This window comes from Streptomyces sp. NPDC018964, assembly GCF_044390325.1.
Taxonomy (GTDB): Bacteria; Actinomycetota; Actinomycetes; order Streptomycetales; family Streptomycetaceae; genus Streptomyces.
In genome coordinates this window covers 1-115,343 of record NZ_JBIRYZ010000002.1, presented here as the reverse complement: position 1 = coordinate 115,343, position 115,343 = coordinate 1, and the positions used below count along the sequence as shown (strand labels likewise).

General features: G+C 73.1%; 89 protein-coding genes, 1 tRNA gene, 1 rRNA gene and 1 other RNA gene (1 of these 92 running past the window's edge). 39 read left to right on the top strand and 53 right to left on the bottom strand.

The genetic code is table 11. The features are described 5' to 3' along the window. Nucleotides 1–380: the start of a 4-hydroxyphenylpyruvate dioxygenase gene (gene hppD, locus ACH5AO_RS03230; protein WP_398921244.1), read on the bottom strand. The gene continues 766 nt to the left of window position 1, outside the view; 380 of the gene's 1,146 nt are visible here — the first part of the coding sequence; its start codon is at nt 378–380; its stop codon lies off the left edge, out of view. A 122-nt stretch (nt 381–502) separates the two neighbouring features. On the opposite strand from hppD, the gene ACH5AO_RS03225 reads away from it, so the two are divergent. Genes ACH5AO_RS03225 through ACH5AO_RS03205 form a run of 5 tightly spaced genes read left to right on the top strand, consistent with a single transcriptional unit; the run spans nt 503 to nt 4,866 of the window. Continuing rightward, complete coding sequence (locus ACH5AO_RS03225; protein ID WP_217130758.1) at nt 503–973, top strand: Lrp/AsnC family transcriptional regulator; 471 nt, start codon at nt 503–505, stop codon at nt 971–973. A 30-nt stretch (nt 974–1,003) separates the two neighbouring features. Continuing rightward, nucleotides 1,004–1,651, top strand: a complete 648-nt coding sequence (locus ACH5AO_RS03220; protein WP_398921242.1) for an ABC transporter permease — start codon at nt 1,004–1,006, stop codon at nt 1,649–1,651. 28 nt (nt 1,652–1,679) lie between these two features. Then, nucleotides 1,680–2,957: a betaine/proline/choline family ABC transporter ATP-binding protein gene (locus ACH5AO_RS03215; RefSeq protein ID WP_398921973.1), complete on the top strand. Its 1,278-nt coding sequence runs from the start codon at nt 1,680–1,682 to the stop codon at nt 2,955–2,957. Beyond that, nucleotides 2,954–3,901 carry an ABC transporter permease gene (locus tag ACH5AO_RS03210; RefSeq protein WP_398921240.1) on the top strand — a complete coding sequence of 316 codons (948 nt, stop codon included), beginning with the start codon at nt 2,954–2,956 and terminating at the stop codon, nt 3,899–3,901. The genes ACH5AO_RS03215 and ACH5AO_RS03210 overlap by 4 nt, the downstream gene beginning before the upstream one ends. Then, nucleotides 3,898–4,866, top strand: coding sequence for a glycine betaine ABC transporter substrate-binding protein (locus ACH5AO_RS03205; RefSeq protein WP_398921238.1), 969 nt, complete (start codon nt 3,898–3,900; stop codon nt 4,864–4,866). The genes ACH5AO_RS03210 and ACH5AO_RS03205 overlap by 4 nt, the downstream gene beginning before the upstream one ends. A gap of 19 nt (nt 4,867–4,885) precedes the next feature. On the opposite strand, the gene ACH5AO_RS03200 is transcribed toward ACH5AO_RS03205, so the two are convergent. The 6 genes from ACH5AO_RS03200 to ACH5AO_RS03175 form a co-directional block, all read right to left on the bottom strand. Then, the gene (locus ACH5AO_RS03200; RefSeq protein ID WP_398921236.1) at nt 4,886–5,677 is read right to left on the bottom strand and encodes a S16 family serine protease; all 792 of its coding nucleotides are present in this window, start codon (nt 5,675–5,677) and stop codon (nt 4,886–4,888) included. A 200-nt stretch (nt 5,678–5,877) separates the two neighbouring features. Continuing rightward, the gene (locus ACH5AO_RS03195; RefSeq protein WP_398921234.1) at nt 5,878–6,519 is read right to left on the bottom strand and encodes an IclR family transcriptional regulator; all 642 of its coding nucleotides are present in this window, start codon (nt 6,517–6,519) and stop codon (nt 5,878–5,880) included. A gap of 276 nt (nt 6,520–6,795) precedes the next feature. Beyond that, on the bottom strand, nt 6,796–8,589 hold the full coding sequence (locus ACH5AO_RS03190; RefSeq protein ID WP_398921231.1) for a DEAD/DEAH box helicase: 1,794 nt from the start codon (nt 8,587–8,589) through the stop codon (nt 6,796–6,798). Between the two features lie 118 nt (nt 8,590–8,707). After that, the gene (locus ACH5AO_RS03185) at nt 8,708–9,082 is read right to left on the bottom strand and encodes a type II toxin-antitoxin system death-on-curing family toxin (protein ID WP_398921229.1); all 375 of its coding nucleotides are present in this window, start codon (nt 9,080–9,082) and stop codon (nt 8,708–8,710) included. Next, a complete protein-coding gene (locus tag ACH5AO_RS03180; protein WP_398921227.1) occupies nt 9,079–9,279 on the bottom strand; it encodes a hypothetical protein in 201 nt (66 codons plus the stop codon). The genes ACH5AO_RS03185 and ACH5AO_RS03180 overlap by 4 nt, the downstream gene beginning before the upstream one ends. A 48-nt stretch (nt 9,280–9,327) precedes the next feature. Further along, nucleotides 9,328–10,779: an MFS transporter gene (locus tag ACH5AO_RS03175; RefSeq protein ID WP_398921225.1), complete on the bottom strand. Its 1,452-nt coding sequence runs from the start codon at nt 10,777–10,779 to the stop codon at nt 9,328–9,330. Between the two features lie 220 nt (nt 10,780–10,999). Between ACH5AO_RS03175 and ACH5AO_RS03170 the strand changes: the two genes are divergently transcribed. Beyond that, a tRNA-Cys gene (locus ACH5AO_RS03170) sits at nt 11,000–11,071 on the top strand. A gap of 170 nt (nt 11,072–11,241) precedes the next feature. Here ACH5AO_RS03170 and ACH5AO_RS03165 read toward each other — a convergent pair. The 8 genes from ACH5AO_RS03165 to ACH5AO_RS03130 form a co-directional block, all read right to left on the bottom strand. Then, entirely contained in the window at nt 11,242–12,417 is a 1,176-nt protein-coding gene (locus ACH5AO_RS03165) for an SUKH-4 family immunity protein (protein ID WP_398921223.1), read from the bottom strand. Nucleotides 12,418–12,645: 228 nt separating this feature from the next. Beyond that, nucleotides 12,646–14,961 (bottom strand): xanthine dehydrogenase family protein molybdopterin-binding subunit, encoded by a 2,316-nt coding sequence (locus ACH5AO_RS03160; RefSeq protein WP_398921222.1) that lies wholly within the window; start codon nt 14,959–14,961, stop codon nt 12,646–12,648. Then, nucleotides 14,958–17,096 carry a 2Fe-2S iron-sulfur cluster-binding protein gene (locus ACH5AO_RS03155; RefSeq protein ID WP_398921220.1) on the bottom strand — a complete coding sequence of 713 codons (2,139 nt, stop codon included), beginning with the start codon at nt 17,094–17,096 and terminating at the stop codon, nt 14,958–14,960. The genes ACH5AO_RS03160 and ACH5AO_RS03155 overlap by 4 nt, the downstream gene beginning before the upstream one ends. Further along, nucleotides 17,093–17,986, bottom strand: coding sequence for an FAD binding domain-containing protein (locus ACH5AO_RS03150; protein WP_398921218.1), 894 nt, complete (start codon nt 17,984–17,986; stop codon nt 17,093–17,095). Before ACH5AO_RS03150 ends, ACH5AO_RS03155 begins: the two co-directional genes overlap by 4 nt. A gap of 324 nt (nt 17,987–18,310) precedes the next feature. Further along, nucleotides 18,311–19,954, bottom strand: a complete 1,644-nt coding sequence (locus tag ACH5AO_RS03145) for a beta-N-acetylhexosaminidase (RefSeq protein ID WP_398921216.1) — start codon at nt 19,952–19,954, stop codon at nt 18,311–18,313. Between the two features lies 1 nt (nt 19,955). After that, nucleotides 19,956–20,561, bottom strand: coding sequence for a carbohydrate ABC transporter permease (locus ACH5AO_RS03140; RefSeq protein ID WP_398921214.1), 606 nt, complete (start codon nt 20,559–20,561; stop codon nt 19,956–19,958). 681 nt (nt 20,562–21,242) lie between these two features. Then, on the bottom strand, nt 21,243–21,524 hold the full coding sequence (locus tag ACH5AO_RS03135; RefSeq protein ID WP_073931595.1) for a DUF3039 domain-containing protein: 282 nt from the start codon (nt 21,522–21,524) through the stop codon (nt 21,243–21,245). Nucleotides 21,525–21,554: 30 nt separating this feature from the next. Next, nucleotides 21,555–22,127 carry a YqgE/AlgH family protein gene (locus ACH5AO_RS03130; protein WP_398921212.1) on the bottom strand — a complete coding sequence of 191 codons (573 nt, stop codon included), beginning with the start codon at nt 22,125–22,127 and terminating at the stop codon, nt 21,555–21,557. Between the two features lie 254 nt (nt 22,128–22,381). Between ACH5AO_RS03130 and murA the strand changes: the two genes are divergently transcribed. Next, entirely contained in the window at nt 22,382–23,728 is a 1,347-nt protein-coding gene (gene murA / locus ACH5AO_RS03125) for a UDP-N-acetylglucosamine 1-carboxyvinyltransferase (protein ID WP_217130775.1), read from the top strand. A 188-nt stretch (nt 23,729–23,916) separates the two neighbouring features. Here murA and ACH5AO_RS03120 read toward each other — a convergent pair whose 3' ends face one another. The 8 genes from ACH5AO_RS03120 to ACH5AO_RS03085 all read right to left on the bottom strand — a co-directional run bounded on the left by ACH5AO_RS03120 (nt 23,917) and on the right by ACH5AO_RS03085 (nt 33,987). After that, complete coding sequence (locus tag ACH5AO_RS03120; protein WP_004987462.1) at nt 23,917–24,198, bottom strand: HU family DNA-binding protein; 282 nt, start codon at nt 24,196–24,198, stop codon at nt 23,917–23,919. Between the two features lie 336 nt (nt 24,199–24,534). Further along, entirely contained in the window at nt 24,535–25,953 is a 1,419-nt protein-coding gene (locus ACH5AO_RS03115; RefSeq protein ID WP_398921210.1) for an NAD-dependent malic enzyme, read from the bottom strand. A 400-nt stretch (nt 25,954–26,353) separates the two neighbouring features. Next, entirely contained in the window at nt 26,354–28,651 is a 2,298-nt protein-coding gene (locus ACH5AO_RS03110; protein WP_398921209.1) for a HelD family protein, read from the bottom strand. A 300-nt stretch (nt 28,652–28,951) separates the two neighbouring features. Further along, on the bottom strand, nt 28,952–29,713 hold the full coding sequence (locus tag ACH5AO_RS03105) for an anti-sigma factor family protein (protein WP_398921207.1): 762 nt from the start codon (nt 29,711–29,713) through the stop codon (nt 28,952–28,954). Nucleotides 29,714–29,778: 65 nt separating this feature from the next. Next, nucleotides 29,779–30,363: a sigma-70 family RNA polymerase sigma factor gene (locus ACH5AO_RS03100; protein ID WP_004930798.1), complete on the bottom strand. Its 585-nt coding sequence runs from the start codon at nt 30,361–30,363 to the stop codon at nt 29,779–29,781. Nucleotides 30,364–30,618: 255 nt separating this feature from the next. Continuing rightward, entirely contained in the window at nt 30,619–31,212 is a 594-nt protein-coding gene (locus ACH5AO_RS03095) for a CGNR zinc finger domain-containing protein (RefSeq protein ID WP_398921205.1), read from the bottom strand. 115 nt (nt 31,213–31,327) lie between these two features. Beyond that, entirely contained in the window at nt 31,328–32,482 is a 1,155-nt protein-coding gene (locus ACH5AO_RS03090; RefSeq protein ID WP_398921204.1) for a uroporphyrinogen-III synthase, read from the bottom strand. Between the two features lie 146 nt (nt 32,483–32,628). Beyond that, nucleotides 32,629–33,987: a nitrate/nitrite transporter gene (locus ACH5AO_RS03085; protein WP_398921202.1), complete on the bottom strand. Its 1,359-nt coding sequence runs from the start codon at nt 33,985–33,987 to the stop codon at nt 32,629–32,631. A gap of 439 nt (nt 33,988–34,426) precedes the next feature. On the opposite strand from ACH5AO_RS03085, the gene ACH5AO_RS03080 reads away from it, so the two are divergent. Together ACH5AO_RS03080 and ACH5AO_RS03075 are read left to right on the top strand one after the other, a co-directional pair. Then, a complete protein-coding gene (locus ACH5AO_RS03080; protein ID WP_398921200.1) occupies nt 34,427–34,618 on the top strand; it encodes a Scr1 family TA system antitoxin-like transcriptional regulator in 192 nt (63 codons plus the stop codon). Between the two features lie 20 nt (nt 34,619–34,638). Next, nucleotides 34,639–34,812, top strand: a complete 174-nt coding sequence (locus ACH5AO_RS03075) for a DUF397 domain-containing protein (protein ID WP_398921198.1) — start codon at nt 34,639–34,641, stop codon at nt 34,810–34,812. 8 nt (nt 34,813–34,820) lie between these two features. Here the strand turns inward: ACH5AO_RS03075 and ACH5AO_RS03070 are convergent, their stop codons facing one another. The 4 genes from ACH5AO_RS03070 to ACH5AO_RS03055 all read right to left on the bottom strand — a co-directional run bounded on the left by ACH5AO_RS03070 (nt 34,821) and on the right by ACH5AO_RS03055 (nt 41,003). Further along, nucleotides 34,821–36,143: an acyltransferase gene (locus ACH5AO_RS03070; protein WP_398921196.1), complete on the bottom strand. Its 1,323-nt coding sequence runs from the start codon at nt 36,141–36,143 to the stop codon at nt 34,821–34,823. After that, nucleotides 36,140–38,341, bottom strand: coding sequence for a polysaccharide deacetylase family protein (locus ACH5AO_RS03065; protein WP_398921194.1), 2,202 nt, complete (start codon nt 38,339–38,341; stop codon nt 36,140–36,142). Before ACH5AO_RS03065 ends, ACH5AO_RS03070 begins: the two co-directional genes overlap by 4 nt. Further along, the gene (locus ACH5AO_RS03060; protein ID WP_398921191.1) at nt 38,341–39,855 is read right to left on the bottom strand and encodes a hypothetical protein; all 1,515 of its coding nucleotides are present in this window, start codon (nt 39,853–39,855) and stop codon (nt 38,341–38,343) included. Before ACH5AO_RS03060 ends, ACH5AO_RS03065 begins: the two co-directional genes overlap by 1 nt. 179 nt (nt 39,856–40,034) lie before the next feature. Then, nucleotides 40,035–41,003, bottom strand: a complete 969-nt coding sequence (locus tag ACH5AO_RS03055) for a LysR family transcriptional regulator (RefSeq protein WP_398921189.1) — start codon at nt 41,001–41,003, stop codon at nt 40,035–40,037. Between the two features lie 83 nt (nt 41,004–41,086). On the opposite strand from ACH5AO_RS03055, the gene ACH5AO_RS03050 reads away from it, so the two are divergent. Together ACH5AO_RS03050 and ACH5AO_RS03045 are read left to right on the top strand one after the other, a co-directional pair. Next, entirely contained in the window at nt 41,087–42,430 is a 1,344-nt protein-coding gene (locus ACH5AO_RS03050; protein ID WP_398921187.1) for an MFS transporter, read from the top strand. Nucleotides 42,431–42,520: 90 nt separating this feature from the next. Further along, entirely contained in the window at nt 42,521–43,528 is a 1,008-nt protein-coding gene (locus tag ACH5AO_RS03045) for a LacI family DNA-binding transcriptional regulator (RefSeq protein ID WP_398921185.1), read from the top strand. Nucleotides 43,529–43,611: 83 nt separating this feature from the next. Here the strand turns inward: ACH5AO_RS03045 and ssrA are convergent. From ssrA to ftsE, 5 genes are all read right to left on the bottom strand, one after another. After that, nucleotides 43,612–44,015: a transfer-messenger RNA gene (gene ssrA, locus ACH5AO_RS03040) on the bottom strand. 155 nt (nt 44,016–44,170) lie between these two features. Further along, nucleotides 44,171–44,650 (bottom strand): SsrA-binding protein SmpB, encoded by a 480-nt coding sequence (gene smpB, locus ACH5AO_RS03035; protein ID WP_398921183.1) that lies wholly within the window; start codon nt 44,648–44,650, stop codon nt 44,171–44,173. A 60-nt stretch (nt 44,651–44,710) separates the two neighbouring features. Beyond that, nucleotides 44,711–45,871, bottom strand: coding sequence for a S41 family peptidase (locus tag ACH5AO_RS03030; RefSeq protein ID WP_398921181.1), 1,161 nt, complete (start codon nt 45,869–45,871; stop codon nt 44,711–44,713). Nucleotides 45,872–45,938: 67 nt separating this feature from the next. Further along, entirely contained in the window at nt 45,939–46,856 is a 918-nt protein-coding gene (gene ftsX / locus ACH5AO_RS03025) for a permease-like cell division protein FtsX (RefSeq protein ID WP_398921179.1), read from the bottom strand. 29 nt (nt 46,857–46,885) lie between these two features. Then, nucleotides 46,886–47,575, bottom strand: a complete 690-nt coding sequence (ftsE, locus tag ACH5AO_RS03020; protein WP_030834344.1) for a cell division ATP-binding protein FtsE — start codon at nt 47,573–47,575, stop codon at nt 46,886–46,888. Nucleotides 47,576–47,905: 330 nt separating this feature from the next. Here ftsE and ACH5AO_RS03015 point away from each other — a divergent pair, with 330 nt between their 5' ends. Then, the gene (locus ACH5AO_RS03015) at nt 47,906–48,097 is read left to right on the top strand and encodes a hypothetical protein (RefSeq protein WP_311575138.1); all 192 of its coding nucleotides are present in this window, start codon (nt 47,906–47,908) and stop codon (nt 48,095–48,097) included. A 99-nt stretch (nt 48,098–48,196) separates the two neighbouring features. Here ACH5AO_RS03015 and ACH5AO_RS03010 read toward each other — a convergent pair whose 3' ends face one another. The 4 genes from ACH5AO_RS03010 to ACH5AO_RS02995 form a co-directional block, all read right to left on the bottom strand. Next, a complete protein-coding gene (locus ACH5AO_RS03010; protein ID WP_398921177.1) occupies nt 48,197–48,865 on the bottom strand; it encodes an LPXTG cell wall anchor domain-containing protein in 669 nt (222 codons plus the stop codon). 307 nt (nt 48,866–49,172) lie between these two features. After that, entirely contained in the window at nt 49,173–50,279 is a 1,107-nt protein-coding gene (gene prfB / locus ACH5AO_RS03005; RefSeq protein ID WP_398921176.1) for a peptide chain release factor 2, read from the bottom strand. Between the two features lie 221 nt (nt 50,280–50,500). Continuing rightward, on the bottom strand, nt 50,501–51,745 hold the full coding sequence (locus tag ACH5AO_RS03000; protein WP_398921173.1) for a serine/threonine-protein kinase: 1,245 nt from the start codon (nt 51,743–51,745) through the stop codon (nt 50,501–50,503). Between the two features lie 109 nt (nt 51,746–51,854). Further along, nucleotides 51,855–53,573: a serine/threonine-protein kinase gene (locus ACH5AO_RS02995; RefSeq protein WP_398921171.1), complete on the bottom strand. Its 1,719-nt coding sequence runs from the start codon at nt 53,571–53,573 to the stop codon at nt 51,855–51,857. Between the two features lie 462 nt (nt 53,574–54,035). Here ACH5AO_RS02995 and ACH5AO_RS02990 point away from each other — a divergent pair, with 462 nt between their 5' ends. From ACH5AO_RS02990 to ACH5AO_RS02950, 9 genes are all read left to right on the top strand, one after another. Next, on the top strand, nt 54,036–57,599 hold the full coding sequence (locus ACH5AO_RS02990; RefSeq protein WP_398921971.1) for an FHA domain-containing protein: 3,564 nt from the start codon (nt 54,036–54,038) through the stop codon (nt 57,597–57,599). Between the two features lie 292 nt (nt 57,600–57,891). Beyond that, nucleotides 57,892–59,298, top strand: coding sequence for an ABC transporter substrate-binding protein (locus ACH5AO_RS02985; RefSeq protein WP_398921169.1), 1,407 nt, complete (start codon nt 57,892–57,894; stop codon nt 59,296–59,298). Nucleotides 59,299–59,305: 7 nt separating this feature from the next. Then, nucleotides 59,306–60,655, top strand: a complete 1,350-nt coding sequence (locus ACH5AO_RS02980) for a carbohydrate ABC transporter permease (protein ID WP_398921166.1) — start codon at nt 59,306–59,308, stop codon at nt 60,653–60,655. Continuing rightward, nucleotides 60,652–61,542: a carbohydrate ABC transporter permease gene (locus tag ACH5AO_RS02975; RefSeq protein WP_398921164.1), complete on the top strand. Its 891-nt coding sequence runs from the start codon at nt 60,652–60,654 to the stop codon at nt 61,540–61,542. The genes ACH5AO_RS02980 and ACH5AO_RS02975 overlap by 4 nt, the downstream gene beginning before the upstream one ends. A gap of 148 nt (nt 61,543–61,690) precedes the next feature. Next, the gene (locus ACH5AO_RS02970; RefSeq protein ID WP_398921161.1) at nt 61,691–63,970 is read left to right on the top strand and encodes a CDP-glycerol glycerophosphotransferase family protein; all 2,280 of its coding nucleotides are present in this window, start codon (nt 61,691–61,693) and stop codon (nt 63,968–63,970) included. Nucleotides 63,971–64,124: 154 nt separating this feature from the next. Beyond that, complete coding sequence (locus tag ACH5AO_RS02965; protein ID WP_398921159.1) at nt 64,125–66,326, top strand: CDP-glycerol glycerophosphotransferase family protein; 2,202 nt, start codon at nt 64,125–64,127, stop codon at nt 66,324–66,326. A gap of 7 nt (nt 66,327–66,333) precedes the next feature. After that, the gene (locus ACH5AO_RS02960; protein ID WP_398921158.1) at nt 66,334–68,553 is read left to right on the top strand and encodes a CDP-glycerol glycerophosphotransferase family protein; all 2,220 of its coding nucleotides are present in this window, start codon (nt 66,334–66,336) and stop codon (nt 68,551–68,553) included. Next, nucleotides 68,550–69,815, top strand: coding sequence for a hypothetical protein (locus ACH5AO_RS02955; protein ID WP_398921156.1), 1,266 nt, complete (start codon nt 68,550–68,552; stop codon nt 69,813–69,815). Before ACH5AO_RS02960 ends, ACH5AO_RS02955 begins: the two co-directional genes overlap by 4 nt. 98 nt (nt 69,816–69,913) lie before the next feature. Further along, on the top strand, nt 69,914–71,467 hold the full coding sequence (locus ACH5AO_RS02950) for a hypothetical protein (protein WP_398921153.1): 1,554 nt from the start codon (nt 69,914–69,916) through the stop codon (nt 71,465–71,467). Here ACH5AO_RS02950 and ACH5AO_RS02945 read toward each other — a convergent pair. Beyond that, nucleotides 71,457–71,870 carry an organic hydroperoxide resistance protein gene (locus ACH5AO_RS02945; protein ID WP_030868470.1) on the bottom strand — a complete coding sequence of 138 codons (414 nt, stop codon included), beginning with the start codon at nt 71,868–71,870 and terminating at the stop codon, nt 71,457–71,459. The two genes, ACH5AO_RS02950 and ACH5AO_RS02945, sit on opposite strands and share 11 nt — an antisense overlap. A 135-nt stretch (nt 71,871–72,005) precedes the next feature. On the opposite strand from ACH5AO_RS02945, the gene ACH5AO_RS02940 reads away from it, so the two are divergent. The 5 genes from ACH5AO_RS02940 to ACH5AO_RS02920 all read left to right on the top strand — a co-directional run bounded on the left by ACH5AO_RS02940 (nt 72,006) and on the right by ACH5AO_RS02920 (nt 76,548). Continuing rightward, nucleotides 72,006–72,503 carry a MarR family winged helix-turn-helix transcriptional regulator gene (locus ACH5AO_RS02940; protein WP_398921151.1) on the top strand — a complete coding sequence of 166 codons (498 nt, stop codon included), beginning with the start codon at nt 72,006–72,008 and terminating at the stop codon, nt 72,501–72,503. A 144-nt stretch (nt 72,504–72,647) separates the two neighbouring features. Then, nucleotides 72,648–72,887 carry a hypothetical protein gene (locus ACH5AO_RS02935; protein ID WP_398921148.1) on the top strand — a complete coding sequence of 80 codons (240 nt, stop codon included), beginning with the start codon at nt 72,648–72,650 and terminating at the stop codon, nt 72,885–72,887. Nucleotides 72,888–72,969: 82 nt separating this feature from the next. Then, nucleotides 72,970–74,577 (top strand): glycosyltransferase family 2 protein, encoded by a 1,608-nt coding sequence (locus tag ACH5AO_RS02930; RefSeq protein ID WP_398921146.1) that lies wholly within the window; start codon nt 72,970–72,972, stop codon nt 74,575–74,577. A 55-nt stretch (nt 74,578–74,632) separates the two neighbouring features. Beyond that, nucleotides 74,633–75,616, top strand: a complete 984-nt coding sequence (gene galE, locus ACH5AO_RS02925; protein WP_398921143.1) for a UDP-glucose 4-epimerase GalE — start codon at nt 74,633–74,635, stop codon at nt 75,614–75,616. After that, nucleotides 75,616–76,548, top strand: a complete 933-nt coding sequence (locus ACH5AO_RS02920) for an ADP-ribosylglycohydrolase family protein (RefSeq protein ID WP_398921141.1) — start codon at nt 75,616–75,618, stop codon at nt 76,546–76,548. Before galE ends, ACH5AO_RS02920 begins: the two co-directional genes overlap by 1 nt. A 295-nt stretch (nt 76,549–76,843) precedes the next feature. Here the strand turns inward: ACH5AO_RS02920 and ACH5AO_RS02915 are convergent, their stop codons facing one another. Both ACH5AO_RS02915 and ACH5AO_RS02910 read right to left on the bottom strand, forming a co-directional pair. Then, entirely contained in the window at nt 76,844–77,488 is a 645-nt protein-coding gene (locus ACH5AO_RS02915) for a dihydrofolate reductase family protein (RefSeq protein WP_398921139.1), read from the bottom strand. A gap of 122 nt (nt 77,489–77,610) precedes the next feature. Further along, nucleotides 77,611–78,357 carry an SDR family NAD(P)-dependent oxidoreductase gene (locus ACH5AO_RS02910; RefSeq protein WP_398921138.1) on the bottom strand — a complete coding sequence of 249 codons (747 nt, stop codon included), beginning with the start codon at nt 78,355–78,357 and terminating at the stop codon, nt 77,611–77,613. 81 nt (nt 78,358–78,438) lie between these two features. Between ACH5AO_RS02910 and ACH5AO_RS02905 the strand changes: the two genes are divergently transcribed. Further along, entirely contained in the window at nt 78,439–79,056 is a 618-nt protein-coding gene (locus ACH5AO_RS02905; RefSeq protein ID WP_398921137.1) for a TetR/AcrR family transcriptional regulator, read from the top strand. Nucleotides 79,057–79,140: 84 nt separating this feature from the next. Here ACH5AO_RS02905 and ACH5AO_RS02900 read toward each other — a convergent pair whose 3' ends face one another. Continuing rightward, nucleotides 79,141–79,767 carry a TetR/AcrR family transcriptional regulator gene (locus ACH5AO_RS02900; RefSeq protein WP_398921135.1) on the bottom strand — a complete coding sequence of 209 codons (627 nt, stop codon included), beginning with the start codon at nt 79,765–79,767 and terminating at the stop codon, nt 79,141–79,143. 142 nt (nt 79,768–79,909) lie between these two features. On the opposite strand from ACH5AO_RS02900, the gene ACH5AO_RS02895 reads away from it, so the two are divergent. The 4 genes from ACH5AO_RS02895 (at nt 79,910) to ACH5AO_RS02880 (ending at nt 85,576) form a co-directional block, all read left to right on the top strand. After that, on the top strand, nt 79,910–80,839 hold the full coding sequence (locus tag ACH5AO_RS02895) for an ABC transporter permease (RefSeq protein ID WP_398921133.1): 930 nt from the start codon (nt 79,910–79,912) through the stop codon (nt 80,837–80,839). Continuing rightward, nucleotides 80,832–81,665, top strand: coding sequence for an ABC transporter ATP-binding protein (locus ACH5AO_RS02890; RefSeq protein WP_398921131.1), 834 nt, complete (start codon nt 80,832–80,834; stop codon nt 81,663–81,665). Before ACH5AO_RS02895 ends, ACH5AO_RS02890 begins: the two co-directional genes overlap by 8 nt. A gap of 90 nt (nt 81,666–81,755) precedes the next feature. Next, nucleotides 81,756–83,948 carry a CDP-glycerol glycerophosphotransferase family protein gene (locus tag ACH5AO_RS02885; RefSeq protein ID WP_398921129.1) on the top strand — a complete coding sequence of 731 codons (2,193 nt, stop codon included), beginning with the start codon at nt 81,756–81,758 and terminating at the stop codon, nt 83,946–83,948. Further along, on the top strand, nt 83,945–85,576 hold the full coding sequence (locus ACH5AO_RS02880; protein ID WP_398921127.1) for a glycosyltransferase family 2 protein: 1,632 nt from the start codon (nt 83,945–83,947) through the stop codon (nt 85,574–85,576). The genes ACH5AO_RS02885 and ACH5AO_RS02880 overlap by 4 nt, the downstream gene beginning before the upstream one ends. A gap of 157 nt (nt 85,577–85,733) precedes the next feature. On the opposite strand, the gene ACH5AO_RS02875 is transcribed toward ACH5AO_RS02880, so the two are convergent. The 4 genes from ACH5AO_RS02875 to ACH5AO_RS02860 all read right to left on the bottom strand — a co-directional run bounded on the left by ACH5AO_RS02875 (nt 85,734) and on the right by ACH5AO_RS02860 (nt 94,013). Then, nucleotides 85,734–87,284: a hypothetical protein gene (locus ACH5AO_RS02875; protein WP_398921125.1), complete on the bottom strand. Its 1,551-nt coding sequence runs from the start codon at nt 87,282–87,284 to the stop codon at nt 85,734–85,736. A 123-nt stretch (nt 87,285–87,407) separates the two neighbouring features. Then, nucleotides 87,408–92,354, bottom strand: coding sequence for an NAD-glutamate dehydrogenase (locus ACH5AO_RS02870; protein ID WP_398921124.1), 4,947 nt, complete (start codon nt 92,352–92,354; stop codon nt 87,408–87,410). Between the two features lie 437 nt (nt 92,355–92,791). After that, the gene (locus ACH5AO_RS02865; RefSeq protein ID WP_398921122.1) at nt 92,792–93,460 is read right to left on the bottom strand and encodes an HAD family hydrolase; all 669 of its coding nucleotides are present in this window, start codon (nt 93,458–93,460) and stop codon (nt 92,792–92,794) included. 46 nt (nt 93,461–93,506) lie between these two features. Further along, nucleotides 93,507–94,013 (bottom strand): DUF6912 family protein, encoded by a 507-nt coding sequence (locus ACH5AO_RS02860; protein ID WP_398921121.1) that lies wholly within the window; start codon nt 94,011–94,013, stop codon nt 93,507–93,509. A gap of 309 nt (nt 94,014–94,322) precedes the next feature. On the opposite strand from ACH5AO_RS02860, the gene ACH5AO_RS02855 reads away from it, so the two are divergent. Continuing rightward, nucleotides 94,323–95,429, top strand: coding sequence for an Rv3235 family protein (locus ACH5AO_RS02855; RefSeq protein WP_398921119.1), 1,107 nt, complete (start codon nt 94,323–94,325; stop codon nt 95,427–95,429). Nucleotides 95,430–95,517: 88 nt separating this feature from the next. Here ACH5AO_RS02855 and secA read toward each other — a convergent pair whose 3' ends face one another. Beyond that, nucleotides 95,518–98,364 carry a preprotein translocase subunit SecA gene (secA, locus tag ACH5AO_RS02850; RefSeq protein ID WP_398921117.1) on the bottom strand — a complete coding sequence of 949 codons (2,847 nt, stop codon included), beginning with the start codon at nt 98,362–98,364 and terminating at the stop codon, nt 95,518–95,520. Nucleotides 98,365–98,643: 279 nt separating this feature from the next. Between secA and ACH5AO_RS02845 the strand changes: the two genes are divergently transcribed. Together ACH5AO_RS02845 and ACH5AO_RS02840 are read left to right on the top strand one after the other, a co-directional pair. Next, on the top strand, nt 98,644–99,213 hold the full coding sequence (locus ACH5AO_RS02845; RefSeq protein ID WP_398921115.1) for a GNAT family N-acetyltransferase: 570 nt from the start codon (nt 98,644–98,646) through the stop codon (nt 99,211–99,213). A 49-nt stretch (nt 99,214–99,262) separates the two neighbouring features. Continuing rightward, entirely contained in the window at nt 99,263–100,450 is a 1,188-nt protein-coding gene (locus ACH5AO_RS02840) for a winged helix-turn-helix domain-containing protein (RefSeq protein ID WP_398921113.1), read from the top strand. 12 nt (nt 100,451–100,462) lie between these two features. On the opposite strand, the gene ACH5AO_RS02835 is transcribed toward ACH5AO_RS02840, so the two are convergent. From ACH5AO_RS02835 to mtnA, 7 genes are all read right to left on the bottom strand, one after another. Continuing rightward, entirely contained in the window at nt 100,463–101,209 is a 747-nt protein-coding gene (locus tag ACH5AO_RS02835; RefSeq protein WP_398921111.1) for a response regulator, read from the bottom strand. 202 nt (nt 101,210–101,411) lie between these two features. Continuing rightward, nucleotides 101,412–102,104, bottom strand: a complete 693-nt coding sequence (gene hpf, locus ACH5AO_RS02830; protein ID WP_398781603.1) for a ribosome hibernation-promoting factor, HPF/YfiA family — start codon at nt 102,102–102,104, stop codon at nt 101,412–101,414. 311 nt (nt 102,105–102,415) lie between these two features. Next, on the bottom strand, nt 102,416–103,309 hold the full coding sequence (locus tag ACH5AO_RS02825) for a ComF family protein (RefSeq protein ID WP_398921109.1): 894 nt from the start codon (nt 103,307–103,309) through the stop codon (nt 102,416–102,418). Nucleotides 103,310–103,385: 76 nt separating this feature from the next. Beyond that, nucleotides 103,386–105,224, bottom strand: a complete 1,839-nt coding sequence (locus ACH5AO_RS02820; protein ID WP_398921107.1) for an LpqB family beta-propeller domain-containing protein — start codon at nt 105,222–105,224, stop codon at nt 103,386–103,388. Continuing rightward, nucleotides 105,184–107,529, bottom strand: a complete 2,346-nt coding sequence (gene mtrB, locus ACH5AO_RS02815) for an MtrAB system histidine kinase MtrB (RefSeq protein WP_398921105.1) — start codon at nt 107,527–107,529, stop codon at nt 105,184–105,186. Before mtrB ends, ACH5AO_RS02820 begins: the two co-directional genes overlap by 41 nt. Nucleotide 107,530: 1 nt before the next feature. Beyond that, nucleotides 107,531–108,220 (bottom strand): two-component system response regulator MtrA, encoded by a 690-nt coding sequence (gene mtrA, locus ACH5AO_RS02810; RefSeq protein WP_199822190.1) that lies wholly within the window; start codon nt 108,218–108,220, stop codon nt 107,531–107,533. Between the two features lie 4 nt (nt 108,221–108,224). Continuing rightward, nucleotides 108,225–109,373 carry an S-methyl-5-thioribose-1-phosphate isomerase gene (gene mtnA, locus ACH5AO_RS02805; protein ID WP_398921103.1) on the bottom strand — a complete coding sequence of 383 codons (1,149 nt, stop codon included), beginning with the start codon at nt 109,371–109,373 and terminating at the stop codon, nt 108,225–108,227. A 137-nt stretch (nt 109,374–109,510) separates the two neighbouring features. Here mtnA and ACH5AO_RS02800 point away from each other — a divergent pair, with 137 nt between their 5' ends. From ACH5AO_RS02800 to ACH5AO_RS02780, 5 genes are read left to right on the top strand one after another with little or no spacing between them, the layout of a single operon-like run. Next, the gene (locus ACH5AO_RS02800) at nt 109,511–110,872 is read left to right on the top strand and encodes a glycerophosphoryl diester phosphodiesterase membrane domain-containing protein (RefSeq protein WP_398921101.1); all 1,362 of its coding nucleotides are present in this window, start codon (nt 109,511–109,513) and stop codon (nt 110,870–110,872) included. A 4-nt stretch (nt 110,873–110,876) separates the two neighbouring features. Further along, nucleotides 110,877–111,635, top strand: a complete 759-nt coding sequence (locus ACH5AO_RS02795) for a DUF4129 domain-containing protein (RefSeq protein WP_398921100.1) — start codon at nt 110,877–110,879, stop codon at nt 111,633–111,635. Continuing rightward, nucleotides 111,632–112,834, top strand: a complete 1,203-nt coding sequence (locus ACH5AO_RS02790) for a DUF4350 domain-containing protein (protein WP_398921098.1) — start codon at nt 111,632–111,634, stop codon at nt 112,832–112,834. The genes ACH5AO_RS02795 and ACH5AO_RS02790 overlap by 4 nt, the downstream gene beginning before the upstream one ends. After that, nucleotides 112,834–113,823 (top strand): AAA family ATPase, encoded by a 990-nt coding sequence (locus tag ACH5AO_RS02785; protein WP_398921096.1) that lies wholly within the window; start codon nt 112,834–112,836, stop codon nt 113,821–113,823. Before ACH5AO_RS02790 ends, ACH5AO_RS02785 begins: the two co-directional genes overlap by 1 nt. Further along, nucleotides 113,823–115,133 carry a DUF58 domain-containing protein gene (locus ACH5AO_RS02780; RefSeq protein WP_398921094.1) on the top strand — a complete coding sequence of 437 codons (1,311 nt, stop codon included), beginning with the start codon at nt 113,823–113,825 and terminating at the stop codon, nt 115,131–115,133. The genes ACH5AO_RS02785 and ACH5AO_RS02780 overlap by 1 nt, the downstream gene beginning before the upstream one ends. Nucleotides 115,134–115,248: 115 nt before the next feature. On the opposite strand, the gene rrf is transcribed toward ACH5AO_RS02780, so the two are convergent. After that, nucleotides 115,249–115,343, bottom strand: a 5S ribosomal RNA gene (rrf, locus tag ACH5AO_RS02775); the annotation flags it as partial.

Below are 115,343 nucleotides of genomic sequence, written 5' to 3'. Positions count from 1 at the left end.
TCGGTGACGGAGCGGGCGCCGTGCTCGACGGCGTAGGCGTGCGCGGCGCGCGCGTCCGGGACCTCGATGGCGAGGTCGACGACGCCGTCGCCGTGCGCGGCCACGTGGTCGGCGAGGAAGGCGCCCCACTCGGTGGACTGCTTGATCACCGAGGTGAACACGAAGCGGGCGGAGCCGCTCTCCAGGACGTAGGCGGCGGTCTCGCGGCTGCCGTTCTCCGGTCCGGAGTAGGCGACCAGCTTCATGCCGAAGGCGGTGGAGTAGTAGTGCGCCGCCTGCTTGGCGTTGCCCACGGCGAAGACGACCGCGTCCATTCCCTTGACCGGGAAGGGGTCGGCCTGCCGGGCGGTGTCGGGAGTGTGGTGTGTGGTCTGCGTCATAGGGGCAGGGTGGTGCAGCCCTGCAAGGTGCGCAATAGTTCGCCCGTTCACTGGGCAATGTGTTCATCCGTACGCCCGCGCCGTCGGGCTTTCTGTACAGGATGACCATCGGGGAGGCCGGTATGGCGATCGATCATCTGGACGGGCGGATCATCCTGCTGCTGGCGCGGGAGCCGCGGATCGGGGTGCTGGAGATGTCGCGGCGGCTCGGGGTGGCGCGCGGGACCGCACAGGCCCGCCTGGACCGGCTTCAGTCGAACGGAGTCATCCGCGGATTCGGCCCCCAGGTGGATCCGGCGGCCCTCGGCTACCCGGTCACGGCGTTCGCCACGCTGCAGATCCGGCAGGGTCAAGGAGCCGACGTACGGGCCCACTTGGCGACCGTCCCGGAGGTGCTGGAGCTGCACACCACGACCGGCACCGGGGACATGCTGTGCCGCCTCGTGGCGCGCTCCAACGCCGATCTCCAGCGGGTGATCGACCGCGTCGTCGGTTTTGATGGCATCGTCCGGGCCTCCACGGCGATCGTCATGGAGAACCCCGTTCCGCTGCGGATCATCCCGCTGGTGGAGCAGGCCGCGCTCGGCGAGTGAACCGACCTGGCCGAGCTGGGGTGAGCAGAGGTGAACTTCTGGGAGTACCTGGGGAGCCGGCACCAGCAGCTGCTCACCGACGCCTACCAGCACGCCAGCGTGGTCTTCCAGTGCATGGTGGTGGCGACCCTGCTCGGCGTGCTGATCGGGGTGGCCACCTACCGCAGCGACTGGGCGGGCGGCCTGGCCACGACCGCCACCGCCACCCTGCTGACCATTCCGGCGCTGGCCATGATCGGTCTGCTGATCCCGGTGGTGGGGCTCGGGGTGCCGCCGACGGTGATCGCGCTGACGCTGTACGGACTGCTGCCGATCGTGCGGAACGCGATCGTGGGACTGCGCGGGGTCGACCCGTCGCTGGTGGACGCGGCCAAGGGCATCGGCATGTCGCGCGCGGCGCGGCTGGCGCGGGTGGAGCTGCCGCTGGCCTGGCCGCCGATCCTGACCGGGATCCGGGTCTCCACGCAGATGCTGATGGGCATCGCCGCCATCGCCGCGTACGCCTCCGGCCCCGGCCTCGGCAACCTGATCTTCCGCGGGATCGCCTCGCTGGGCAGCAGGAACGCGCTGAACCAGGTGCTCGCGGGCACCCTCGGGATCATCGTCCTGGCCCTGCTGTTCGACGCCGCGTACGTCCTGATCGGGCGGCTGACCATTCCCAGGGGGATCCGTGCCTGATCTGCCTGATCTGCCTGATCCGTCCGGCCTGCCTGGTCCGCCCGGCCCCGAGAGGTCCGGGACGGGGTCCGGGTCGGTCGGGGCGGCCATCGAGCTGGAGGGCCTGACCAAGCGGTACCCGGGCAGTGCGCTGCCGGCCGTCGACAACGTCACCATGGACATCAGGGCGGGCGAGACGGTGATCTTCGTCGGCCCATCGGGCTGCGGGAAGTCCACCACCCTGAAGATGATCAACCGGCTGATCGAGCCGACGGGCGGCCGGATCCGCATCGGCGGCGAGGACGTCACCGACATGGACCCGGTGCGGCTGCGCCGCACGATCGGGTACGCGATCCAGGCGAGCGGGCTGTTCCCGCACATGACGGTGGCGCAGAACATCGCGCTGGTGCCGAGGATGCTGCGCTGGCCGGCGGCCCGGGTGCGGGCCCGGGTGGAGGAGATGCTGGACCTGGTCGGTCTGGACCCCGGCGAGTTCCACGGCCGCTATCCGCGCCAGCTCTCCGGCGGCCAGCAGCAGCGGGTGGGCGTGGCGCGGGCGCTGGCGGCGGACCCGCCGGTGCTGCTGATGGACGAGCCGTTCGGCGCGGTCGACCCGATCACCCGGGACCACCTCCAGGACGAGCTGATCCGGCTCCAGCGGGAGCTGCACAAGACGATCGTCTTCGTCACCCACGACTTCGACGAGGCGATCAAGATCGGCGACCGGATCGCGGTGCTGCGCGAACGCTCCCACATCGCCCAGTTCGACACCCCGGAGGCGATCCTCACCAACCCCGCCGACGACTTCGTGTCGGGCTTCGTCGGCGCCGGGGCCGCGTTGAAGCGGCTCAACCTCACCCGGGTGCGGGACGTGGGGATCACCGACTATCCGACGGTGAGCGTCGACGACCCGCTCCAGCACATCTTCAACCGGCTCCGCTCCAGCGGCTTCAACGAGATCCTGCTGCTCGACCGGCAGGGCCGCCCCTACAAGTGGCTCAGGCGCGGCGACCTGACGCTCGCCAAGGGGTCGCTGGCCCGCGCGGGCACGCTGGTGCACGACACGGTGACCCGGGACGCGACGCTACGGGACGCGCTGGAGGCGGTACTCACCGACAACACGGGGCGGGTCGCGGTCACCGGGCGGCGCGGCGCGTACGAGGGTGTCGTGGACGTGGAGACGCTGATGAACTCCGTGCACGAACTGCTGGAGGCGGACCGCCTGGAGGCGATGGACGCCCAGCACGAGCTCGAGGAGCAGCGGGCCGCGCAGACGCACGCCGAGCAGGAGGGCTTCGGCGGCTTCGGCGGGGAGGCGAAGGCGTGAGTGCCTCCGCTTCCGACTCCTCCGGCTCTTCGGGCTCCTTCGGCTCCTCCGGTCCTTCCGGGTCCTCCGGTTCCTCCGGATCGTCCGGTTCTTTCGGGTGGCGGCCCGAGGGTGAGCACGAGGTGCGGGGGCTCGCGTTCCGGGACGCGGGCGGCGGACCGCCGGACGAGGAGGAGGCCGCTCCCCCGCCCCCGGCCGCGCGACCGCCCCGGATGACCTGGCGGAAGCTGACGCTCCTGCCGGCGGTGCTGATCGCCGTGCTGCTCGCGACCTGGCTGTGGTTCGAGCAGGCGGACCTCGACGCGCTCACCCGCAACGCGCTGTCGAACGGGAAGGTGTCCAAGGCGCTGTGGCAGCACATCGAACTCACCGTGATCTCGACGTTCTTCGTGCTGGTCATCGCGATCCCGCTGGGCGTCCTGCTGACCCGCCGCAGGTTCCGCGGGGCCACCCCGGCGGCGATGGCGCTGGCCAACACGGGCCAGGCCACCCCGGCGATCGGCCTGCTGGCGCTGCTGGTGATCTGGCTGGGCATCGGCCGCAGGGCCGCCCTCATCGGCATCATCGCCTACGCCGTGCTGCCGGTGCTGTCCAACACCATCGCCGGTCTGAAGGCCAACGACCCGACGCTGCTGGAGGCGGCGCGCGGCATCGGCATGTCCCCGCTGGGCGTGCTCACGCGGGTGGAGCTGCCGCTGGCCGTCCCCCTCATCCTCGCCGGTGTGCGGACGGCGCTCGTCCTGAACGTCGGCACGGCGACGCTGGCGACCTTCGGCGGGGGTGGAGGACTGGGCGTGCTGATCACCACCGGGATCACCAGCCAGCGGATGCCGGTGCTGGTGGTGGGCTCGGTCCTCACCGTCGTCCTCGCGCTGCTGGTGGACTGGCTGGCCTCCCTGGCGGAGCTGCTGCTGCGGCCGCGGGGTCTGGAGGCGGGCCCATGAGACGGCGTACGTGTCTGCTCCTGGCCGGGGCGCTGCTGGCGGCGGCCTCGGGCTGCGGGCTGACCAGCGGCTCCCCCATGGTCGACGACGTGGAACCGGGCTCCATCGGCAGGGGGAAGCCCTTGGAGGGCGCCCACCTCACCGTCACCTCGAAGGAGTTCACCGAGCAGCTGATCCTCGGCGCGATCATGGGCATCGCCTTCCAGGCGGCGGGCGCGGAGGTCGTCGACCGGACCGGGATCCAGGGCTCGGTCGGCTCCCGGGAGGCGGTCGTCAAGGGCGAGGCGGACGCCGGGTTCGAGTACACGGGCACGGCCTGGATCACGTACCAGGGCAACAGCAGGCCGATCCCGGACCCGCGCGAGCAGTGGGAGGCGGTGCGGGACGCGGACGTCAGGAACGGGGTGACCTGGCTGGAACCCTCGGAGCTGAACAACACCTACGCCCTCGCCATGAGCCAGGCGAACTACGAGAGGTACCGCACCCGGACCCTGTCCGAGGTCGCGGAGCTGGCGAAGTCCGACCCGGGTGCGGTGACGCTGTGCGTGGAGGGCGAGTTCGCCAACCGCGCGGACGGACTGCCGGGCATGGAGAAGGCGTACGGCATGGACGTCCCGGCGCGCGACGTCACGCAGATGGACACCGGGATCATCTACACCCAGACCGCCGAGGGCGCCTGCGCGTACGGCGAGGTCTTCACCACCGACGGGCGCATCAAGTCCATGAACCTGGTGGTGCTGGAGGACGACAGGAAGTTCTTCCCCAACTACAACGCGGCACCGACGGTCAACACCGAGACGTTCGAGAAGTGGCCGGCCATCGCGGAGGTGCTCGCCCCGGTGACGGCGAGGCTCGACAACACCGTGGCGCAGGACCTCAACGCGAAGGTGGACGTCGACGGGGAGGACCCGCACCAGGTGGCGCTGGACTGGATGGTGGAGGAAGGGTTCGTCAAGGAGGGGTAGGTGCTCTGCCCGGGGAGGGCTAGCAGGCGGGGACCTTCCCGGTGCCCTTCTCCAGGGCGACCAGCGCGTCGACGGCGCCCTCGAGGGTGGTGACCGGGATGAGGCGCAGGCCCTCGGGGAGTTCCGCCCGGGCCTCGGCGCACTCGGCCTTCGGCACCAGGAAGACGGTGGCGCCGTCCCGCCTGGCCGCCTGCGTCTTCAGGGGTACGCCGCCGACCGCGCCGACGGTGCCGTCCGCGTCGATCGTGCCCGTGCCGGCGACGACCCGGCCGCCGGTGAGGTCGCCGCCGCTGCCGTCGCCGTTCAGCTTGTCGACGATGCCGAGGGAGAACAGCAGGCCGGCGCTGGGGCCGCCGACGTCGGCGAGCTTCAGGGAGACCTCGATGTCGTCGTCCTCGCGGTCCAGGTGGTTCAGGGCGGCCTGGGTGGCCTCGTCCTGGGACTCCTTCATCTGCTCGCGGTTGTACCGCTCGATCTCCTTGGTGCTGTCGCCGCTGGGGTAGACGGAGTCGCGGGGCATGACCGCCTGTTCGGTGCTGAACCAGCTGTCGATGACGTCCGGGAGGCCGACGCGGGTGTCCGGGGAGGTCGCCTCGATGGTGGTCATCCGCAGCTGTCCGCTGGTTTCGCGGACGGGTGCGCCGGTGATCGTGATGACCGGGGTGCCCTTGTTCTCGCCGAGCACGTCCGCGGTCATGCCGGGCTGCGCGACGGAGAAGGGGAGCGGCGCGAACGCGGCGGTGGCCAGCAGGGCCACGACGGGGGCGGCCAGGACGGCGAGGGCTTGGGGACGCGTGAGGCGGGAGAGCACGGAGCCAATCTAACGCGCCCCCACCACGAACATCCGTGCCACCATCACCTCCGCGACTACGGGCAACTCCGCAGCCGCGGGCAGTCGTACCGCCAGAGCGTCCGCAGCTGCGGGCAGTCGTGCCTCCCCCAGTGCCTCAAGGGCCTGGGAGGTACCCCCAGGGCGGCACGACTGCCCGCGGCCAGGCGGAGGCGCGAAACTCAGCGCAAGGCCTCCGCGACCTCGCGGGCCGCGTCCATCACCCTCGCACCGACCCGCTCCGGTACGGCCTCCGCCAGCATGACCACGCCCACACTGCCCTCGACCCCGGTCACCCCGAGCAGCGGCGCGGCCGCCCCGCACGCGCCCGCCTCCAGCTCCCCGTGCGTCAGCGTGTACCCGGGATCGTCCACCCGCTGCTGCCGTGCCGACAGGATCGCCTTCCCCGCGGCACCCCGCTCCAGCGGATGCCGGAACCCCGCCCGGTACGCCACGTGGTAGTCCGTCCACGACGGCTCCACCACGGCCACCGCCAGCGCCTCCGCCCCGTCCACCAGCGTCAGGTGCGCGGTCGCCCCGATGTCCTCCGCCAGCGACCGCAGCGCCGGCATCGCCGCCTCCCGCACCAGCGGGTGCACCTGCCGGCCCAGCCTCAGCACACCCAGCCCGACCCGGGCCCGTCCGCCCAGGTCACGGCGTACGAGAGCGTGCTGTTCCAGCGTGGCGAGCAACCGGTAGACAACAGTCCGGTTCACGCCCAGCTTGTGGGATAGCTCGGTGACGGTCAGTCCGTGGTCCGTATCGGCCAGCAGTTTGAGGACACGCAGTCCCCTGTCGAGCGTCTGAGAGGTCTCCGCGGTCACGACGCCCACTCCTTAGTGGTGAGGTCGGCGGCCCCCTCGCGGCAGATGCGTCACCGAGTCCCGTCGGTCACGCGCTTCAGAGGCCGCCGATCGGCCGGCGGCCCGGGCGTGATCCGGGCACAGTCGCTTCACGGCTGCGCTCCGCGGCGGCGCTGCCACGGGGCGTGTGCGTAGCGGGACAGTAGCGAGCCGGTTCGGTCAGCGGAAGGCTCCGTCCAGAATCCGGGCACTCTCACAGGGAAGTCGTTCCTTTTGTCCCCATACGCACACGCGGCGTCACCGCATGCGCGTGGCCCACTCCTGCACCTTCTCGATCCGCTGGCGCAGCTGTCCCGCCGTGGCCTCGGCCGAGGGCGGGCCGCCGCAGACCCGGCGCAGCTCGGTGTGGATCACGCCGTGCGGCTTGCCGCTCTGGTGGACGTACGCGCCGACGAGGTTGTTGAGCCGCTTGCGCAGCTCCATCATCTCCTTGTGGGAGACCACGGGCCGCCGCTCGGCGGGCAGTTCGAGCAGGTCGGCCTCCTCGGCCGGCTTCCTCTTGCTGTGCGCGATCTGCCGGGCCTGCCGCTTCTGCAGCAACAGCTGCACCTGGTCGGGTTCGAGGAGTCCGGGGATGCCGAGGTAGTCCTGCTCCTCCTCGCTGCCGGGGTGGGCCTGCATGCCGAACTCGGCGCCGTTGTACATCACCCGGTCGAAGACGGCGTCGGACTCCAGCGCCTCGAAGGGCAGCATGTCCTGCTCGCCGGTGTCCTCGTCCTGCTCCCGGTTCGCCTCCTCCATCTCCTTCTCGGACTCGGCGTACGGGTCCTCCTCGCCCTCCTTCTTGGGCTTGTCGAGGACGTGGTCGCGCTCGCGCTCCATCTCGTTGGCGAAGCCGAGCAGGTCCGGGATGGTCGGCAGGAACACGGACGCGGTCTCGCCGCGCCGCCGGGACCGTACGAAACGGCCGACGGCCTGGGCGAAGAACAGCGGGGTGGAGATGGTGGTGGCGTACACGCCGACCGCGAGGCGGGGGACGTCGACGCCCTCGGACACCATGCGGACGGCGACCATCCAGCGGTCGGTGCCACTGCTGAACGTGTCGATGTTCTTCGACGCGCCGGCGTCGTCGGACAGCACGAGCGTGGCCTTGCTGCCGGTGATCTCGCGGATCAGCTTGGCGTAGGCCCGCGCGGAGTCCTGGTCGGCGGCGATGACGAGGGCGCCGGCGTCCGGGATGGCCTTGCGGACCTCGGTGAGGCGCTGGTCGGCGGCGCGCAGCACGGCCGGCATCCACTCGCCGCGCGGGTCCAGCGCGGTGCGCCAGGCCTGGCTGACGGCGTCCTTGGTCATGGGCTCGCCGAGGCGCGCCTCGATCTCGTCGCCGGCCTTGGTGCGCCAGCGCATGTTGCCGCTGTACGACATGAAGATGACGGGGCGGACGACGCCGTCGGCGAGGGCGGAGCCGTAGCCGTAGGTGTAGTCGGCGGAGGACCGCCGGATGCCGTCGTCGCCCTCCTCGTACACCACGAAGGGGATGGGGTTGGTGTCGGAGCGGAACGGCGTACCGGTGAGCGCGAGCCGCCGCGTGGCCGGCTCGAACGCCTCCAGGCAGGCCTCGCCCCAGGACTTGGAGTCACCGGCGTGGTGGATCTCGTCGAGGATGACGAGGGTCTTGCGCTGCTCGACCCGGTTGCGGTGCAGCATGGGGCGCACGCCGACACCGGCGTACGTGACGGCGACGCCGTCGTACTCCTTGCCGAGCGGGCCCGCGCTGTACTCGGGGTCGAGCTTGATGCCGATCCGCGCGGCGGCCTCGGCCCACTGCTTCTTCAGGTGCTCGGTGGGCGCGACGACGGTCACCTGCTGCACCACGTGGTGGTGCAGCAGCCAGGACGCCAGCGTCAGCGCGAAGGTCGTCTTGCCGGCGCCGGGCGTGGCGACCGCCAGGAAGTCCCGGGGCTGCGTCTGGATGTACTTCTCCATCGCCCCCTGCTGCCAGGCGCGCAGCTTGCCGGCGGTGCCCCAGGGGGCACGTCCGGGAAAGGCCGGGGACAGGTGGTGCGAGGCGGTGCCGGCGGTGGTAGTCACGATCTCCGAGGGGGTGGTTCGGGCGGCGCATCTGCGCGGGACGACCGGGCCACCCTACCGATGGCCCGGAGGCGTCGACGCCGGTACGGGGCCGCGCCACCCGAGGGTGGGACCCACATCACAACCGCCTCAGCCGCTCCGCGATCCCCCTCACCTCGCTCGCCGCCCCGGAGGCCACGTCGACGACCAGCGTGTACGCCGCGTCCTGGTTCACGCCGGAGAGGTCGACGCCGTTCACCGCGAGGAAGGTGGCGGTGGACAGCCAGGCGGTGCGCTTGTTGCCGTCGACGAACGGGTGGTTCGTCGCGAGGGCGTGGAGGAGCGCCGCGGCCTGCTCGTGCGGGTCCTCGTACGCCGCTGTGCCGAACATGCGGGCGCGCGGGCGGTGCACGGCCGAGGCGAGCAGCCCCGGCGCCCGCGTCTCGGGCGGCCGCCCGCCGAAGGCGACCTCGGCGATGGCGGTGACCTCGTCGACGGTGAGGTGCCGGGTCATTCGCCGAGCCTCCTCAGCAGCTCGGCGTGCTCCCGCGCGAGGCGCTCGGCGACGGCACGCACCTGTCGTCCCTCCTCGCGCAGGTGGCGGCGCAGCGCCTCCCGTACGACCTCCTCCGGGGCGCGGCCCTGCGCGTCCGCGAGGTCGTGGAGGGCTCGGTGCGCGTCGGGGTCGAGGCGGAGAACCAGTTCGGACATGACGGGAGACTACGGTCGGCGGTCACACGATGACGACCGGTTTACGGATCAACGCTCGCGCACCCGCGCGGCCACCCAAGCCCCCGCCAGCGCCACCGCCGCCATCGGCAGGAACACCGCGGCGAAGGCGGCCGGGTGGGAGCCGGTGGCCTCCGTGGCCGCGTGGCCGGCCGTGCCGCCGCCCAGGGCGGCGAAGGCCGCTCCCCCGGCGGCCAGCAGGACGACGTTGGACAGGCCGTCGGAGATCTGCAGCGCGGCGGAGTTGGTGCCGGCCTCCTCGGGGGCGGAGAGCTGGAGCAGCAGCACGCTGGTGGAGGAGATCACCAGGCCCATGCCGAAGCAGCCGAACGCCCAGGCGACCGCGACCGTCCAGGCCGGTACGGACTCGATCAGCACGCTGGGGGCCGCCGCGATCGCCGCCGCCACCAGCACCATGCCGAGGACCATCAGACGCTCCCGGTACGGCTCCAGGCGGGGCCGGGACTGGAACCAGGAGCCCAGGGCCCAGGTGCCGCCGCCGGCCGCGAGGGAGAAGCCGGCGAGGGTCGGGCTGAGGCCGCGCTGGGTGACCAGCATCAGCGGGACGAAGGACTCCGCCGCGATGAAGGAGCCGGCGGCGACCCCGCGCAGCAGGACGACCGAGGGCAGTCCCCGCGCCGCACGGTAGGTGCCGCGCGGGAGCAGGCCGAGCACGGCCGGGACGAGCAGGGCCACGCCCAGCGCGCCCGGCAGCAGGGACGTCCAGCGCAGGTCCTGGGCGGCGTACTGGAGCAGGCCCGCGCCCAGCGAGATCGCCAGGGCCAGGCGGATGCGGCGGCCGTCGAAGGAGGCGGGCCCGTCCGCGTCCCCGTTCACCGGGCCGGACGCCAGGCGTCGTATCTGCGGCAGCGCGAGCGCCAGCGGGAACACCACGAGCACCGGGATGCCGAGGAACACCCAGCGCCAGCCGATGTGCTCGGTCACCGCGCCGGAGGCCAGCGGGCCGACGATCGACGGCACCACCCAGCTCGCCGCGAACGCCGCCATGATCGCCGGCCGCAGCCGCTCCGGGTAGGCCCGTCCGACGATCACGTACAGCGCGACGATCACCAGTCCGCCGCCGAGTCCCTGCACGGCCCGGCCCAGGATGAACAGCCACATCGCCCCGGCCGTCCCGGCGAGCAGCAACCCGGCCGCGAAGGAGGCGATGCCCCAGGTCAGCGGCGCGAGCGGGCCCCGCCGGTCGGACCACTGGCCGGACAGCACCATGCCGAAGAGGCTGGTCGTGAAGTACCCCGAGAACGCGAACGCGTACAGCGGCACCCCGTCCAGCTCGCGCGCCGCCACCGGCATCGCCGTACCGACCGCGGTCGCCTCGAAGGCGATCAGCAGCACCACGGAGACGATGCCGATGCTCAGCGCCCGGTAGGGGCCGCTCAGCACGGTCTCGTCGGGGGCGGTGGCCGGAGAGGGGGCGGCGGGCTCGGTGACATCGGTGTCACGCGGGTTCGGGGCGGTCATGACCGCCAGCGTAAGGGCCACGGCACGGTTTGACCCCTGTCGGGGGTCGGGGTCCGCACCGGGACCTTGGTCGTAGGACCGGGCCCGCCCGTTCGTGAACGGCGTGTGGCAGTCGCATTGCGGCCCCCGGCATGTCCTTGAGTGCCGTCTCCGGCCCGCCGTACGGTCGTCCCACCGGTTCGGAACGGCGGGGCACCGCACGGTGCTTCGCCCCCGGCACGGCCGTGTGCCCGAGTGGCCCAGGGACTCGCCTGCAAAGCGAGTTACGCGGGTTCGATTCCCGCCACGGCCTCCCCACGGGGCGGGGTGCTCTCCGGAGCACCCCGCCCGCTTCGTCATCGCCCCGGATCGCCCCGAGGGGCGCGGGGCCGTGGCGACATGCGGCTCCGCCGCGCGGGCGTGACCCGCCACAACGGTGCCGCCGCCGACCGGCGAGCCCGACGGCCGCCCCGAAGCGGAGCGCTACAGCACCCCGCCCGCCTCGTCCTGGAACAGCTCCGTCCAGTAGTGCCAGTCCGCGTCGGTGGTGGTGCCCGTCGGGTCGATGGAGGACAGGACCTGGATCATCGTCAGCGCCAGCTGGTCGTAGGTGTCGCTGGTCAGCGCGTGGCCCGACGCCTCGTCGATGGCGTGCTCGCGGTGGAGCAGCCAGAGGGTGAAGGCGAGCGTGGAGATGTCCGTGTTCAGCGGGTAGAGGACGCCCTCCCGTTCGCTCCAGTTGAGCACCGCGCCCGTGGTGCCGTCGACGACCAGGCTGTTGTCCTCGATCAGGTACCCCAGGCGTATCAGGTGCTCGGCGCGGGCGGGGAGGCGGGCGTCGGGGAGCTCGCGTTCGTCGGCGTAGTACTCCGCGAGGGTGCGCAGCGGAAGGTCGGTGTCCAGCTGGAAGAGGAAGCCGTCCTCCGGCAGGCCCGTCTCGCGCAGGAAGCGGCGGGTCGGCTCGTGGGCGAGCGTGGCGGGGAAGTCGACCTCCTCGAAGCGGACCACTCCGCCCCGGCCGAACTCCTCGTCCAGCAGGCGCGGGGGGAGGTCCAGGGCCAGCCCCGAGGCCGCGCCGGGCCCCGCGACCAGGGCCAGCGGCCTGATCAGCGCGGCCATCCGCCAGAACGGCGCCGGCTCGCCGTCCGCGCCCTCCTCGAAGACCGCCAGCAGCTGCCGGGAGGCCTCCGCGACCGCCTTGGTGCCGTACCGACCCGCGTAGGCGGCGAACTGGCCGCGCAGGCCCGCCAGTTCGTCCGTCGCCGCGGCGAACCGCACCAGCGTCGGCAGGGACGGGGCGAGCGGGCGGCGGTCCATCAGGTCGGGGCGGTCGTGGAGGAAGAACGTCGTGGACACCTCGCCGGTCGCCCCGTCGAGCAGCACCGACTCCGTCTCCAGACCGGCCGGGCCCAGCAGTCCGCCGATGACCAGCTGGTCGCGCAGCTCCGCGGGGAGCCGGTCGCCGGGACCGTCCGTCGAGTCGCCCACCGTGCGCGGGCCGCCGGGTCTGGTCAGCTCCGCGAAGCCGACCAGGCCGTTGTCGGCGGGCAGTCCGGGGCCGGTCAGCCAGCCGCGCGTGGACGCGTGCGTGACGAAGGGATCGAGGTCGGCGTCGGTCAGCGTGATCGTCGCCGCGGCAACGGTGTCGGTCGTGCTCATGGTTCCCCCGCGATACGTGTGCTCGGTCCCGGGCCCGCGATCGTCCCGACCCGGGCAGGACGGTCCGGACCCTTCCGGACCCGTCAGCCGTCCCCCACTTCTCGGAACACTACGCGGCACCACTGACAACGCCCCGGGCCGAAGGCGGGGCGTGCGACGCCCCCGTCACAGAAGACGCCCGAGCGGCCGTTCGCGTTGCCTCGCCGCGGGAATCGCCCGGAACGACGCTCAGCCCCCGGTCACCACCGCGGCCTGCGGACGGATCGGCAGACGGTTCACCGGGCGGCCCGTGGCGGCCCGTACGGCGGAGGCGATCGCCGCCGGCGAGGTCACCACCGGCACCGCGCTGACCGCCTTCGCGCCGAACGGCGCGACTACGTCCCGCTCCTCGACCAGCTTCACGATGTGGATGTCCGGGGTGTCCAGCGCCGTCGGGAGGGCGTACCCGGTCAGGTCGGGGTGGCGGACCAGCCCGCGCGGCGTGCGCAGGTTCTCGGTGAGCGCCGCGCCCAGGCCCTGGGTCACGCCCGCCTCGATCCGGGCGGTCAGCTGCGCCGGGTTCAGCACCCGGCCCACGTCCTGGGCGACCGCCAGCTCCACGACCCGTACGGAGCCGAGTTCGATGTCGACGTCGACCACCGCGCGGATCGCGCAGAAGGCCATGCCGACGAAGGCGTCGCCCTGCCCGGCCCCGTCCAGTGGCTCCGTCGGGTGCGGACGGCACTGGGCGGTGGCCCACAGCTCCTTGCCGTGCAGTTCCTCGGCCACGGTCGTGGACAGCACACCGTCGTACGAGGTGATCTTGCCGTCGGTGATCTGGAGCAGCTCGGTGGACATGCCGAACTTGTGCGCGAGGGGCTGGAGGAGCTGGGTGCGGACCATCTTCGCCGCGCGTTCCACCGCGCCGCCCGACACCCACGTGTGCCGGCCCCGGCAGCCCGGTCCCGCCGGGGGCTGGTCGGTGTCGACGGGCACCACGTGCACCTCGTCGACGCCGAGGGTCTCCTGGACGATCTGCCGGGCCAGGGTGGAGAAGCCCTGGCCGCTCTCCACGGCCGCGCACAGCACCGTCGCCACCCCGTCCTGGACCCGCACGGTGGCCGTGGACACCTCGTCCGCGCCCTCCGCGCCGAGCATGTGCACCATGCCGAGGCCGTAGCCCACGCCCCGGCGCACCGCGCCCGGTTCGCCCGCGCCCTCGGGGCCGCCGGGCAGCAGCCACTCGTCCTCGGGGGTGTCCTTGGGCAGCGGCGGCAGCGGGAAGTCCCGGACCGCCTCGAGGAGTTCCGCGACCGGGGCCGGGCAGGTCACCGTCTGGCCGGTGGGCAGGACGTCGCCGGTGGCCATCACGTTGCGCATCCGCACGTCGGCCGGGTCGACGCCGAGCTTCTTGGCCAGCTTGTCCATCTGCGCCTCGTAGGCGGCGCACACCTGCATCGCGCCCTCGCCGCGCACGTGGCCGGAGGGCGGGTTGTTGGTGCGCACGGCCCAGCCCTCGATGAAGGCGTTGGGGACGACGTACGGGCCGCAGGCGAAGGCGACGGCGGCGGCCAGGGCGTCGGAGGAGGTGTCGGCGTAGGCGCCCGCGTCGAGCAGGATCTGCGCCTCGACCTTGACCAGCCTGCCCTCGGCGTCGGCGTGGTGGCGGTAGCGCAGCAGCGTGGGGTGGCGGTGGGTGTGGCCGAGGAAGGACTCCTCGCGCGTGGCGGCGAGTTTCACCGGGCAGCCGGTCCTCAGCGCCAGCAGGCCGAGCGGGAGCTGGAAGCTCCGGTCCTCGCGGTCGGCGGTGGCGCCGGGCACCCCGGTGACGACGACCTTCACCCGATCGGATGGCAGGCCGAACGCGGCGGCGGCGGTGTCCCGGTCGCCGTGCGGGTCGGTGGAGGCCAGGTACAGCTCGACGCCGCCGTCCGGGCGGGGCACGGCGAGACCGGCCTCGGCGCCGATGGGGGCGGGGTCCTGGCGGCCGATGCGGTACAGGCCCTCGACGACGACCTCGCCGGCCGCGTCGGGGTCGCCGTGGCGCAGCGGGATGTGCCGGATCAGGTTGCCGTCGGGGTGCAGCGGTTCGGCCTCGAAGGCCTGTTCGGGGTCGGTCACCGGGGCGAGCACCTCGTACTCGACGATGACGGCGGCGGCAGCCATCCGCGCGGTGTCGGGGTGGTCGGCGGCGACGGCCGCGATGGGCTCGCCGTGGTGGCGCACGACCTCGGAGGCGAAGACCGGGCGGTCGGCCGTGCCGCGGCCGTGCAGCGGGTCGCCGGGGACGTCCTCGTGCGTGACCACCGCGCGGACGCCGGGCATCTCCCGCGCGTGGGTGGTGTCGATGGACACGATGCGCGCGTGCGGGTGCGGGGAGCGCAGCACGGCCGCCCACAGCAGGCCCTCGGCCCACAGGTCGGCGGCGTACGGGAAGGTGCCCTCGGTCTTGGCGCGGGTGTCGGCGGCCGGGAGGGAGACGCCGAGTCCGTGCGGGAGCGGTTCCGGCTCGGGGGCGGCCTCCGCGGCCCGTACGGCCTGCGCGGTGGCTGCTTCGTCGGTCACGCCTGGCCTCCGTCCTGGCCGTAGGACTGGTCATGGGGCTGCTCGTCGGGTCCGGGGGTGCCGAGTGCGGCGGGGTTGACGCCGCCGGCGCCGGGGCCCGCCTGGTGCGGGATGCGGGGCGGGTCCGGCTCGCCGTCGGAGTCGTCCTCGGCGGCCGCGGCGTGCGCCTCGCGCTCGGCGACGACCTCCTTGACGGCGTTCACCACGCCCCGGTAGCCGGAGCAGCGGCAGAGGTTGCCGCACAGGGCCTGGCGGGTCTCCAGTTCGGTGGGTGCCGGGTTGCCCTCCAGCAGGTCGTGCACGGTCATCGCCATGCCCGGCACGCAGAAGCCGCACTGCACGGCGCCGCACCGCGCGAGCGCCCGCTGCACGTCCGAGGGCCGGCCGTCCTGCGCCAGTCCCTCGACGGTACGGACCTCGCTGCCGGCCGCGGTGACGGACGGGACCAGGCAGGACGCCACGAGCCGGCCGTCGACCTGCACGTTGCAGGCGCCGCACTCGCCCTGCGAGCAGCCGTCCTTGGCACCGGCGAGACCGAGCCGTTCGCGCAGCACGTAGAGCAGCGACTCGCCGATCCAGGCGTCGGTGACGGGCCGGTCGGTGCCGTTGACGCGGAGCACGTAGGAGGCGAGGGGGTGGTCGTCGTGCGGCGGCGGCGCGTCGTCCGCCGCGTGCGGCGCACCCGGCTCGCCCTGACCGTCCGGGGTGTCCGGGGTGTCCTGGGTGTCCGGAGCGTCGGGTGCCGTGTCGGCGTCCGGGGACCCTGCGTCGGCGGGTCCCGTCGTCGGGTCCGCGTCCGGGGCGGGTCCGGCGGGGGCCGTGGAGGGCTCCGACGGGCCCTCGGCGGCCTCGGGGGCCCCGTGGGCGGCCGGGGAGTCCTCTGGTGCCTCACCGGCCCCGGAAGCGGGCTCCGGGGCGTCCTGGTCGCCGGGATGCGGGTGCTCACGGTGTCCGGCCGGCGCGTCCTCGGCGGTCTCCGCCCCGGACCGCCACTGCGGCTCCGCGTACCCCTCGGCGGCGTACGGCTGGGGAACACCGGCCTCGCCGGACGGCTGCCGGGGCGCGCCGCCGTCGCCCGGGCCGGGCTCGCCGTGGGGTTCCGGGGCGGGCGCGGACGCGCCGGGGGCCTCCGGCGGGACGCCACCGTCCGGCCGCCCCTGCCCGTGCTCACCGGCCGACGGTACGGGCGTGCCCTCGGCCGGCGTCCCGCCGTACACCTCCTGAGCGTGCGGCAGACCCGCTCCGGACTGCCCCGGCACGGAACCGGCATCCGGCCGCCCGTGCCCATCGGCCGACGGTACGGGCGTGCCCTGAGCCGGCGTCCCGCCGTACACCTCCTGAGCGGGCGGCAGGCCCGCGTCCCGGCCGCCGGGCTCGGCGTACGGCAGGGGTGCGGCGGGGGGCAGGGGCTGCCCGCCGTACGTGTCCGCGGCGGGCGGCTGCCGGTGCGCGGGGACGTCGGTGTGAGGCCGGGGGGCGGGCTCCTGCCGGTCCCGCGCGGGGTCGTGTTCGCCGCCCCGCGGTCCCTGGTCCCCGTCCTGCGGGACCCCGGGCACGCCGGGCCCCCACGGGCTGCCGATGGCCTCCGTGGGCGCCCAGGGGGCGGGGGCGCCGCCCGGCAGGGTGGCCGGCGGGGTGCCGCCCCACTGCTCGACCAGGGAGGACGTGGTGAACTCGCCCGACTCGTCCGGCAGATCGCCGTCGGCCACGGGGATCGACCACTGGCCGGTGACGTCGTGACCCGGCGCCGGGTTCTCCGCGGCCGGCTCCTCGTAGGCCCATTGCCCGGTCGCGCCGGGGTGGTACGTGAACCGGTCCCCCGGCGCCGCGCCCGCCCCGGGGGCCTGCGGGTCGTGCCACTGGGCGCCGTCGACGGGCGCGCCGGGCACTCCCCAGGAGCCGGCGGCCGCCGGGCCGGTGCCCGCGCCGGCCGTCGGGTCGACCGTGATCTGCGGCGGCACGTAGCCGTGGCCGGGTGCGGCGAGCGGGCTCTCCATGGCGTCCAGCAGGGCGTCTATGCCTCCCTCGGGGAGGTTCACGAAGGCCGTGGCGCCGTCGTCGTAGTCGCCCTGGGGCAGCGGGTCCCAGCGGCTGCCGCCCGGGGGCGTGCCCTGTCCGTGCTGGTCGTCGGTCACGACAGCGCCCTCCCCAGTGCTCGTCGGGCCAGTGCGGCGACGGTGCGCCGCAGGTGCAGTACCGCGGGCGGAAGCGGTGGGACGGTGCCGTCCTCGCCGGGTGCGGCGTCGGGGATGCAGGCCGCGGCGACGTACTCCCCGAACGCGTTCAGTGCCTCGGGCACGATCGCGCGGTTGTTGTCCCAGTCGATGAGCTGCGCGACCCACTGCTCGGCGTCCAGGGGCCTGAGCGGCATCGGCGCTATGGCGCCCACCGCGCAGCGCACCCCGCGCCGCGCGGGGTCGAGCACGAGGGCGACGGAGGCGACCGCGCGGCCGGGGCCGGTGCGGCCGGTCGCCTTCAGGAAGACCTGGGGGGCGTGCAGCAGCGGCACGCGCACGTAGCCGATGAGTTCGCCGGGGCGCAGCAGGTCCATCCCGGCCAGCAGGTGCGACACCGGGAGTTCGCGGCGGGCGCCGCCCGGGCCCGCGATGATCAGCGTCGCCTCCAGCGCGGCCAGCACGGGCAGCGCGTCCCCGGTGGGGGCGGCGGAGGCGATGTTGCCGCCCAGGGTGCCCGCGTTGCGGATGTGCGGCGGTCCGGCGGCCCGCGCGGAGGCGGCGAGCGCGGGGATGAGGGCGGCGAAGTCGGGGCGGCCCATGCGGGCGTGGGTGAGACCGGCGCCGAGCAGCGCGTGCCCGTCCAGGTACTGCCAGCCGCGGATCTCGCTGATCTTGCCGAGGCCGACCAGCGCGGCGGGCCGGAGCTGCCCGGAGTTGACGGCGGCCATCAGGTCGGTGCCGCCCGCGACGGGCACGGCGGCGGGCATCTCCGTGAGGGCCGCCACGGCCTCGTCGAGCGTCGTGGGCAGCGTCACGGCCTGCGCCGCCTGCGGTGCGTGCGTGCTCAAGTCCGGCTGCCCCTTCCCGCTGCCCCACCTGGTCCCACCTGTGCTGCCGTACCGTACGGCCTGACAGGGCGGACGTGGCAACTCTGGCACATCTTGGCAGGTGCCGAGGACAGGGGTCCGTCAGGAGGCGTTCGCCCACCTCACCCCGGGCGCGGGCGGTTTCCCCCCGCACCACCGATACGCTTCCGATTGTCACTTTTCGGTGACCTTTGAGCCCGTTTCGCATGACTCGTTCGACGCGGCGCGAACGGGTGTGCGCATCCCGTTCGGATTCCCGGCGCGCGGGGGCGTCCGCCCGCGTGCGCCGGGAGCCCGGGCAAGCGGCTACCGGCCCGGCGGCGGGCCGTCGATCGGGCGCCCCAGGACGCCCGGGCGCCGCTGCCAGGGCAGCGGTCCGGTGGGTGGCCGGTAGGCGACCCCGAGGGCGTCCAGGCGCCGGTAGTGGGTGCTCATCCGCCGTTCGAAGCCGGCGAAGTCCCGGTCGGCGGGGGCGGGCAGATCGCTCCAGGCGACCTCGCAGAGCGCGGCGAGCCGGGGGAACACCTGGTAGTCGACGCGCCCCTGGTCCTCCATCACCTCGGTCCACACGTTGGCCTGGGTGCCCAGCACCCGCGCGGCCTCCTCGCCCGTCAGCTCCGGCGGCACGGGCTCGAACCGGTAGACGTCCTCCAGGGTGCGCACGTACCCGATCGGCACCGGCTCGTCGGGGCCCGCGTCCTGGCGGTAGTCCAGGTACACGTACTGCTGGGGGCACATGACCACGTCGTGCCCCGCGCGGGCGGCGGCGACCCCGCCGGTGTAGCCGCGCCAGGAGGACACCGCGGCGCCCGGTGCCAGGCCGCCCTCCAGGATCTCGTCCCAGCCGATCAGCCGCCGTCCCCGCGCGGTGAGCCACTTGTCGAAGTGCCCGATGAACCAGGACTGGAGCGCGTCCTCGTCGGCCAGTCCGAGGTTGCCGATCTGTTTCTGCGCGGCGTCCGACGCGCGCCACTGGTCCTTGAGGCATTCGTCGCCGCCGATGTGCACGAACGGCGAGAACGGGCCGGCGTCCGCGGGGAAGAGTTCCAGGACTTCCTCGAGCACCCCTTCGTAGAAGCGCAGGGTGTTGTCAGTGGGGGCGAGTACGTTCGGATTGATCCCCCAGGTGTCCCAGACGTTCAGGGAGGCGGTGTCGATGACATCGGAGTTGCCGAGTTCCGGATACGCGGCGATGGCGGCCTGCGAGTGGCCGGGTACGTCGATTTCCGGGACGACGCTGATATGCCGCTCGGCGGCGTAGGCGACGATCTCGCGGATGTCCTCCCGGGTGTAGTGACCGCCGTGCGGCCTGTCGTCCCACAGCGGTGAGGCGCGGTGGCCGATTTTCGTCCGGGCGCGCCAGGATCCGGTCCCGGTGAGCTTCGGATACCGCTGGATCTCGATGCGCCATCCCTGATCGTCCGTCAGGTGGAAGTGGAGGACGTTGAGTTTGTGCGCCGCCATCAGATCGAGATAGCGCAGCACGCCTTCCTTGGGCATGAAGTGCCGGGCCACGTCGAGCATCAGTCCGCGCCAGCGGAAGCGGGGGGAATCCTCGATTCTGACGTGCGGCACGGTCCACACCCGGTCGCGGCCCAGCGGGGCCCTGCGGAACGCGTCGGGGCCGAGGAGCTGCCGCAGCGTCTGGGCGCCCCGGAAGACACCGGCCGCGTCGCCGCCCGTGATCAGGACGCCGCTCCAGTCGCTGACGAGGTGGTACTCCTCCGGCCCCAGAGCGGGGTCGAGCACGAGCCCGATGCCGTCCCCGTCCGTGTCGTCGAGCTCCCGCCCTTCGCGCAGCGGCAGCCCGGTGGTCTGCCAGAGGACGGTGCGCAGCCAGTGGCCGACGCCCTCCGTCCCGTGATCGGCGTAGAGCCGGGAGTGCGCCGTCAGCCGCACCTCGCCGGAACCGGCGACGACACTGCGGGGCGCTGGAATCAGATCGCTCACATCAGTCCTTCACCGCGCCGCCCGGTGCGGGGACCGGACGCCGCTGTACGAGTACGAAGAAGACCGGCGGCGCCATCGGCGGGGCCGGCTGCGAGATGCCACTGACGACGGAGGAGTGGGCGAACAGGAAGTCGTTCCGGGCGGGGAGGGAGAAAAACGCGCCGGTGGTCGCGGAGACCGGCGCGCCGGGCGGGAAAGGATCCGCCGCGGAAAAGCGCGTGCGGCTCGTCCCGTCGATGTACGCGGCTTCCTCCGGCACCTCCGGAACGGTCTTCGCGAACTCCCGGAGCGGCCGGATCGTGAACGGCCGGGAGAACGCGACGCGCGACGGGACCGGCGACCGCGGCGTGTTCGGCCGGCCGAAGTCCCGCAGGGCGGAGAAGAATGGGACGGACAGTGCCTCCGGGGGCGCCGTCCGGGCCATCGGAAACGTGATCGGCAAGGTGGTCCGCGGCCGGAAGCGGAATCGCGTCACGGCGGTGGTGGCGGAAAAGGCGATCCGCGCGGAGGCGATCACCACGACCACCGCGACGGCGACGCCGTTGGGAAAGTACCGGCCGAATTCCCGCTGCCCGGACACCCACCGGAAGGAGTCCGGCGCGGGCACGGGGACACGGGCGCCCGGGGAGGTGGTCCGGTCGCCCCGGTCCCCCGGTCGGTCCGGAGGCACCCGGCACCATCCGGTGCGACGGGAAGGCCACCACCGGGGCGGCCGACGGTGCCGACGGCCGTCCAGGGCGCACAGGATTCACCCGGGATTTCCCGTCCCGGCTCACAAGTGTTGCGGACAGCTTCACGGACCCCCCGAGCGCGTTGCAGCATGCGCAATGACGATTCTGCTCTGCACAACACGTCCGAGGCTAGCGCCGCGACCGTCCGGGGTCACCGGGGCGCCGCCCGATTCAGGCCATGCGGCGCGTTCCGCCGGTCGACCCCTTCCGGGATCGGCGCGGCCGCGTGGCGCACGGCGCCGGCCCCCCTGACGCCGGATCAGCGGCGGCTGTTCGTCGACACACCGCTCGCCCACGAAGCCGCGGTCGGCAGCGGGAGACAGGGCCGAGCCGGACCCACGGGCGCCGGACGTCCGACGCGGGACCGACCGCGCGTCCACACGTCCACCGGACCGCCACACGGCCCCGGTCAGGAGGCCTCCTCCCCGGCGGACGCCCGTCCCGCCGCGGACACGGGAGCGTTCGCGGCACCGGGCGGACGGCACAAAGGCCCCCGGGGCGCACGAAGCGCACCCGGAGGCCTGGAGAGGACCGGACCGGTGGAGGAAGAGGAGGTACTACTTGTCGCCCTTGCCCTTGTCGTCCCCGCCGGCGCCCATGGACTCGTAGATCTCCTTGCACATGGGGCACACCGGGTACTTCTTCGGGTCGCGGCCGGGCACCCACACCTTGCCGCACAGCGCCACGACGGGGGTGCCGTCGAGGGCGCTCGCCATGATCTTGTCCTTCTGGACGTAGTGGGCGAAGCGCTCGTGGTCACCGTCGCCGTGGGAGGTCTGCGGCGTCGGCTCGACGAGGGTCCCCGTACCAGTCCCGCGCTCGGGCTCAAGAGTGCTCATAACAGCCAAGGGTACTGAAGCTCACACGCATCAGTTGAGCGAAGGGTCGTCCGGATACGTGGCCACCATCGCCAGCTCGTTGCGCTGCCGGCGCAGCACCTCGCGCCAGAGCCGCTCCGGGGACGGGGAGGAGACGTCGCCGGGCTCCGACTCCACGACGTACCAGGCGCCGTCCATCAGCTCGTCCTCCAGCTGTCCGGGGCCCCAGCCGGCGTATCCGGCGAAGATGCGCAGCGAGCCGAGGACGGAGGCGAGCAGCTCCGGCGGGGCCTCCAGGTCGACCAGCCCGATCGCGCCGTGCACCCGGCGCCAGCCCAGCGGCGCGGCCTCCCCGCCCGTCCCGCCGGGGACGACGGCGACACCCAGGGCCGAGTCCAGCGACACCGGACCGCCCTGGAAGACGACACCCGGCTCGCCGGCCAGGTCCGCCCAGCCCTCCAGGATGTCGCCCACGTCCACCGGCGTCGGGCGATTGAGGACGACGCCGAGGGAGCCCTCCTCGTCGTGGTCGAGGAGGAGCACCACCGCGCGGTCGAAGTTCGGGTCCGCCAGGGCGGGAGTGGCCACGAGCAGCCGCCCTGTGAGCGAGGACACCTCGGTCATGCCAGACATGATCCCGCATCTCGCTCCCACGTGGGGAGGCAACGGGGGTACGGGAGTGAACGCAGCTCAGGGCGGACTGGAGCACGCCCGGCGCACGACGGGAGTGGTGACCCCGCGTGCCCGGCGGAAAACCCTCCGTGTTGTGACAGACCCATGACGTTCCGGGGCCCTCCTCGGGCTTACGGAAGGGGGGTCGGGGGCGACTACCCTTTCCCTTCTGGCCCCTGCCCCACTCCCCACGGAACGCGAGATTCATGACCGTCAACGACGTCGATGACGTACTGCTTGTCCACGGCGGGACCCCGCTGGAGGGCGAGATCCGTGTCCGCGGTGCGAAGAACCTCGTACCGAAGGCCATGGTCGCCGCGCTGCTGGGCAGCGCACCGAGCCGTCTGGGCAACGTCCCGGACATCCGTGACGTCCGGGTCGTACGGGGTCTGCTGCAGCTGCACGGCGTGACGGTCCGTCCGGGCGAGGAGCCCGGCGAACTGGTGCTCGACCCCACGCGCGTGGAGAGCGCCAACGTCGCCGACATCGATGCCCACGCCGGGTCCTCGCGGATCCCGATCCTGTTCTGCGGCCCGCTGCTGCACCGGCTCGGGCACGCGTTCATCCCGGGGCTCGGCGGCTGCGACATCGGCGGCCGGCCCATCGACTTCCACTTCGACGTGCTGCGGCAGTTCGGCGCGACCATCGAGAAGCGGGCGGACGGCCAGTACCTGGAGGCCCCGCAGCGGCTGCGCGGCACCAAGATCCGGCTGCCGTACCCCTCGGTCGGCGCGACCGAGCAGGTGCTGCTGACGGCGGTCCTCGCGGAGGGCGTCACCGTGCTGTCCAACGCGGCGGTGGAGCCGGAGATCGAGGACCTGATCTGCGTCCTGCAGAAGATGGGCGCGATCATCGCGATGGACACCGACCGGACCATCCGCGTCACCGGTGTGGACAAGCTCGGCGGCTACACGCACCGCGCCCTGCCCGACCGCCTGGAGGCCGCCTCCTGGGCCTCCGCCGCGCTGGCGACCGAGGGCAACATCTACGTCCGCGGCGCCCAGCAGCGCTCGATGATGACGTTCCTGAACACCTTCCGGAAGGTCGGCGGCGCCTTCGAGATCGACGACGAGGGCATCCGCTTCTGGCACCCCGGCGGCCAGCTGAAGTCCATCGCGCTGGAGACGGACGTGCACCCGGGCTTCCAGACGGACTGGCAGCAGCCGCTGGTGGTCGCCCTGACCCAGGCGACGGGCCTGTCCATCGTCCACGAGACGGTCTACGAGTCCCGGCTGGGCTTCACCTCCGCGCTCAACCAGATGGGCGCCCACATCCAGCTGTACCGCGAGTGCCTGGGCGGCTCCGACTGCCGCTTCGGCCAGCGCAACTTCCTCCACTCGGCGGTCGTCTCGGGCCCGACGAAGCTCCAGGGCGCGGATCTGGTCATCCCCGACCTGCGCGGCGGTTTCTCCTACCTCATCGCCGCCCTCGCCGCCCAGGGCACCTCCCGCGTCCACGGCATCGGCCTGATCAACCGCGGCTACGAGAACTTCATGGAGAAGCTCGTGGAGCTGGGCGCGAAGGTGGAGCTCCCCGGCAAGGCCCTGGGCTGACACAAGCCGCCACACGAACGCCGATGGGGCGGTCACCCAGTGTGGGTGACCGCCCCATCGGCGTATGTGCAAGCGCCCTGAAGGGGCGCGGGGCCGCGGACATCTGCGGCTCCGCCGCGTGGGCGCGATCAGCCACAGACTGCCGGCAGTCGCCCACGGCGCCAGGCCTGAACGGCGCTTACGCGCCCTTACTTGCCCTTGGCGGCTTCCTTGAGCTTCGAGCCCGCCGAAACCTTCACGCTGTAGCCCGCCGGAATCTGGATCGGCTCTCCGGTCTGCGGGTTGCGCGCGGTGCGCGCGGCCCGGTGGGTGCGCTCGAAGGTCAGGAAACCGGGGACGGTGACCTTCTCGTCGCCCTTGGAGACGATGTCGCCGACGACCTCGGCGAACGCGGCCAGCACGGCGTCGGCGTCCTTGCGGGTCACCTCGGCGCGGTCGGCCAGCGCGGCCACCAGCTCACTGCGGTTCATGTTGTTACTCCCGTGTTCTTCTTGCCGTTGAGGCGTGCCACGCGGCGGAGCCGCATGTCGGGCACGGCCAAGCCGATGCTGCCAGGTTCCTCGGTGGGTCCCCTGACCCGGGTCCCTCGTCGGACCCTCGCGCCCAGGGACGCATCCTGCCTCTACCTGCGGCGGTAATGCCAATCCGGCACCCGCAGGAGTCGTGAGAACACCCCGGGGAGTCACACGAAGAGCGCCACGGCCCGGCCGCCACCCTAGAGGGCGGCCAGGATCTCCGGGTGCCCCGACGCGCCGTTTCCAACCCGCCGTGGCGATCCTCACAGCCCGCTCGGTGTCCAGGCCCCCCTAGGAGACCGACGCCCCCGCCGCCTTCGCCGCGTCGCGCACCGCGCCGGCGACGGCGCCCGCGACCTTGTCGTTGAAGACGCTGGGGATGATGTAGTTCGGGTTGAGCTCGTCCTCGGTGACCACGTCGGCGAGGGCCTTGGCGGCGGCCAGCATCATCTCGGTGTTGACGGTGCGGGACTGGGCGTCGAGCAGGCCGCGGAAGACGCCCGGGAAGACCAGCACGTTGTTGATCTGGTTGGGGAAGTCGGAGCGGCCGGTGGCCACGACGGCCGCCGTCTGGCGGGCGATCGCGGGGTCCACCTCGGGGTCGGGGTTCGCGAGCGCGAACACGATCGCGTCGTCGGCCATGGCGGCCACGTCGTCGCCGTCGAGGACGTTCGGGGCGGAGACGCCGATGAAGACGTCCGCGCCGCGTACGGCCTCCTTCAGGGTGCCGGTGAGGTTCTCGGGGTTGGTGTTGTCGGCGATCCAGCGCAGCGCGGAGCCGGGCGCGGCGTCGACCAGGTCGGCGCGGCCGGCGTGCACGACGCCGTGGATGTCGGCCACCACGGCGTTCTTCACCCCGGCGGCGAGCAGCAGCTTCAGGATGGCCGTCCCGGCGGCGCCGGCGCCGGACATCACGACGCGGATGTTCTCGATCGCCCTGCCGGTGACCCGCAGGGCGTTGGTCAGGGCGGCGAGGACGACGATCGCGGTGCCGTGCTGGTCGTCGTGGAAGACGGGGATGTCCAGGGCCTCGCGCAGCCGGGCCTCGATCTCGAAGCAGCGGGGGGCGGAGATGTCCTCCAGGTTGATGCCGGCGAAGCCCGGGGCGATGGCCTTGACGATCTCGACGATCGCGTCGGTGTCCTGGGTGTCCAGGCAGATCGGCCAGGCGTCGATGCCGGCGAACCGCTTGAACAGGGCCGCCTTGCCCTCCATCACCGGCAGCGCGGCCTTCGGGCCGATGTTGCCCAGGCCCAGCACCGCGGAGCCGTCCGTCACGACCGCAACGGAGTTGCGCTTGATGGTCAGGCGGCGGGCGTCCTCGGGATTCTCCGCGATCGCCATGCACACGCGGGCCACTCCGGGCGTGTAGACCATGGACAGGTCGTCACGGTTGCGGATGGGGTGCTTCGACGCCATCTCGATCTTGCCGCCGAGGTGCATCAGGAACGTACGGTCGGAGACCTTGCCCAGGGTGACGCCCTCGATGCCGCGCAGCTGCTCGACGATCTCGTCGGCGTGGGCGGTGGAGGAGGCCGCGATGGTGACGTCGATGCGGAGCTTCTCGTGGCCCGACGCGGTGACGTCGAGGCCGGTCACCGAGCCTCCGGAGGACTCCACGGCGGTGGTGAGCTGCGATACGGCGGTTCCGCTCGCGGGCACCTCCAGCCGGATCGTCATCGAGTAGGAGACGCTGGGCGCCGTTGCCATGGCCGACTTCCTCTGCTTTTACCGTGCCGCTGAGTGTGCCGTCCGATCGTCGCACCTACCCCTGGGTACGCGGTAGCCGCCCCGGATTGCGGACGTTTTGTTCACCGGCGCGTACCGGATCGCGGAAGGAAACGTCCATCACGCGGAAACGTCCGGGCAAGGAAAGAGGCCCACATCACAGTCCTGTGATGTGGGCCTCCCACTCGGTCTGAGTGACACCGACCCGCCATGCTCGCCTCGCGGCAAGTGGTCGCTCGAAGCGACTAAGGTTGGGCCCGGGGGCTTGGATCGGGCCGGTGCCACATCAAGGCTAACAAACGGATCCCGTAGGACCATTCCCGTGGCGCAACCGGTTTTTCCGGACGGCCCTCAGTCCCTCGTTCCCCCAGCCCCCAGCCCTTCAGTCCCTCAGCAGATCCGGCACCCCGGCCGCGTCCGGCTCGTCGCGGTCCGCCGAGACCACCGTCAGCTGCTGCGTGGCCCTCGTCAGGGCGACGTACAGCACCCGCAGGCCGGCCGGGGACTCGTCGGCGATCTCCGCCGGGGAGACGACGATCGTCGCGTCGTACTCCAGGCCCTTGGCCTCCAGGCTGCCGAGCGCCACCACGCGGTCGCCGAGCCCGTCGAGCCAGCGCCGGGCCTCCTCGCGGCGCTGCATGGCGACGACCACGCCGACGGTGCCGTCCACCCTCTCCAGCAGCCGGGCCGCCTCCGCGCGCACGGTCTCGCCCAGTACGCCCTCCGTGACGGCGAAGCGCGGCTCGACGCCGGTGGAGCGCACCGCCCTCGGCGCCTGCGACCCCGGCATGGCGAGGGCGAGCACCTTCGACGCCAGTTCGGCGATCTCGGCGGGGTTGCGGTAGTTCACGGTCAGCTCGAAGCGGCGGCGCGGGCGGGTGCCGAGGGCCTCGTCGCGGGCCTGGGCGGCCTCGTCGGGGTCGGACCAGGAGGACTGGGCCGGGTCGCCGACGACCGTCCAGGTGGCGTGCCGGCCGCGGCGGCCGACCATGCGCCACTGCATCGGGGTGAGGTCCTGGGCCTCGTCGACGATGACGTGCGCGTACTCGACGCGCTCCTGCGCGAGCCGCTCGGCCCGCTCCCGCTGTGTCTCCTCGCGCACCGGCATCAGCTCCTCCAGGCCGGTGAGCTGGTCCAGCGGGTCGAGTTCGCGCTTCCTGCGGGGGCGGGCCGGGGCGCCGAGGATCGCCTGGAGTTCGTCGAGCATCGCGATGTCGTGCACGGAGCGCCCGTCGCGCTTCAGCGCGCGGGCGACCTTGCGGACCTCGCCCGGGTTGAGGATCCGCCGGGCCCAGCGGCCCAGGCGCCGCTCGTCGGCCATGGCGTCCAGGACGGCGGCCGGGGTCAGCTCGGGCCACCAGGCGTCGAGGAAGGCGATGAAGTCGTCCTCGGTGGTGACGTCCTCGTCGAAGGAGGAGCGCAGCTCGGCGGCGAGCTGCGGGTCGGTGTGCCGGTTCCCGGCGCCGGAGCGCTCCCACAGGGCGTCCAGGAGCAGCTTGCGGGCGCGGGGGCGCAGCAGGTTGACCGGGGCGGTGCCGCCGAGGGCGGCGCGGCGGATGTCCGCCAGTTCCTCCGCCTCCAGTTCCAGGCGCCGTCCGAAGGCGACGACCCGCAGCCGCTGCGGTGCGTCGTGCCGCTCCAGCGCTCCGCGCGCGGCCTTCCGCAGCACCTTCAGCATGCGGTACGAGCCCTTGGCGCGGGCCACCGACGGGGAGTCGTACAGCGTGGCCTCGGCGCCGTCGACCAGCGAGCCGATGGCACGGATGGCGACCTGGCCCTCCTCGCCCAGCGAGGGCAGCACGCCCTCGGTGTAGGCGACGAGGAGCGGGGTGGGCGAGACGATGAGGATGCCGCCCGCGTACCGGCGCCGGTCCTGGTAGAGGAGGTAGGCCGCGCGGTGCAGGGCGACGGCGGTCTTGCCGGTGCCGGGGCCGCCCTCGACGTACGTGACGGAGGCGGCGGGGGCGCGGATCACCAGGTCCTGCTCGGCCTGGATGGACGCGACGATGTCCCGCATGGTGTGCGTACGGGCCTGGCCGAGCGCGGCCATCAGGGCGCCGTCGCCGATCACGGGCAGTTCGTGGCCGTCGAGGGACGCCGTCAGTTCGGGGCGCATCAGGTCGTCCTCGACGCTCTGGACCCGGCGGCCCTTGGAGCGGATGACGCGGCGGCGTACGACCCGGCCGGGGTCGACCGGGGTGGAGCGGTAGAAGGGGGCGGCGGCCGGTGCCCGCCAGTCGATGACCAGCGGGGTGTAGTCCTCGTCCAGGACGCCGATGCGGCCGATGTGCAGGGTCTCGGCGATGTCGGCGGTGTTGTCCGGGCGTACGGCGCCCTCGGCGGGCTCGACGGCGGTGTACGCGCCGTCGGGGCCCTTCTTGCCGTCCTTGCCGAGCAGCAGGTCGATCCGGCCGAAGAGGAAGTCCTCGTACTCGTTGTTCAGCCGGTTGAGGTGGATGCCGGCGCGGTAGACCTGGGCGTCCCGCTCGGCGAGGGCGCCGGGCGTGCCGACCTGGCCGCGCAGGGCGGCGTCGCGCATGAGGAACTCGGCCTCGTGGATCTTCTCCTCGAGGCGCCGGTACACCCGGTCGAGGTGTTCCTGTTCGAGTCGGATCTCCCGGTCGCGAACGGAGTCGTGAACCGGGTCGACCACGGTTTCCTGTTGAGCCTGAGCGGCCACCGGGCCCCCTTCTGACGTGCTGGGCAGCCGTCAACCGTACGCGAAGGGGACCCCGGTCGGCTACGGGCCCACCCGGTGGACCCCGCCGGAGACGCGGGGCCCGGCACGCACTCCCCGGAACACGCGCGCCCCCGGAAGGGGCCCGGCCGCGTCGTCACCGGTCGCCGACGCCCCCACGCCCGGCCGCGCGGGGGCGGTACCAGCGCGGCGGCCGGCGGCTGGTGGCACGGAAACGCGCTCGCGCGGGGGCGATCCCGTCGCCCCCGCTCACCGGTGCCGGCCCGATCGGCCGGGCAGGTCCTACGCGTCGACCTCGACGAGCAGCTTGCCGTCGAAGGTCATGACCTGGAAGTGGTCGATCTCGTTCGGCGCGAAGGCGGCGCCGCCCTGGACGTACAGCGGCTGCCTGGCCTTGTCCGTCTTGGCGTCCGGGATTCCGTAGCCCTCGCCGGGCACGGACCAGGAGTTGACCGTCTCGCGCTCGCCGTTCTTGCCGACGGCGACCAGCGAGCACTTCTGCTCGCCCTTGACGTTCTTCAGCTCCGTGACGATCTCGGTGCCCCAGAGCTTCTTCTCCAGGGCCACGGTCGCGGTCACCTGGGTGGTGGGATCGGTCGCCATGATCTTGTCGGAGCTCTTGTCGAAGGCCTCCTTGGCGGGGTTGGCCGCGAGCGTCCGCCCGGTGCCGCCCCCGTTCCCGCCCCCGTCGTCCCCGCCGCTGGCGGCCACGGCCACGAACGGCCCGCTGACGATCAGCGCGCCGGCGGCGGCGACCATGTAGAAGTTGCGGCGGCGCTTCCTCGCACGGCGCTCGGCCACCTCGTCGACCAGCTTCTCCACCACGCGCGGGGAGGGTTTGGCGGACAGCGACTCGCCCAGCGCGGGCGTCCCGGTGCCGGGCAGGTCCGCGAGCGCGGCCAGCATCGGTTCCATGCCGGCGAGCTCGTCGAGCTGCTGGGCGCACCACTCGCAGGTCGCGAGGTGCGCCTCGAAAGCGGTCGCCTCGGCGTCGTCGAGGATGCCGAGGGCGTAGGCGCCGACGGTCTCGTGCTCGTTCGGCACCGGTGATCCCTGCATGGGACCAGACATACCCGTACCGCCCTCTCCGTATCCCCCGTAAACCCTCGTCACGCCGTCACCCCCCGCTCCTCCAGAGCCAGCTTCATCGACCGCAGGGCGTAGAACACCCGGGAGCGGACCGTTCCGCTGGGTATGCCGAGTGTCTGGGCCGCCTCATTGACGGTACGCCCCTTGAAGTACGTCTCGACGAGTACCTCCCGGTGAGCCGGGGTCAGGTCGTCGAGCGCGTCCGACAGCGTCATCAGCCACAGCGCCTTGTCGATCTCGTCCTCCGCGGGGATGACCTCCAGCGGCGACGGATCGACCTCCTGCGGCCGGGCCTGCCGGCTGCGGTGGCCGTCGATGACGATGCGCCGGGCGACCGTCACCAGCCAGGGGCGTACCGAACCGGTCGCCCGATTGAGCTGACCGGCGTTCTTCCAGGCACGGATGAGCGTTTCCTGAACGACGTCCTCGGCGCGCTGCCGGTCTCCGGCGACCAGCCGCAGGACGTAGGCCAGCAGAGGACCGGCGTGCTCGCGGTACAGCGCACGCATCAGCTCCTCATCGGGTTCCGAGGGCTGTGAGGACATGCGATGTCGGGCCCTCGCTCCACGTTCATTGGCCACGGCCGCATCCTTGCGCACGCCCACCTCCGGTGTCCGGGGGATCCCCCCGTCGGTCGCTCGACAACCGGTACGGACGTCAGGGGGCGCGTGTTCAAAGCGAGATGACGGTTTTCCGCGAGGTCAGGTGACGACCGGGACATGAACCCACATTCCCCCCGCCTCTTCTTTACATTTCCGACACAACGGCAAGGGTGTGATGCCGATCACAGTGCGGGAGTGGTGAACTGCGTTGTGGTAGACGTCACTTCAGCATTCCTCCGCGGACCGCGTGGACGTCGCTCAGGCCCGCGCGAGTGCCGCGCGCCGGCGGTGGCGGGCGACGCGCTCCCGGTTGCCGCAGATCTCGCTGGAGCACCAGCGCCGCCTGCGCCCCCGGGAGGTGTCGACGTACACGATCGGGCAGTTGTCGCCCTCGCACTGCCGCAGGCCGCCGCGTGCGACGGGGTCGGTGAGCAGGTCCACCGCGTCCCGCGCGACGGCCGCGAGCAGTGCCGCGCGGCCGGGCGGGCCGTCGAGGCGGCGCACCAGCGCGCCGTCCTCACCGGGCACCGCGCGGGGCACCGGCGGCGCGGCACGGGCCAGTTCGTTGATCCGGGCGAGCGCGAGGTCGTACGAGCGGACACCGGGCACCGGCCGTCCGCGCACCAACGGGGCGAGCCACCCGCGCAGTTCGCGGAAGGCCGCCGGCCAGGACGCGTCGGCGTGGGCGAGCGCGGTGCCCGCGGGCACGAGCCCGGACCCGGTGATCCAGGCGCGCAACACCTCCACGGAGCCGAGCCGTTCCACGGGATGGGTGGTCGCGAGCAGGTCCAGGCAGACCCGCCCGGTGTCGAACCGCAGCTCGTGGGGCGCCGTGACCGTACCCAGTGCCATGTTCCTGCCACCGCCTAGGGTGGCCCCGCGCGAGGGGGCCGGTGAGCGATCCGGGAAGCCGTTCCCCTCCCACAGTGCCTGCCCGCCCCGGCCGCCGGAACCCCTCGCGCCGCGCTCAGCCCTCCCCGTACTTCGTCTCCGCCACCGGGTCCAGGGCGAGGCGGTAGCCGCGTTTGACGACCGTCTGGATCAGCTTCGGGGTGCCCAGCGCGGAGCGCAGGCGGGCCATGGCGGTCTCCACCGCGTGTTCGTCGCGGCCCGCGCCCGGAAGGGCGCGCAGCAGTTCCGCGCGGGAGACGACCCAGCCGGGCCGCCGGGACAGCGCCCGCAGCAGCGACATCCCGGCCGGCGGTACGGGCCGGAGCGCGCCGTCCACCAGGACCGCGTGCCCCCGGATCTCCACCCGGTGCCCGGCGACGGGCAACGCGCGTGCCCGCGCGGGCAGTTCCCGGCAGAGGAGCTGGACCAGCGGGCCGAGCCGGAAGCGTTCGGGCTGCACCGTGTCGATGCCGCGGGCCTGCAACGGCAGCGCGGTGACCGGGCCGACGCAGGCGGACAGCACATCGTGGCCGAGCGCGGCGAGCAGGTCGTCGAGCAGTCCGCGTTCCTCCGCGCGGGACAGCAGGGACACGGCGGCGGGCGCGCTGGTGAAGGTGACCGCGTCCAGGGTGCGGGCGACGCACCCGTCGATGAGGCGGTCGACGGGACCGAGGTCCTCCGGCGGCAGCCACCGGTAGACCGGTACCCCCACCACCTCCGCTCCCCCGGCCCGCAGCGACTCCACGAACCCGGGCAGCGGCTCACCGTGGAGCTGTACGGCGATCCGCAGTCCGTCGACGCCCTCCTCCAGGAGCCGGTCGAGCACCTCCGCCAGGGACTCCGACGCCGGCGACCACTCCTCGGTCAGCCCGGCGGCCCGGATCGCGCCCTTCACCTTGGGCCCGCGCGCCAGGATCCGCACCCCGCGCAGCCGCGCCAGCAGGTCCTCGCCCAGCCCCCAGCCGTCGGCGGCCTCCACCCAGCCCCGGAACCCGATGGCGGTGGTGGCGACCGCGATGTCCGGGGCCTGCCCGATGATGTCCTTGGTGGCGGCCAGCAGTTCGCTGTCGTCGGCGAGCGGCACGATCCGCAGGGCGGGGGCGTGCAGTACGGCGGCTCCGCGCCGCTCAAGGAGTGCGCCCAGCTCGTCGGCCCGTCGCGCCGCGGTCACCCCCACGGTGAACCCCGCGAGGGGTCCGTGTTCCGGTGGCTGCTCTTGTTCGTCGTACATGGCTCTCGTCCCGGCTCGAGTCGGTGTACCGCACGAAGGTGCGTACTGCGTGGAGGCGCGGCTCCGCCTGCACGCCGATCGAGCCTGTCAACGATCCATGACAGGCTCGGTTCGGCTTCATGTCACCAGTGTTACGTCACTTCGCGTCACACGTCGGCGTAGCTGAGCTGCGGCTTCTCCTGCGGAGCGGCGTCCGTGTCCGTCGGCCGGGCCGCCGGGCGGCGCAGGTATACGGCCCAGGTGGCCACGAAGCAGACCACGTAGCAGGCGAGGAAGGCGACGAACGCGCCGGTGCCGGAGCCGTAGGAGAGGAAGGACTGGCGGAAGGCCAGGTTGATGCCGACCCCGCCGAGCGCGCCCACCGCGCCGATCAGCCCCATGGACGCCCCGGACAGCCGCCGCCCGTACGCGGCCGCCTCCTCACCCACGAGCCCCCTGGCCAGGGCCTTCGCCTGGAAGATGCCGGGGATCATCTTGTACGTCGACCCGTTGCCGAGGCCGGTCAGCACGAACAGCACCACGAAGGCGACGGTGAACAGCGCCAGCGACTCCCGCATGGAGGCGACGATCAGCACCACCGTCGCCGTGCCCATGGCGACGAAGTTCCACAGCGTGATCCGCGCGCCGCCGTACCGGTCGGCGAGCGAGCCGCCCACCGGGCGGATCAGGGAGCCGAGCAGCGGGCCGATGAAGGTGACGTACGCGGCCTCGAGCGGGGTGCGGTCGAACTGGCTCTGCAGCACCTGCCCGAAGGCGAAGCTGTAGCCGATGAACGAGCCGAAGGTGCCGATGTAGAGGAAGGACATGATCCAGGTGTGCGCTTCCCCGGCGGCGTCCTTGGCGGCGCCGGTGTCGTTCTTCACCGAGGCGAGGTTGTCCATGTACCGCGCGGCGAGCACGGCGGCGACGACGATCAGCGGGATGTAGATGCCGAGCAGCACGCGCGGCCCGCCGCTCGCGCCGATGATCGCGAGGGCGGCGAGCTGGATCACCGGGACGCCGATGTTGCCGCCGCCGGCGTTCAGTCCGAGCGCCCAGCCCTTCTTCCTGAGCGGGAAGAAGGCGTTGATGTTGGTCATGGAGGAGGCGAAGTTGCCGCCGCCGATCCCGGCCAGCAGGCCGACCAGCAGGAACGTGGAGAAGGACGTTCCCGGCTCCATCACGGCGAACGCGGCGACGGAGGGCACGAGCAGCAGCCCCGCGCTGATCACCGTCCAGTTCCGTCCGCCGAAGACGGCGACGGCGAAGGTGTACGGCACCCGGACCACGGCGCCGACCAGCGTGACCATCGACGTCAGCAGGAACTTGTCGGCGGGCGTCAGCCCGTACTCCGGGCCCATGAAGAGCACCAGCACGGACCACATCGTCCAGACCGAGAACCCGATGTGCTCGGACAGCACGGAGAAGAGGAGATTACGGCGGGCGATCCTCTCTCCGCCGCGGTTCCAGAAGGTCTCGTCCTCCGGGTCCCACTCCTGAATCCAGCGGCCGCTGCGGGCTGTCATGAGGCCTCCACTGCTCTCCGGGGGCGCGGGCGGTGCCGCGAGGGGGTGGTCCCGACGGTAGGGAGAGGGCGTTTCGTCGCTGTGGCAGGCGGTGACCGGCAGGGAACGTTGCGCTCACCCGGGACGGGGACCAGGTGAGAGGTACGGCGGCTTCAGCGCCGCGGGGGTGGTGCGGCAGGCCCGCCCACCTCGAACCGGAGCAGCTTCCCGACCCCCCGCCCCAGCACGCCGTCACCGAGGGCCCACCCTCCCCAGGAGTCGGCGTACTCCTGCACGAGACGCAGTCCACGCCCGGACCCGGCGTCGCGCGGGGCGAGCGGTACGAAGTCCTCACCGGACCCGCCGAACGGGGCGGGGACGTGCGGGTCGCTGTCCCACACCCCGACCCGCAGCCGGCCGTCGCTCAGCCCCGTGAGCCGCAGGGAGGCGGGCCCTTGGTGTGCAGGCAGGCGTTGGTGACCAGCTCCGACGTCAGCAACTCCACCTGGACACCCATCACGGGGGCCGCGGTTTCCTGGACGCGGAGGCACAGTTGGTCAAGTACCGAGCCGTACTGGACCACATGACATCCTGCGCACTCGGGCCCGCCGAGTCCCGCGACTTCATCCACCACCTCGTCCGAGAAGCCTGAGAAGCCTGAGAAGGAACACCGTGCCCACCATCCGCTGGCGCAAGTCGTCCCACAGCGGCGACAGTTCGAACTGCGTGGAGATAGCCACCACCCCCGCCGTCGTCCTCGTACGCGACTCGAAGGACACGTCCGGCCCCCGGCTCGGCCTCTCCCCCGCCACATGGGTCGCCTTCCTCACCCACATCATCAAGTGACCGTGACGTCAGCCCCGGTGCGCCCCGGTGCTCGGCTGGGGGCGCTTGCGCCTGCTGCCGTTCGGCCACAGGCGCGGCTTCCGCTTCGCGCCGAGGTCCTCGATCCAGCCGACCGTGAGGATCATCAGGCCGATGAGCGGCCAGACCAGGGCGAACGTCCAGAACGTGTACGAGCTGTCGAGGGCGGCCGTGGCCCGCTCGCCCTGCATGAACGGGAGCCGGTACAGCAGGTCGATGATCGGGAACGTCAGCATGATCATCATGTTGTGCCACAGGTAGATGGTGACGGCCCGGTTGTTGGACAGGGTCACCAGCTTGTCCCAGTTCGCCAGGCGTCCGGGGAGTTCGCGCCAGGACGGCGAGTACTGGAGCAGGATCACCACGAAACCGAACGACCAGGTGGCGTCGGCCAGCGGAATGTCGTTGAGGTCCCAGCCCGAGGGACCGAGGTGGCCCGAGGCCCACCACAGGCCGAAGGCCATGACCAGGGACGCGCAGGAGACGGAGACGTACCTCGGGATCCGCTTCAGCATGCCGTCGTGATGGGCGAAACCGAGGACCCAGCAGCCGCCGTAGACCGCGAAATCGATGACCGCGTTGCCCAGTTCGCCGGGGATGGTCACCAGACCGGTGCCGACGATCGCCGTCAGACCGAGCGGCGCGAGCAGCGTCGGCCAGGGTGCCTTGCGGAAGAGCCACAACAGCAGCGGCGACGCGATGACGAACCACAGGTACGCGCGCAGGTACCACAGCGGCCCCACCGTCTCGTCCGCCCACGTGCTCTCCAGCGGGCCCACGACTCCGGCCTCCACCGGGTAGGGCGGGGCGCCGACCGGGACGACGTAGTTGACCAGGTTGACCAGACCCCACACCCCGTCCTGGTCGGGGTCCTTCGAAGGGCTCCAGTCGACCAGGAACAGCAGTACCAGCACGACCGCCCCGAACGCCCACATCGGCGGCAGCAGTCGGCGGACCCGCCCGCGGATCACGCTCCACGCCGGACGCTTCAGCGAACGCGCCATCAGCGAGCCGGCCAGCGCGAACATCACGCCCATCGACGGGAACAGCACCGACAGCCAGGCCCAGCCGAAGAGGTGGTACACCACGACGCGGACCAGGGCGATGGAACGCAGCAGGTCCAGGTAGCGGTCGCGGCCCGGCTTCTCGGGCTCCGGGGCGGAGGCCGTCTCGGGCGCCGGCTCGGCCGCGCGCTGCCGCGGGAGCGTGTACGGCGTCCCCGGGGCCGCGCCGGTGTTCCCCGCGTACGGCGTTCCGTACGGGCCCGCCGGTTCCGGGTTCGTACCCGTGCCGGTCGTGTATCCGTGAGTCATGCCACGGGCCTCCGATCATCGCTGTGCGGGGCGCGCTGGCTCGGCACCGCTCCGCCGACGGGCGCCTCGACGACGCCGGTGCGCCGCAGCTTCTGCCAGCGCAGGCGGCCGCCGGTGAGTGCGGTGATCCAGGACTGGAGCAGCACGACGTACATGAGCTGGCGGTAGAGGATCTGCTGCAGCGGCAGCGAGATCAGGTGGGTCATGCGTTCACGGTCGAGGCGGAAGGCGAAGGCCGCGCAGACCGCCTGGATGGCCAGGACGCCCAGCCACGCCGCGATCGTCTTCTCGGTGGGGCCGAAGACGACGCCGTAGAGCAGGAAGACGTCGATCAGCGGGGCCAGCAGCGGGGCCACGATCATGAACAGGGAGACGAAGGGCAGGCCGACGCGGCCGAAGCGGCCGGAGGGGCCCTTGTCGATCACCGCGCGGCGGTGCTTCCAGATGGCCTGCATGGTGCCGTACGACCAGCGGTAGCGCTGGGACCACAGCTGCTGGACGGACTCCGGGGCCTCCGTCCAGGCGCGGGCGTTCTCGGCGTACACCACGCGCCAGCCGGCGCGGTGCAGCGCCATGGTGACGTCGGTGTCCTCGGCGAGGGTGTCGTCGCTCATGCCGCCGATGGGCTCCAGGGCGGAACGGCGGAAGGCGCCGACCGCGCCGGGGATGGTCGGCATGCAGCGGAGGATGTCGTACATCCGGCGGTCCAGGTTGAAGCCCATCACGTACTCGATGTGCTGCCAGGCGCCGATGAGGCTGTCCTTGTTGCCGACCTTGGCGTTGCCGGCCACCGCGCCGACCCTGGGGTCACCGAAGGGCTGGACGAGTTCGCGGACGGTGGACGGTTCGAAGACGGTGTCGCCGTCCATCATCACGACGATGTCGTAACGGGCGTTGGCCAGGCCCCGGTTGAGGGCGGCCGGTTTGCCCGCGTTGAGCTGGCGGATCACCCGTACGTTGGGCAGGCCCATCGCCTCGACGATGCGGGCGGTGCCGTCGGTGGAGCCGTCGTCGATGACGAGGACCTCGATCGGGTGCTCGCTCGCCATCAGGGAGTTGACGGTGTTCTCGATGCACTTGGCCTCGTTGTACGCCGGGACCAGGACCGTCACCGGTTCGTGGACCGGCGGGCCCCAGCGGAAGTTCTTCCGGCGGACGCGGCGGGCGTGGGCACCGGAGAGGAGGAGCATCAGGACGAAGCGGGCGATGACCAGGGTGCCGATGATCGCGAGGCCGACCACCAGGACGTCGGTGACGTGCTCGGAGGCCTGGACCAGGAAGATCCACGCCTTGCCCTTCCAGAGTTCGGCGCCGGTGACCGGGCTGTGCGCGCTGGGCGCGTCCAGGGCCTCGGTGAGGTTGTCGAACTCGTAGCCCTTGTCCTTCAGGTCGGGCAGGAACCTGTCGAGTGCCTCGACGGTCTGGCTGCGGTCGCCGCCGGAGTCGTGCATCAGGACGATGGCGCCCTTGCCGCCGTGCGGCGTGGCGCGGCGGATGATCTCGTCGACGCCGGGCCGCTTCCAGTCCTCGCTGTCGGTGTTGTTGACGACGGTGAGGTAACCGCGGCTGCCAATGTACTCGGTGACCGGCCAGGACTCGTTGTCCATGGCCTCGGCGTAGGAGGAGTACGGCGGGCGGAAGAGGGAGGTGCGGATGCCGGCCGCGCCGGTGATCGCCAGTTGGTTCTGCGACAGCTCCCAGTCGATGCGCTTCGTGGACTGGAGGGCGAGGTCGGGGTGGTTGAAGGTGTGCAGGCCGACCTCGTGGCCCTCGTCGACCATGCGCTGGACGAGGTCCGGGTAGCGGGAGGCCATGGTGCCGGTGACGAAGAAGACCGCGTGCGCGTCGTGCTTCTTCAGCACATCGAGCACCTTCGGGGTCCAGGTCGGGTCCGGGCCGTCGTCGAAGGTGAGGACGAGGCGGCGGTCGGGCACGCTCAGGCTCTGGAGCTTGCCCGCGCGGGCGTCGATGACCGGGCCGCCCTCCAGTATCTCCTCCGGCACCTGGGTGGTGGGGGCGGGTTTCTGGACGCGGTGGTCGGCGAGGATCTCGCTGTGCACGTATCCGCGCAGCATGAGCATGGCCGCCAGGGCGACGAGGACGAGCACCGGGAGCAGCAGGCGCAAGGGCACGCGGCGGCGCGAGGCGCCGTCACGGGCCTGGCGGGCGGCCCGGTGACGGGGGGAACGGGATGCCATCAGACGACGTTCTCCGGGGACGGTGCGGTGGGAGCGGTGGACGGCTCCGTCCGTGCGGCGGAGCCGTGGGCGACGACCGGCAGGCCGGCGGGGACACCGGCGGCGTTGTCGGTGCCCCCGGCCTCTCCGTCGCCGGTGGGGGCGGTCGACGCGGGATCGGGGATCTTCGACCCCGGCGGGTCGGCGGGCGTCGTACCCGCGGTGTCGTCCGAGGGCGTGGTGGTGTCGCCGCCACTGCCGGTGGCCGAGCCGGTGGTGTTCTGCCGGGTCGACGGGGGTGCCGGGTCGGTGGCGTCCGGCTGGTCCGCGGTGCCGGCCCCGCCGCCCGTCGCGGGGGCGGTGGTGCCGTCCGAGGGGGTGCCGGAGCCGGGCGTGGCACCCGTCTCCTCGGGTCGTGGTGTCGTCTCGACCTGACCGGTGGGTTCGCTCTCCTGGCCGGGGACGGGCATCCAGGGGGCGTCGGAGCTGCCGGACAGCAGTGTGGCGACCATGACGACGGCGTAGCCGACGCAGGCGAGTCCGACGGCCAGGCCGATACGGCGGTAGAGGCGGATGCGGCGGCCGGACTCGTCGACGAACACGGGTCCGCCGGCGGCCTCCTGCCCGCCGCCCGCCCGGCTCGCCGCCCGGCGCAGTTCGAGGCCTTCCCCGATCTGCACGGAGTCGAGCTGGACCGTCACCTCGTGCGGGTCGTGGGTGGCCGCGGCGGAGTCGCCGGGGTCCGGGGCGGGGTCCGGGAACTCGGTCGGCGCACCCGAGTCCGAAGCGGGGTGCAGGAACTCCGTCGGCGCACCCGAGTCCGAGACGGGATGCAGGAACGCGGTCGGCGCACCGGCTGTCCCGGGGTCGGACAGCGGGTGTCCGGACACCGGAGGGAAGACGGCTGTTCCGGGGTCCGACGGCGGGTGTCGGAAGGCCGACGGGGAACCGGCCGCTCCGAAGTCGCCCGAAGGGCGTGCTCCGGCCTGCCGGGACGAAGGGCCCGCCGTCGTGGCACCGGAGGCCCCGCCCGGCCGGCGGGGTATGCGCAGGGCGGCGGTGCGCTCGGTGTCCCAGGGGGCGTCCACCGGGCTCTCGGACGGCGTCGACCGGTGCGGTGCCGTGGTGCCCCCGGCGCCCCAAGGAGCGTCCACCGGGCTCTCGGACGGCGTCGACCGGTGCGGTGCCATGGTGCCCCCGGCGTTCCAGGGAGCGTCCGGCCGACCCTCGGACGGTGCCGCGGGGCCACGGGGGTCACCGGCCCCCGGGCCGGTCCACGGCTCGGGCCGGACGGAGGGGTTCGCGCGGTGAGCGGCGTCGGGCAGGACCTGGGTCCGGTCGCCGCCGGGGAAGGCTCCGGGACGGGCCCAGTGGTCGTCGAGGGAGCCGGGGCCGGCCCCGCGCACGTCCGCGCCGGCGGGCCCCTCGTTCAGGGGGAAGACCCTCGTCTCACGCAGGTCCTCGTGCTCGGCGTTCCCGAACGCCGGTATGCCCTCAGGTCGTTCCAGTTGGGTTTCTTCTCGCCATTTTTCCACGCGCACGCACTTCCCCCCACAGGGCACTTACGGTGCGCGTACGACTCGAGCACCCGCCGGCGGACCGGGCCCGCACCCGCTCCGAGCGCCCCGTTTATCACACCGTGCTCGAGGACCGAATGTAGCGCACGTGGAAGTCCTGTGTTCCCGGTGCGGTCATTCGTGTCAGTAGTGAGACATCACCGGGCGGCCATCACGGCGACGTCCCGGTCGGGCAGCCATCCCTCCTCCGGACGCCGCAGCCAGCCCTCCTCGGCGGCGACGACGGCCGCCGCCCGCCGGAGAACACCCAGAGCGGGATGAACAAGCCCTTTACGCCACACAAGGGACACCGGTGACAGGGGAATCGGGTCCACGAGAGGGCGCAGCACCGTCGAGGGAAGTGGCGGAAAATCGACCACGGCGAGGATCGGGTGACGGGTCCTGGCCATGATCCGCTGGAACTCCTCCTCCCCGACGGCCAGCGGCGCGGGCGGCGCGAGCGCGATCCCCCGCCCTTCGAACAGCGACCGCGCGAGGTCCGTCCACTCCGGCGTACGGGGGTTGCCGGCCCCGGCGTAGACCGTCTCGCCGGCCAGCGCGGCGAGCGGCACCTCGGCCAGTGCGGCCAGCGGGTGGTCCTCGGGCAGGACGACCGCCATCGGCTCGTGGCGCACGGGCTGCTGGTCGAGCCCGGCCCGCAGCGCGGGGGCGAGGCCCGCGAACCGTCCGAACGACGCGTCGAGCCGCCCCGCGAGCAACTCCCCCGCGGCCCCGGTCAGCCCGCTCTCGTAGCGGGCCATCAGTTCGTGGGCGGGGGCGAGTTCGCGGGCCCGGTGGAGTACCCGGCGCGGGGTGGCGAGGCCCGGCGAGTTGAGGTCCACCAGCAGGGGCCGGGCCTGCCCGGCGGCGGCGAGCAGGTCGTCCTGCGCCTGGAGCACCGCGCGGGCGTACGGCAGCAGGCGTTCGCCGTCGGCGGTGAGCGTCACCTGGCGGGTGGTCCGTACGAACAGCTCGTTGCCCAGTTCCCGTTCCAGCCGCCGTACGTCCCTGCTGAGCGCCTGCTGGGCGACGTGGAGGCGGGTGGCGGCCCGGGTGAAGTGCAGCTCCTCGGCGACGGTCACGAAAGCGCGCAGCAGGCGGGGGTCGAGGTGGGCGGGGGCCGACATTCCGCGAACTTACAACACGGGTGCGTCAATCGGTGCCGGAAAGGTGTTGGACCGGCCGCACGGCCACGGGCGACGGTGGTGTCATGCCCCAGCCGACCTCCCGTTCCCGGGACACCCCCCTGCTCACGGTCACCGCCGACACCCTGGTCGCCGTCGACTTCGGCCCGCGCGGGCGGCGCGAGCCCCGCGCGAAGGGCCCGTACCGCCGCCCCGGGGGCCCGTACCGCCGTCTCTTCGCGCTGCCCGGCGCCCGCGCGTTCACCGCGGGGAACCTGATCGCGCGGCTGCCGATGGGCATGTTCAGCGTGAGCGCGGTCGTGATGATCGCCGGGACGCGGGGCTCGTACGCCCTGGCCGGCGCCGTCACCGCGACGGGCCTGGCGGCGACGGCGGTGGTCGCGCCGTGGACCGCGCGCCTGGTCGACCGGTACGGGCAGGCCCGTATCGCCCTGCCGGCCACGGTGTTCGCCGTGCTCGGCTCCCTCGCGCTGCTGCTCTGCGTGCGGCACGGCGCCCCGGCCTGGACCCTGTTCGCCTCCTACGCCGCCACCGCCACCACCCCCAACACCGGCGGGATGTCGCGGGCGCGCTGGGCGCACCTGCTGAAGGGGGACGCCGAGGCCCTGCACACCGCGAACTCCTTCGAACAGGCCGCGGACGAACTGTGCTTCATGCTCGGTCCGGTGCTCGCGGCCTTCCTGTGCGGGACGTTCTTCCCGGAGGCGGGCACGCTCGTGGGTGCCGTGCTGCTGCTGACGGGCATCCTGCTGTTCACCGCCCAGCGGTCGACCGAGCCGCCGGTCGAGCGGCGTTCCTCCGGGCGGGCGCCGCTGCGGGCGCCCGGCATGCGGCCGCTGCTGGCGGTCTGTCTCGCGACGGGCGCGGTGTTCGGCTCGCTGGAGGTCGTCACCCTCGCGTTCGCGGACGAGCGGGGGCACCGCGCGGCGGCCGGTGCGGTGCTCGCGCTCCAGGCGGCCGGCTCCTGTGCGGCGGGGCTGCTGTACGGTGCGGTGCGCCCGGCGGGGTCCGTGCGGTCCCGGCTGCCGTGGTGCCTGGCCGCGATGACCGCGCTGATGGTCCTGCCGCCGCTCGCGGCCGGGCTCACCGGCTCGCTGGTGCTGCTGGCGGGGACGCTGCTGGTCGCCGGGATGGCGACCGCGCCGACGATGATCACCACCATGACCCTGGTGCAGCGGTGCACGCCCGGGGGCCGGCTGAACGAGGGCATGACGCTCGCGGTGACCGGCCTGCTCGGCGGGATCGCCTGCGGCAGCGCGGCGGGCGGCTGGACGGTGGAGCACCTCTCGGCGACGGCCGGGTACGGCGTGCCGGTGGCGGCGGCCGCGACCGCGCTCCTCGTGGCCCTCTGCGCCCTCGTCCCGTTCGGACCGTCGAACCGCTCCACCGATTCCCTCCCGACCCATTGACGGCCACGGGCCCCGCACATACCTTCACCCGTCGAAGCGCTTCGAAACCGCTTTCTGCATCCCCGCGGACCGTGCAGATGAGGACGCCCGATGGTGAAGATCACGGATGTGGCCCGGCGCGCCGGGGTCTCCCCCAGCACGGTCTCGTACGCGCTCAGCGGAAAGCGCCCGATCTCCGACGCGACCCGGCTCCGGGTGCAGGCGGCCGTCCGCGAGCTGGGCTACCGCGCGGGCGGCGGCGGGCGGGGTCCGGCCGCCCGCAGGTCGAAGGTGCTGGCCCTGGCGGCCCCGGTGCGCTCCGGCGTCCACGTGCCGGTGGTCACACAGTTCGCGGTGTCGGTGGTCACCGCCGCCCGCGCCCACGACCACGACGTGCTGCTGCTCACCCAGGACGAGGGCGAGGAGGACCTCGGGCGCGTCGCGGACACCCGGCTGGCGGACGGGGCGATCGTGATGGACGTACAGCTCCAGGACCCCCGGCTGCCGCTGCTGCGCTCGGGGGCCCTGCCGTCCGTGCTGATCGGCGTGCCCGCCGAGCCGGACGGGCTGACCTGTGTCGATCTGGATTTCCGGGCGGCCGGTGAGCTGTGCGTGGAGCACCTGGCGCGGCTCGGGCACCGGGTGGTGGCGCTGGTCGGCTCGCCGCCGGAGGTGTACGTGCGGCGGACCGCGTTCGCGCGACGGCTGGTGGAGGGCTTCACGGCGGCCGCCGACCGGCACCGGCTCACCTCGGCCGTACGTCCGTGCGGGACCGGCCGGGACGCCGCCCGCGCGATCGCCGAGCGGCTGGTGCGCGAACTGCCGTCGCTGACGGGGGTGGTCGTGCACAACGAACCGCTCCTCGACCCGCTGATCGACGCCTTCGAGGAGATGGGGCTGAGCGTCCCCGGCGACCTGTCCCTGACCGCCGTCTGCCCGTCCCCCGTCGCCGCGTCGGCCCGCACCCCGGTCACCTCGGTCGCGGTGCCGTCGGCGGAACTGGGCACCCGCGCGGTGCACCTGCTGGTGCGGAAGCTGTCCGGGGTGTCCGTACCGGGGGTCACCCTGCTGCCGCCCCGGCTGACGGAGCGGGCGAGCACGGCACCGCGCGAGGCGTGACGGCCGGGGCGTCCGACGCCCGTCACCGCGCATGACAAAGGCCCCGCCGCTCAGAGCGACGGGGCCTGTGCCCACATGGGGTGGAGTGGAGATGGCGGGAATCGAACCCGCGTCCAACGGTGCGGAACCAGGGCTTCTCCGTGTGCAGTCGGCTGTGCTTTTCTCGGCCCCGGAGATCACGCCGACAAGTCTCCGACGGGCCCAGTCACTGTGTGGTTTCCCTTTTCACCCCGTGACCGGGTTCAAGGTTTAGTCCCCTAGATGATGCCAGGATCCGGGTCGGGAACACCCCCGGGCTGACACTCCCTTAAGTAGGGGAGCCGCTGCTCGCTACCTGAAGATCAGGCAGCGAGGGCGAGCTCGCCCTGGGAGATGGATCGCTTGGAATTGGCGATTATTTTTTTCGGCCTGTGGTTTACGAGATCATGGCCGCTTCCTCGACACGCTTCCCCTGCTTCGACAGCCGCTGTCGAAACCGATCATCCCCATGTTGATTTTTCAACCCCCCGGAGGGGGCACGCACCCGCTATGAGGTGCTTGCGCCATCGTACGTGACCGACGCCCGACGATGCCACCGTATTCCCGGCGGTCGTCCCGCCTTCGTACGGGGTTCAACGCCGGCCGGGTCCGGGGTGTTCCCGATCAGGCCCGCTGCTTCCTGCGGACCGCCGAGATCGCCCGTTCGGTCTCGCGCCGGTCCTGCTTCTCCCGGAGCGTCTGCCGCTTGTCGTACTCCTTCTTGCCCTTGGCCAGCGCGATCTCGACCTTCGCCCGGCCGTCCTTGAAGTACAGGGAGAGCGGCACGATGGTGTGGCCCGTCTCCTGGGACTTGGACTCCAGCTTGTCGATCTCCTCGCGGTGCAGCAGCAGCTTGCGCTTGCGCCGCGCGCTGTGGTTGGTCCAGGTGCCCTGGCTGTACTCCGGCACGTGCACGTTGTGCAGCCACGCCTCGTTGCCGTCCAGCTGGACGAAGCCGTCCACCAGCGACGCCCTGCCCTGGCGCAGGGACTTCACCTCGGTGCCGGTGAGGACCAGGCCGGCCTCGTAGGTGTCGATGACGAGATAGTCGTGCCGCGCCTTCTTGTTCTGCGCGATCAGCTTGCGCCCTTTTTCCTTAGCCATAGTGCCGCCCATTTTCGCACTACGGAGGGGGTCCGCGGGAAACCGATTACCGGCCGCGGGCTAACGGCCGAGCCCGCTGAGGACCGTCTCGGCGCGCTGGAGCGCCTGCCCGTCGGCCTCCAGGTCGGGGGCGAGGCCGCGCCCGTCGACGCTCCGGCCGGAGGGGGTGCGGTAGTGGCCGACGGTCAGCTCGGCGACGGAGCCGTCGGGCAGCTCGGTCGGCATCTGGACCGAGCCCTTGCCGAAGGTGCGGGAGCCCACGACGACCGCCCGTCCGCGGTCCTGCAGGGCCCCGGTGAGGAGCTCGGCCGCGCTCATCGTCCCGCCGTCGACGAGCGCGACCAGGGGTCTGGTGGTGTCGCCGCCGGGCTCGGCGTGCAGGGCGCGCTGCTCGCCCTCGACGTCGTACGTGGCGACCAGGCCGCCGTCGAGGAAGGCGGAGGCGGCGGTGACCGCCTCGGCGACCAGCCCCCCGGAGTTGCCCCGCAGGTCGAGGACGATGCCGGCGCCGGCGGGGGCCTGCCGTACGGCGGTGCGGACCTCGTCGCCGGAGCCCTTGGTGAAGGCGCCGACCGTGATGACGGTCACCCGGGAGGCGAGCTCGCGGACGGTGACGGTGTCCCGGGACAGCCGGGCGCGGCGCACGGTCTCGTGCCACGCGCGCCTGCCGCGTTCCAGACCGAGCCGGACGGTGGTGCCGGCGGACTCGCCGGTGGCCTCGCCGCGCAGTAAGGAGACGACCTCCGTGACGGGCCGGCCGTCGACCTTCTCGCCGTCGACGCTGCGCAGCCGGTCGCCCGCGCGGATCCCGGCGTCGGCGGCGGGCGTGTCGTCGCCCACCCTCGTCACCTCGATCCGGCCCGCCCGCTCGCGGGCCCACAGGCCGACGCCGGTGTACCGGCCGTCCAGGGCGTCCTCGAACTCCTCGTACTCGTCCGGGGAGTAGACGGCGGCCCAGCGGTCCCCGCTGCGGCTGACGGCGCGCCGGGCGGCCTCCAGGGGGGAGGCGCCCTCGGCGGCGGCCTCCTCGGCCGCCCTGGTGACGTCGGCCTGGTGGCCGACGGGAGCGGCCGGAGGGGCTCCCTCCGCCGTGGTCCCGCCGTCGGCCCCGGGAAGGTTGCCCGTGGCCGCGCCGGCGACGAGCACGCTCGCGAACACCAAGGTCAGGGCGGCCCCACGGCGGAGGCGGCGGGGCTGACAGAACAGGGCACGACCTGACATGCCGGTGAGTCTAGGACAACGCGAAGGGGCGCACGGCGGGTTGGCCGTGCGCCCCTCGTGACAAGAGTCAAACCTTCAGGTACTTGCGCAGTGCGAAGAACGCGGCCAGCGCCGGCATCAGCAGACTGGTCGCGAGGATCAGCGGAAGCTTCGTCAGGACGGCGTCCCAGCCGATGAAGTTGATCAGGTTCAGCTTCTCCGACAGGGCCAGCCCGTGGTCGATGATGAAGTACCGGCCGAGCACCAGGAACCCGCACGCGAGGACACCGCCGATGAGTCCGGCGACGGCGGCCTCCATGATGAACGGCGTCTGGATGTAGAAGCCGGAGGCGCCGACCAGCCGCATGATGCCGGTCTCCCGGCGGCGGCTGAACGCCGAGACGCGCACCGTGTTCACGATCAGCATCAGGGCGACGACCAGCATGAGCGCCATCATCGCGAGGGCGGCGATGTTCATGCCCTCCAGCAGCCCGAAGAGGTTGTCCAGGATGCCCTTCTGGTCCTGCACCGACTGCACGCCGTCCCGCCCGTCGAAGGCGGTCGCGATGACCTGGTACTTCTCCGGGTCCTTCAGCTTGATGCGGTACGACTCCTGCATCTGGTCCGGCGTCAGGGAGCTGGCCAGCGGGGAGTCGCCGAACTGCTCCTTGTAGTGCTTGTACGCCTCGTCCTGCGACTCGTACGTCACCGAGTCGACGACCGACATCTTCTCCAGGTCGGTCTTGATCTGGCCCTTCTGGTCGTCGGTCACCGCGCCCCTGGCGCAGTTGGGGTCGGACTCGGCGTCAGCCTTGTTGCACAGGAAGATGGAGACGTTGACCTTGTCGTACCAGTAGCCCTTCATGGTGTTCACCTGGTCGTTCATCAGGAGCGACCCACCGAACAGGGCGAGCGACAGGGCAACGGAGACGACGACGGCGAAGGTCATCGTCAGGTTGCGGCGGAGACCGACGCCGATCTCCGACAGGACGAACTGGGCGCGCATGGCGTCTGATCAAGCCTTTCCGTGGAGCGTCAGTGCTGGTAGCCGTAGACGCCGCGTGCCTGGTCGCGGACGAGACGGCCCTTCTCCAGCTCGATGACGCGCTTGCGCATCTGGTCCACGATGTTCTGGTCGTGCGTCGCCATCACCACGGTGGTGCCCGTCCGGTTGATCCGGTCGAGCAGCTTCATGATGCCGACGGAGGTCTGGGGGTCGAGGTTGCCGGTGGGCTCGTCGCAGATGAGCAGCTTGGGCCGGTTGACGAAGGCCCGCGCGATGGCGACGCGCTGCTGCTCACCGCCGGAGAGCTCGCCGGGCATCCTCTCCTCCTTGCCGCCGAGCCCGACGAGGTCGAGCACCTGCGGCACGGACTTGCGGATCTCGCCGCGCGACTTGCCGATGACCTCCTGCGCGAAGGCGACGTTCTCGGCGACCGTCTTGTTCGGCAGCAGACGGAAGTCCTGGAACACGGTCCCCAGCTGGCGCCGGATCTGCGGCACCTTCCAGTTGGAGACACGGGCGAGGTCCTTGCCCAGGACGTGCACCTGTCCGTGGCTGGCCCGCTCCTCGCGGAGGATCAGCCGCAGGAAGGTGGACTTTCCGGAGCCGGAGGACCCCACGAGGAACACGAACTCGCCCTTCTCCACTTCCAGGGTGACGTCCCTGAGCGCGGGGCGGTTCTGCTTGGGGTAGGCCTTGGACACGTTGTCGAATCGGATCACGGATGCACCACGGTTAGCCGGGGGTAGATGAGCGTGACCATACGCGACCCGGGAGGCGTGCGCAGGCACCGAAGCCGTTGTGCAGAGCTTGCGCCCATTTGTTCCGGTGCCGGGTGGGCACGACGCCTTGGGGCGCGGGGCTGTGACATGTGCGGCTCCGCCGCGTGGTCGCGACCGGCCCCACGGCGCCACGGCCGCGGAACCTTCCGAAACCGCCCCCTCCCGGAGCGACCTCACGCGGCTTCCGCGGGAACCTGGCACAGTGGAAGGGGAACGTTCGCGAGAGGGTGGGCGTTGTTCATCTGGAACCGGTGCGAGGAGGGCGAGCGCATGACGTACGACCGGCTGGTGTGCGCGAACTGCGCCGCGCCCGTGAGCGAGGGCCGGTGCCCGGTGTGCCGCGCGAACCGCGAGCGGCTGCAGCAAGGGAACTTCTTCGCGGGGCTGAACCCCATGACGTTGATCGCGCTGTTGGCGGTGCTGATCGCGGCGGTGGCGCTGCTCGCCCACCAGACCGTCTGACGCCGTTCACGCGGGCATGGGCGAAGGGCCCGGAGCGCGGTCGCGCTCCGGGCCCTTCGCCCTACGTCATGCGTACGGTGCGTACGCGTGCGGCCACCGTCAGGCGGCGGCGCCGCGGCCGGACATCATGCGCGGCAGCACCCGGAAGCCGATACCGCCGGCGATCATCGTGGCGGCACCGATCAGCAGGAAGGTGGTCTCGGCGGCACCGGTCTCGGCGAGCTCCTTGCCGTCGCCGCCCTGGGCCGAGGTGGCCGGGACGTCGTCGCCGGTGTCGGTGAGGGCCGAGGAGCCCTCGTCCTGCGGCGAGGCGCCGCCGTTGGGGTCGGCGGCGTTGCCGCCACCGTTACCGCCGTTGCCGTTGCCCGGGGTGGTCGGGTCCTCCGAGGGCTCCTCGACCGGCTCCTCGGGCTCGGTGGGCTCCTCCGGCTCCGTCGGCTCCTCGGGCTCGGTGGGCTCCTCCGGCTCCGTCGGCTCCTCCGGATCGGTGGGCTCCTCCGGGTCGGTGGGCTCCTCCGGGTCGGTCGGGATCTCCGGGTCGGTCGGGTCCTCCGGGTCCTCCGGGTCCGTCGGGATCTCCGGGTCGGTCGGGTCCTCCGGGTCGTCGAGGTCCGCGCTGACACCGAGGCCGAGGCCCTCACCGCTCGCCGAGGCGGTTCCGGTGAGGTCGAGTGCGGAGGCCGCGCCGGCCGCCGTCAGCGAGGCACCGGCCGCGATCACGGCGCCGGCCGCGATCCGAGCGACACGGATCCGCGTCTTCTTCGTCATATGGTTGCTACCCCCAGTAGCTCATCGTCAATGAGGCGGCGCCCAGGGCGGTGATCAACGGGGGTGACTGAGATGAAACGCCCCCCGGTTCACATGCGCCCCAGAGATACGCATGCCACGCTTCACCTTTCCCATTTTCCAAAAGAACGTCAAGGCCGTTGCGTACGCGATGTCCGCCTACGCGCGCTTTGCGAGAAAACGAAACTGTGAGTGTGATGTAAATCCCGGATGCCACCGGACGAAAAAGGCAACCGCCGCCCAAGTGGCGGCAGTTGCCTTGTCGACAAATCAGCGTTCGCGCCGGAGGTTACTTCTCCTGCTGCTTGCGCCAGCGAATTCCGGCCTCCAGGAAGCCGTCGATCTCGCCGTTGAACACGGACTCGGGGTTGCCGACCTCGTACTCGGTGCGCAGGTCCTTGACCATCTGGTACGGGTGCAGCACGTACGAACGCATCTGGTTGCCCCAGGAGTTGCCGCCGTCGCCCTTGAGGGCGTCCATCTTGGCCTGCTCCTCCTGGCGGCGCCGCTCCAGGAGCTTGGCCTGGAGGACGTTCATCGCGGTGGCCTTGTTCTGGATCTGGGAGCGCTCGTTCTGGCAGGAGACCACGATGCCGGTGGGGAGGTGGGTGAGCCGCACCGCGGAGTCGGTGGTGTTCACGCCCTGACCGCCGGGGCCGGACGAGCGGTACACGTCCACCCGCAGCTCGGACTCGTCGATCTCGATGTGGTCGGTCTGCTCGACCACGGGGAGGATCTCGACGCCCGCGAAGGAGGTCTGGCGGCGGCCCTGGTTGTCGAAGGGCGAGATGCGCACCAGGCGGTGGGTGCCCTGCTCGACGGAGAGGGTGCCGTAGGCGTAGGGCGCCTGGACGGAGAAGGTGGTCGACTTGATGCCGGCCTCCTCCGCGTACGACGTCTCGATCAGCTCGGTCTTGTAGCCGCGCTGCTCGGCCCAGCGCAGGTACATGCGCTGGAGCTTCTCGGCGAAGTCGGCGGCGTCGACGCCGCCGGCCTCCGCGCGGATGTTGACGAGCGCCTCACGGGAGTCGTACTCGCCGCTGAGCAGCGTCCGGACCTCCATCTCGTCCAGCGCCTTGCGGACCGCGGCGAGCTCGGCCTCGGCCTCCGCGCGGGTGTCCGGGTCGTCCTCCTCCTCCGCCATCTCGAAGAGCACGGAGAGATCGTCGATCCGGCCCCGGAGCGCCTCGGCCTTCCGCACCTCGGCCTGGAGGTGGGAGAGCTTGCTGGTGATCTTCTGCGCGTCGTCCGGGTTGTCCCACAGGGACGGCGCGGCCGCCTGCTCCTCGAGCACGGCGATGTCTGCCCTCAGCTTGTCGAGGTCCAGGACGGCCTCGATCGACTCCATGGTCGAGGAGAGGGACTTGAGCTCTTCGGATACATCGACGACTGCCACGCCCTCCAGCGTAACGGCTCCGCGCGGCGGCCCACGCAGTACGGCGGAGCCGGGGCGGGGCATTACCCGGCTGGGCCCGTGGGGGCGGGGCGGCTTCCGGTCGTGGGGCGGTCGTTTGTTTCGCCCCCGCCGCCCCTTCCCTCCCCCATCGTCCCCGGGGGCTCCGCCCCCGGAACCCCTTGCGCAGTTCCCCGCGCCCCTTACAGTGCGCCCCTAGGGGGTCAGGGGTTCGCGGGTGCCGAGTTCCGTGTGTCCTGGGGTGGGGTCGCCTCGTCCTCCGTCATGGCCAGCCACGTGCCCACGCCCGCCGCCACGAGCACCGCCGCCGCCACCGCCAGGGTGAGCCGGCGGCGGCGGGTGACCGCGCGGTTGCGGGCGGAGCCCGGTCGGCGGGCGCCCGCCGCGCGGGGCGCGCGGGCCGTGCCGCGGGCACCGCCGGCCAGCTCGTCGGGGGCCGGCACCCTCATCGACGTGTGCGTGTCACGGTTGGAGTCGGCCGGTTTCGCGCCCGGCACCAGCGGGACCGCGCCGCGGCGCCGCACCGGCGCCCCGGCGGCCGGGGCCGGCCCGGAGGGCTGGAGCTCCTCCCCCGCCTCCTCCGCGGGCTCGGTGTCCGGCTCGTCCACGTCCAGCGGCGGCATCCCCGCCAGCATCGGCAGCAGCTCCCGCAGCCGCGCGCCCAGCTCGGAGGCGCGCAGCCGGGACGCCGGGGCCTTCGCCAGGCACTGCACCAGCAGCTGCCACAGCTCGTCCGGGATGCCCGGGAGGGGGACGACCGTCTCGGTGACGTGGCGGCGCAGCACCGCGCCCGGGTGTCCGCCGCCGAACGGCGTGAAGCCGGCGAGCAGCTCGTACAGGACCGTGGCCAGCGCGTAGATGTCGACCGAGGCGCGCGGGGGCAGGCCCTCGACGATCTCCGGCGCCAGGTAGTCGGGCGTTCCGATGATCTTCGTGGCGCGGGTGCGGCGCGGGGTGTCGATGAGTTTCGCCACACCGAAGTCGGTGAGCAGGGCGCGGTGCGAGCCGCCGGGGCCGAGCGGGCCCTCCATGTCGAGCAGCACGTTCTCCGGCTTCACGTCCCGGTGCACGACCCCGGCCGCGTGGGCCGCCGCCAGGCCGTCGGCGACGTCGGCGACGATCGCCACGGCGGCCTCCGGGGCCAGCCTGCGCTCCCGGTCGAGGCGGGTGCGCAGGTCCGTGCCCCGGACGAGGTCCATGACCAGGGCGAGGTCGTTGCCGTCGACCACCAGGTCGCGCACGGAGACGACGTGCGGATGCTCCAGACCGAGCAGCACCGTCCGCTCCCGCACGAAGCGGCCGACGAGCTCCTGGTCCGAGGAGAGATCCTCACGCAGCAGCTTGATGGCGACGGGCCCGTCGGGGCCCTCGCCCAGCCACACCGTGCCGGCGCTGCCCCGCCCGAGGATCTGGTGGGCGGTGTACCGGCTGCCGATTCTCCGTGCCAAGACTGCTCCTACCGACGCGTGTTGCCGCTAAAGCTACGCGTCCGGAGTGCCGGCCTTCACAGCGGATCCGGAAATCACCCCTCGGATGTCGACAAATCAGTAAACAAGCTCAGTTCGTCCCGGAGGGCACCGAGGGCTCGTCGGAGCCGCCCAGGTCCTCGATCCAGCCCGTCACCGAGCCGAACCAGTCGCTGAGCTGGTCCCAGTAGCCCTTGCCGGTGCCGATCCAGTCCTGGAGCGGGCTCAGCTCCCAGATCAGCCAGCTCGCGACGAACAGGATGACGATCGTGAACAGGCAGCCCTTCAGGCAGCCCAGGCCGGGGACGCGCATCGGGTTGGCGCCGCGCTGCCGGGGCTGCCGCGGCTCCCGGGCCGGGCGCTGCGGCTCCGGCGGCGGGGGCGGCGGCGCGTACCGCTGCGGCTGGGGCTGCTGCCGGCGCTGCGGCTCCGGCGGCGGGGCGTACTGCTGCGGCGGGGGCTGCTGCGGGTAGCCGTACCCCGGACCGGGCTGCTGCCGGGGCTGCGGGCGTCGCTGCTGCGGTTGCTGCGGCTGTGGTGGCGGCTGCTGCTGCGGGGAGCGGGAGACCTGCCGCTGGGGGCGGCGGCGCAGCGGGTCCTCGCTCGGGTCGAGGTACTGGACCTGGGTCTGCTCGTTGCGGTCGCGGGCGGCGCGGAGCTGGCTCTGCCAGGGGTGCGGGTCCTCCGGACCGGCACCGGGGCCGCCGGGCTGTCCGGGCGGTACGGGGGGCATGACGGCCGTGGGGTCGGCGGCGCCCGCCGGGCCGCCGGTCTGCGGCAGGACGCTGGTCGCGCCGTCGGGGTCGTAGCCGCCCGCGCCGCCCTGCGGCAGCACCTGCGTCGGGTCGGCGTCACCGGACGCTCCGGGCGCACCGGGCGTGCCGGGTACGGGCGCGGGCGCCGGGTCGGGGGCGAGGAGCGCGCCGACGTTCTCGGCGGCGGCGATCTGCGCGGAGTTCGCGTGCACGCCGATGCCGTCGGCGACGACGCGCAGGCCGCGCGCGAGGTTCTCGGCGCTGGGCCGTTCGTCGGGGTTCTTGCGCAGGCAGCGCTCGATGACCGTCCACAGCGGGTCGGGGACCGTGGAGGGGCGGCGCGGTTCGGCGCTCAGGTGCTGGTGCAGCACCTCGAGGGCGGAGCCGCCGGAGAACGGCGGACGGCCGGTGACCAGCTCGTACAGCAGGATGCCGGCGCCGTAGATGTCGACGGCGGAGGTCTGCGGGCGACCCTCGGCGGACTCGGGCGCGATGTAGGCGGGCGTGCCGACGAACTCGTGGGTACGGGTCAGGCCCGGGGAGTCGGCGAGGCGGGCGATGCCGAAGTCGGTCAGCATCGGGTGCAGCTCGCCGCCCTGCTGCTTGAGCAGGACGTTGGCGGGCTTCAGGTCGCGGTGCACCACGCCGTCGGCGTGGCTGGCGCCGAGCGCGTCGGCGATCTGCGCGGTCAGCAGGGCGGCGGCGACGGGGGTGAAGGGGCCGTTCTCGCGGAGGTGGCGGTGCAGGTCGGGGCCCTCGACGAGGTCCATGACCAGCGCCAGCAGGTCCCCCTCGACGACCAGGTCGCGGACCCGGACGATGTTGGGGTGGGTGAGCCGGAGCAGGACGGACCGCTCGCGGAGGAAGCGCATCACGACGTCGGCGTCGCCCGCGAGCTCCTCCTTGAGGACCTTGATCGCGACGGTCTCGCCGGGCTGTCCCGGAACGGCCGCCTCGGCGCCCGCGGTCTCCCGCTGGCGGGCTCGCCAGACGGTGCCCGTGGCGCCGCGTCCGAGCGGCTCCTCGAGCAGGTACTTGCTGCCGACTGGCCGCACGTCACGCACTCCCTGCTGCTTGCTTGGCGTACACCCTGGTCCACCGTGTCTCGGAACGTTCCGACCCAACTGTAGTGCCGCCGCGTGGGATACCGGCCGGTCGTCCTCGACGTGATCTCCCTGTGGGGCTTACGTACCGTTTTCCCTTCCGTGTGCGGAGGTTCGCAGGAAAGACGCCCGACTCGGTCCGTTGGTTGCCGCATGCCGGACGTGACCGATCTCAAATGAAGCCGGAACGATCATTCGCTCCTCCCCGGTCAGGCACTTTTGCGGGCAGAGCCGACCAATCAAGATCATTTGCTGCCGGAGGGCGGGCGCGTTGTCGGTGGCAGGTGCGAGGATGCGTGCAGTACTGGCCGTACGTGCGCGTGTGGCGGTGGGGGAAGTCCACGGTCGGGGGGCCGCGGAGCGGTGGCGTCCCCCGCGTCGCGGGCGCCCGCGCAGAAGGGACCGCTGACGGCGATGCAGATCCGGCTGACCGTCGTAGACCCGCTGGGCCCCTCCTTCCCCGCGCGGGAGCGGGCCGCGAGCCGCGACGTGCTGGTCACGGCACCCGCGGGCACGGCCCTGGCCGCGGTCGCCCCCGCGCTGGCCTCGGCGGTCTCCGGCGGCGACGGCCCGTCCGGCTCCTCGGGCACACCGGTGCTGTACGCCGGTGACCAGCGGCTGGACGCCCAGCGCTGCACACTGGGCGAGCCCCCGCTGATCGACGGCGCGGTGCTGGCCGTGGGCGCCCCGGGCGAGCCCGAACCGCATCCCGAGCTGGACGAGGCCCCGACCCGGCTGCACGTCGTCGCCGGTCCCGACGCGGGCGGGGTGCACCTGCTGCACGGCGGCGAGATCCGCATAGGCCGTTCCGCCGACGCCGACGTACCGCTCGACGACCCGGACGTCTCCCGGCTGCACTGCGCGGTGACGGTCGCCCCGGACGGCGGCGTCTCGGTCGCCGACCTCGGCTCCACCAACGGCACGACCCTGGACGGCCGGCGCGTGGGCCCCCGCCCGGTCCGCCTCACCCCGGGCGCGCTCCTGCGCATCGGCGAGTCGGCCCTGCGCCTGACCCCGGCGGCGGGTCCCCCCGCGCGCACGGCCACGACACCGGACGGCGAGGGGTACGTACGGGTGCCGCCCCCGGCCGGGCAGGCCGGCGGCGGGGACGCCCCCGCGCGCGGGACGGCACCGGCGGACCCCACCCACCACGCCCACGGCTCGGCCGGCTGGGCCACGACGGCACCGGACGCACCGGGCGCGCACGGCGTACGGGACACGCAGGACGTACAGCACGTACGGGATGCACGGGAGGCACCGGACACGGCGCGGTGGGACGGTGAGGGCCGGCCGCCGCGGGTGCCGGAGCAGGGCCGCGCCCCCGGGATCGAGCGCACCGGCACCGCCCCCGGGGGGCGCGCGGTGCGCACGGTCGCCCGGGGAGACGTGCCCCGCCTTCCCCAGGGCCGCCGCGTGTCACGGCCGCCGTCCGCCGACGGGGACACCCACGCGGGACGCTCCGGCGTGGGCGCGCCCGGTACGGGCCCCGGCGCCGCCGGCCGTTCCGCCGGGACGGCTCCCGAGGAGGGCCGGGGCGAGAAGGGCGCGGGCGAGGAGGTCCGGAGCGGAGCGGCCCCCCCGGCGCCCGGCCGGACACCCGGCGGCGCACCCGGCCGTCTCACCGGCCCGACCACCGGGCCCGCCACCGGCCACATGCCCACCGGCATCTCCTCCGCCCCGCGCGAGGAGTTCTCCGGCACCCGTGAGGGCACCCCCGTGCGCGGCACCGGCCTCCCCCGGCCGACGGGCGGGCGCAGGCGCGGTGGACTCACCGCCTGGGCCCGGCGGCTGACCGGCGGGCGGCAGGAGCCGGAGGCCGCGTGGGCCGCCCACGGCGAGGAGGACTCCGGTGTCGTGCCCGCCCCGGGCGCGACCGCCACCGCCGTGCCCGAGACCTGGCCGGACCCCGCCGCGCTGCTGCTGACCGCGCTCGGCCCCGGCCCCCGGCTGTGGGAGCGCGGACCGGATCACCCGGAGGCGCTCGCGGTGCGGCTCGGCACCGCGGACCGTCCGGCACCGGACGGCTCCGGCCTGCTGCCCGCCGTACCGGTGACCTCGGGGCTGCGCGAGGCCGGCGCGCTGGGACTGGCCGGCCCGCGCGAGCGGCTCGCCGGGCTGGCCCGCACGGTGCTCGCCCAGCTCGCCGCGCTGCACTCCCCCGACGTCCTGGAGATCGTCCTGATCGCCGCGGACCCCTCCCGCCCGGCGGCGGAGCGCACCGCCGAATGGTCCTGGCTGGGCTGGCTGCCGCACGTGCGCCCGGGGCACGGCCAGGACTGCCGCCTGCTCCTCGCGCACGACCCCGACCAGGCCGCGGCCCGCGCCGAGGAACTGCTGCGCCGGCTGGAGGACCACGGCCACACGGCGGCCCCCCGCACCTCCGGCGAGGGACCGCACGCACCGTACGAAGGGCCGTACACCGTGGTCGTCGTGGACGGCGACCCCGGCGGCCCCGACGTGCGCGAGGCGGTGGCGCGGCTGGCCCTGGAGGGGCCCCGGGCCGGGATCCACGTGGTGTGCCTCGCCGAGACGGCCGCGGCCTCCCCCGCGTCCCCGGTGACGGAGACGTACGAGGCGGCCTGCGCGGCGGCGCCGGCGTTCCGGCAGTGCGGGGCCGTCGCCCTGCTCAGCGGGGACGTGGCGACCGCCCTGCGCCTGCTGCGGGTCGCCGGTACCGGCTCCGGCCGTCCCTCCGGCCCCGTCGGCCACGGCACCCTCGCCACGGTCGACGCGGTCTCCCCCGCCTGGGCCGAGCGGTTCGCGCGGGCGCTCGCACCGTTGCGCACGGACGGCGCCGGCGGGGAGCCGCACGCGCGCGTGTCGGCGCCGCTGCCCCGGTCGGCGCGGCTCCTGGACGAGCTGGGCCTGGCCCGGGCCACCCCGGCCTCGCTGATGGCCCGCTGGGCGGACGCGGCCGACGACACCCGGGCGCTCGGCGGGCGCGTCACCGCCGTACTGGGCGCCGGACCGCGCGGTCCGGTCACCGCCGACCTCGCCGCCGACGGACCGCACCTGCTGGTCGAGGGGCCGCCCGGCAGCGGCCGTACGGAACTGCTGCGGGCGGTCGTCGCCTCGCTGGCCGCCGCGGAGCGTCCCGACCGGCTGGCCGTCGTGCTGGTCGACGGCCGGGGCGTCCCCTCGCCGGGCGACGCGCCCGGCGAGGACCTGCGGGTGTGCACGGACGTACCGCACGTCACCACGCACCTGTCCGCCAACGACCCGGTGCGGATGCGGGAGTTCGCGCAGTCCCTGAGCGCCGAGCTGAAGCGGCGCACGGAGCTGCTGGGCCGGTCGGACTTCACGGAGTGGCACACCGGGCGGACGCTGTCGGACCGCATGGTCGCCCAGCGCACGGCGTCCGCGTCCCGCGCGGAGCGGAACGGGGACCTCGACACCCCGCCCAGTTCGACGCTGCGGCTGCGGCCGGGCGCCGACCGGCGCAAGACGGAGGCCGCGCCGCCGCTGCCCCGGCTGGTGGTGGTCGTGGACGACCTGGACGCGCTGGTGTCCCCCGCGCTCGGTTCGCCGGGGCGGCCCGCCGCCGGATCGGTGATGCGGGCGCTGGAGGCGGTGGCGCGGGACGGTGAGCGGCTGGGCGTGCACCTGGTGATGGCCACCGGACCCTGCGCCCGTACGGCGCAGAGCGAGCCGGTGCGGCAGGCGTCGCTGCGGGTCGCGCTCGACGCGGTGGTGCCGGGGGGCGGGCCGGAGGCGCCGGCGCCGGGGCGGGGGCGGGTGGTCCGGCCGGACGGGCGGGAGACGGCGTTCCAGGGGGGCCGGGTGACCGGCCGTATCCCGCGGACGGCGACGCTGCGGCCGACGGTCGTGCCCCTGGAGTGGCACCGCATGGGGGATCCGCCGGCCCGCCGTCAGGTGCGCGAGCTCGGCAACGGTCCCACCGATCTGGCGCTGCTCGCCAGCGCGTTGGAGCGGGCGGCCCGTCAGGTCGCGGCGGCGGAGGTGCCGTCGCTGCTCTGACGCCCGGGGCGGAGGCCGGTCAGTGGCCTCCCCGGTTCTCGGCACAGGGTTCCGCTCCGGGCCGGGGCTCGGCGTAGGCGCCGTGCGCCTCGGAGCATGTCCACAGCGTTCCGCCCGGGGTCTCCCCCGTCATGAGTGGGGGTACTCACCGACAGGTGACCCTTGGTCACGACGCGGTCACGATCCCCGACTTGACACGGGACGCGGTCTTGCCACCCCCACCCCCCGGGCGTAGACCAGAGCGCACGGGACAGCGCTGGGCGTTCGACGGAGTACGAAGAACGGGGCAGTGATGCGCAGGACGAGCAGGATCATCCGGACACGCAGGTCGCCTGGGAACCACCTGGCGGCCCCCCGCACCCGCAGGGCCGCCGCGGTGCTCGCCGCGGGGGTGCTCGCGGTCTCGCTCACCGCGTGCGGCGGTGGCGACGACGACAAGGGCGACGACGAGGACAAGGGCGGCGGGACCGGCGGGACCGGGACCACCGTCACCTTGCCCAAGCTGGACGGCGAGAGCCTCGAGGTGGCCGCCGTGTGGACCGGCGCCGAGCAGGCCAACTTCAAGAAGGTCCTCGCGGAGTTCGAGAAGCGCACCGGCGCCAAGGTGACCTTCGTCCCCGCCCAGGACCCGATCATCAACTTCCTCGGTTCGAAGGTCGCGGGCGGCGCCCCGCCGGACGTGGCGATGCTGCCGCAGCCGGGCGCCATCAAGCAGGCCGTCGACAAGGGCTGGGCCAAGCCGCTCGGCGCCGAGGCGGCCAAGGAGCTCGGCGAGAACTACTCGCAGGGCTGGCAGGACATCGGCACGGTCGACGGCAAGCAGTACGGCGTCTACTACAAGGCCGCCAACAAGTCGCTGATCTGGTACAACGCCCAGGTCTTCGAGAACGCGGGGGCCGCCGAGCCCAAGACGTGGGACGAACTGCTCACCACCGCGCAGACGGTGTACGACTCCGGTGTCACCCCGTTCTCGGTCGGCGGCGCCGAGGGCTGGACGCTGACCGACTGGTTCGAGAACGTCTACCTCTCCCAGGCGGGACCGGAGAAGTACGACCAGCTCGCGAAGCACGAGATCAAGTGGACGGACCCCTCCGTCAAGGAGGCGCTGACCACGCTCGCCGAGATCTGGGGCAAGAAGGACTACGTCGCCTCCGGCGCGCTGGGGACCGACTTCCCGACGTCCGTGACGCAGACCTTCACCGGCGGCGACCAGCCCAAGGCCGGCATGGTCTACGAGGGTGACTTCGCGCAGGTCAACATCGGCGAGACCGAGGCGGAGGTGGGCACGGACGCCAAGGTGTTCCCGTTCCCGGCGGTCGGCGACACCGCGCCGGTGGTCTCCGGCGGTGACGCGGCCGTGATCCTGGAGGACTCGAAGGCGGCGCAGGCGCTGGCCACCTTCCTGGCCTCCCCCGACGCGGCGGCGATCCACGCGAAGCTGGGCGGCTTCCTCTCCCCGAACAAGAACGTCGACCCGTCGGCGTATCCGAACGACGTGCAGAGGAAGATCGCCGAGGCGCTGGTCGCGGCCGGCGACGACTTCCGCTTCGACATGTCCGACCAGGCCCCGCAGGCCTTCGGCGGCACACCCGGCAAGGGCGAGTGGAAGATCCTCCAGGACTTCCTGAAGAACCCGGGGGACGTCGCCGGGACGCAGGCGAAGCTGGAGGCCGACGCGGCCGCGGCGTACGGGAACTGATCCGGCGATGGCGTCGGACACGGCGGCAGGGGCACCGAAGGCGGCCCCTGCCGCTCCCAAGTCGCGCAAGAGCGTCACCGGCACCCGCACCACCGTGGCGGCGCTGTTCCTGCTGCCCGCGCTCGTGCTGCTCGGTGCGCTCGTGGTCTACCCGATCGGGTACTCCGTCGTCCGCAGCTTCTACGACCAGTCCGGTGACGGCTTCGCCGGAATCGACAACTACCGGGCCCTGTTCACCGACGACGGCATCCGCACCGCCCTGAAGAACAACGTCGTCTGGGTGGTGTTCGCGCCGACGATCGCGACCGCGCTCGGCCTGGTCTTCGCGGTGCTGACCGAACGGGTGCGCTGGGGAACGGCGTTCAAGCTGGTCGTCTTCATGCCGATGGCGATCTCGATGCTGGCCGCCGGCATCATCTTCCGCCTGGTGTACGACCAGGACCCCGACAAGGGCGTGGCGAACGCGGTGTGGGTGGGGGTGCACGACACCTTCGCCCAGTCGTCGGCGTTCCCGAAGGCGCACCCGGGCCGCGAGTCGCCGCTGGAGCCCGCCGGCGGGGGCGCGTTCATCACCAAGGGGACGGTGAGCACCGGTGACACGGTGACGCTGCCGCTGGTCGGGGTCGCCCCCGACCTGATGCCGGACGAGGCGGAGCGGGCGGCGGCGCCGAAGCCGGAGGACGACCGGATCACCGGCACCACCTGGCAGGACTTCACCCGCGGCAAGGGCGTCGGCACGCTGAACGGCGTCGACGCGGCCGAGCTGGGCTATCCGGGGATGCGGATCGAGGCCGTCAAGGACGGCGAGGTGGTGGAGACGGCCACCGCGGGCGACGACGGCGCGTTCTCCTTCTCCTCGAAGGCCGACGGGGCCCGGCTGCGGCTCCCGGCGGGCAACTTCGCCGAGCCGTACAACGGCCTGGACTGGCTCGGCCCGTCGCTGGTCACGCCGGCGATCATCGGCTCGTACATCTGGATGTGGGCGGGCTTCGCGATGGTGCTGATCGGGGCCGGGCTCGCGGGGATGCCCCGGGAGCTGCTGGAGGCCGCGCGGGTGGACGGCGCGAACGAGTGGCAGGTGTTCCGACGGGTCACGGTGCCGCTGCTGGCGCCGGTCCTCGCGGTCGTCACCGTCACCCTGATGATCAACGTGCTGAAGGTGTTCGACCTGGTCTTCATCATCGCGCCGGGCTCGTCCCAGGACGACGCGAACGTCCTCGCGCTGGAGCTGTACCGCAAGGGCTTCGCGTCGGACCAGCCGGGCATCGCCAGCGCGATCGCGGTGTTCCTGCTGCTGCTCGTCATCCCGGTGATGTGGTTCAACGTGCGACGGCTGCGGCGGGAGGTGCGGCGATGAGCGACGTCGTCAAGGCGGTCCCCACCGTCAGGGCCGAGCGGTCGCTCGGGTCCCGGCTGAGCGAGTGGGTCAGCGGCGGACTGGTCCGCGTCTTCCTGATCGTGGTGGGCCTGTTCTGGCTGGTCCCGACGGTCGGGCTGCTGCTGGCCAGCCTGCGCACCCCGCAGGACATGGCCGCCGACGGCTGGTGGAAGGTGTTCACCGAGCCCTCGCAGCTCACCTTCGGCGCCTACGAGACGCTGCTGGAGAACGACGACATCACCGGCTCGCTGCTGAACACGGTGTACATCACCGTCCCGGCGACCGTGCTGGTGGTGGTGATCGGCTCCCTCGCCGGGTACGCCTTCGCCTGGATGGAGTTCCCGGGCCGGGACTGGTGGTTCCTGGCGGTGGTGGGGCTGCTGGTGGTGCCGGTGCAGGTGGCGCTGATCCCGATCGCCGAACTCTTCGGCAACATCGGCCTCTTCGGCTCCGTGACCGGCGTGGTCCTCTTCCACGTCGGTTTCGGCCTGCCGTTCGCGGTGTTCCTGCTGCGGAACTTCTTCGCGGAGATCCCGAGGGAGCTGCTGGAGGCGGCCCGGCTGGACGGCGCGGGCGAACTGCGGCTGTTCGTACGGGTCGTGATGCCACTGGCCGGTCCGGCCATCGCCGCGCTCGGCATCTTCCAGTTCCTGTGGGTGTGGAACGACATGCTGGTCGCGCTGATCTTCACCGACTCGGGAAGCCAGCCGATCACGGTCGCCCTGCAGACCCAGGTACGGCAGTTCGGCAACAACGTCGACGTCCTGGCGCCCGGCGCGTTCATCTCGATGGTGGTCCCGCTGGTCGTGTTCTTCGCGTTCCAGCGGCAGTTCGTCTCCGGTGTGATGGCGGGCGCGGTGAAGTAGCGGGAACACGGACGGGCTCGAAGGGGCGGGCCGTCACGGGTCCGCCCCTTCGTGTGACGGGCGTCCCCCGGATGCCGCAGGGCGCGTAACCAAGCCGGGGCGGCGGGCGTTGCCGGGCAGAGCGCCCGCACCGACCGTTGGATGCCCCTTGCCCAGGTTCAGTGTCATTGTCCCCGCGTACCAGGTCCAGGCGTATCTGCACGAGTGCCTGGAATCGGTGCTGTCCCAGTCGTACCCCGATCTGGAACTGATCGCCGTCGACGACGGCTCGCCGGACGCCTGCGGTGCGGTGATCGACGAGTTCGCGGCCCGCGACCCGCGCGTACGGGCCGTGCACCTGCCCCGGAACGCCGGCCTCGGCCCGGCCCGCAACGCCGGGATGGAGCGGGCGAGCGGTGACTACCTGGTGTTCCTGGACGGCGACGACACCCTCACGCCCGACACGCTGCTCGCCCTCGCCGACCGGCTGAAGGAGACGGGCGAACCGGACGTGCTGGTCTATGACTACGCGCGCACCCACTGGTCGGGCGAGACCGTGCGCAACCGGGTCGCCGCCGAACTCACCGAGGACGGACCCGCACCGTTCCGCCTCGAGGACCGGCCGGGGCTGCTGAACCTGCTGATGGTGGCGTGGAACAAGGCCTACCGGCGGGAGTTCGTCGAGCGCGCGGGCTTCACCTTCCCGCCCGGCTACTACGAGGACGCCCCGTGGACCTACCCGGTCCTGATGACGGCGGAGTCGATCGCCACCCTGGACCGGGTCTGCGTGCACTACCGGCAGCGCCGGGCCGGCGGCATCCTGCGCACCGTCAGCGAACGGCACTTCGACGTCTTCGACCAGTACGACCGGGTCTTCGCGTTCCTCGACGAGCGGCCCGCGCTGCGGCACTGGCGGCCGGTGCTGTTCCGCCGCATGCTCGACCACCTGGTGACGGTGTACGCGCGGCGGGACCGGCTGCCGCGCGGGTCGCGCGCCGCCTTCCTGCGCCGGGCGCGCGCCCACTGCCGGCGCCACCGGGTGCCCGGAGCGTCCGGCGTGTCCGTGTCCGCGCGCGCCCGGATCCACCACACGCTGGTCCGTCTGGGGCTGCACCGCACCTACCGGGCGCTGCGGCTGGCGGCGGTGCTGCGCCGCCGGTGGGCCCGGATCACGGGGCGGTGGCCGCGTACCCTGCGCGGCGCGGTCCTGCGCCTGCACTACCGGTTCCAGCGGCTGCTGCCGCTCCGCGCCGACCGGGCCCTCTTCGCCGCTCACGGAGGCCGCGGTCACGGCGGTGACCCGGGCGCGCTGGAGTCGGCGCTGCGCGAGCTGGCCCCGCACGTCCGCACCGCGTGGGTGGCGCGTCCCGAGCACCACCACACCCTTCCGCCGACCGCCCGCCGGCTCGTGCCCGGCACGGCCGCCCACTTCAGCGCGCTCGCCCGGTCCGCGTACCTGGTGACCGACGCCGACACCGTGCCGGGGCTGGTCAAGCGCAAGGGGCAGGTCCTGGTGCAGACGCGGCGCGGCACCCCCCTCGGACACGAGGGCCTGGACCTGCTGGAGCGTCCCGCGGCGGCCCGGGACACCGACTTCGCGCGGTTCCTCGCGGGTGTCGACCAGTGGGACTACGTCGTCTCCGCCAACCGCCACTCGACCCTGACCTGGGAGCGGGTCTGCCCCGGCCGCTACACCACCCTGGAGTACGGCAGGCCGCGCACCGACCGGTTCCACACGGCGACCGGGGCGGACGTGGCCCGGCTGCGGGAGTCGCTCGGCGTCCCGGAGGGGTCGGTGGCGATCCTGTACGCGCCGGCCCGCCGCGACTACCGGCGCACCCAGCGCCGGCCGCTCGACCCGGAGCGCGTGGTGCGCCGGCTCGGCCCGCGGTTCGTCGTCCTGTCCCTCGCCGACCGCCACCCGTACGGCGGGCCGCTGGAGGCCGCCTCCGACCGGGTCCTGGACGTCACCGGCCACCCGGACGTCACCGCGCTGTGCCTGGCCTCGGACGCCCTGGTCACGGACTACTCGCCGCTGATGTTCGACTACGCGGGCCTGGACCGGCCGGTCGTGCTGCACATCGACGACTGGGAGGCGTACGAGGCGGCCCGCGGCGCCTACTTCGACCCGCGGGCGTTCCCGCCGGGCCCGGTCGCGGGCGGCGAGGACGAGCTGATCGACGTCTTCGCGAGCGGTCACTGGCGCGGTGCCCGCTCCACCCGGCTGCGGGCGGACTTCCGGGCGCGTTTCTGCCCGCACGACGACGGCCGCGCGGCCGAGCGGGTCGTGCGCCGGGTGGTGCTCGGGGAGACGGACCTGCCTCCGGTGGTGCCGGTGGAGGAACGCCGCCCGGTGCCGCCGACCGGTGCCGTGTCCGTCCCGTCGTCGCTCACGACGGTGCCGCAGCAGCAGCCCGCCGGGGTCCTGGCCGTCACCGATCGCGGCTGACCGCCGTTCCCCCTTCGCGCACAGGGAGTTCCCATGCCCTCCGGCTCGTCGCGGCCCACCCCGGCCCGGCCGCCCGCCCGGCGGCCGGCGGGACGGCCGGGCAGGCGCCCCGCCCGCTGAGGGCGCCACGACATCCTCCACGAGAAAGAGCAGAATGCCCCGCTTCAGCATCATCGTCCCGTCCCACGGGGTCGCCGGCCGGCTGGGCCGGGCGCTGGACTCGGTCCTCGCCCAGTCCTTCGGCGACTTCGAACTGATCCCGGTCTGCCCGGCACCCGGTTCCCCCGCGGCCGACGTGGCCGCCCGGCACGCCGAGCGGGACTCGCGGGTGGCGCCGGTGCACGCGCCGCCGACGGCCGGACTGGCGGGCGCCCGCAACGCGGGGACGCGGGCGGCCACGGGGACGTACCTGCTGTTCCTCGACGGCGACGACGTCCTCGTACCGGGGGCGCTGGCGGCGCTGGACGCGCGCCTGGACCGGACCGGTCCGGTGGACGTGCTGCACTGCGAACACGAGCGGGCGCCCTGGTGGGAGGGCGAGCCCGCCAACCCGGCCGCGCCCCTGCTGGCGAGGGCCCCCGACGGCGCGTTCCCCCCCGGCCGCGCCCCGTACCTCACCGGCGTGGAGTTCCCGGCGTGGAGCGCGGCCTGGCGCCGTGACTTCGTCACCGAGCGGAATCTCGCCTTCCCCGCGGGCCACTTCACGGACATCGGGTGGGGCGGCCTCGCGATGCTGGAAGCCGAGCGGGTGGCGGTGCTGCGTTCGGTCGTCGTACGGCATCTGGTGCGGCGGCAGGGCAGCCGGCTGAACCTGCCCGGGGAACACCACGCCGAACTGCTGGACCAGGTCGAGCTGGTGCTGGAGCGGGCCGCCGGACGGGGGCTGCCCGCCGAGCGGGCGACACCCCTGTTCGAGCAGTTGTTCGCCGCCGTGCTGAGGACGGCCGCCCGTCCCCGGCGGCTCCCGTCGGGCCGCCGTGCCTTCTTCCACCGGGCGAGCACCCTGTACCGGCGGCACCGCCCCGCCGGGTACCGGCCCCCGCGCGGCAGTCTCGGGGTGCAGCACCGGCTGCTGGCGTCCGGCTCCTACGGGGCGTTCACCGCCCTGCGCGGCGCCCGTCGCGCGGTGGCGCGGACCGTGGCGGCGGTGCCGCGCCCCAGGGGCCTGCGCACCCGGCTGCTGTACCGGATGCACCGGTACCGCCCGCTTGATCCGGACCTCGCCGTGTACTGCGCGTACTGGGGCCGCGGCTACGTCTGCAACCCGGCCGCGATCCACGCCAAGGCACGCGAACTCGCCCCGCACATCCGCTCGGTGTTCCTGGTGGAGGCCGGCCGGGAGCACACCGTGCCGGACGGCGTCGAGTACGCGGTCCTCGGCAGCCGCCGCTGCTGGGAGGTGCTGGCCCGCGCCACGTACCTGGTCAACAACGCCAACTTCGCCGACGGCGTGGTCAAGCGGCCCGGCAGCGTCCACCTCCAGACGCAGCACGGCACCCCGCTGAAGACGATGGGCGTCGACCAGTCGACGTACCCGGTGGTGGCCGCCGCCACCGGCAGCTTCGCCAAGCTGCTCGGCCGGGTGGACCGCTGGGACTACAACCTCTCCGCCAACCCGCACTCCACGCGCGTGTGGGAGCGCGCCTTCCCCGGCTCCTACGAGCACCTGGAGTACGGCTATCCGCGCAACGACGTGTACCTGACGGCCGGCGCGGACGACGTGGCCCGGATCCGCGCGGAGCTGGGCGTGCCGGAGGGCGCGCGGGCCGTGCTGTACGCGCCCACCCACCGCGACCACCGCACCGGCTTCGAGCCCGGCCTCGACCTGGAGGCGTTCTGCGCGGCGGCCGGCGAGGACGTCGTCGTCCTGCTGCGCGCCCACTACTTCTACGACCGGGGCACCGCGCGGGCCGGCGGCCGGGTCATCGACGTCACCGCGCACCCCTCGTCGGAGGACGTGTGCCTGGCCGCCGACGCGCTGGTCACCGACTACTCGTCGATCATGTTCGACTACGCCAACCTGGATCGGCCGATCGTGGTGTACGCCGACGACTGGGACGTCTACCGGGAGGTCCGGGGCGTCTGCTTCGACCTGATGGACGCACCGCCGGGGCCGGTGGTCCGCACCCCCGAGGAGCTGGCCCGCGTGTTCCGTGACGGCTCGTACGCGGACGCGGGGTCGGCCGCGCTGCGGGCCGGGTTCCGGGAGCGGTTCTGCGCGTTCGACGACGGGCGGGCCGCCGAGCGGGTGGTGCGCCGGGTGCTGCTCGGCGAACCGCCCGAGGCCCTGCCGCCCGTGATCCCGCTCGCGGAGCGCGTCCCCGCCCCCGCCGCCACCGCCCTGGTGAGGAGCTGACAGAACAGTGCCCCGCTTCAGCGTCATCGTCCCCGTCCACAGGGTGCGGGGGTACCTGCACGCCTGTCTCGACTCGGTGCTCGGGCAGTCGTACCGCGACCTCGAGGTGATCGCCGTCGACGACCGCTCCCCCGACGACTGCGGCGCGGTCCTCGACGCGTACGCGGCCCGCGACGAGCGGGTCCGGGTGGTGCACCTGCCGGAGAACGTGGGCCTGGGCCGGGCCCGCAACGCGGGCATGGAGCACGCGACGGGCGACTACCTGTTCTTCCTCGACGGCGACGACACCCTCGCCCCGGGCGCGCTGCGCGCGGTGGCCGACCGCCTCGACGAGACCGGTGATCCGGACGTCCTGGTCTTCGACTACGCCCGCACCCACTGGTGGGGCGGCACCCGCCGCAACACCCTGGCCCGTGTGCTGGCCGTCGAGGAGGTGTTCACGGCGGCCGAGCGGCCGGAGATCCTCGATCTGCTGATGGTGGTGTGGAACAAGGTCCACCGCCGTGACTTCGTCGTCCGGGAGGGCTTCGCCTTCCCGCCCGGCTGCTACGAGGACACGCCCTGGACCTTTCCGGTGCTGCTCAGCGCGGAGCGCATCGCCGCCCTGGACCGGATCTGCGTGTACTACCGGCAGCGCCGCCGGGGCAGCATCCTGTCCACCACCGGCCGCGGGCACTTCGACGTCCACGCGCAGTACGCGCGGGTGTTCCGGTTCGTCGACGCCCGCCCGGAGCTCGCGCACTGGCGGCCCTTCCTGCACGCCAAGATGGGCGAGCACTGCCTCGACATCCTCGCCAAGCCGGACCGGCTGCCGCCGTCCGACAGGGGCGAGTTCTTCCGCCGTACGGCCGAGATGTTCCGGGCGCACCGGCCGGAGGGCGCGGTGGTCCCCGCGGAACTGCGGGTGCTGGAGGGGAGTTACGCCGGGTACGTCCTGCGGCAGCGGGCGGAGCGGGCCGGGCGGGAGCTGGGGCGGCGGGCCCGGCAGGCGGGTACGGCGACGGCGGCGCGGTACGCCCGGACCCGGGCCCGGTCCGTCTTCCGCCGCCCGCTCGACCCGGACCTCGCCGTGTACTCGGCGTTCTCGCACCGGGGCGTGCTCGGCGACCCGGCCGCGATCCACCGCGCGGCACGCGAACTCGCCCCGCACGTGCGGGGCGTGTGGGTGCTGGCCGACGAGGAGCAGGCGGCCGGGCTGACGCCGGACACCGAGTACGTGCTGCTCGGCTCGCCCGGATACCGCCGGGTGACCGAGCGGGCCACGTACTTCGTCAACAACGTCAACTGGCCGGGCTCGCTGGTCAAACGCCCGGGGAGCGTGCACGTCCACACCCACCGGGGCACCCCGCTGAAGTACCTGGGCGCCGACCTGCTGGACCGGCCCGGCGCCCGGCTCGGCCTCGACGTCCCGCGGATGCTGCGCCGCGCCGACCGCTGGGACTACAGCCTGGTCGCCAACCGGCACTCCGAGCTGGTGTGGGAGCGGGCCTTCCCCTGCCACTTCACCTCCCTGCGCACCGGCAGCCCCCGCAACGACGTCCTGGTCGCGGCCCCGGCGGACCGGAGGCGTGTGGTGCGCGAACGGCTCGGCGTCCCGGACGGCGACACGGTGGTGCTGTACGCGCCGACCCGCCGCGACTACCGCAGGGACGGGCTGGTGGAGCGGCTCGACCTCGCCCGGTTCGCCGCCTGCCTGGGCGAGGGCCGCACCCTCGTCGTCCGCCTGCACCCCTCGCTGGCCGCCGGCCCGGCGCGCGGGCTCGGCCTGTCCGAGCTGCACCGGCGGGGCGTGCTCGTCGACGCCACGGACGAACCGGAGACGCAGGACGTGCTGCTCGCCGCCGACGTGCTGGTCACCGACTACTCGTCGATCATGTTCGACTACGCCCTGCTGGACCGGCCGATCGTGGTGTACGCCGACGACTGGGACGCCTACCGGGCGAGCCGGGGCGCCTACCTGGACATCACGGCCGAGGCGCCGGGCCACGTGGCACGCTCCCCCTGGGAACTGGCGTGGCTGTTCGACTCCGGGGCCTGGAAGGACGAGGAGGCGGCGCGGCTGCGGTCGGCGTTCCGGAAGCGGTTCTGCGAGTTCGACGACGGCCGGGCCGCCGAGCGGGTGGTGCGGACGCTGATGCTGGGCGAGCCGATGCCCGAGCGGCCGGCACCCGGACCGGCCCGGGTGCCGGCCCAGGCCACCGGCGCCGGCCTGCCGGTCCCGTCGTGACACCGCGCACCCGGGTCCTGCTGCTGGCCGCCGTCTTCGCGCTGCTGCAACTCGCCAACGTCACCGGCCGGGACACCCCCGACAGCAAGAACTACCTGTCGTACGCGCTGAGCCTGACCGGTGCGGACAAGCGGGAGGCGGCGACCGCCACCATCGACCACTTCTGCGCGGGCCGGGCGTCGATCGCGCACCGCGAGCAGAACGTGGACGTGGTCCGCTTCCACGCCCCCGACCCCGCTCCGGAGGTCCTGCGCGAGTGCCGGGAGCGGGAGTGGCGGCAGGTGGAGGCGATGCTGGCGGCCGGGCGGACCGGCGGGCACACCGTGCCGTTCATGCCGGAGCGGTTCATGCGGATCTTCGAGGCGCGGCCCGGCTACCCGGTGTTCCTGGCCCCGTTCGTCGCCTTGTTCGGGGCGACCTGGGGGGTGTGGGCGGCGGGCGTGGTGGTGACCTGCGCGGGCGGGGTGCTCGCCTTCCTGGTGCTGCGCGCCCTGTCGGTGCCGGTGCCGCTCGCGCTCACCGGGCAGGCGCTGTTCCTGGTCCTGCCGTGCGGGACGACGGCGATGCGCCCGATGACCGAGGGGCTGCTGCTGGCGCTCACCCTGGTGGCGCTGTGGGGCTGCGCGCTGGTGCTGGAGGGCCACAGGAGGCGGGCGGGCCTGCTGCTGGTGGGGGCGGCGCTGCTCGCGCTGTTCACCGTCAAGCACGCACAGGCCCTGTTCCTCGGGCTGTGCCTGGCGGGTGCGGGCGCGGCGGTCGCCGTACGGCGCCGGTGGCGGGGGCGGGAGCCGGGGCGCGGGGTGGTGGCGCTCGCGGGGGCCGGGTGCGCGGGGGTGTTCGGCACGGTGCTGCTGGCCCGGCTGCTGGGGTATCCGTCGGTGTCGGAGAGCGTGCAGGACCTGCTCACCGGTCACTTCGCCCGCCCCGACCGGGAACGGCCGTGGGCGGAGTTCCTCCAGTTGCAGGGGAACTTCTGGACGGAGTGGCTGCGGCGGCAGCTGTGGGAGCCGGTGTTCGTCGCGTTCCTGGCGGCCGGTGTCGCGGGGGCGCCGCGGCGGCCGGCGTTCGGCGTCTTCCTGGTGGCCGCCGCCTGCACGGGGTTCCTCAACCAGGCCGGGCATCCGGACATCAACATCTGGGGCGACCGGCTGATCACGCCGGCCTGGCTGCTGCCGGTGCTGGGCGTGCCGCTGCTGCTGGAGCCGGTGGTGCGGCGGGCGGTGGTGCCGGCACAGGGGGCTCCGGTGGAACCGGCACGCTGACCGTCCGCTTCACCCGATGAGGTGACGTGGGGTCATGCCGTGGAGCGCGCCGGGAAGATTGGGCAAATGCCCGCGAAGCTCCCTTTCCGCACCCTCCGATGAGTTCCCCGGTCCTCGTCCGGCCGGCCGTGCGCGGTGCCACGGCGCTGCGCGGCGGCGGGGCCTGGCGCCCCACCCCGTACCAGTTCTTCGGCTTCCTGTTCTGGCTGGTGATGTCGCTGGCGTACTGGAGGGTGCCGCTGTGCTGCGACGCCGGACAGCACGCGGCGGTCGTCGAGCGCCTCAAGGACGACCTGCTGAACCCCCGGCACCCGATGGCGGACCTGCCGGGGGCGGGCAGCCCCTACTACTCGCCGTTCGCGCTGGCGCAGGGCGCGGCCGCCCGGCTGACGGGGCTGGGCGGCTGGGAGGTGGTCCGGCTCACCGGGCCACTGAACCTGCTGGTGCTGCTGACCGGGATCGGCCGTTTCGTGCGGGTGCTGACCCCGCGCCCGTGGGCGCCGGTGCTGGCGCTCGGCGCGATGGCGCTGCTGTGGGGAGTGGAGCGGGCCTGGTGGAGCGGCTACCTGAACCTGATGTCGATGACGGGCAATCTGCCCTACCCGTCGGCGTGCGCGATCGGGCTCACCTTCTGGGCGTGGGCGCTGACGGGGGCGCGGGCCCGGAACGCGGGGGCCGTGCGGTACGTGGGGCCGGGCGGGCCGCGCCCGGCCCTGGGGCATGCGGCGCTGGGCGCGCTGTACGGGCTGGTCCTGCTCGTGCACCCGATCACGGCGGTCGCGGCGGCGCTGGGCGCGGTGGCGCTGGTCGCCGGGTGGCAGCGGCGGTGGTCGGCCGCGGTCGCCGGGCGGTGGGCGGTGACGGGGGCGGTGGCGCTGCTGACGGCCGCCTGCTGGCCGTACTTCGACGTGTTCGCGCTGGCCGGGGACGGCAGCGTGGACGCGCTGCACCGGCGGCTGTACCTGGACCTCGGCGGTCGGTTCGGGCTGGTGCCGCTCGGGCTGCCGGCGCTGTGGCTGCGGGCCCGGCGCGCCTCGTGGCGCGATCCGCTGGTGCTGCTGTTCGCCCTGGACTGCCTGGTGGTGGCGTACGGCTGGGTCAGCGGCCACTACACCTACGGCAGGATCCTCGGGCTGACGCCGGTGCCGTTGCAGTTCGCGCTCGCGGTGGAGCTGGCGGCGCCGCGGCCGTGGCCGGTGTGGCGGCGGCTGCTGGGCGGGGCCGCGGCGGCGGGGGCGTGCGTGGCGTTCCTGACCGTGCACGCGGGGGCGGTGGTGCCGGCGGGCTTCGCACGGCCGCCGGACTGGCCGTCGTACGACTGGGCCGCGCGGTACGTCGGACCGGGCGAGGTCGTGATCACCGACGGCTACCACGCCGTCCACGCGATCGCCGGGTACGGGCCGAACCTCGCCGCGCCGGCCTGGCCGGACGCCTCGCTGGACGAGGGGGAGCGGCTGCGGCGGGTGGCCGACGTGCGCGCGTACCTCGATCCCGGTTCGACCCGCGCCGAGCGGGCCGCGGTCGTCCGCCGGTACCACGCGCGCTGGCTGCTGCTGACGCCGCGGCAGCGGGTGCCCGAGGAGGCGGTGGTGGTGGCGTGGAGCCGGCGGACGGGTGAGGTGCTGGCGCGGGTGCCGGGGACTACTCGATGACGAGGTCGACGGGGATGTTGCCGCGGGTGGCGTTGGAGTAGGGGCAGACCTGGTGGGCCTGCTCGACCAGCTTGCGGCCGGTCTCCTCCTCGATGCCCTCGGGCAGCTCGACGCGGAGCGTCACCGCGAGCGCGAAGCCCTCGCCCTGCTTGCCGAGGACGACCTCGGCGGTCACCGCGGCGTCGCTGACGTCGACCTTCGCCGCCCGGCCGACCACGCCGAGGGCGCTGCCGAAGCAGGCCGCGTAACCGGCGGCGAAGAGCTGCTCGGGGTTGGTGCCCTGGCCGTTGCCGCCGAGCTCCACGGGGGCGCTCAGGCCGAGGTCGAGCTTGCCGTCGGAGGTGACGGCGCGGCCCTCGCGGCCGTGGGTGGCGGTGGCGACAGCGGTGTAGAGCGCGTCCATGGAAAGGACCTTCCCTCTCGAGTCGTGGCTCGGCCGGGCCCTTCGGTTCGGTGGGTCCGGCCGCCGTACGACCACAAGTAGAGCACACAATTTAATTGTGTGCAATCAAATGGCCCGCGAGGCTACCCTGGAGGCATGACAGCCACCCCGAGCCCCTCCCCCGCTACGGCCCCGCCGCCGGGCGCCGCGGACGAATGGCTCCGCCTCGAACAGCAGATCTGCTTCAACCTGAACGCCGCCTCCCGCGCCTTCACCGGCGTCTACCGGGTGGTCCTCAAGGACCTCGGGCTCACCTATCCGCAGTACCTGGTCATGCTGGTGCTGTGGGAGCACGGCACGCTGCCGGTGAAGAAGCTCGGCGAGCACCTGCGGCTGGACTCAGGCACCCTGTCCCCGCTGCTCAAGCGGCTGGAGGCGGCCGGCCTGGTGAGCCGGGAGCGCAGTGCGCGCGACGAGCGGTCGGTGGAGGTCCGGCCCACCGGGGAGGGCACCGCGCTGCGGGAGCGGGCCCTGGAGGTGCCGCGCCGGATCATGGCCGCGACCGGCTTCGACATCGACGAGATCCGCGATCTGAGCACTCGCCTGCACCGGCTCACGGCGGCGCTGGACAGGGCGGCGGCGGAGGGCGCGTGAGGGCCGGACGGCCCTCGTAACCTACGCAGGCGTAGCTTACGATGCCGTAGCTTACGGAACCGTAAGTTCACGGATACGCCGGTACGGACCCGGTGCGTCACCCGGTGCTGCCGCCACGTTTGCGAGGACCGCGAGCCGCGGGCGATGTACGTCCGCGAGGGTGGGGACGCCGGGCGGACCGAGGGGCGGCACTGCCTGTGCAACGGGCTGCTGGCCGCCGTCGGCCTCGGCCAGCGCCGCCCGCGCGGCACGGTGGAACCACCCGTCGTCACCATCGGCCAGGACCTGGGATTCCTGCGCCACCTCGCGCCCGAGGGCCGCCCGTACGGCGCGGAGGAGGTCGTGCGGTGGCTGCGCGCGGGAGTGGCGGCCTCCCACGCGTGAGCGGACGACCGGGGGCGCGCCGTCCCTCCGGGGTACTGATGGGCAGAGGCAGACAATCAGCCCAGAGCACTCCGAGGACGTCATGCGCCCCCACCACTCCCAGGCCGCCGTCACCGTCGTCGTCATCGGCCACGACGACGCCGCCCACGTGACCGACGCCGTGCGCTCGGCGCTCGGGCAGGGGCCCGCCGTACGGGAGGTCGTCGCCGTCGACGACTGCTCGACGGACGGCAGCGCCGCCCTGCTGGACCGGCTCGCCTGGGACGAACCCCGGCTGCGGGTGATCCGGCTCCCCGTCAACAGCGGCGGCTGCGGCACCCCGCGCAACACCGGGCTCGCCGCGGTGACCTCCCCGTACGTGATGTTCCTGGACAGCGACGACGTACTGCCGCCCGGCGCGGCGGACACCCTGCTCACGGCCGCGACCGGGGCCCACGCGCAGGTCGCGGGCGGTCTGTGCGTGCGCCGCGAGCTGCCGTCGGGGCGCGAGGTGCCGTGGGAGCCGGCCCTGTACGCCGCGCCCGCCGTGCTCGCCCGCCCGGCGCTGCGCCCGCGCCTGGTCCACGACACGCTGTGCGTCAACAAGCTCTACGCCACGGCCTTCCTGCGCGCGCACGGCATCCGCTTCCCCGAGGGCCGCTTCCCCTACGAGGACGTCGTGTTCACCGCGCGGGTGTGGGCCGCCGCCCCGCGCGTCGCGCTGGTCCCCGACCGGGTGTACGTCTGGCACGTCCGCCGGTCCGCGCGGCGGCCGTCGATCTCGCTGGACCGCGCGGGCGTCGACAACTGGCGGGCCCGCACGCACGCGTGCCGCACCGCCCACGCGATCCTGCTGGCCGCCGGGGAGAAGCGGCTGGCGCGCCGGGCGAGGGCCAAGTTCCTCGACCACGACCTGCGCATGTACGCCCGTGAACTGCCGCTGCGCGACGAGGAGTACCAGCGGAAGTGGTGGGCGCACACGCGGGCGTTCCTCGCGGAGTACGACGCCGCCGACTGGGCCCGCGACCCGGTCGCCCCCGGCCGGCTGACCGGGCGGGTCGTGCTGGCCTCCCCCGAGCCGTGCGACCTGCCCCGGCTGCGGGAGCTGGCGGCCCGGCCGGCCCGGCTGTGCCCGCCGTACGCCCGCGCGGCGGACGGCACGCCCTGCTGGTCGGCCGCCCTGCCCGGAATCACCCTGGAACCCCTGCTGACCCGGCCCGCGCCGCTCCTCCCGCTCGCCGTGGACGCGGAACTGCGCCCCCACGCGCACGGCCCGCGGCTGCGGGTGCGCCTGCACGAGCTGTACGGCCGGGTGGCGCGGGCCGGGCCGGTGGCGGCGGAGGTGGAGTGGCGCCACCGGGACCAGGGCGGCGCCCGCGTCCGCCGCACGGTGCCGCTGCGGACGGCCGCCGACGGCACCTGGGTCGCGGAGACGACCGTGCGGCCGGACCGGCTCGCCATGCTCGGCACGGGCGCCTGGGACCTGCGGCTGCGGGTGCGCTTCCGGGACGGTTCGAGCCGCCGGGTCACCGCGCACGCGCTCGCCGGGCCGGGGCTGCTGCGCCGCTGCGTGATGCCGAGCCCCTGGCACGGCGTGGTGCTGGTGCGGCCGTACGCCACGCACTCGGGTGCGCTGGCCCTGCGCGTGGCGGCCGGGGTCCGCGGAGTCGTCCCGGTGCTGCGCGCGAGGCTCCGGCGCCTGGTTCACTGAGGGGCGACCTGTTCGATCGCGGAAGCACGGGCCAACGACGAGGGGACGGCCGTCCATGACCTGGTTGATCACCGGCGGCGCCGGCTACATCGGGGCGCACGTCGTACGGGCGATGACCGAGGCGGGCGAACGGACGGTGGTGTACGACGACCTGTCCACCGGCCTCGCCGACCGGGTGCCGGACGGGGTGCCGCTGGTGGTCGGCTCCACCCTGGACGGCGAGCGGGTGGCGCGCGCCCTCGCGGACCACGAGGTCACCGGGGTCGTCCACCTGGCGGCGAAGAAGCAGGTGGCCGAGTCGGTGTCGCTGCCCCTGCACTACTACCGGGAGAACGTGGAGGGCCTGCGGGTCCTGCTGGAGGCGGTCACGTCGGCCGGTGTCCGCTCCTTCGTCCTCTCCTCCTCGGCAGCGGTGTACGGCATGCCGGACGTGGCCCTCGTGACGGAGGAGACCCCGTGCGCGCCCCTGTCTCCGTACGGTGAGACGAAGCTGGCCGGTGAGTGGCTGGTCCGCGCGACCGGCAGAGCGGCCGGACTCTCGACGGCCTGTCTGCGCTACTTCAACGTCGCCGGAGCCGCCCGCCCGGACCTCGCCGACACGGGCGTCTCCAACCTCGTCCCGATGATCTTCGAGAGGCTGACGGACGGTCTGCCCCCGCGCGTGTTCGGCGACGACTACCCGACCCCCGACGGCACCTGTGTCCGCGACTACATCCACGTCGTCGACCTGGCCGAGGCCCATGTCGCGGCGGCCCGCGCGCTGCGCGCCGCCCCCGGCCGGGACCTCACCCTCAACATCGGCCGCGGTGAGGGCGTCTCCGTCCGGGAGATGATCGACCGCGTCAACGCCCTCACCGGCCACGACCTCCCGCCCGTGGTCGCCCCGCGCCGCCCCGGCGACCCGGCCCGCGTCGTCGCCTCCGCCGACCGCGCGGCCGCGGAACTGGGCTGGAAGGCCCGCCACGGCGTCGACGACATGATCACCTCGGCCTGGGCGGGCTGGCTGCGCCCGCACCCGTCGGCGGGGTCCCGTCCCTGATGCCGACCCGCACCGAACGCGCCCTGGGCGCCGTCGTCGGCTCCGCCGTGGGCGACGCCCTGGGCGCCCCCTTCGAGTTCGGCCCCGAGGGCGCTTTCTCGGCCCGCTTCCCGGCACCGGGGTCCGGGGGCGAGATGTGCGGGGGCGGCGGCTGGGACCCGGGCGAGGCGACGGACGACACGCAGATGGCGGTGCTGGTCGCCGAGTCGCTGCTGGAGCGCGGCGGCCTCGACCTCCCCGACGTCTTCCACCGCTTCCGGCGGTGGGCGGCCGCCGAGCCGAAGGACATCGGCCTCCAGACGGAGGCCGTACTGACCGGCGGCGACCCGTGGGACCTGGCCGCCGCGGTGCACTTCCAGACCAGCCAGCGGGCGGCGGGGAACGGCGCGCTGATGCGGGCGGCCCCCTCCGCCGTGTACTTCGCGCCCCAGGGCCGTACCGCCACCATGGACGCCGCCCGCCGCCTCTCCGCCCTCACCCACGGCGACCGGGCGGCCTGGGAGGGCACGGCCGTCCTCCACGAACTCATCCGCGTGGCCCTGACCGGCGCCGACCCGCTGGCCGCCGTACCCGACGCCCTGCGCGCGCTCCACCCGGACCACCACGACCGCTACGCCACCGTCCTCGCCCCCGACTGGCACCCGGACCTGGCCACGGAGTTCAACGGCGCGGTCTGGCCCTGCCTGGGCTCCGCCGTCTGGGCCCTGCGGACGACGACCGGCTACGAGGAGGCCGTACGCGCGGCGATCGACCTGGGAGGCGACACGGACACGGTGGCGGCGGTGACCGGCGGCCTGGCGGGAGCGGTGTACGGCATCGACGCCGTCCCCGCCCGCTGGACCGGGCCCCTGCACGTGCCCCTGCCGGGGTTCGCCGGGCGCGTCCTGACCACGACGGACCTGGCCGGTCTCGCCCGGAGGCTGTGCGGCTGAGCCCCTGCCGGGAAGCCGGCCGTGACCTCGTCCGGACGGGCCGGCTCGGCGCACGGGACCCCGTACGCGGTCGTGTGCCGCCGAGCGGTGACCTGGGGGCCGGGCGCCGTGAGGGTGACGGCGTCCTCGGCCGTCACCCGGGCGGTCACCGTGGGCCGCGTCGCCCCTGCGGAGCGGAAGCCCTCCATGGCGGGCCGGCCTCCCCGATCAACCGGTGTTCCGCCGGCCGCCCGGTGTTCCGTCGGCCGGGCCTCCGGGAGTCGGGTGGGCCGGCCGGGACGGTCCCGGGAACCGGTCATTTCCGCCAGAACAGGTGGTGGGTCACGCCGCTCGGGCTGGGCACGACCTCCAGGTGGAACCGGTCGAGCAGTTCGTCGGGGGACTCCCACAGGCGCAGTCCGGACCCGAGCTTCACCGGGGAGACCACCACGTGCAGGGTGTCGACGAGGTCCGCGTCGAGGAACTGCCTGATGGTGGTGACCCCGCCGCCGAGCCTGACGTCCTTGCCCCGCGCCGCTTCCCGCGCCCGCTCGAGGACCGCGGCCGGGTCGCCCGCGACGAAGTGGAACGTGGTGTCGGAGAGCGTGAACGAAGGACGCTCGTGGTGGGTCATGACGAACACCGGGGTGCGGAACGGGGGCTCCTCCCCCCACCAGCCGCGCCACTCGTGGTCCTGCCAGGGCCCGCGCTGGGGCCCGAACTTGTTGCGGCCCATGATCTCGGCGCCGATGTTGCGCGCGAAGTCCCGGGTGAAGTAGTCGTCGAGGCCCCGGCTGCCCCCGGGGTCGGTGCGCATGGGCCAGCTCGCCGTGGCACCGGCCCACGCGAACAGCCGCTCGGGACGCTCGAGGCCGAACGGCAGCTCGAGGCTCTGGTCCTCGCCGGCGGCGATGCCGTCGCTCGAGACGTTGAAGTTCTGGACTCTCAGAAGCTGAGCCACACGTTCCTCCCTTGTTGTCGGACAACAGGGGTGAGACTCCTCGGGCCGGGAAAAGTCATCGCCGCGTCACACGGCGGTGGCCGGGACCGGCGTACCGGTCCCGGCCACCGCCGTGTGCGGGTTCAGATCTGGTTGAGGCCGCCGTCGACGGCGAGTTCGGCGCCGGTCACGAAACTGCTCCGCGGCGTGGCGAGGAAGAGCACCGCGTCGGCGACCTCCTCCGGACGGCCCAGCCGGCCCAGCGGAATGACTTCGGCGAAGCCGGCCCTGAAGGCGTCGGCCCCGACCTCCGCGGGTGCGACACCGGCGAGTCCGGGGGTGTCGATCGGGCCCGGGACGACGGTGTTGACCCGGATGCCCCGGCCCTTGAGCTCGTTGGCCCAGGTCCGGGCGAAGGAGCGGAGGGCCGCCTTGGACGCCGCGTAGACACCGAACGCCTCCGCGCCGCTGGCCGCGTTGGTCGAACCGGTCAGGACCACCGCGGCGCCGTCGTTGAGCAGCGGCAGCGCCTTCTGGACAGTGAAGAGCGCTCCCCGGACGTTGACCCCGAAGATCTGGTCGAAGTGCTCCTCGGTGATCTTCTCCAGCGACGCGAACGACGCGATCGCGGCGTTCACGAACAGCACGTCGATGCCCTGCCCGCGGTCGCGGACCGCGGCGAACAGCCGGTCCAGGTCGTCCAGGTCGGAGATGTCGCCCTGGACGCCGGTCGCCGAGCCGATGGTCTCGACGGCCGCGTCCAGCTCGACCTTGCGCCGGCCGGTCACGAACACGTGCGCGCCCTCGTCCGCCAGCCGTACGGCGGTCGCCAGGCCGATGCCGGTGCTTCCACCGGTGACGACGGCGGTCTTTCCTTCGAGCTGTCCCATGACAGCACCTCCCTAGTTCTGTACCGATCGGTACGCTAACACGTGAATACCGAACGGTACAGAATGGGTATGCTGGTCGGCATGAGCAGCAGGCAGAAGGCACCGGTGGGCCGACCGAGGGGATTCGACGCCGAGGAGGCCCTCGAACGCGCGCTGGTCGTCTTCTGGCGCCAGGGCTACGAGGGCGCCAGCCTCACCGACCTGACGGAGGCCATGGGCATCACCCGCCCCAGCATGTACGCGGCCTTCGGCAACAAGGAGGAGCTGTTCCGCAAGGTCCTCGACCGCTACACCGAGGGCCCGGGGGCCTACGTCGCCAGGGCCCTGGAGGAACCGACCGCCCGCGCCGTGGCCGCCGCCCTCCTCAACGGCACGGTCCGGGCCACCACCCGCCCCGGCTGCCCGACGGGCTGTCTGGGCGTCCAGGGCGCCCTGGCCACCGGCGACCCCGGGCAGCGGGCCCACGACGTGCTGATCGCCTGGCGCAACTTCAACGGGGCCTGCGTCGCCGACCGGTTCCGGCGCGCCGTCGCCGAGGGCGACCTGCCGCCCGGCACCGACCCGGACCGGCTCGCCCGGTACGTCGTCTCCCTCTCCTACGGGATCGCCGTCCAGGCCGCGAGCGGCGTCGACCGCGACGACCTCCAGCAGGTCGCCGACACCACCCTGCTCAACTGGCCCCCGGCGACCTCAGCGTGATCACGGCCGGTCATCCTCGCGACGGGCACTGACGCCGCCGTACGGCGACACGGAGAAGGAGCCCCGGGGCGCTGCGCGCCTCTCTCACAGCGCCTTCAGCGCCTCCGTCGTCGCCCGGGTCAGGGCTTCCAGGTACCCCTTCGGCGGCTTCGGACCGCGGATGACCACCGAGCGCCAGTACAGGGGGCCCGAGATCAGGTCGAGGGCCAGGGCGTGGTCGGCGCCGGGGCGGAGTTCGCCGCGCGCCTGCGCCGCCGCGACGATGCCCCGGGCGACGGAGTCCTGGCCCTCGCGCAGCGCCTTCTGCAGGGCCTCGGCGATCTCGGGGTTGCGGGCGGCCTCGGCCTGGAGGTCGGGGAGGATCTGCGAGGCGACGGGGTGACGCAGGGCGCGGGAGGTGACCTCGTACAGCAGGCGCAGGTCGCCCTCCAGGGAGCCGGTGTCCGGCGCGGGCAGGCCCTGGACGGCGATCGCGGACAACAGGTCGAGGACCAGGTGCAGTTTGGAGCGCCAGCGGCGGTACACCGCGGTCTTGCCGACACCCGCGCGGCGCGCGATCCCCTCGATCGACATCCGCGCGTAGCCGGCCGCCGCCAGTTCCTCGAAGACGGCCGCCCGGATGGCCTCCGTCACGTCCTGGCGCAGTACGGCGGCCCCGGCGGGCGCCCTGCGGCGCGGACGCGGCTGGGGCTCGTCGGCGTTCGTCGTCATGCGGACAGCATAGGCCGATACCGTCACGACGAAACGGTTGCGTTCCGGCGTTCTTTCGACTTACGCTCCCGTTGCGACGATACGGTCCCGTCCCGACGTAGGGACTCCCGTCGTCCCCCTCCCTCTAGTGAAAGCGCCGGATGTGAGTCAGGCCCTCCACACACCACCCCCCGCACCGGCCCGCCCGGCCCCGGCCGAGGACGACCTCGCGGCCCTCGCCGCCAGGTACGGGCTGACCGTCAGCGGCGCCCGGCCGTCCCTCGGCGAGTACGTCCGTCAGCTCTGGGACCGGCGGCACTTCATCCTCGCCTTCTCCCGGGCGAAGCTGACCGCCCAGTACAGCCAGGCCAAGCTCGGCCAGCTGTGGCAGGTGGCGACCCCGCTGCTGAACGCGGCCGTGTACTTCTTCATCTTCGGCCTGCTGCTGGGCGCCAACCGGGGCATCCCGAAGGACGTGTACGTGCCGTTCCTGGTGACGGGCGTGTTCGTGTTCACCTTCACCCAGAGCTCGGTGCTGGCCGGGGTGCGGGCCATCTCCGGGAACCTGGGACTGGTGCGGGCGCTGCACTTCCCGCGCGCCTCGCTGCCCGTCTCCTTCGCGCTCCAGCAGCTCCAGCAGCTGCTGTTCTCGATGATCGTGCTGGTCGTGGTCATGGTGGCCTTCGGGAGCCTGCCTGCCCTGTCATGGCTGCTGGTGATTCCGGCGCTGCTGCTGCAGTTCGTGTTCAACACCGGGCTGGCGCTGATCTTCGCGCGGATGGGCAGCAAGACGCCCGACCTGGCCCAGCTGATGCCGTTCGTGCTGCGCACCTGGATGTACGCGTCCGGCGTGATGTTCAGCATCCCGGCGATGCTGCACGACAAGGACGTGCCGAGCTGGCTCGCCGACGTGCTCCAGTGGAACCCGGCGGCGATCTACATGGACCTGGTCCGCTTCGCGCTGATCGACGAGTACGGCTCCTCCTACCTGCCCCCGCACGTGTGGGCGTTCGCGCTGGGCTGGGCGCTGCTGGCCGGCGTGATCGGGTTCGTCTACTTCTGGAAGGCTGAGGAGAGGTACGGCCGTGGCTGACACCACCGACGAGAAGACTCCCACGGTCGTCGCCGACCGCGTCGACATCGTCTACCGGGTCAACGGCACCGGCGCCGGACGCGGCACCGCCACCGCCGCCCTCAACCGCATGCTGCGCCGCGGGAAGGCCGAGAAGGCGGCCGGCGTGCGCACGGTGCACGCCGTGCGGAACGTCTCCTTCGTGGCGTACCGGGGCGAGGCGATCGGGCTCATCGGCACCAACGGCTCGGGCAAGTCGACCCTGCTCAAGGCCGTCGCCGGACTGCTCCCGGTGGAGAACGGCCGCATCTACACCGACGGCCAGCCCTCCCTGCTCGGCGTCAACGCCGCCCTGATGAGCGACCTGACCGGCGAGCGCAACGTCCACCTCGGCGGGCTCGCCATGGGCATGTCCCGCGAGCAGGTCAAGGCCCGCTACGACGAGATCGTCGACTTCTCCGGGATCAACGAGAAGGGCGACTTCATCACCCTGCCGATGCGCACCTACTCCTCCGGCATGGCGGCCCGGCTGCGCTTCTCCATCGCCGCCGCCAAGGACCACGACGTCCTCCTCGTCGACGAGGCGCTGGCCACCGGAGACCGCTCCTTCCAGAAGCGTTCCGAGGCCCGCATCCGGGAGCTGCGCGAGCGGGCGGGGACGGTGTTCCTGGTCAGCCACAACAACAAGTCGATCCGTGACACCTGCGACCGCGTGCTCTGGCTGGAGCGGGGCGAGCTGCTGATGGACGGACCGACGAAGGACGTGCTCAAGGAGTACGAGGCGTTCACCGCGGGCACGGACAAGGCCCGCCGGCCGCAGCGGAAGGCGGCGCCGGCGCCTTCCTGAGGCCTACGTCCGCGCGCCCTCTTCGTCACCTTGGTGCCACTATGACGAAGAGGACCGTCCGGAGCGACGAGCAGCCGAAGGAGCCCCGCGATGCCCGAGCTCAGCGTCGTCGTCCACGGGCCGAACACCCAGGACCACCTGACCGGCCTGCTCGACTCCCTCACCGGCCGTCCCCTCCCGGACACCGAGGTCGTCGTCGCCGCCGTCGGCGACTGGGCCCGCGAGACCGCCCTGCGGCACGCCCCGCACGTCCGGGTGCTGCCCCTGCCCGACGGTACGTCCGACGCGGCGGCCAGGGCGGCGGGGGCGGCGCGGGCCACCGGCCGCTGGCTGCGCTTCGTCCGCGCCAAGGACGGCCTGCCGCCCGGCAGCACCCGTACCGTCGCCGAACGGGTCGCCGGGCTCCCCGCCGCCGTGGACGTCCTGCTCCTGGACCATCTGCGCAGCACCTGGCGCCGCTCCGGTCTCCCCTCGGCGGACGGCCCGCTGCTCGCCCGCGCGGGCCGCGCCGCACTCGCCCTCGACGACAGCCCCTCCCTGCTGCGCCTGACCCCGCTGCTCGGCACCCGCGTCCTGCGCGCCGGCTTCTGGCGGGCGCACCAGGAACGGCTCACCACCGACGACGAACCCCGCGCGGCCCTCGCCGCCCTGCTGCTCGCCGACCGCGTCGCCGCCCTGCCGCACATCGCCCACGAGGACCGCCGGCTGCGGCCCGCCTCCCTCCCGCCGCTCACCCCCGCGCGGCACCACGCGCTCGTCGACCGCTACGAGAGCCTCCTCGGCCTCGCCCGCGAACGCCCCGCCGTTCACACCGTGCTCTACGAGCTCATGGTCCGTGACTGCCTGCGCGCCTTCACCCGCGGCGACATGCCCGAGGACGTGGCCCGGGAGTTCTTCCACCGGGCCTCGGCCGCCGCCCTGCGCCACCGCCCCGAGGGCCACCGGCGCCCCGCCGGCCTCGAGGGCGTCCGCCGCTCCCTGCTCGAAGAGGACGCCTACGGCAGGTACCGCGCCCTCCAGGCCGCCAACCACGCCCGCCGCGCCGTGCGGTCCACGGTGCGCACCGGCCGGCGCCGGCTCGGCGCACAGGTCCGCGAGCAGCGGTACCGCAGGGCCCTGCGCCGCCCCGTCGACCCCCACCTGGCGGTGTTCGCCGCCTACTGGAACCGCGGCGTCGCCTGCAACCCGGCCGCGATCGCCGCCAAGCTCGCCGAACTCGCCCCGCACATCCACCCGGTGTGGGTGGTGACCGCCGAGAACGCCGCCCTGCTCCCGCCCGGCACCGACCACGTCGTCCCCGGCACCCGCCGCTACTGGGAGACGCTCGCCACCGCCAAGTACCTCGTCAACAACGTCAACTTCCCGAACGCCGTGGTCAAACGCCCCGACGCGGTCCACCTGCAGACCCACCACGGCACCCCGCTCAAACGCATGGGCGTGGACCAGCTGCCGTTCCCGGCCGCCGCCCAGGGCCTGGACTTCGACGCGCTGCTGGAACGCGTCGACAAGTGGGACTACAGCCTCTCCGCCAACAGCCACACCACCCGCATGTGGGAGAGGGCGTACCCGTCCCGGTACGTCTCGCTCGACCACGGCTATCCGCGCAACGACGTCTACTACACGGCCGGCGCCGACGACATCCGCGCGGTCCGCGCGCGCCTCGGCATCGCGCCGGGGCGCCGGGCCGTCCTGTACGCGCCCACGCACCGCGACTACGAGGCCGGCTGGACGCCGCGCCTGGACCTCGCCGCCCTCGCCGACCGCCTCGGCGAGGACACCGTGCTGCTGGTGCGCGGCCACTACTTCTACGACGGCGCCGCCTCCCCGCTCACCGGACTGCGCCGCTCCGGCCGCGTCGTGGACGTCTCCTCCTACGACCCGGTGGAGGAGCTGTGCCTGGCCGCCGACGCCCTGGTCACGGACTACTCGTCGATCATGTTCGACTACGCCAACCTCGACCGCCCGATCGTCGTCCACGCCGACGACTGGGAGACGTACCGCACCACGCGCGGCGTCTACTTCGACCTGACGGCCGAGGCGCCCGGCCCGGTGGCCCGCACCCAGGACGAGCTGACCGGGATCCTCACCACCGACGCCTGGCGCGACGACGGCGCGGCGAAGGCACGGGCCGCCTTCCGCCGCCGGTTCTGCGAGTACGACGACGGCCGCGCCGCCGAACGCGTCGTGCGCCGGGTCTTCCTCGGCCAGGACGAGGCGTCGCTGCCGCCGGTGCTGCCGCTCGGGGAACGCACCCCGGCACCGACCCCCGAGGAGGCGTCATGAGCACCGCCCGGCTCCCCGACGTGACCGTCACGGTGATCGTCCACAACGACGCCGGACGGCTCCCCCGCGCGGTGGAGTCCGTGCGCCGCCAGACCCACCGGAACATCGAGATCGTCATCAGCGACGACCACTCCACGGACGACACCCCCCGGGTGGCGCGGGCGCTGGCGGCCCGCGACGGCCGCATCCGGTACCTGCGGCTGCCGGAGAACAGCGGCGGGTGCAGCGCGCCGCGCAACCGCGCCCTGGAGATCGCGCGGGCGCCGTACCTGATGTTCCTCGACAGCGACGACGAGCTCCCGCCGGAGTCGGTCGCCTCGCTGCTCGCCGCGCACCGCGAACGCGACCTCGACTTCGCGATGGGCGCGGTGCGGCGGATCCGGGTGGACACCGGGCGCCGCTCCACCTGGATGCCGCACCTCGTGCGCGAACACCGCACCCTGGACGGCATCGAGGCCGACCCGCGGCTGTTCTTCGAGCACCTGTCGACCGGCAAGATGTACGCCCGCGCCTTCCTCGACCGGCACGACCTGCGCTTCCCCGAGGGCATCCACTACGAGGACCAGCTGTTCTCGGCCCAGGCGTACTGCCTGGCGAAACGGTTCACGATCGTCCCCGAGCCGGTGTACCTCTGGTACGTCGCCCCGTACGCGGGCTCCGACGCCGCGTCCATCTCCAACCAGCGGCACCTGCTCACCAACGTCCGCGACCGGATCCACGTGCAGCGGCTGATCGACGCGTTCCTGGTGGAGAGCGGGCACGGGGCGCTGCGCGAGGACAAGGACCACAAGTTCCTGAAGCACGACTTCCGGATGTACGCGGGCGACCTGCCCCACCGGGACGAGGAGTGGCTGGCGGGCTTCGCGGACCTGGTGAACCCGTACCTGGAGACCCTGTCGCCGGGCGCGTACGCCCGGCTCCCCCGCGCCGAGCGGGTGGTGCTCCGGCTCGTCCGCGACCGGCGCCTGACCGAGGCCCGGTGGGCCGCCCGGGAACTGGGGGACGGCGTCGGTCCGAGGGAGCTGGCCACGGGCCCGGACGGCCGTACGTACTGGGGCGGGCGGGTCCCCGGATCGGCGGCCGCCCGCCGTGAACTGGACCTGACCGAGCTGGAGCTCGACACCCGCCCCTTCTCCGTCGCCCGGTTCCGCCACGAGATCACGGAGCTCACCCCGCGCCCGGGGGCCTGCGTCGACCTGACCGTCCGCACGTACGACCCGGCGCTGCGCCTCCCGCTCGGCCCCCAGCGCGCGAGCCTGCTCCTCACCCCCGGCCGGCACCGCCTGACCGTCCCCTTCCGTCTCTCCCCGGTCCGCCCCGGTGTCTTCGAGGGCCGCGTCCGTCTCGACCCCGCCTCCGCGCGCCTCCCGCTGAACGGCTTCGCCGGGGTGCGTCATCCGCTGGTCCGGCTGACCTGCCGGGGACGGAGCAACCAGGGGTTGCTGCTGGCCCCCGTGGCCTTTCCGCCCCTGACCGCCCGCGTCCGGCGCCATCGGCTCACGATCGAGCCCGAGGGCCACGGCCCGGGCCGCCTCCAACTCCGCTGGCAGCCGACCGGCCTCACGGCAAGCCTGCTGCACCCGGCGGCCCGCCTGGTGGCGAGCGTCTTCAACTCGTCCGGCGCCTGATCTCCCAGCCCGTCCGGCCTTTGCTTTCAGCCCGTCCGGCGTTTGAGGACGAGGCCGTTCAGGCCGAAGGGGGGTCCGGGGGCACAGCCCCCGGGGACGGGAAGGGAAGGGGCGGCGGGGGCGAAAAAACAAACCGGCCCCCCACCCCCGTCACAGCTCAGGGCACCGCATACAGCACCTGCCCCTCCGGCCCCCGCGCCACCTCCCGCAACCCGGCGTCCCCCAGCACACCACCCCCGTCGACCACCCACCGCACCCCGTACTCCCGCTCGATCCCCCGCCGCACGGACGCCGGCGTCCGCTCCCCGAAGTACGCCCGCGTGGCCGCCCCCCGCCGCCCCTCGTCCGCCAGGAAGAAGTCGGGGTACCCAGGAGCGACCGTGTAGGCCCCGTACGCCGGTACCTGACGGGCCGGCCGCCCCTGCGCCATGACCACGTCCCCGTACCGCACCCACGGGGTGATCCAGTGATACCCCGTCCACGGCGGCCGGTACCTGTCCTCCACCACCGCCGGCAGGACACCCCGCGGCACCACGTACCCCAGCGCCCCCGCCTGCGCCCACCCCCCGACCAGCAGCCCCCCGGCCAGCAGGACCGCCCACCCGGCCCGCGACCACCGCCGCCCCGCCCCGGCCACCCCGGCCGCCCCGGCCACCTCCACCGCCTCCAGCACCACCGCGAGCTGCGCCGGAATCACCACGGCCGGCAGCGCACGCCCCCACGAGTAGTGGCCGCTCAGCCACCCCGCCCCCACGACCACCACCCCCAGCACGAAGAAGGAGACCAGCGGATCCCGCCGGTCCCGCCACCCCCGCGGCACCAGCGCGGCCACCCCGAGCGGCACCAGCCCGAACCGCGCGACCGGATGCCCGTACAGCACCCGGTGCACCCCCTCCAGCCCGCCCCCCGCGCCGAACAGCGCGAAGAAGTCGTAGTACGGCCACACCCACAGCACCACCGCCCCCACCAGCACCCCGGCGCCGAGCCGCGGCCACACCACACGCCGGGCCCGCCGCGCCGCGAACACCGTGGCGACGGCACCCACCGTGGCCACGACCCCCGAGAACTGGTGGCAAAGGAGAATCGCCCCCCACAGCGCCCCCAGCCCGAGCCATTCCGACCACCCGGCCTCCCGGCGCAGCGCCCCCGTCAGCCACGCCCAGAGGTGGAAGGCGAGACCGAGGGTGAACGTGCTCGGATACGACACCGTCAGCGCGAGCGAGTGGAGCCCGGGGAAGCCGCTCCACAGGAACGGGGTCGTGCCCCACAGCAGCAGCAGGCTCAGCAGGGCGAGCGCGGGCGCGGCCCGGTGCGCGCCCAGCGTCCGCACGTACCGCCACACTCCCGTCACCAGCAGCACCAGTGCGGCGGCGGCGGCCAGCCGCAGCACCACGAACACCGAAAGGCCCGGCAGCCGGGCGACGAGGCCCAGCAGCAGCATCCACGGCGAGTAGTACGGGCTCGGCGTGTCCGCGTCGACCAGCGGGTTGCCGGGGTCGAGCGGACGGTGCCGCAGCCGCTGCACGGTCGCCGCGTGCATGCCCAGGTCACCGGCCCAGGGGAGCCGCACGACCACCAGGACCAGCAGGGCGAGGACGAGTCCGGCGCCGGCCGCGGCCACGGTGCGGCCGAGGGCCGCCGGGCGCTCCGCGGCGCGGCGCGCACCGGTCCCGCCGGGCGCGGCGGACGAGGAGGATCGGACGCTCACACAGGAGCCATTGCCCGTGACGGCGCTCCCGCACCGGATCCGCGCCGATGCCCACCCAAGGCACCACAACGCCGCGAGGGCGCCCCGGACCCGACGGTCCGGGGCGCCCTCGCGGCCATCCGCCTACGAGTGCGACCGCAGCAGCGTCCGCATCGTCCGCATCGCCACCGACAGGTTGGCGAGGTCGAACGCGTCGGAGCCGTGGATCTCCTCCAGCGTGCTGCGGGCCCGGCCCAGCAGCGCGGCGTTCTTCTGCTCCCACAGCTTGAAGCGCTGCTGCGGCGTCGACGAGCCGTTGCCCTCCGCCAGCACGTCCGCGGTCACCGCCGCGTGCGCCGCGTACAGGTCCTCGCGGATCGCCGCGCGGGCCATGGACTGCCAGCGGTCGGCGCGCGGCAGCTCGATGATGCGGTCCATCAGCTGGGTGATGCGCAGCCGGTCACCGAGGTCGTAGTACACCTCGGCGACGTCCAGCGGCTCCTTGCCCGTGCGGTCGGCCACCGACACGATGTCGAGCGTCGGGAAGGCGGAGGAGAACCCGGCGACCCGGGTGGCGAGCTCGTCGGGGACACCGGAGCCGCTCAGCTCGTCGTAGATCTTCTGGTACCAGTCCAGGTCCGCGCCGCGCAGCAGCTTCGGCAGCTGCGACCAGACCTGCTCGACCCGCTCGGCGAAGAACGTCACCGTCTCCTCGAGCTCCAGCGGCTGCGGCCGGTTGTTGAGCAGCCACCGCGTACCGCGCTCCACCAGGCGGCGCGAGTGCAGCCGGATGCGGGTCTGGACGTCCGCGTCGACCGTGTTGTCGAGCGCCTCGACCCCGTCCCACACCACCGAGGAGCGGAAGATCGCGCGGGCCGCGGTCTGCGCCCGGACGATCTCCTCCAGCGACGCACCGGTCTCCTCGCGCAGCCGGTGCAGATACGTCGTACCGCCCGTGTTGACCGTGTCGTTGACCAGCACCGTCGTGGTGATCTCACGGCGCAGCGGGTGGGTGTCGATCCGGTCGGGGAACTGCTCGCGCAGCGCCGTCGGGAAGTACGCGTGCAGCAGCACCTTCAGATACGGGTCGTCGGGCAGCGAGGTGGCCAGCAGCTCCTCGGCGACCGTGATCTTCGTGTACGCCAGCAGCACGGCCGTCTCCGGTCCGGTCAGACCCCGCCCGGAGGCGAGCCGCTCGCGGATCTGGCGGTCGGTGGGCAGGAACTCCAGGGCCCGGTCCAGCCGGCCCTCGCGCACCAGGTGCTTCAGGAACCGCTGCTGGGCGTGGACCATGTCCTTGGACTGGGCCAGCGCGTTGGCGATGGCGGTGTTCTGCGCGTAGTTGTTGCGCAGCACCAGCCGGCCGACCTCGTCGGTCATCCCGGCGAGCAGCTTGTTGCGCTGCTTCACGGTCATGTCGCCGTCCTTGACGAGACCGTTGAGCAGGATCTTGATGTTCACCTCGTGGTCGGAGGTGTCCACGCCGGCGCTGTTGTCGATCGCGTCGGTGTTGATCCGGCCGCCGTGCGACGCGAACTCGATGCGGCCGAGCTGCGTCATGCCCAGGTTGCCGCCCTCACCGACGACGGAGACCCGCAGGTCCTTGCCGTCGACGCGGATGGCGTCGTTGCCCTTGTCGCCGACGTCGGCGTGGGACTCGGTGGAGGCCTTGACGTACGTGCCGATGCCGCCGTTCCACAGCAGGTCCACCGGCGCCTTGAGGATCGCCTTCATCAGGTCGGCCGGGGTCATCTTGGTGACGCCCGGCTCGATGCCGAGGGCCTCGCGGATCTGCGAGTTGACCGGGATGGACTTGGCGCTGCGCGGGAAGATCCCGCCGCCGGCCGACAGCAGCCCGGTGTCGTAGTCCTCCCAGGAGCTGCGCGGCAGCTCGAACAGCCGGCGGCGCTCGGCGTAGGAGACGGCCGCGTCGGGGTTCGGGTCGATGATGATGTGCCGGTGGTCGAAGGCGGCGACCAGGCGGATGTGCTCGCTGAGCAGCATGCCGTTGCCGAACACGTCACCGGACATGTCACCGATGCCGACGACCGTGAAGTCCTGGGTCTGGGTGTCCACGCCCAGCTCCCGGAAGTGCCGCTTCACGGACTCCCAGGCGCCGCGGGCGGTGATGCCCATGCCCTTGTGGTCGTATCCGGCGGAGCCGCCGGAGGCGAAGGCGTCACCGAGCCAGAAGTTGTACGACTCGGCGACCTCGTTGGCGATGTCGGAGAACGTCGCGGTGCCCTTGTCGGCCGCGACGACGAGGTAGGTGTCGTCCTCGTCGTGCCGGACGACGTCCGCCGGGGGCACGACCTCGCCGGCCACCATGTTGTCGGTGATGTCGAGCAGCGCCGAGATGAACGTCCGGTAGCTGGCGACGCCCTCGGCCAGCCAGGCGTCGCGGTCCACGGCCGGGTCGGGGAGCTGCTTGGCGACGAAGCCGCCCTTGGCGCCGACCGGCACGATGACGGTGTTCTTCACCATCTGCGCCTTGACCAGGCCGAGGATCTCCGTGCGGAAGTCCTCCCGGCGGTCCGACCAGCGCAGACCACCGCGTGCGACCTTGCCGAAGCGCAGGTGCACGCCCTCGACGCGCGGCGAGTACACCCAGATCTCGAACGCCGGGCGCGGCGCCGGGAGGTCCGGGATGGCCGTCGGGTCGAACTTCATGGAGACGTAATCGTGCGGCACGCCGCCGCTTGTCTTCTGGAAGAAGTTGGTGCGCAGCGTCGCCTTGATGACGGTGAGGAAGGAGCGCAGGATGCGGTCCTCGTCGAGCGAGGCGACCTGGTCGAGGGCGGCGTCGACCTCCTCGAGGAGCGCGTCCACCAGCTCGTACCCGGCGCGCTGCCGGTCCGGCGACATCCGCGCCTCGAAGAGGGAGACGAGCAGCCGGGTGGTGTGGACGTTGTGGCGGAGGGTGTCCTCCATGTAGTCCTGGCTGAAGGTGGAGCCCGCCTGGCGCAGGTACTTGGCGTACGCCCGCAGCACCATGGCCTGCCGCCAGGTCAGCCCGGCGCTGAGCACGAGGGCGTTGAAGCCGTCGTTCTCCGCCTTGCCGGTCCAGGTCGCCGCGAAGGCGTCCTGGAACCGCTCGCGGGCGTCGTCCCCGAGCTGGTCGGCGGACGCGCCCCGGGGCATCCGCAGGCCGAAGTCGTAGATCCAGGCCACGCTGCGGTCGGCGCAGCGCAGCTCGTACGGCCGCTCGTCGACGACCTCGACGCCGAGCCGCTGGAGCACCGGCAGCACCGCGGACAGGGAGACGGCCTCCCCCTTGCGGTAGATCTTGAAGCGGCGCTCCTGGGCGCCCGCGCCCACCGGCTCGTACAGGCTGAGCGCGAAGTCCCGCTCCTCGCCGAGCTCCTCCAGGCGCGCCAGGTCGGCGACGGCGCTGCGCGGGGGGTGGTCGGCCTTGTAGCCCTCGGCGAAGGCGCCGGAGTAGCGGCGCAGCAGCTCGGCGGCGCGTTCCTCGCCGAACTCGGCGTTCAGCGCCTCGGCGAAGCCGTCGGCCCAGGAGCGGGCGGCCGCGACGAGCCGGGCCTCGATGCGCTCCTTGTCGGCGTCGGACAGCTCGGGCAGTTCGGTGCCCTGCGGGACGCGGACCACGAAGTGCAGCCGGGAGAGGACCGACTCGGTGTTCCAGGCGGTGAAGTCGACGCTGGTGCCGCCGAGCTCCTCCTTGAGGATGTCGATGATCCGCAGGCGCACACCGGTGGTGTAGCGGTCGCGCGGCAGGTAGACGAGGGCGGAGTAGTAGCGCCCGTACTCGTCCTGGCGCAGGTAGAGCCGGAGCCGGCGGCGCTCCTGGAGGTAGAGCACCGAGGTGGCGATCGCCTGGAGCTCGGCGGCCGGGGTCTGGAACAGCTCGTCGCGCGGGTAGGTCTCCAGGATCTGGAGCAGGTCGCGCCCGTCGTGGCTGTGCGGCGAGAAGCCGGCGCGCTCCAGGACCTCGTCGACCTTGCGGCGGATCACCGGGACCCGGCGCACGGACTCGGTGTAGGCGGCGGACGAGAACAGCCCGAGGAAGCGCCGCTCGCCGACGACGTTGCCGTCCGCGTCGAACTTCTTGACGCCGATGTAGTCCAGGTACGACGGCCGGTGCACGGTGGCCCGGCTGTTGGCCTTGGTCAGCACCAGCAGCTTGTGCTCGCGTGCCTTGGCGCGGGCGTCGGCGGGCAGCCGCTCGAAGGACGGGCTGACCGGGTGGCCCTCCTCGGAGGCGTGGTGCGGGTCGGAGCGCAGTATGCCGAGGCCGGTGCCGGGGACGGCGGCCAGCGAGTCGTCCTCGCGCAGCTGGTACTCGCGGTAGCCGAGGAAGGTGAAGTGGTCGTCGGCGAGCCAGCGCAGCAGCTCGCGGGCCTCCTCGACCTGCGGCGCGGGCAGGTCGGCGGGGACGGGCTCGTCGGGCAGCCCTTCGGCCAGAGCGGTGGCGGTCTGGCGCATCTTGCCCCAGTCCTCGACCGCCTCGCGGACGTCGGAGAGGATCCGCAGCAGGTCGGCGGTGATCTGCTTGAGGTCGCCGCGGTCGGTCTCGCGGTCGATCTCCACGTGGATCCAGGACTCGACGAGCGCGTCGTGCGGGAGGCCGCGCGTGTCCTGGGGGAGGTCGCCGCCGACCGGGATGGTGAGCACCTCGATCAGCTTGCCGGTCACGTCCCGGCGGACCACGATCTGCGGGTGGATGACGACGTGGATGCCGCGGCCCTGGCGGGTCAGCTCGTTGGTGACGGAGTCGACCAGGAAGGGCATGTCGTCGGTGACCACCTCGACGACGGAGTGGCTGCAGGTCCAGCCGTTCTCCTCGACGGTCGGGGTGTGGACCCGGACGTTGGCCGTGCCCTGGGGGCGGCCCTCGGCGAGCCGGTAGTGCGAGTAGGCGGCGCCGAAGAGGTCGACCGGGTCGCGGTCGGTCAGGTCCTCCGGGGCGGTGTGCAGGTAGTAGCGCTGGAGGAACTCGAGCACGGTGTCCCGGTCGGGCATGCCCTTGTCCGTCGTCCCGGTCGGCAGTTTCCCCCCGGCCGGGCTGTTCTCAGCTACCCGTGCCGCCCTCTCGAGCAGCTCGGCCTTGGCTTCGTCCAGCTTGGTCTGCATGGTCCTCTGGCTCCTGTCGCGCGCCGTTGCGTGACGTAGAAGGAAGTACGGTCTCCACCTTCGTGGTGCGGTGGTACGACACGGGGTGTCCGGTCCGTACCGACGCTATGCCGTGAAGGGGGAGGAGCGGGGGCTTATCGGCCGGATCCGACGCGCCCGACGGGTGGGACGCCGCGCTCCGCGACGTCCGCTGCCGGGAGGTGCGCCGCGCCCCGGGTGCCCTCTTGGCCCCGTGCCGCCCGCGAAGACCAGCGACCGCCGCCCGGGCACGGATGTCGTCCGTGCCGCCCGGGCGCACAGCAGGGACGTCGAGGCCCCCGCGAGCTATCGCGCTGATCACGCCACCAAGGCTATCGCTCCGCACAGGCCCCCCGTCATGAGCCGTATGTGTACAAAACCAGGCCGTGAACTTTGACGTTCCGCACAGTGCGCGCGCCTCAGGAAGCCGCCAGGCGCTCCGCCTCCGCCACGGCCTCCCGGAGGGTGTCCACCACCGGGACGCCCACCGCCTCCAGGCTGGCGCGGCCGTGGGAGCCGCCGGTGTACAGGACGGCGCGCGCTCCCACGTGCCGGGCGGCCAGCGCGTCGTCGGCCGCGTCGCCGATCACCACCGTGCGCGCCGGGTCCACCCCGGTCAGCGCGCGGAGGTGGCGCACCATGTGCTCCGCCTTGCCGCCCCCGGAGGGTCCGGTCCGTCCGTCGACCCGTATGAAGTGCGCCTCGATCCCGAAGCCCCGCACCAGCGGGACCAGGTCCTCGTGCCCGTACAGGCTGAGGATGGACTGGCTGCGTCCCGCCGACGCCCACTCCGCCAGCAGCTCCACCGCGCCCTCGGCGAGCCCGCACCGCACGTGGTGCTCGGTGTAGTGGCGGTGGAAGGTGGCGTCCATCAGCTCCCACTCGGCCGCGCTGGGCAGCCGCCCCATCAGCCGCTCGTAGAACTTGGGCACCGGCACGCAGTACAGCTCCCGGTACCGCTCCAGCGTGAGCGGTTCCAGGCCCAGCTCGGCGAAGGCGGCGTTCGTCGCCCCGATGACCGCGTCGACGTCGTGGAACAGCGTGCCGTTCCAGTCCCAGACGATGTGCGCGTCCTTGTGCGTCCCCATGCCCGAGAACGTACCCGCCCGGACTGACATCCGGGGAAACCGCGGGTCAGCCCACCAGGTTGGGGATCTCCTGGGTGGCGTACCAGAGCAGCTCGTGGTCCTCCGCCCCGTCCACCGTGAACCGCGCGTCGTCGTCCCCGCCGTCCGCCGCGGGCAGCGCGTCCGCGGCGGCCGCCACGTCCGCCTCCGCGTCCGCCGCGTCCACGTGCACCGCGGCCGCCTCGGACAGCCGTACGCCGCCGGCGACCCGCACCTCGCCGAGGGCGGCCGGGTCGAGACTCCGGTCGGGGTCGGTCGAGACGGCGCCGTCGGGCACGTCCACGGCGACCACGACCCGGCGCCGCGGCGCACCAGCGTCCGCCGCCAGCAGCCGCAGGGAGGCCAGCGCGGCGCGGCCGAGCGCGGCGTACTCCAGCTCCTCGAGGTCGTCGGAGAGGTACCACTCGCGCAGCGCGGGCGTCACGGCGTACGCGAGGAGCGGCCCGCCGCCCAGCGCACCCGTCCGGTACGCCTCGGCGAGCCCGGGGAGGGTCAGGGGGACGTAGACGCGCATGGTCGGCCGCTTTCGTGTGGTCGGGGCTGCGAAGGGGCCTTCAGGATACGTGCGGCGTCCCCCATCGGGTCTCCGCCCGCGCCTTCGACGGCGTCCACCTCCGTCCGGGAATTCACCCGGCGCGTCCGCCCGGGTACGGCGTCGAGGGCTCCGCCGTCACCCTGATAGGTGAACTTTCCCGCCGCCTCCGCCCGCCCTGCGCCTGCTTGCCGTCGCGCCGCACCGCCCCGTAGAAGATCCCCGAACGAGAAGTTACCGCCCGGTATCACCCGGCTCCCCGGCCGGCCCGGGCCCGTCGAACGGGGTCCCATGTACAAGGTCATGACCCGGGCTCAGCACCGCCCCGGCACCCGTCCCCCCATCCGCCGCGACTCCCGCCGCCCCGGCGGCACCGCTTCCCCCCGCCCGGCCGCGGAAAGGCCCACCCCCGCCCCTTCCCCCGCCGAAGGCCGACCGTCCACCACCACGCTCCCCGGCAGCACCGTCCCACCCACCACGCCCCCTGCCGAAGGCCGCCCTTTCCCTGCCGAAGGCCGCCCCTCCCCCACCGCTGGCACACCCCGCCCACCCGCAGGAAGGACCGCACACGTCCCGTCCCCCGACGGAAGCCACCCTTCCCCCACCACCGCCGTACCCCGCCCACCCGCGGGAAGGACCACACACGTCCCCTCCCTCGACGGAAGCCGCCCCTCCCCCACCTCCAGCACACCCGCAGGAAGGACCACACGCGTCCCCTCCCCCGACGGAAGCCGCCCCTCCCCCACCGGCACCACCCCGCCCCGCGTCCCCACCCGGGGCCCCGTCACCGTCACGTCCCCCGGCGGGAAGGACCGCCCGTCCTCCGCCTCCGCCCCCACCCGCCCCGCCGACAACCGCCCGCCGATCCTCACGGGCCGACGCCGACGCCCCGCCGGCGTCCCGGTCCCCGCGACCGGGCGCCGAAGGCCCCTGTCCGCCGACGAGGCGGCCTCCGTCCGGGCCGCGCGGGCCGTTCCCGCCGCTGCCGCCCGGCCCCCGGCCGGGTTCTCGCCCCCGGACGCCCCCGGTACGGCACACGAGGCCCCCCGCCGCCCCGCGGTCCCCCAGCCCCGCCCCACCGACCGTTTCGCCGAGCTGCTCCTCGCCGTCCTCAGCGGCCAGCGCCCCGTGCACGCCATGCTGCGGCACACCGCCGGCCGGGCCTACGACGAGCTCGTGCTGCTCGCCGAGCGCGGCCCCCTGCGCACCCGGGGTGTCCGCCCCGTCGTACGGGACATCGGCTGGTTCGAGCCCCGCGAGGGCGCCATCGAGGCGTTCGCCCGGATCGGGGCCGGGGACAGGCTGCGCGCCATGGCCTTCCGGCTGGAACGGGGCCGGGACCTGCGCTGGCGCTGCACCGCGGTGGAGCTGGGCGGCCCCCGCCCGCACACCCGCTGAGGACCCGCGCGAGCAACGCCCGAGGGCCGGGCACCCCTGGGGTGCCCGGCCCTCGGCCTGCTCACAGCCGCTCCCCGTGGAGCGACGCTCACTTCTTGCGGCGACGCCCGCCCTTCGCCTGCTTGCGGCGCTCCGCGCGCGTGAGGCCGTCCGCCTCGGAGCGCACCGGCTCGTCGTCGGTGGCGAAGTCGCCCTCGACGGTGCCGCCCTCACCGTCCACCGTCGGCGCGGAGAAGTGCAGGTTCCGCCGCTGCGGGGCGTCGAGCCCCTTCGCGCGGATCTCCGGGCGGGGCCCCGCCTGCGCGGGCACCGCGTCCCTCTTCTCCAGGTCGGCGACCGGCTTGGCCTCCTCGACCGGCACCTCCTCGACCTGCTGCTCGACCTGGACCTCCAGGTTGAACAGGTAGCCGACGGACTCCTCCTTGATGCCCTCCATCATCGCGGTGAACATGTCGAAGCCCTCGCGCTGGTACTCGACCAGCGGGTCCTTCTGCGCCATCGCGCGCAGGCCGATGCCCTCCTGGAGGTAGTCCATCTCGTAGAGGTGCTCGCGCCACTTGCGGTCCAGGACCGACAGCACGACCCGGCGCTCCAGCTCACGCATGATCTCGGAACCGAGCTGCGCCTCACGGGCCTCGTACTGCGCGCGGATGTCGTCCGAGATGGACTCGGAGATGAACTCGGCCGTCAGCCCGGCCCGGTCACCGGCCGCCTCCTCCAGCTCCTCGATGGTGACGCTCACCGGGTACAGCTGCTTGAACGCGCCCCACAGCCGGTCCAGGTCCCAGTCCTCGGGGAAGCCCTCGGCGGTCTCCGCCCGGACGTAGGCGTCGATCGTGTCGTCCATGAAGTGCTGGATCTGGTCCTGCAGGTCCTCGCCCTCCAGGACACGGCGCCGCTCGCCGTAGATGACCTCACGCTGCCGGTTGAGGACCTCGTCGTACTTCAGGACGTTCTTGCGCGTCTCGAAGTTCTGCGTCTCCACCTGCGACTGCGCGGACGCGATCGCGCGCGTGACCATCTTGTTCTCGATCGGCACGTCGTCCGGCACGTTCGCCATGGACATCACGCGCTCGACCATCTGCGCCTTGAACAGCCGCATCAGGTCGTCACCGAGCGAGAGGTAGAAGCGGGACTCGCCCGGGTCGCCCTGACGGCCGGAACGACCGCGCAGCTGGTTGTCGATGCGCCGCGACTCGTGCCGCTCGGTGCCGAGGACGTACAGGCCGCCGATCCTCTCGACCTCTTCCTTCTCGGCCTTGACCGCCGCCTCGGCCCGCTCGAGGGCCTCGGGCAGGGCGTGCGCCCACTCCTCGATGTGCTCCTCGGGGTCGAGGCCGCGCTGGCGCAGCTCCGCCTCGGCGAGGTCCTCGGGGTTGCCGCCGAGCTTGATGTCCGTACCACGGCCGGCCATGTTGGTGGCCACGGTGACACTGCCCTTGCGGCCGGCCTGGGCGACGATCGACGCCTCCCGCTCGTGGTGCTTGGCGTTCAGCACCTCGTGCTGGATGCCGCGCTTGCTGAGCTGCTGCGAGAGGTACTCGGACTTCTCCACCGAGGTCGTGCCGACGAGGATCGGCTGGCCCTTGCGGTGCTTCTCCTCGATGTCGTCGACGACCGCCTCGAACTTGGCGACCTCGGTGCGGTAGATCAGGTCCGACTGGTCCTTGCGGATCATCGGCCGGTTGGTCGGGATGGGCACCACGCCGAGCTTGTAGATCTGGTGGAACTCGGCGGCCTCGGTCATCGCCGTACCGGTCATGCCGGACAGACCCGGCTGCTCCTTGCCGTCGTGGTCGTGGCGCTTGTAGAGGCGGAAGAAGTTCTGCAGCGTGATCGTGGCGAGCGTCTGGTTCTCGTCCTTGATCGGCACCGCTTCCTTCGCCTCGATGGCCTGGTGCATGCCCTCGTTGTAGCGGCGGCCGGCGAGGATACGGCCGGTGTGCTCGTCCACGATCATGACTTCGTCATCGATGATGACGTAGTCCTTGTCCTTCTTGAAGAGCTCCTTGGCCTTGATGGCGTTGTTCAGGTAGCCCACCAGCGGGGTGTTCACCGACTCGTACAGGTTGTCGATGCCCAGCCAGTCCTCGACCTTGGCGACACCGGACTCGTGGATGGCGACCGTGCGCTTCTTCTCGTCGACCTCGTAGTCGCCGGTCTCCTCGATGCCCTTGAGCGGGTTGCCGGGCTCGCCGCGCTTGAGGCGCTTGACCAGCTTGGCGAAGTCGCCGTACCACTTGGTGGCCTGGTCGGCCGGGCCGGAGATGATCAGCGGCGTACGGGCCTCGTCGATGAGGATGGAGTCGACCTCGTCGACGATGGCGAAGTTGTGCCCGCGCTGGACGAGCTCCTCCTTGGACCACGCCATGTTGTCGCGCAGGTAGTCGAAGCCGAACTCGTTGTTCGTGCCGTAGGTGATGTCGCAGGCGTACTGCTCGCGGCGCTGGGCCGGCGTCATGTTGGCGAGGATGCAGCCGACGCTCAGGCCGAGGAAGCGGTGGACGCGGCCCATCATCTCGGAGTCGCGCTCGGCCAGGTAGTCGTTGACCGTGATGATGTGGACGCCCTCACCGGACAGGGCGTTCAGGTAAGCGGGCAGGGTGCCGACGAGCGTCTTGCCCTCACCGGTCTTCATCTCGGCCACGTAGCCCATGTGCAGGGCGGCGCCGCCCATGATCTGGACGTCGTAGTGCCGCTGGCCCAGGACGCGCCGGGCGGCCTCGCGGACGGTGGCGAACGCCTCGGGGAGCAGGTCGTCCAGGCTCTCACCGTCGGCGTACCGCTGCTTGTACTCATCGGTGAGGGCCCGCAGCTCGGCGTCGGAGAGGCCTTCGAAGTCCTCTTCGATGGAGTTGACCTGGTCCGCGATGCGGTGCAGCTTGCGCAGGATCTTGCCTTCGCCTGCACGCATGATCTTCGAGAGGACGGACACGGGGGTTGGTCTCCTTGCCGGTCGGGCCTGGGACGGTCGGTTTCCATTTCACTGACTGAGCAACGGCCATCGTATGCGAGGACCCCGCCACGCCGGGAGGTCTGCCGCGGGGTGACCATCGGCTGCTTCCTGTCCGTTTCACGGCTGCTTCGGAAAGGACAACGTCCGGGCCGCCCGGATGGTGCCGCCTCACGCCGTCGAATTCCGCGAAGGGTGATCACCCCCTCACGCACCGCGAAAGGGATGGCGCCGTTCATCCCGCGCGCGCAGAATCGGCCGATGGAACCCGTCACGCTCACCACCGACCGCCTCCTGCTGCGCACGGTCGGCCCGCAGGAGACCGAGGCCGTGTACGCGATCTGCCAGGACCCGGACATCCGGCGCTGGACCACGATCCCCTCCCCGTACCTGCCCGAGCACGCGCGGGGTTTCACGGAGCGGATCGTGCCCGACGGCTGGGCCGACGGTTCGATGTTCACCTTCGGCGTCTTCCTGCCCACCGGGGAGCTCACGGGCATGCTCGGCATCACCATGCGCTCCCTGGGGACGGGCGAGATCGGCTTCTGGTGCGCGAAGGAGCACCGCGGCAACGGCTACATCACCGAGGCCGTCCTCGCCGCCTCCCGCTGGGCCTTCACCCGGATGTCGGTCGACCGCGTGGAGTGGCGCGCGGAGGTGGGCAACACCGCCTCCCGCGCGGTGGCGGAGCGCGCGGGCTTCACCATCGAGGGCGTCCTGCGTTCCTCGCTCAGCAACAAGGGAGTGCTGCGGGACGGCTGGGTGGGTTCCCTGCTCCCGTCCGACCTGGGACTTCCCTCCACGACGCCCTACGTTCCCGGACGGGGATGACCCCCGGGCCCACCGCCGATGTCAGTGGCGCCCCCTATCGTTCGGACGCATGACGACCCTTCCGCGTCCCACCACGGAACTGACGGCAGACGAGGCCCGCCGCATCGTCCTGCGGGCCCAGGGGTTCCTCGGCGCCCCGGACCGCCGCTCGGGTGTCCGGGGCGTCCTCCGCCACCTGGGTGCGGTGCAGCTCGACACCATCTCCGTCCTCGCCCGCTCCCACGAGCTCATCCCGTACGCCCGTCTGGGCGCCGTGGGGCGCCGGACCGTGGAGGAGGCGTACTGGAAGCAGGCGTCCCGGCCGCCGCACGCCTTCGAGTACTGGTCGCACGCCGCGTGCGTCCTCCCCGTCGAGGAGTGGCCGCACTTCGCCTTCCGCCGCCGCGCCTACCGCGCCCGCCCGCACTGGGGCCACGACCTCCCCGACGGCGTGTACGACCAGGTGATCAAGCAGCTGCGCGCGGAGGGCCCCCTGACGGCCACGGAGCTGGGCGGCGCCAAGCGCACCAGCGAGTGGTGGGACTGGTCCGGTACCAAGGTCGCCGTCGAGCGCGCCCTGATGTACGGCGAGGTGGTGTGCGTCGAGCGCCGCGGCTGGAAGCGGGTCTACGACCTCGCCGAGCGGGCGATCCCCGCGGAGCTGCTGCACGACGAGCTGGACGACGCCGAGTGCCTGCGCCGTCTGGTCCGCCTGGCCGGCCGGTCCCTCGGCGTGGGGACGCGCGCGGACATCGCCGACTACCACCGCCTCAGGGGAGAGCAGGTCGACGCGGTGATCGGCGACTCGGGCCTGGTCCCGGTCACGGTGGAGGGCTGGTCCAAGCCCGCCTGGGCCGATCCCGCGGCCCTGGCGACACCGCCGCGCGGCCGGCACCGTACGACGCTGCTGTCCCCGTTCGACTCCCTGATCTGGGAACGGGCGCGCACGGAACGGATCTTCGGCTTCACCCACCGTCTGGAGGCCTACGTGCCCAAGCCCAAGCGGGTGCACGGCTACTTCGCGATGCCCGTCCTCGCGGGCGGCCGGCTCGTCGGCCGGGTCGACCCGGCCCGTGAGGGCCGCACGCTGGTGGCCAAGCAGGTCACGCTGGACGGCCGCAAGGCGGTCCCCGCCGTGGCCCAGGCCCTGGTGGAGGCGGCGGGCTGGGTGGACTGCACGGACGTGCGCGTGGAGCGGGTCGACGCACCGGAGCTGCGCGAGGCCCTCACCCTGGAGCTCGCCCGGGCCCTGGCCTGACGCGGGGCGCCGTCACCGGATCTCGAGGATCTTCTCCCGCATCGCGTAGACCACTGCTTCCATCCTGGAATGCAGCTGGAGCTTCTCCAGGATGTTGCGCACGTGGTTCTTCACGGTGTTCTCGGAGATGAACAGTTCCTTGGCGATGTCGCGGTTGTTCATTCCCGTGGCCACCAGCTTGAGGACTTCGAGTTCACGGTCCGTCAGCCGGGGCGCGGGCACCAGCCGGCGCTCGTCGGTGCGCTGGATCATCGACTTGAACTCGGTGAGCAGTTTCGACGCCATGGACGGGCTGATCTGCGACTGTCCGTCGGCCACCGCGCGAATGGCGGTGGCCACCTCGTCCGTGGAGATCTCCTTGAGGAGATAACCGGTCGCGCCCGCCTTGATGGCGTCGTAGAGGTCGGCCTCCTCGTCGCTGATCGTCAGCATGATGATCTTCGCGCTGGGGGCGACCTCCTTGATGGAGGTGCACGCCTCGATCCCGCCCCGCTTGGGCATCCGCACGTCCATCAGGACGATGTCGGGCAGCAGGTCGGCCGCCTTCTCCACCGCCTCGGCGCCGTCTCCCGCCTCGCCGATGACCTGGATGTCCTCCTCGGCCTTGAGCACGATCTCCAGTCCGCGGCGGAACAGCGCGTGGTCGTCCACCACAAGGACTCTGATCGGCTCCTTGCGTGGAGTGTCCGCGTCCGGGCCCATGCCGACGACGCCGTCGTCGGCGCTCTCGTCACGCATCGGTCCGAAGCTGTCCGCCATCGTTCCTCCCCCTGAAGGCTGTGGCCTGTGGTCCTGACCATCGCCAACCCAAGGCAACGGCCCACCGATTGGGCCGCTGCCACCATGATTCCATGCCCCGTCGACACCGGAGTGCCGGTGCGTGCGCCCAGTGGTCGCACACCGGTGCCCCTGGGGGCGCACGCGCGCACCAGGGGCACCGGCTCGGCCGTCACGCGGCGGGTCAGCCGCCGAGCGTCCCGCCCGCCTCGGGGGACTGCGTCTGGGTGACCATCGTGTCCGTGCTGAGGTGGATCACACCGTAGTCGTAGGCGTGCCGCCGGTAGACGACGCTGGGTTCCTTGGTCTCGGAGTCGATGAACAGATAGAAGTCGTGCCCGACCAGCTCCATCTCGTAGAGAGCCTGATCGAGGGTCATGGGCGCCGCCACGTGGGTCTTCTCACGGACGATCAGGGGTCCTTCGCCCTGGACCTCCAGGGAGCCGATCTTCTTGGTGGGGACGGCTTCCCGCTCTTCCGTGACGGAGCCCGCACCGGCCCCGTTGAGTGTCGCCGCGCCCGGGACGTGGGCGGGGACCTCGGCCGCCGAGATCCTGCGCGCACCGCGCCGCGAGAAACGCTTGTCGTGCTGCTTGCGCAGCCGGGCGTCCAGTTTCTCCGCTGCCAGGTCGAGCGCCGCGTACGGATCGCTCGCCGCTGCCTCCGCCCGGATCACCGGACCGCGGGAGCGGAGCGTGATCTCCACCCGGTCACTGCGGTCGGCCTGTCGGGGGTTGGGCTCCTTGGACACCTCGACGTCGAGGCTGATCACCTTGCCATCGAGCTTCTGGATCTTCTCCAGGTTCAGCTTCTCGGCCACGTGCTTCCGGAACCGCTCGGGCACCTCGGTCTTGCGGCCCTTGACGACGATGTCCACGCAGAACTCCGTTCCCGGATCACTCCGCCTCGGTGCGGAGCGTCTCCCTTTTGCACCAGGTTCCGGTGACGCCCGGAACCTCGGACTCGGTGACGTCCACCTCCTCCCCCATGGGCGAGATCTCCATTCCACCGGCACGGGTGACAATGAGAAACCCGCAGCACGGCAATCGGATTCGAGAGGTGTGGCCTGCGGCTTTCCCTCACAACCGAACATATCTCGCCCGGACGGATGTCGTCACCCTCTACCGCGTCATACCTCCATTCTGCTGAATTGGTCCTCTCATTACCTGCAACGACGCACGTTCTCAGTCAGTTCCGGTTTATTTCGAAAGCGTCCGGAGACGCCGCGACGACGGCCGCGCACATCCCGTCGATGATCCCGTCGGCGCTGTCCGCGCCCGCCGTGACCGGCGACCGTCCGGACCGCCGGCCCGCCCACTGTTGAGCTGGTCCGTCCCGCTGTTCCCCTCTCCCTTCCCACGTCTCCCCCCAGTACACGGACGCGGGCCCCGGAATACTCGATCCGACGTCCCGGTCGGGCGGCCCGGCCCACGACCGCGCCCGCACGGCACGCGCGGCCTCGGCCAGCGACGCCCCGGTCGTCATCAGGTCGTCGACCAGGACGACCCGGCCCGCCGAGAGCAGCCGGCCACAGCCCGGGGCCACCGTCAGCGCGCCCGCGAGATTGGCCAGCCGCTGCCGGGAGCCGAGCCCCGACTGATCGGCCACGTCCCGTCGCTGCCGCAGTGCGGGGAGCACTCGTGCGGGTACCCCCGCCCGCCGCAGCTCACCCGCCGCCGCGTACGCGATTCGCCGGGCGGGATCGTGCCCGCGCGCCCGCACCGCCCGCCGCGCGGAGGGCACGGGGACGAGCAGCACCGGGCGGCCGCCCGCACGCGGCGCACGGACCGCTCCCAGCCCTGCCCGCACCGCTCCCGCCAGCGCCTCGCCGAGCGGCCCGGAGAGGGCCAGGGCACCCCGCTCCTTGTGCGCCAGCAGCGTGGCGCGCACCTCGTCCGCGTACCGGGCCGCCGCGTGCACCGACGGCAGCCCGGCAGGCTCGGGCACCGGCCGCACCCGGCACGGCCCGGCCCCGCTCAGCTCCGTACGGCACCGGGCGCAGAGCACCGTACGAGGTCTGCCGCAGCCGCCGCACTCGGCCGGGAGCACCAGGTCGGTGAGGTCCTGCCACCAGTCCCGCATGGGACCACTGTGCCAACGCCCTCCGCACCCGGCCACCCCTGTGGACGACCCGGGGGACGGGCCCGGCCGGACCGGCTCACCCCGGATAGACCGGCGCGGTCCCCTCCGCCACCTTCTGCCACTGCGCCCCCGAGGGCAGCCGTACGATCCCGTCCACCGAGTAGGCCATCAGCGGCACCTGTTCGTCCTCGGAGGCGGTGACGGCCTTGACCCCGGTCAGGGCTGCGGGCGGCGGCACGTCCGGCGTGGAACCGTCGACCTCGACGTACTTCATCTGCTCCACGCCTCCCTGCTCGCGTCCGACCACCACGAGCCGGCTGTCCCCGGCCCAGGACATGGCCGTGACGTGCTCCAGCTCCGGCGTCGCGGAGCGCGGGTCCAGCACGGTGACCGCCGGCCGCTCGTCCGTCCCACCGCTCCGGTCGATCCGCCCGACCATCAGGGAACGCCGGTCGTCCTTCTCCACGACGAGCGCGATGCGCACCCCGTCCGCGGCCACCCGTACCGCCCGCACCCGGCCGTCCAGTCCCGGCGTCCGCACCTGGACCGGCTCGTCCTCGCCCTCCTCCAGGAGGTACAGCCGCGGGTCGGCGGGGTTGCTGTCGGCCACCCAGAGTCCGCCCTGCGCGTCCCAGCTGGGCGTGGTCAGCCTGTCCTCCTCGCTCTTGCCCGTGCTGCGCAGCACGGGCTCGCCGAGGGAACTCCCCGTCACCAGCGAGGAGACGAAAAGCGACCCGCCGTCGGCGGCGACCCCGGCCGCGGTCCGCTCGTCCCGGGCGACCGCCACCGACCGCAGCTCCTCCTCGCCCTCGCCCAGCGCCCCGGGCACCGGCGCGGGCTCGGTGTCGCTGCTGCCCGCGGCGAGCCGCACGAGCCGGTGGCCGTCGTCGACGAAGTACAGGTGGTCGGGCCGGTCCAGCGCGCCCCGGGTGGCCACGGTCTCGGCGCCCTCCTGGGCGAGCGAGCACAGCTGCCCGCCGTCGGCCCGCAGCTCCACCTCGTCCACGGCGGGGCTGAGCGTGCGCAGCGTGAACAGCAGCTGGGCCGCCATCTCCTCGCACCGGCCGGTGCCGACCTCGGCCGCCTTGTCGTTGAGCGGCACGGTCAGCCTGCCCCGATCGTCCGGGGTCAGCGGGCCGGCGCCCTTCCGCAACGCCGTCCCCGCGGGGAAGCCGGTCCTGACGGCGGGCTCCAGCCAGGTCGTGGGCCCTTCGATGAGGGAACGCACCATCTGGGTCGTGGGGTCCACGTGACTGCGCACGTAGACGGGGTCGGCGACCGTCATCGGCGGCGATCCCGCGTCGTCCGACGCGAAGTAGTACTTGTTGACGGACATGTAGTTGCGCTGGAAGTCCGACTTGCCCATGACGACGCCCTGCGGCACCGCGTCGATGCGCCACTGCTCGGTCTTGGCGTCCTTCGTGAGGTGCACCAGCTCGTCGTAGGACCCGGTGGCCGGCGCGTACGACTGCTGCGCGTCCACCGTGGCGACCTTGGTCCCGGTCAGCGTGTAGGACAGGGAGCCGGTGTCCCGCCGGTCCGGGCTGTCGGCCTGGGCACCCGGCCCGTTCGCCAGCACGGTGGTGGACAGCTCCGGCTTCCAGGTCTTCGCCGCCTCCCGGGTCAGGTACTGGCGCGCGGTCTTGTAGTCGGGGTCGTCACTGGTCAGCGCCTCCAGGAAGCCCTGCACGATCTGCGTGGGGGTGGCGTCCTCACTGGGCGGCATGGCGAACACCCGCACCTGCGCGTCCTGCCGCGGCGTCGACTCCACACCCCTCAGGTCCCCGCTGTCGGGCATCGAGGCGCACCCGGCCAGCAGAACGACCCCACCGGCGGCGTACGCCACCGCCCGCACCGGTGTCCCCCGGCCGCGTTCACCGCCGCCCACGCGAAGCCTCCCCGTCCCTGTCCGCATTCCGCGCCACCCTCCGACCGTCCTCGTCACCGGCCGCCCCGGCCCCGCGCTCCGGCTCCCGGCCGTGACCACCGGCCGTATCCGGCCCCGGGCCGTCGCCGCTCCCCGCGGCCGACGCCCCCGAGTCCCTGCCACCGCCGGCGTCCGGCTCCCGCACGGAGCCACCGTGCCCGGCCCACGCCTCCCGGCCCGCGACGTCGCCGCTCGCGGCGGAAACCTCCATGCCCCCGTCGCGTCCGTCGTCCGTCCGTCCTCCGGAACCGCCGCCGGTCTCCGGGAACCCGTCGCCGCCGTCCGCGGCCGTGCTCCGCGCCCCCGGGGTCGTCCGTGTGCCGCCCGTCCGTGCCGGTGGGGCGGGCCGGGCCACCACGCGTGCGCCGTTGCCGGGCAGCGCGGTGGGGTCGGCCGTCGGGGCTGCGGCCGCCGGCCGCAGCGCGAACGGATCCCGCGCCGGCCCGTCGGTACCCGCCTGCCGCGCCGACACCATCGCGTGCTTCCCGTCGTCCCCGTCGCCGCGCGGCGGACCGGCGGCGTCCGGTCCGCGGTCGCGCCGCGCGTCCTTGGGCTCCAGCGGTATCGGCGACCCCCTCAGCGGCTCGTCCGCGGTCCTGGGCAGCGTCAGCCGGAACTGCGAGCCGCCGCCCGGCTCGCCCCACGCCTGGAGCCAGCCGCCGTGCAGCCGCGCGTCCTCCAGGGCGATGGACAGCCCCAGCCCCGTACCGCCGGTGGTGCGCGCGCGTGCCGGGTCGGCCCGCCAGAAGCGGCTGAAGACCCGGGTCGCCTCTCCGGGCTTGAGCCCGACGCCGTAGTCGCGCACCGCCACCGCCACCGCCCCGCCGGCCGCGGCGAGCTTGACGACGACGTCCCTGCCCTCGCCGTGCTCCACCGCGTTGACGACCAGGTTGCGCAGCACCCGCTCCACGCGCCGCGCGTCGGCCTCGGCGACGACGGGCTGCTGGTCGCCGACGGTCCTGATCCGCGTGCCCTTGCGCTCGGCGAGCGGCTCCGCCCCGCTGACCACCCGCCGCACGACCTCGCGCAGGTCGATCGGCTCCGCCTCCAGCGCCGCCGCGCCCGCGTCGAACCGGCTGATCTCCAGCAGGTCCGCGAGCAGTGACTCGAACCGGTCGATCTGGTCGGCGAGCAGCTCCGCCGACCGCGCGGTCACCGGGTCGAAGTCCTCGCGCGCCTCGTGGATGACGTCCGCGGCCATCCGTACGGTCGTCAGCGGCGTCCGCAGCTCGTGCGACACGTCCGACACGAACCGGCGCTGCATCCGCGACAGGTCCTCGAGCTGGTTGATCTTCAGCTGGAGGTTCTGCGCCATCTTGTTGAACGCCTCGCCGAGCCGCGCGATGTCGTCCTCGCCGGTGACCTTCATCCGTTCCTGCAGCCGCCCGGCGGAGAGCCGCTCGGCGATCCCGGCCGCCATCCGCACCGGCGTGACGACCTGGCGCACCACGAGCCAGGCGATCGCCCCGAGGAGTACGACGACGAACAGCCCGGCGGTCGCCAAGGTGCCCTTGACCAGGCTCAGCGACTTCTCCTCCTGGGTGAGGGGGAAGAGGTAGTACAGCTGGTACGGGTCGCCGTTGGGGTCGTTGACCTGCTTGCCGATGACCAGGCCGGGCTGGGACTCCTTCTTGGTGCCGTAGACGATGCGCGTGTAGCTCTGGGCCGCCGACGCGCTGGTGTCGATCCTCTCCCGCAGCTCCGCCGGCACGCTCGCCGTCGGGTTGACCTCACCGGAGGCGCGCGGTCCGCGCCCGCTGCCGCTCTCGTAGCCCGCGGGCAGGGTCACCACGTCGAAGGCGCCCTGTCCACCGCTGGAGAGCGACTCCACCAGGTCGCTCATCCACTGGATGACGCTCTGTGAGGGACGGCCGTCCACCGCGGTGCCGTCGCCGCCCGTGACGCTCACGGCCTCCTCGGCCTGCTGCTTGGCCACCGCGAATCCGCCGGTGGCCTGGCTCTGCGACGCCTTCACCTTGGCGTCCAGCAGACCGTTGCGCACCTGGCCGATGACGACGAAGCCCAGCAGCAGGACCACGCCCAGCGACATCAGCAGCGTGGTGACGACGACCTTGAGCTGGATGTTGCGCCGCCACAGCCGCATGACGGGCAGCAGCGGCCGGCGCACCCAGCGCACGAACAACCGGATCACCGGACTGCCCTGGACCCCGCCCCGCAGCAGTCCGCTGTCGAGCAGGCGCCCCCAGCGGGAGCCCGGAGCCTTCCGGCCGACAGGCCGCCCCGGACGGCCCCCGGACCGGCCGGGCGCCGAAGCGGCACTGTCCCCGGGCACGTCAGCTCGGTCCTGCCTTGTATCCGACACCACGGACGGTCACCACGATCTCCGGCTTCTCCGGGTCCTTCTCGACCTTGGAGCGCAGCCGCTGCACGTGCACGTTCACCAGCCGGGTGTCCGCCGCGTGGCGGTAGCCCCAGACCTGTTCGAGGAGCACCTCGCGCGTGAACACCTGCCACGGTTTGCGGGCGAGCGCGACCAGCAGGTCGAACTCCAGCGGCGTCAGCGCGATCGACTGCCCGTCCCGCTTCACGGAGTGCCCGGCCACGTCGATCACCAGGTCACCGATGGCGAGCTGTTCCGGCGTCGGCTCCTCCGACCTGCGCAGCCGCGCCCGGATACGGGCCACCAGCTCCTTCGGCTTGAACGGCTTCACGATGTAGTCGTCGGCCCCGGACTCCAGGCCCACCACGACGTCGACGGTGTCGCTCTTCGCCGTGAGCATCACGATCGGCACCCCGGACTCCGCCCTGATCAGGCGGCACACCTCGATGCCGTCCCGGCCGGGCAGCATCAGGTCCAGGAGTACAAGATCGGGCTTGGCCTCACGGAAAGCGGCCAGCGCCTTGTCGCCGTCGGCTACGAAAGACGGCTCAAAACCTTCACCGCGCAGCACGATGCCGAGCATCTCGGCCAGTGCGCTGTCGTCGTCGACGACAAGGACTCGTCCCTTCATAAACGACATCATCCCATTAGCTCATCGTGACCTGGCGTGACCTGGCACACAGCGCGGCCAGAGCCCCGGCGGTCACGGGCGAAACGGCACCCTCTTCGGTGACGATCGCCGTCACCAGCTCCGGTGGCGTCACGTCGAACGCCGGGTTGTACGCCTGGGTCCCCAGGGGCGCCACCGGGATCCCCCCTCCCGCTTCCGTTCCGGCCACCGGCACCTGTGGTGCCGTGACCTCCGTCACCTCGTGCCCAGGACGCTGCTCGACCTCGATGGACGCCCCGTTCGGCGTCCCCGGGTCCACCGTCGTCACCGGTGCCACCACGATGAACGGCACATGGTGGTACCGCGCGAGCACCGCGAGCGGATAGCTCCCCACCTTGTTCGCCACCGATCCGTCGGCCGCGATGCGGTCCGCGCCGACGAGCACCGCGTCCACCTCGCCCGCCGCGAACAGCGATCCCGCCGCGTTGTCGGTGAGCAGGGTGTACGCCATGCCGCTGCGGGCCGCCTCGTACGCCGTCAGGCGAGCACCTTGCAGCAACGGACGCGTTTCGTCCACCCACAGGCGCCGAAGCCGTCCCGCCCGGTGCGCCGCCAGCGCCACCGCGAACGCCGTCCCCTCACCGCCGGACACCAGCGAACCGGTGTTGCAGTGCGTGAGGATCCGGTGCCGGCCGCCGGGCAGCAGCTCGTCGAGGAGCGCCAGCCCGTGCTCGGCCATCCGGGCACTGGCCTCGGCGTCCTCCCGGTGCAGCTGCCGTGCCGCGGCCAGCGCGGCCCCGGCCGCCTGCCGGGCGTCCCCGCCGCGGGCGAGGACGGCCCGGTGGGCGGAGTGCGCGCGGCGCACGCCGACGGCGAGGTTCACCGCGGTGGGCCGGGCGCTCTCCAGCGCCGACGCCGCGTCGTCCACGTCGTAGCCCCGTACGGCGGCGAGCGCGACGCCGTAGGCTCCCGCGATGCCCAGCAGAGGGGCACCGCGCACCGCGAGCGAGCGGATCGCCTCCACCAGCGCCGGCGCGTCCGTACAGACGAGTTCGACCTCCTCGGCAGGCAGCCTCGTCTGGTCGAGCAGGACCAGGACGGGACCTTCGGGTGGCTCTTCCCAGCGCAGTGCCGGAACATCGGTCGGCCGTGTGTTGTCGCCGCTGTGCGCGTACTGATCAGCCATGCCGCCAGTCTGCCCCCTGTCGCGCGGACAATTGAAGGTACGCAGCCCTCACCTCGGCAGGTCGGTCGGCGACCACCCCATGGCACGATGGCAGCCAAGCCGCCGCGACCGCGGACGGGCACCGTGAAGGAGCGACGATGAACGACACTCCGGGCTGGGCCTCGCCCGGATCCGCCCCGTCCGAAGGACAGGAGCCGGGTGCGTCCGGCCCTGCCGAGCCCGCCGACCGTCCAGGCCCCCAGCACGCCGCCGACCAGCCCCGGCAGCCCGGCCAGGCTCCCCGGGACCCGGGCGTGAAGTGGTCGAAGGAACAGCCACCACCCGGCCAGTGGTCCGCGCCCGCCGGCCCGGCCGGCCCCACGGGCCCCGGCCAGGCTCCCCCGCCCCCGCAGCCCGGCCCGGGCTGGGGCGCCCCGCCGCCCGGCGGTCACGGCGGCGGCCACACAGGCCCCGGCGGCTACGGCGGCTACAGCGGCTGGGGAGGCAACTGGGGCGGCGGCTGGGGAGGCCCCCCGCCCGCGGCCAAGCCCGGCGTCATCCCGCTCCGCCCGCTCGGCGTGGGCGAGATCCTCGACGGCGCCGTCTCCACCATGCGCACCCACTGGCGCACGGTCCTCGGCATCTCGCTGACCGTCGCCGTCCTCACCGAGATCGTCGTCGTGCTGCTCCAGGGCCTCGCCCTGGACACCTCCAGCACCGCGGTCCTCAACGACCCCAGCGCCACCCTCGGCGAACTGACCGACGCCATGGGCGACGCCCTGCTCAACTCCGGCGTGGTCTTCCTGGTCACCCTGATCGGCACCGTCGCCGCCACCGCCCTGCTCACGACCGTCACCAGCCGCGCGGTACTCGGCAAACCGGTCACCACCGGCGAGGCCTGGCGTGACGCCCGCCCGCAGATCGTCAAGCTGTTCGGCCTGATCTGTCTCCTGCTGCTCATCACCGTCGGCGTCATGGCCGTCGGCGCGCTGCCCGGCTTCCTCGTCACCCTCGCCGCGGGCAGCGACGCGGGCATCGCGCTCACCGTCCTGGGTCTGGTCGGCGCCACGGTCGTCACCCTGTGGCTCATGATCCGCCTGTCGCTGGCCTCGCCGACGCTGATGCTGGAGAAGCAGGGCATCGTGAAGGCGATGAGCCGCTCCGCCAAACTGGTGCGCGGCTCCTGGTGGCGGGTCTTCGGCATCCAGTTGCTCGCGACGATCATCGCGAACGTCGTCGCGTCGATCATCGTCATTCCGTTCACCTTCCTCGCCTCGGCCCTCAGCGGGGACGGCGTCACCGGCTTCCTCAACAGCGCCGGCGGCGACATCGGCTGGACGTTCCTCATCGTCAGCGGCATCGGCTCGGTCATCGGATCCATGATCACGTTCCCGATCACGGCCGGCGTCACCGTGCTCCTCTACGTCGACCAGCGCATCCGCCGCGAGGCCCTCGACCTCGAACTGGCCCGCGCCGCAGGCGTCCAGGGCTACGGCCCCGGCACCACCCCGGGGAGCTGATGGCGTGACCGTCACGGGGGGAGTTCTCACATCCGTACAGGCGCTGCCCGCGGCCGCCGGCACAGCCGTGCACCTGCTGCCGCGCGGCGGCGACGAGCCGCCCGTCACCCTCCCGCGCGACCCCGCGCGGGAGGCGGCCCGGCGTGAGCTGTCCAAGGGCATGTACCACGAGAACGATCCCAGCTGGTTCCAGCAGGGCCTCGACGCCTTCTGGGAATGGGTCGGCAAGCTGTTCGGCGCCGCCTCCACCGCGACGCCCGGCGGCGCACTCGGCCTGATCGTCGTCATCGTGGCCGTGATCGCCGTCCTGGGCGCCCTGTGGTGGCGCCTGGGCACCCCGCGCCGCGGGCCGACCTCGGCCCCCGCCCTGTTCGACGACCGTCCCCGCAGCGCCGCCGAACACCGCGCGGCCGCCGAGGCGCACGCCGCCCAGGGCCACTGGAACCAGGCCGTCCAGGAACGCATGCGGGCCGTCGTCCGCGCCCTGGAGGAACGCGCCCTGCTCGACCTCCGCCCCGGCCGCACCGCCGACGAGGCCGCCGCGGAGGCCGGCCGCGCCCTGCCCGCCCACGCCGCCCGGCTGCACACCGCCGCACGCGCCTTCGACGACGTCACATACGGCGGCCGGGCCGCCACGGAGCAGTCGTACCGCCGGCTCGCCGAACTCGACCACGACCTGGAACGCGCCACACCACAGCTCACGACCAGCGGCGGCAGCACCCACAGCACGGACACTGACACCCGCCGGGGAGCCGCCGGATGACGACCGAGGTCACGCTTCCGCCCACCTCGGCCTCGCCCACCGCACGCCAGGTGTGGACCCGCGCACGAGGCATCGCCCTGGCGCTGGTACTGCTGCTCGCGGCGGCCGTCGCCATCGCCGTGGTCCGCTCCGACGCCCGGCACGGCGAACTCGACCCGCGCTCCGCCGACCCCTACGGCAGCCGCGCCGTCGCCGAACTCCTCGCCGACCGCGGCGTGAACACCCGCGTGGTCACCACCCTCGACGAGGCCACCGCCGCGGCCGGCCCGGAAACGACCCTCCTGGTCGCCGTCCCCGACCTGCTGACCGCACCTCAGCAGTCCCGGCTGCGCTCCGCCACCGCCGGATCCGGCGGCCGCACCGTCCTGGTCTCCGCCGGCAGCGCCTCCGTCGAACGGCTCGCCCCCGGCGTCACCGCCGACCCGGCCACCAGTCTCGACTCCACCCTCTCCCCCGACTGCGACCTGCCCGCCGCCCGCCGCGCGGGCACCGCCGACCTGGGCGGCATCCGCTACACGACCACCCACCTCACCGCCGACGAGTGCTACCCCAGCGAGCGCCTCGCCACCCTGCTGCGCATCCCGGACCCCTCCGGCGACAGCGACGGCGACACCGTCCTCCTCGGCGCACCCGACATCCTCCTCAACGACCGCCTCGACGAGCACGGCAACGCCTCGCTCGCCCTCCAACTCCTCGGCTCCCACCCCCATCTGGTCTGGTACCTCCCCTCGCTCGCCGACGCCTCCGCCACCTCCGAGGAGGGCGAGCGCGGCTTCTTCGACCTGCTCCCCTCCGGCTGGCTGTGGGGCACCCTGCAACTCTTCATCGCGGCAGCCCTGGCCGCCCTGTGGCGGGCACGCCGGCTCGGCCCCCTGGTGCCCGAGAAACTCCCCGTGGCGATCCGCGCCTCCGAAACCGTCGAAGGCCGCGCCCGCCTCTACCGCAAGGCGAACGCCCGCGACCGCGCGGCCACCGCTCTTCGCTCCGCCACCCGCACGCGCCTCGCCCCCCTCGTAGGCATCCCCGTCTCCCAGGCACACGCGCCCGAGGCCCTGCTCCCCGCGCTGTCCACCCACCTCCGGGGCGACGGACAGTCCCTGCACACCCTCCTCTTCGGCCCGCCTCCGGGCGACGACGCCGCACTCATCCAGCTCGCCGACCACCTCGACGCCCTCGAAAGAGAGGTACGCCGTCCATGATGGACCCGACCACTGACAACGCCGCGCACACCGGGGACCCGGCCGCCGCCCGGGCCTCCCTGGAGGCCCTGCGCGCCGAGATCGCCAAGGCCGTGGTCGGCCAGGACCCCGCGGTGACCGGCCTCGTCGTCGCCCTGCTCTGCCGCGGCCATGTCCTCCTCGAAGGTGTTCCCGGCGTCGCCAAGACCCTCCTCGTCCGCGCCTTGGCCGCCGCCCTCGAACTCGACACTAAACGCGTCCAGTTCACCCCCGACCTGATGCCGAGCGACATCACCGGCTCCCTGGTCTACGACGCCCGCACCGCCGAGTTCTCCTTCCAGCCCGGCCCGGTCTTCACCAACCTCCTCCTCGCGGACGAGATCAACCGCACACCCCCGAAGACCCAGTCCTCCCTCCTGGAGGCCATGGAGGAACGCCAGGTCACGGTCGACGGCGCCCCCCGCCCCCTGCCCGACCCCTTCCTGGTCGCCGCGACCCAGAACCCGGTCGAGTACGAGGGCACCTACCCCCTCCCCGAAGCCCAGCTGGACCGCTTCCTCCTCAAACTGACCGTCCCCCTGCCCTCCCGCCAGGACGAGATCGACGTCCTCACCCGCCACACCCAGGGCTTCGACCCGCGCGACCTGAGCGCCGCCGGCGTACGTCCCGTCGCGAACGCCTCCGATCTGGAAGCCGCCCGCCGCGCGGTCGCCGAAATGGCGGTCTCCCCCGAGATCACCGCCTACGTCGTGGACATCTGCCGCGCCACCCGCGAGTCGCCGTCCCTCACCCTCGGCGTCTCCCCGCGCGGGGCCACCGCGCTCCTGTCCACCGCCCGCGCGTGGGCCTGGCTGACCGGCCGCGACTACGTCATCCCCGACGACGTGAAGGCCCTCGCCCTGCCCACGCTCCGCCACCGCGTCCAGCTCCGCCCGGAGGCCGAGATGGAAGGCGTGACGACCGACTCGGTCATCAACGCGATCCTCGCCCACGTCCCCGTCCCCCGTTGATGGCCCTCACCGGACGCGCCGCCCTGCTCGCGGCCCTCGGCTCCCTACCGGTCGGCATCTGGGAACCCGGCTGGACGGGCATCCTCGCCGTCAACGCCCCGCTGGCGGTGGCCTGCGCCTGCGACTTCGCCCTGGCCGCCCCCGTGCGCCGCCTCGGCCTGACCCGCTCCGGCGACACCTCGGTACGCCTGGGCGACACCGCCGACGTCACCCTGACGATCACCAACTCGTCCGGCCGTCCGCTGCGCGCCCGCGTCCGCGACGCCTGGCCCCCCAGCAGCTGGCGGCCCGGCACGGAGGTGACGGCTTCCCGTCACCGCCTGACGATCCCCCCGGGTGAACGCCGGCGCGTCACGACCCGCCTGCGCCCCACCCGCCGCGGCGACCGCCACGCCGACCGCGTCACCATCCGCTCCTACGGCCCCCTCGGCCTCTTCGCCCGCCAGGGCACCCACAAGGTCCCCTGGGCGGTACGCGTCCTCCCGCCCTTCACCAGCCGCAAACACCTGCCGTCCAAACTGGCCCGGCTGCGCGAGCTGGACGGCCGCACGAGCGTCCTGACCCGAGGTGAGGGGACGGAGTTCGACAGCCTGCGCGAGTACGTTCCCGGCGACGACACCCGCTCCATCGACTGGCGTGCCACCGCCCGCCAGTCCGCGGTCGCGGTACGCACCTGGCGTCCCGAGCGTGACCGTCACATCCTGCTGGTCCTCGACACCGGCCGCACTTCCGCGGGCCGTGTCGGTGACGCTCCCCGCCTGGACGCTTCCATGGACGCGGCCCTGCTCCTCGGGGCTCTCGCCTCCCGCGCCGGCGACCGTGTCGACCTCCTGGCCTACGACCGTCGCCTGCGCGCCCTCGTCCAGGGCCGTACGGCGGGCGACGTGCTTCCGTCTCTCGTCAACGCCATGGCCACCCTGGAACCCGAGCTCGTCGAAACCGACGCCCGGGGTCTGACGGCGACGGCACTCCGTACGGCGTCCCGTCGGTCATTGATCGTGCTGCTCACGACCCTGGACGCCGCTCCCATCGAGGAGGGTCTGCTGCCGGTTCTGGCCCAGCTGACCCAGCGCCACACGGTTGTCCTTGCCTCGGTGGCGGACCCGCACATCGCCAGGATGGCCAGGGCCCGCGGAAACACCGACGCGGTGTACGAGGCAGCGGCGGCAGCCCAGGCTCACACGGAACGCGAGCGCACCTCGGAGCAACTCCGCCGCCGTGGCGTCACGGTCGTGGACGCGACTCCGGAAGAATTGGCGCCGGCACTCGCGGACGCGTATCTGGCTTTGAAGGCGGCTGGACGTCTGTGATTCACAGGGGCGGCGGGTCGAGATTTCAAGGGTCCGCTGCCTCTTTTCGAGGGCCCGTTGCCCCTGAAACGCAGAAAGCCCCGCGCCGAAGGGCACGGGGCTTTCTATAAAGATTGTTCGGCGGCGTCCTACTCTCCCACAGGGTCCCCCCTGCAGTACCATCGGCGCTGTAAGGCTTAGCTTCCGGGTTCGGAATGTAACCGGGCGTTT

Bases quoted from the DNA above. Each gene is read 5' to 3' on its own strand.
- ACH5AO_RS02840 (WP_398921113.1), top strand. From the start codon at position 99,263: ATGACGACCCTTCCGCGTCCCACCACGGAACTGACGGCAGACGAGGCC.
- ACH5AO_RS03115 (WP_398921210.1), bottom strand. From the start codon at position 25,953: ATGGCAACGGCGCCCAGCGTCTCCTACTCGATGACGATCCGGCTGGAG.
- ACH5AO_RS02785 (WP_398921096.1), top strand. From the start codon at position 112,834: ATGGACCCGACCACTGACAACGCCGCGCACACCGGGGACCCGGCCGCC.
- ACH5AO_RS02980 (WP_398921166.1), top strand. From the start codon at position 59,306: ATGGCGTCGGACACGGCGGCAGGGGCACCGAAGGCGGCCCCTGCCGCT.
- ACH5AO_RS02945 (WP_030868470.1), bottom strand. From the start codon at position 71,870: ATGGACGCGCTCTACACCGCTGTCGCCACCGCCACCCACGGCCGCGAG.
- ACH5AO_RS02800 (WP_398921101.1), top strand. From the start codon at position 109,511: ATGAACGACACTCCGGGCTGGGCCTCGCCCGGATCCGCCCCGTCCGAA.
- ACH5AO_RS02880 (WP_398921127.1), top strand. From the start codon at position 83,945: ATGAGCACCGCCCGGCTCCCCGACGTGACCGTCACGGTGATCGTCCAC.
- ACH5AO_RS02935 (WP_398921148.1), top strand. From the start codon at position 72,648: ATGTACGTCCGCGAGGGTGGGGACGCCGGGCGGACCGAGGGGCGGCAC.
- ACH5AO_RS02990 (WP_398921971.1), top strand. From the start codon at position 54,036: ATGCAGATCCGGCTGACCGTCGTAGACCCGCTGGGCCCCTCCTTCCCC.
- ACH5AO_RS02940 (WP_398921151.1), top strand. From the start codon at position 72,006: ATGACAGCCACCCCGAGCCCCTCCCCCGCTACGGCCCCGCCGCCGGGC.
- ACH5AO_RS02965 (WP_398921159.1), top strand. From the start codon at position 64,125: ATGCCCCGCTTCAGCATCATCGTCCCGTCCCACGGGGTCGCCGGCCGG.
- ACH5AO_RS03085 (WP_398921202.1), bottom strand. From the start codon at position 33,987: ATGACAGCCCGCAGCGGCCGCTGGATTCAGGAGTGGGACCCGGAGGAC.
- ACH5AO_RS03070 (WP_398921196.1), bottom strand. From the start codon at position 36,143: ATGACTCACGGATACACGACCGGCACGGGTACGAACCCGGAACCGGCG.
- ACH5AO_RS02865 (WP_398921122.1), bottom strand. From the start codon at position 93,460: ATGGGGACGCACAAGGACGCGCACATCGTCTGGGACTGGAACGGCACG.
- ACH5AO_RS02845 (WP_398921115.1), top strand. From the start codon at position 98,644: ATGGAACCCGTCACGCTCACCACCGACCGCCTCCTGCTGCGCACGGTC.
- ACH5AO_RS02835 (WP_398921111.1), bottom strand. From the start codon at position 101,209: ATGGCGGACAGCTTCGGACCGATGCGTGACGAGAGCGCCGACGACGGC.
- ACH5AO_RS02790 (WP_398921098.1), top strand. From the start codon at position 111,632: ATGACGACCGAGGTCACGCTTCCGCCCACCTCGGCCTCGCCCACCGCA.
- ACH5AO_RS03010 (WP_398921177.1), bottom strand. From the start codon at position 48,865: ATGACGAAGAAGACGCGGATCCGTGTCGCTCGGATCGCGGCCGGCGCC.
- ACH5AO_RS02870 (WP_398921124.1), bottom strand. From the start codon at position 92,354: ATGCAGACCAAGCTGGACGAAGCCAAGGCCGAGCTGCTCGAGAGGGCG.
- ACH5AO_RS02825 (WP_398921109.1), bottom strand. From the start codon at position 103,309: ATGCGGGACTGGTGGCAGGACCTCACCGACCTGGTGCTCCCGGCCGAG.
- ftsX (WP_398921179.1), bottom strand. From the start codon at position 46,856: ATGCGCGCCCAGTTCGTCCTGTCGGAGATCGGCGTCGGTCTCCGCCGC.
- ACH5AO_RS03205 (WP_398921238.1), top strand. From the start codon at position 3,898: ATGAGACGGCGTACGTGTCTGCTCCTGGCCGGGGCGCTGCTGGCGGCG.
- ACH5AO_RS03180 (WP_398921227.1), bottom strand. From the start codon at position 9,279: ATGTCCGAACTGGTTCTCCGCCTCGACCCCGACGCGCACCGAGCCCTC.
- ACH5AO_RS03030 (WP_398921181.1), bottom strand. From the start codon at position 45,871: ATGTCAGGTCGTGCCCTGTTCTGTCAGCCCCGCCGCCTCCGCCGTGGG.
- ACH5AO_RS02820 (WP_398921107.1), bottom strand. From the start codon at position 105,224: ATGCGGACAGGGACGGGGAGGCTTCGCGTGGGCGGCGGTGAACGCGGC.
- ACH5AO_RS03050 (WP_398921187.1), top strand. From the start codon at position 41,087: ATGCCCCAGCCGACCTCCCGTTCCCGGGACACCCCCCTGCTCACGGTC.
- ACH5AO_RS03015 (WP_311575138.1), top strand. From the start codon at position 47,906: ATGACGTACGACCGGCTGGTGTGCGCGAACTGCGCCGCGCCCGTGAGC.
- mtrA (WP_199822190.1), bottom strand. From the start codon at position 108,220: ATGATGTCGTTTATGAAGGGACGAGTCCTTGTCGTCGACGACGACAGC.
- smpB (WP_398921183.1), bottom strand. From the start codon at position 44,650: ATGGCTAAGGAAAAAGGGCGCAAGCTGATCGCGCAGAACAAGAAGGCG.
- ACH5AO_RS03065 (WP_398921194.1), bottom strand. From the start codon at position 38,341: ATGGCATCCCGTTCCCCCCGTCACCGGGCCGCCCGCCAGGCCCGTGAC.
- ACH5AO_RS02900 (WP_398921135.1), bottom strand. From the start codon at position 79,767: ATGACGACGAACGCCGACGAGCCCCAGCCGCGTCCGCGCCGCAGGGCG.
- ACH5AO_RS02855 (WP_398921119.1), top strand. From the start codon at position 94,323: ATGTACAAGGTCATGACCCGGGCTCAGCACCGCCCCGGCACCCGTCCC.
- ACH5AO_RS02885 (WP_398921129.1), top strand. From the start codon at position 81,756: ATGCCCGAGCTCAGCGTCGTCGTCCACGGGCCGAACACCCAGGACCAC.
- ACH5AO_RS02920 (WP_398921141.1), top strand. From the start codon at position 75,616: ATGCCGACCCGCACCGAACGCGCCCTGGGCGCCGTCGTCGGCTCCGCC.
- murA (WP_217130775.1), top strand. From the start codon at position 22,382: ATGACCGTCAACGACGTCGATGACGTACTGCTTGTCCACGGCGGGACC.
- ACH5AO_RS03055 (WP_398921189.1), bottom strand. From the start codon at position 41,003: ATGTCGGCCCCCGCCCACCTCGACCCCCGCCTGCTGCGCGCTTTCGTG.
- ACH5AO_RS02905 (WP_398921137.1), top strand. From the start codon at position 78,439: ATGAGCAGCAGGCAGAAGGCACCGGTGGGCCGACCGAGGGGATTCGAC.
- ACH5AO_RS02780 (WP_398921094.1), top strand. From the start codon at position 113,823: ATGGCCCTCACCGGACGCGCCGCCCTGCTCGCGGCCCTCGGCTCCCTA.
- ACH5AO_RS03045 (WP_398921185.1), top strand. From the start codon at position 42,521: ATGGTGAAGATCACGGATGTGGCCCGGCGCGCCGGGGTCTCCCCCAGC.
- ACH5AO_RS02985 (WP_398921169.1), top strand. From the start codon at position 57,892: ATGCGCAGGACGAGCAGGATCATCCGGACACGCAGGTCGCCTGGGAAC.
- ACH5AO_RS03185 (WP_398921229.1), bottom strand. From the start codon at position 9,082: ATGACCCGGCACCTCACCGTCGACGAGGTCACCGCCATCGCCGAGGTC.
- ACH5AO_RS03225 (WP_217130758.1), top strand. From the start codon at position 503: ATGGCGATCGATCATCTGGACGGGCGGATCATCCTGCTGCTGGCGCGG.
- ACH5AO_RS03120 (WP_004987462.1), bottom strand. From the start codon at position 24,198: ATGAACCGCAGTGAGCTGGTGGCCGCGCTGGCCGACCGCGCCGAGGTG.
- galE (WP_398921143.1), top strand. From the start codon at position 74,633: ATGACCTGGTTGATCACCGGCGGCGCCGGCTACATCGGGGCGCACGTC.
- ACH5AO_RS02930 (WP_398921146.1), top strand. From the start codon at position 72,970: ATGCGCCCCCACCACTCCCAGGCCGCCGTCACCGTCGTCGTCATCGGC.
- ACH5AO_RS03130 (WP_398921212.1), bottom strand. From the start codon at position 22,127: ATGACCGAGGTGTCCTCGCTCACAGGGCGGCTGCTCGTGGCCACTCCC.
- ACH5AO_RS03135 (WP_073931595.1), bottom strand. From the start codon at position 21,524: ATGAGCACTCTTGAGCCCGAGCGCGGGACTGGTACGGGGACCCTCGTC.
- ACH5AO_RS03095 (WP_398921205.1), bottom strand. From the start codon at position 31,212: ATGGCACTGGGTACGGTCACGGCGCCCCACGAGCTGCGGTTCGACACC.
- ACH5AO_RS03090 (WP_398921204.1), bottom strand. From the start codon at position 32,482: ATGTACGACGAACAAGAGCAGCCACCGGAACACGGACCCCTCGCGGGG.
- ACH5AO_RS02910 (WP_398921138.1), bottom strand. From the start codon at position 78,357: ATGGGACAGCTCGAAGGAAAGACCGCCGTCGTCACCGGTGGAAGCACC.
- ACH5AO_RS03165 (WP_398921223.1), bottom strand. From the start codon at position 12,417: ATGAGCACGACCGACACCGTTGCCGCGGCGACGATCACGCTGACCGAC.
- ACH5AO_RS02950 (WP_398921153.1), top strand. From the start codon at position 69,914: ATGAGTTCCCCGGTCCTCGTCCGGCCGGCCGTGCGCGGTGCCACGGCG.
- ACH5AO_RS03175 (WP_398921225.1), bottom strand. From the start codon at position 10,779: ATGACCGCCCCGAACCCGCGTGACACCGATGTCACCGAGCCCGCCGCC.
- mtnA (WP_398921103.1), bottom strand. From the start codon at position 109,373: ATGGCTGATCAGTACGCGCACAGCGGCGACAACACACGGCCGACCGAT.
- ACH5AO_RS02860 (WP_398921121.1), bottom strand. From the start codon at position 94,013: ATGCGCGTCTACGTCCCCCTGACCCTCCCCGGGCTCGCCGAGGCGTAC.
- ACH5AO_RS02975 (WP_398921164.1), top strand. From the start codon at position 60,652: ATGAGCGACGTCGTCAAGGCGGTCCCCACCGTCAGGGCCGAGCGGTCG.